The following is an 81,661-nucleotide window of genomic DNA, read 5'->3' on the forward strand; positions in this document are numbered from 1 at the left end:
TAGTTCAAAAAAAATCCCCAAGCGTGGCTTAGGGATTTGTGTATAAGAGACAGCCTCATTTGAGGAGCCTTTTTATTGTTCATGTATTTTCCGGTCGGAATGAGTTAAGTGCAATATTGGTATATTTGATTAGCTAGTAAGCGTTTCTTCAAAGACACCCAATTCACGACCAAGCCAGATCGCTCGTACTGTGTGATCCAAAGTTTCTTCACCGCCAGTTACAGGGTGAATAAGCACCGACATATCACCGCGTTCTTGCTCAAGCCATTCAACAATGCCCGACTCTTTGTTCGCAAAGTGAATCTCAAACATTGGCATCTTATGTGGACCAACCAAACGCTGTATTAATGGGAAAACCTCTAATACATCTTTACGTTCCGCTAAAATTTTCTGACGCAGTGTTTCTGCTTGCTCTGCAAATCGCAGAGGGAAATAGATATGACCGTGGTACATGGCACCATCCTTTAGAATTATGATGCGAACAGTTTAACCTGCTTTCTCTAGCAAGGACAGTCAACCAATGGCAGCCGAAGTATTAAACATCATGTAGAAGACTGATCTAGCTGAAATTTCTAGAGCATTCCAACAAAAACGCCACACGTAGTTTCAGTGTGGCGTTTGTTTTTAAGCTATAAAATGCTTTAGCAATAATTAGCGTTAGTAAATTGAATCAACATTCAAAGGACTGTTGTTTGGTTTCTCTAGTTTTAATTGTTCAACCGCACTAAGACCTTTAGAGCTAATTCCGCCACTATAAGACTTCGTGCCATCAGCATTAGTCATGGACGTTTCGCCCACGTTCCAAACTTCAAAGAAGTCACTTAAGTCATAGTTTGAAACATAAGAAGCGCACACCATCATTAGGTCTCCACCAGAAAGCCCAGTCTCGCTAGCACTACAATAGTTCGTATTCGAGTCGCCTTCTCTATCACCTCGAGCTTTACGGTGCATAAGTTTGAACATGTTCCAGCCTTCATCTTCACCATACACATCAGATTGGCTTGCGCCGCGTGTATACCAATCATCAATTGCAAAGTTCGATTTTGCCCAGATTTTTAGCTGACCAAACATAACTAATCGTAAACCTGCATCACCATGTGACCACGCATGTTCATTATTAAGCTCTAGCCATTTAGGTGCTTTCTTAATATCCGATTTAATACGATCCATTTCAGGGTTTGCATTGCGCCCCTCTAACTCCTGCATATACAACGCAAGAAGGTTATTGGTCACTTCTGTACTACCAGCCGCAAGGAAAGGAGCTGATGCTAAGTTGTGACCAACTTCATGCCACAACAACCAATCGTTCACAGGGTTGGTTGGAATGTATGTCCGATTTGCGTTAAAGCTTGAATTCATCACTGGGTAGCCAGAGTGAGCAGCGCCAATCGAAATCTGCACGTCATTCACAAAACGATGGCGGAACGCATTCAGTTCTGGATAAGTGAACCTACGGTGTAAACCAGTGCTTTGTTTCTCATCACGCCCGTAGAAGTCACTTGCCGCTTCAGCGAATCGATTCATATCTGTTGCGAATTGGTTCAAATCAGCGGATTCTAGATTCCTGATTGGTGTAGTGTAAATAAATGAACCCGTATCGATTTCTGCAATTGGTGCGTCTGCCGATTGAATAGTGTTAATCCACTGTCCCTCTTTCCACCAAGCCGCTTTTAACGCGCCATCAATGCTAAACGAGACTTCACCAAGCTCTTTTACTTTCGGTTGAATGTAAATAAGGCCACCATATGGAACCTTGAAAGTTAAGCTCGAACCATTGTAGTCAAAGCTGGTTTGCATACGTGGAGGGCGTTTCAAACTGGTTTCATGATTAGGCTTGCCTGTCAGATCATCCGCCATCATCACAGTGATCGTTGCAGCTACACCATTACTAATCGTCACATCTTGTAACTGAGGAGCCCATAAACCTGTCGATTGATTGTTCCCAGCCGAATACGTGACGCCCTTGCCATCTGTTTGGATAAGAACCGAACTTGACGAAGATGCTCCTGAAGTTCGACCCGGATACATTGTGGTATCAACAACGATTTCATGATCCCAGAATGAGCGCCCCAACATAATGCGAGTCAGAGGTTTCTCCATGTAATTTAATGGATAGCTCGGATTCAACTGTCCCGATAACTCCCCTTCGCCATGAATCATTCCATTAGCGACTAACGACGCTTTTAGGTCAACGGGACACTGTGCATCAATTGTGTCTGTTTGATGTAAGTCTTCGGTATAACAGTTAAGGAACTGAACAGCTTGCTTGAACCCCAACTCATCTTGTATGTCTGTTTCAAAACGGTATGCGTTGTCATTCCACATCCAAACAGACAGGTTATCAAACGCTTGATTCAATTCGCTGTTAGACAGACGCTTACCTTGAGTGCCTTTCGTGCGATAGTAAACCTCGTGCTCGTAGAGTGCTGTAAAGTTAGAACCCAAGTTCGCTGCTTTCACCATACTGTCGACAACGGTTTTACTCACTTCATAGCGGTCGAAATCGGCTCTATGGTAAGCACCACGAACAGTGATGCCGTCTCCAGAACGAGTCTCTATACAGTTAAATTCGTATTCATAGTCGTTATTACAAAGCTCAGTGCCAACGAATGCCGACTGCAGTTCTTTGATCGCCGCTTCACGCTCTTCTGCCGATTCAACAAAGATACGTGCGGATTTTTTCTCCATTACTGTTACACCAGACTCATCAAGCACTGGTTTCCCTTCAAGGTCTAACTTAGTAACCTCATAAGTCGGGATTTCAAACTTGATTTTGGATTCATCCTTGATCCACTCAACCGTACCATCTTGATTTACCGTGAATGGAGGCTCTCCTTGATTATCTTGAAAACGCTCCAGAACCACCATTTCCTTTTCGCTCTTCACGTGAAGATTTGGATACGGCGCTTGGCAATAATAAGAGCTACCGCAGAAAGCTTGGTTTGTCGGCGTAACGTTTTCACCACCTAGTGAAACACCAGCGGCATCCGCCAAGCGTCCAATAGGTTCAGGGTTTGTCGTTTGAATAGCATCCATAAATAAGATATTGCCGCCGTCATTAACATAGTTGATAAGAGCGGTAATATCGTCTTGGCTTAAGTTCGGGTTATCCAAGTCAGCAACAAACTGGTTAGTCATGCCATCTTGAACCAACTTAGGGGGATATGCCTGAAGGATCAAAATCGGCGTAGTACTCGCATCTAAACCATCAAAGTCACCTGAGCCACGCTTTTCTACTGATGCAAAACCATACTGAGGACTAACAAAAAACGTGTACTGCTTACCCATTGTGGAGTGGTGATAAGCCAAATAAGCTTGGTCAATATTGGTGACTGCATTCATCCCATCAATAGGCGAACTATTATTGAACCACTCAAACAAGTTCGAGAAAAACAACCTCATACTGCCTTGGTCATCATGCAGTAGGTTTTCGAACGTCGAAACAGTGCACTGTTGTTTGTTGCTATCGATATGTAATGCGCGATTGGCCCAATAATTTTCTGGGCATGACAGAATACTTGGATATAAGCCATTGCCCATGAACACGACTTTACCTTTGCCTATCTCGCCTGCTGTAACGAATGGAAAACCATAAGTCGCGTTGTCTTCAGAGACTAAAGGAATTGGGGGCATCGAGATGCTTGGGTGTTGTGCGATGTAAGGCTTGCCTTCACGACTCCAAGCTTGTTTCTCTCCAAAATAAAGCTCACGGTTTTTATCAGTTCTTGGCATCATCACAGGGAATGCTCGGTTCGATAAGTTCAGAGCTCGCATACCACGGGTATACCCCGTCGCACCATAAAAACTGCCATTGTCATTGAAAACATGGAATGTGGTGACATTGTGGAAGATTTGCTGCAGAGACTCTGTTACATACTGACCAGAATTCATAGATAAAACGGCAGGTTGACGAACATAATCCATAAACTGAGGCGTTTGGCGCAGCTGCTCATCAATGACTGCCGTTAACCCTTGGCTAAACTGACCAACAAACTCATTAGGAAGTTCGAAGTCTGTACCCTCTATCAGCCCCCCATTTGGCAGAGTTAGGTTGATCAACTCATTTATAACGTTAGGGTAATTTGAAAAGGTATCTTGGACTTCTTCAGATATCTCATAATAACTTACATGATCAACCGCATAGCGCTCTAGTAATGACTGGATATTCGCTTTCTCAACCACATTATTGGTCACATCAGACAATTTATAAGCAACCTGATTACCCGTAATGGAGCCAAACTCAAACGTATCAATACCAAAAACGATTCTGTCGCCCCACAGGTACTCAAAGACTCCCTCTTCATCCGTCACGCCCGTCGCGTTAGCCGAAAAGAAACTGATCCCAGAAATCGGCGTACCATTAGCGTCTGTAAGCTTACTGCGAGTTAACACCTTACCTTCAACACTTGGCTTATAAGCATAGGTAGACTCCGCGTCTGCAGAAACAAAACCAGCGTTAAGGTTATTGTCCGCATTAGGGTCAACCGCAGGAACAACAGTTGTGTCTACGTGTGAACTAGGAGCCTTACCTACTTCATCTGTAGACTCCTCTTCTTTCGATGAAAAGTACGCATCGACAGCATCTTGATCATCAAGCTGCGAGAACACATCCTCAATATCAAAAGCATCCAGCTCTTTTAGACAGATAGCACTTTCAGTCTCACAAACATCAATTGATTCGAGTACCTTGGTAACGTTGTCTCCATGTAATTCTGTCAACTCAAATGCCGCATGAAGCGCATCATTTGAAATCGTGCTTTCTGTAACTTCAGGGAAAGGAGCAGTGAAATCACCTAAAGTAAGGTGACCCAAGGTACAACTAAAACTCACGCCTTGTTTAACACTGAACGTTCCGTTTTCAAGATGAACGCCGTCACAGTATACATCTCCAGACACAAACGCCCCACTCGACAACAGTGAACCTATGTAAGTTGTTGGGGGGATAATATCTGTTGGTGGAATAATGTCAGTCGGCGGAAGAATATCCGTTGGTGGAACAATATCTGTCGGTGGAACAATATCCGTTGGTGGAATAATGTCTGTTGGAGGAACCGTATCAGGGCCGTCACTATAGCTTAGTGAATCGTGATTACACCCGGAAAGAGCCGTGGATATGATAGCCAACGCAATTAAGTTTTTTTTCATTGAGCGAAGTTAGTCGTAATTTAAAGTGGACCGTTATCTTATAGATTTACTCCACCTCGATGACTATTGTTTTTTGTCTTAACCACAAAGACCATTACTCATAAGCGATTGAATAAGAAAAACAAAATGATAATTGAGACTCTCATTCCAATTACAAAACCTCTCCCTACCTTAAAACGGAAAAACGCCATATCTCGATTGAGATATGGCGTTTCAATTAGCCATTAACATTAAGACCGATAGGGTATATCTGCCAAAAACACGTTCAAAAAAGAACTAAGGCTTAAGCTTTAAAACTCGGTCAATGTCTTCTGCAGAGTGGCGCTCTGGTACTTGCTCCCACTCTTCGCCAAATGAACGGTTAACCACTCGGCCGCGTTGGAAGCCTTCGCGCGCTTCTAGTTGCTTCGCCCAGCGCACAACGTTGGTGTATGACTCAACTTGTAGAAACTCGGCCGCATCGTAAATTTTGCCTAGCACAAGGTTGCCATACCAAGGCCAAATCGCGATATCAGCGATGCTTAACTCGTCACCCGCCACAAATGTGTTATTTGCGAGCTGTTTGTCTAACACATCTAGTTGACGCTTAGCTTCCATTGCGAAGCGGTTAATTGGGTACTCTTGCTTTTCATCCGCGTAAGCGTAGAAGTGGCCGAAACCACCGCCTAGGAATGGTGCCGAGCCTTGTGCCCAGAACAACCAGTTAATGGTTTGCGTTCTTGCTGCCCCTTCTTTTGGTAAGAAGTGACCAAATTTTTCTGCTAGATGCATCAAGATAGATGCCGATTCGAATACATTCACGTCTTCGTCACCAGACTTGTCGACAAGTGCTGGTATTTTGGAGTTTGGATTCACGCCAACAAAGCCAGAAGAGAACTGATCAGCCTCACCGATGTTGATCAAGTACGCATCATATTCAGCTTCTTTAACACCCGCTGCTAACAACTCTTCCAGCAAGATAGTGACTTTTTGACCGTTAGGTGTGCCAAGAGAATACAATTGAAAAGCATGGTCACCAACAGGAAGCTCTTTATCAAAGCGAGCTCCAGATTCAGGACTATTGATGTTTGCCCACTTGTTACCACCAGCAGTATCGTTAACCCAAACTTTTGGCGGAGTGTATTGTTCTGACATGATATTTCCTTATTAATATAGGGTCTCACAAACTGATATTAGGTCACATGCCTGCGGTTAAAACCCCTGAATACGATTTATTTTCAAACTGTTAAGCATGGCTTATTCCAGAAAGACATAACCCGCTTAAGCGTTAGTGTGTAGAAGGTAAGTCTGTATTCAAACTTCAATCTAATATCGATAAGTCCACTGCATCATTTAGCAATGATTTTACGAACGACATACCGACAGCTTCAAGAAAGCTGTGATAAAATCGGGATATTACAATTGATAAGGATTTGGCAATGTCTTCTGATTTCACAGGTTCGAGTGCAGCGTATGCTCGCCAAGAGAAAGGCTACCGCGAAAAAGCACTAAAACTGTACCCTTGGGTTTGTGGTAAATGTGCGCGCGAATTTGTTTACTCAAACCTCCGAGAGCTTACCGTTCACCACGTGGATCACGACCATACAAACAACCCTGAAGATGGCAGCAACTGGGAGCTACTGTGCCTGTACTGTCACGATCATGAGCATTCAAAATACACTGACCATGAGCGTTATGGTGTGGATGCAAAAGCGAGTTTAGATGATCATCAGTCAGCGACACACAACCCGTTCGCCGATCTCGCTAAGATGATGAAGAAATAACACACCTTCAGAGTAGTCTTTGGTAGATGGTAACTGCTAGATAATAGATACATAACAAGTAACCCCAGTATGTCACCATACTGGGGTTTCTTTTATCTGCCGTCATAACCAAATAATAGAGTTCAGGTAGGCAGGATCAAAAAAGCCTTCCGAAGAAGGCTTTTTAAGAATCAAATCGAATTATGCTGCCGCTTGCTTGCGAGACTCTTCTACCTTCTTAGCGCGTTGTTTTAGCGTCAATTTATCGCGGTATGCAAACCAAACGTAAGACACAACCACTAAGAAGAACAGGTATGACAATGAGAAAATGAACGGCGATTGAATGATATCGTTCGAGATACCCCAAGAAACACCGATAACAGTCACTGCAATTTTCGCAAAAAAGCCACACATCAATAGCACTAATGCCAACTGTGGGAAACGCGTACTGCGGAATGCAAGCCAGTAGCAACTACCAACTGCTAGAGCCGCAACATAGAAGCCGAATAGGAAAGAGTGAATATGGTCAGCTGCCGCTACACCACCAGAAATTGACATCAATAAAATTAAAAACAGTTTCATAATACTCGCCTCACCATAAGTTGGAAACGCATCCTTTCAAATTTGGAATCTCAGTTTGCATACTATTTTCCCACTTTTTACGGACAACACAACCCCTCCAATCGAACAAAATGTAAGCAAAAGTACTAACAAAAATCACCCTTAACAATTGCTTAACATTCTGTTTTTAATAAAACTCCGTTACTCCTTGTCTCATATGAACAAAGCGCTGTTACGATTTATTTTGTTACACAAATTTAACCTTGGAAATTAATTAAAATTATTTGTAACTCTGTGATATCCGCACGCAATACGCGTCTATTCAAAAACCATCACCTCAAAATCCCTGAAATAATAAGAAGACAGAGCGAAAAAGAACAAAATAGAGAGGTGTTAAAAACATTTCAAAAACCAATGAAAAACAACTTATTAACAAATTGAATTTAATTTACCAAAAATGGAAAAAGAGATTCCAATCACTTTTTAATTGGTTATAATCCGCGCTCTTTTGCGCTATCTGTTGATAAACGCAAACTAATTTTGAAGAAACAATCACAATAACCCGTCTTTAGTTAAGTGGCTCTCCACTAACCGATGACAAAACTGAGAATAAAAATGAGCAAGATTGATAAAGCAACACGTATCCTGCTAGCAGGCTTCTGTATCAACCTTTGTCTTGGCATCCTGTATGCTTGGAGTGTATTTAACAAAGCGCTAGTAACTGAAGCTGGTTGGAGTGCTGCTGAAGCATCTTCACCTTACGCTATTGCGACTATCACATTCTCTGTTTCTCTTCTTGTTGCGGGCATCCTACAAGACCGTATGGGGCCACGTAAGATCCTTATCTTAGGTACAGCGCTTACAGGCCTAGGTATGATTGCTTCTGGTTTCGCTACAACGCCTATGATGCTGAACATCACGTTCGGTATTATAACAGGTGCAGGTATCGGCTTCGGTTACGCATGTCTGTCTCCATCAGCAATGAAGTGGTTCCACTCTTCTAAGAAAGGTATGGTTAACGGTCTTATCGCAGCAGGCTTCGGTCTTGCGGCTATTTACCTAGCACCAGTAACTTCTGCGCTAATCGACAGCATGGGTATCCAAACTAGCTTTATGATTCTTGGTGTTGGTGTACTTGCAATCGCAGTACCTCTAGCAGCAACAATCAACAACCCACCAGCGGATTACACGCCAGCTGAGCCTAAAGTAAAAGCAGGCCAAGCTCCTAAAGCGGTTAAGAAGACTGAAGACCTTACTTGGAAAGTAATGCTGAAGACTCCTCAGTTCTACTCTCTATGGATCATGTACGCATTCGCTGCATCTGTTGGTCTAATGATCATCGGTAACATCACTACAATTGCTAGCGTTCAAGCTAACCTGCCAAACGCAGTTTACCTAGCGTCTATCCTTGCAGTATTCAACTCAGGCGGCCGTGTTGCTGCGGGTATGCTTGCAGATAAAATCGGTGGCGTACGTACTCTACTTCTAGCGTTCATCCTTCAAGGCGCGAACATGGCTCTATTCGCTACGTTCAACTCTGAATTCACGCTAATCATTGGTACGGCTATCGCAGCGGTTGGTTACGGTACGCTTCTAGCAGTATTCCCAACACTAACTGCTGAGTTCTACGGCCTGAAAAACTACGGTACTAACTACGGCGTGCTTTACACGGCATGGGGTATCGGCGGCGCTATCGGTGCAGCAGTTGTTGGCTTCTCAATGTCAAACGGCGAAGGTTACGGCCTAGCTTACACAATCTCTGCAGTTATGATGGCAGTGTGTATTGTTCTAGCAATCATCACTAAACCAATCTCTGAAGCTAAAGTTGCTGAACTAAAAGCATCACAAGCTTAATCAACAGAAAAGATTGAATTTGTTACTGAAGAGCTTAACCTTAGGGTTAGGCTCTTTTTGTATCAAGCGACTTCTCCATTGACGACCGAAACCACTCTTCAGCTCTCCCCCACTTATTATCTCGACAACTTCAAACGACTGGTTGAACACGCTCAAACGCTCTACCCCGATCTTCTGAGTGATGATGAATGTCGTTGGTTGTCCGCATACAAACGTCTTTCTGTTTCAAGCCAATGCCTAATGGTTCGTTTGCTTTCTCGTAAAGGCCGTTGGTTTCGCAGCGATAAACTCAACTATGTTGAGATCCCAGATCTAAAGACCGTACTGCAAGAGCTAAACAGCTCAGGCTTCATTGGGTTGAGTCATCCCGAAGAACAGCATGACCTCGCCATTAGTGAGGTCGAGCTCGGGTTTCACTTGCTCACCAAACCAGAGCTGTTGAGTGTATTCCCCGCCCTTAAGAGCCATAGAAATGCCAAGAAAGACGAGCTGTTGTTACGGCTTGATCAGCAACCTTTTGATCAATTTCAAAACCTCTCTTTCGACTGTATTTACGTCATCGAATCTCAAGTGATTGATGTATTACTGTTGCTGTTCTTTGCCAACACCTATCAAGACTTAAGTCAGTTCGTGTTAAGCGACCTTGGGCTAAACACCTTTGAGAACTACCCATTAAGCAAGCAACACCGCTTCTTCACCTCTAGGGATCAGCTCAATCAATTAATCCAGATGCGCGATATTCAACGCTTGTATTCAGAAGGTGACCGCAAAGATGGCGAGTTTCTGGAACTGCTTTTAAATGCGATTCCTGAAGAATCAGAACACAGAAGTATTGCCAGAAAACGATCGCGTTTGATCAATGATATTGCTCGCGATCTTGAAAGGCTTAATCTAAACGACCAAGCTATCTTTTGGTTCAGACAATCTACACTTCCTCCGAGCAGAGAACGACTTGCACGCATCTATGATAAGCAAGGTACGCTAGACTTAATGTGTGACATTGTCACGCAAATGAAAGCTACTCCATCGGATGTGTCAGAGTTGGAAATCGCTATTAAGCTTGAAGACCGGCTGCTACGGAAACAGGGGCACAAAGTTTCACGAACCATAAAGCCGAGCTGCAAAGAGTTAAAACTGGAATTAGACCTCAGCCAAACTCGAGTCGAGCTTGCGGTAAAGCAGCATTTTGAGAACCAAGGTTGGGACGTCTATTTTTCAGAAAACAGTTTTCTGTGTGGCTTGTTTGGTTTGGCTTTCTGGGATGTCATTTTCGCAGACGTTGAAGGCGCCTTTATCAATCGCTACCAACATCGACCATTGGATCTGTACCATTCAGATTTCGTAGACAAGCGAGCCGAACAGATTGAAGCCGTGTTTCAGACGATATCCAAACATGGGCTGAACCATTTTCTTGATACTTACGATGAAAAGCAAGGTATCGCGAACCCCTTTGTTCATTGGAATTATTTTCCTAAGGCACTCATCGAACACGGCATGGCTTCAATTCCAAATGCCTTGGTTGTAGACCTCTTCAAAGTGATATTGAGTGACTTAAAGCTATTTAGAACTGGGATGCCGGATTTGATTGCGTTCAAGGGCGATGAGTTTCATTGGATTGAAGTCAAAGGCCCTGGCGATAAACTGCAAGACAACCAGTGGCGCTGGATCAAAGAGTTTGAGCGATTGTCTGCCCCCTTCTCTGTTTGTTACGTCAATCAATGAGTCTTAACTCTTAACTCTTAACTCTTAACTGCTAGCTTTTAGCTCTTGGGACTTAAATCTAGCTAAGTCTAAACACCAATTTCTGAGCACTAGCGAGTGACGCGCATCGACAAGTCACTCGCCCCATCAAGATCTTGTCTACAAAATTGTTAGAACATGAGCATTTTCAATCATTTTCGATATAATTATAGAAAATGCCTAATATTTAAATACGTATGAATTTAAAAAAACTCTTCATTTTAGCTTTTGTTAGCGTCTTCTCAGGTTGTGCCGTCTACGCGGGTTTAAACTTCGACGAACTGTTTGGTGAACAACAAGTACGCGATCGCCAAGCGCCTATTCTTTCGGCTCAAGCACAGCACTTCATTGACGAAATAAAGCCCATCATTGATAACCGATGCGTGGTTTGCCACGCTTGTTATGATGCCCCTTGCCAACTCAAAATGTCTTCAGTGGAAGGTATAGACCGAGGTGCGAGCAAAGCACTCGTTTATCAAGGCACCCGCTTAACGGCATCAGCCCCTACTCGCTTGTTTGAAGATGCTTTAACCACGCAAGAGTGGCGCGATGCGGATTTTCATCCTGTCCTCAATGAGCGCATGCAAAACTCAACGGCTAACCTCGATGCTGGTCTTGTTTCTCGTATGTTGATCCAGAAAGAGAATCACCCTCTGCCCGATCAAACCCAGCTTGAAGGTTTCGACTTTTCAATCGATCGCGACCAACAGTGCCCAACGATTGAAGAGTACGCTCAATACGAGAGAGATTACCCAACTTGGGGAATGCCTTATGGGATGCCGAACTTAGATAAAACCGAATACGCGACTTTAATGAGTTGGTTAGAAAATGGCGCGTTAATGAACGACCACATTCCGCTGAATGATGCAGAACAAGAGCTCGTTAATGTCTACGAAAGCTTTTTAAACAAGAGCGACAATAAGAGTCAACTTTCAGCACGTTATATCTACGAGCACCTGTTTTTGTCTCACGTCTATTTTTCTGATTTAGCTCAACCAACGCGTTTCTTTACTGTTGTTCGCTCTGCAACACCACCAGGTGAAGCGGTACAACGCATCACGACTCGTCGCCCTTATGACGATCCAAAAGTAGACCGTGTTTACTACCGTCTGATTCCAGAACAAGGCACTATCGTCGACAAAACGCACATGCCTTTCGCACTTAATAAAGAGCGTCTACAAAAGTGGAATACCTGGTTTGTCGACGTAAATTACGAAGTAAAACAACTGCCTAGTTACGACATCGATGTTTCAGCAAACCCAATGACATCATTTGAAGCGCTGCCAGTAAACTCGCGCTTCAACTTCATGTTAGATAACGCGCAAAACACCATCATGGCCTACATCAAAGGACCTGTGTGTCGTGGTCAACTTGCCTTGAACGTAATTAACGACCGTTTTTGGGTTTTCTTCATCGACCCAGAGAAAGCCGATGTTCCTGAAATCAACGCCTTCTACGCAAGTCAAAAGAAAAATTTAAAGCTACCTAGCGAACTAAAAAGTAACACCGTACCTGTGACCAACTGGGTAAGATACGCAAAGCAACAAGCGCAATACCTAAACGCGAAATCAGACTTCACTAACCAATGGTTCGAGAGTGGCGTCCACCTAGACACTGGCATCATTTGGGATGGCGATGGCATCAACCCGAATGCTGCTCTCACCGTCTTTAGGCACTTCGATAGCGCCTCTGTTGTACAAGGGTTAGTTGGCACGCAACCTAAGACTGCGTGGATTCTTGATTATGCTCTTCTAGAGCGTATTCATTATCTTCTCGTTGCAGGCTTCGATGTTTACGGCAACTTTGGCCACCAGCTGATTACACGCATGTTCATGGACTTCTTGCGTCTTGAAGGTGAGAGTAACTTCTTAAGCCTTCTTCCTAAAGACGTTCGTCACATTGAACACTCTAGTTGGTACCAGAACCAAAGCGCACAACTGAGTGACTATTTGCAGCGAAACATTGCACCTTTTGATCAGCCGACCAGCGTGGTTTACAAAACGGCCGATCCGAAACGCGAACTGCTTGATATGATCAAAGATAAGCTCGCACCTGTTCTCGATAATCGCTTTGAGATTGTTGAAACAGGTTTTGGTAGGAAGAATGAAGCACTGCTTAACCAAGTGAATTTGATAAAGGGCGAAGGCCTGCGTCATGTGCCTCAATTAGTGATGATCATGATTGAAGGCGAAAACGGCGAAGAGCAACTGTTCACCATGATTCACAACAACGCTCACAGCAACATTTCGAGCCTGTTTAATGAAGAAGGTAACCGTGATTACGCCAATGATGACCTAACCCTCGTAAGAGGCGTTGTCGGTAGCTACCCTGCGGCTTACCTGTCATTAACCGAAAGCGACATTCCGACTCTGGTTAAAACGCTACAGAACTTGAACACGGAAGAAGACTACGTGGCGTTACTTGATAAGTTTGCTGTACGACGCAGCTCTCCGGAGTTTTGGCCGTTCAGTGACCGTGTCCATCGCTGGTATCAACAAGCGCAACCTATCGAGTTCGGCCTGTTGGATTACAACCGCTTTGAGAACCGCTAGTTTTCACGCATAAAGCATAAAAGCAAAAATCCTCTGTCTTGGCAGAGGATTTTTTGTATATGAGAAAGTATCTTAAGTGCTATTGAGAAGCGACGAGTTCTCTATATTGAATCCGATGCTTCCGGTTGGTGTAGCTCATCAAAAAACGCACGCGCGGCGGGGGAAAGGGAATCTACAGGTTGCTTCAACACCACATAAAACTGACTCTTAAGGCTCCACTTCTCGGGCTGAAGCGGAATCAAGGCTTGGTCATAATGGCCACGGTCGATTAAATGAGACGGTAAAAAACTCAGGTGTGTGCCCGCCAAGGTTAAAATTACACCCGACTCGACATGCCAGCCATCAAAAGGCTTTACGGAATCGTACTGCTCAATATTCAGTAATCGGAACATCTCATCTTTGGCATAGCCGCCCATGTTGATACGACAGCCATCCAATGAGAAATCCTTGTCCATGATCTTCTCAGCCAGATCCTTACGCGCATACAGATAACTGTGCTCTTCAAACAGTGGGTATTTATGTTGAAACGCTGATTTTTGATGTGACCCTAGAACCACTATCATCATATCAATCTGGTTCTTTGCTAACTTCTCATTCAACTGGGTGAAATCCCCGACATCAACACTCACCTCAACACTGTTACTGCGTTGGTAAAACGTCTCGATCGCTTTGGGAAGTGGGTTATAAGGCAAAGTGACGGTGTTATCCAAACATCCAATTCGCACATGCCCAGAGAGTTCCGTCTGTACACCTCGTAACTTATAAGCGAAGTCGGTTAAGGTCGATTTTAGTTGGTTCGCATATTTATACACTTGCTCACCTTCATGAGTCAGCTTAAAACCACGTCGACCACGTTGGCATAATGTTAATTCTAAGCTTTTTTCCAAGGCAATAAGCTGATTACTCAGCACTGGTTGACTAATCCCAGTGCTTGCGACCGCCTGATTGATGCCTCCTTGTTCAACAATTTCACAAAAAAGCTCTAATCTACGTAGGTCTCTTTTATCTAACTTATTGTTTGGATTCACTTTGCCACTCACATTTGTTTTTTGTTATGTTTACATCTGATTATATTCATTTATTAACAATAAATACATCAGTATGCTTTATTCACACTTATGGAATAACAATGCATGGATGGCACTATGGCGGCAGAAGCTTACGTGAATAAACCCGAAGCAACACACAGCCACAAAAAGATAGATGACTTCGAGTTGGAACCCGTTCCCGAGAAGGCCAAACGATCTTGGTGGGTCATCAGCCTTATTTGGTTGGCAATCGGCATCGACATTTCGGGACTGTTTCTCGGCTCGATTCTAAGCAGCGGTATTGGTTTTGAAGACGCACTGCTTGCCACGTTTATTGGTTCAGGCTTATTGGCGATCATCGCGATGCTGTGTGCCAACATTGGCTTTCAAGCTGGCGTGTCTACCCCGCTGGTGAGCAGCGCGGTATTTGGCCGTAACGGCGGTAAAATTCTTGGCTTCATCAACGGCATCTCATTAGTCGGCTGGTTCGCATTCCAGGCTGATTTCTTCGCTTTCATCATGGTCGATGCACTGGCGAAATACGACATCATAATTTCACACCTCACCGCTCTTATTGGCGGCAGTGTGTTAATGATGATGACGGCTATCTATGGCGTTCGTGCTTTAGGCAAACTCAGTACCTATTCTGTTCCATTGATGGTGACGTTGATTACCATCGGTTTGTTTATGGCTGCTGATTATCAAGGTGGCGCAGCGCCATCGATTGAAGATCCTTTGACGCTTGGCCAAGCCATCTCTTTTGTTATGTCTATCTGGATTCTAGCTGCGGTTGCTGCACCTGATATTGCTCGCTACGCCAAAACACGCCGTGATGCGATTTTAGGAGCGGGTATCGGTTTCCTCGTCGGCAACAGCGCCATCATTCTTATCGCATTGATCTTGACCAAAATGACCGGCACCGACGACCTAGTCGAAGTCTTCTTCACCCTAGGTTTAGGCATGGCGGCCATTATAGTACTGGTATTCGCACAATGGACCACCAACAGTAGCAACCTAACCTCTGGCGGCTTATGCATGTCGATGGTTCTACCTAAGATTCCGCGCCCTGTTCTGGTTGTGATCATGACCATCGTCGGCATTGGTATCGCTCAACTCGGCATGGTGAACAAGTTTACCGACTTCTTAATGCTACTCAGCGTAACCATTGCGCCTGCTGCGGGTGTCTACATCGTTCAATATTATGTTTTAGATTCGACAAAAATGAGCTTTGAGAACATCCAACAAGTTCCAGCTTGGATGTTTAAAGGCTTGGCTTCTTGGGCATTTGGTACTGCATTCAGCGCTTGTACTGCACCAGAGTTTTTCAACCTGTTTTCGTTCACCAGCATCTCGGCGTTAGACGGCATTCTTGCCGCTGGTGTGATTTACCTCGCCCTAATGAAGCTTTCTCCTTCAAGTGATAAGGAATAGTAGTTGTGATTATTACTGAACAAATGATTGATGATATCGCGCTGGGTGCGACGGTATTAGGTACTGGCGGCGGCGGTGACCCATACAGCGGTGCCTTGATGGCGAAAGTAGCCATTGCAACGGCAAAGCACCCTGTACGCATGATTCCTTTAGAAGACGTGCAAGACGATTGGATGACAGTGCCCTCTTCAATGATTGGCGCACCAACCGTCGCAGTAGAGAAACTCAATTCGAAAGATCAAATGTTGATTGCTTTCGAAGCGATGGAAAAAGCGCTCGGCACTGAAGTGGCGGCAACGTTTCCTATCGAAGTAGGCGGCTTCAATTCATTGATTCCAATTCTCGTTGCAGCACAAAAGAGCATTCCTGTGATCGATTGTGATGCGATGGGACGTGCGTTCCCAGAAGCTCAGATGGTGACCTTCTTTCTTGATGGTCTCCCTTCTGCACCAAACACATTGGCCGATGAGCGTGGCAATGTCGTCACGCTTTATCCGATTGACGGTATTTGGTCTGAAAAGTTTGCGAGACCAATTACCGAACAGATGGGTGGCTCTGCAGCAATGTGCGATTACCCAATGAACGGTAAGAACCTAAAACGCAGCGCACTGCCTGCAACACTGACCCAAGCAATGAAGATTGGTGAAGCGATTAGACTGGCGAACGACAACAATAAAAGTGGCACACAGGCCGTATTAGACATTGTCGGCGGCCATACCATCATCAGTGGCAAGATTGTTGATATTCAACGTGAAACCGATGGTGGTTTTGCAACAGGTGGTGTCGTGATTGAAAAGCTGGCTCAGTTTGAAGATACCGGCGTCGATAACGTGTTTGTGCAGTTCCAAAACGAATTACTTCTCGCGCACAAAGGTACAAGCCGCGCAGACATGAGCCAAGATAACCTGCTGGCATCAACACCGGATCTTATTTCGATCTTGGATCATGAAACGGGTAAGCCAATCACAACCGAACAACTTCGTTACGGGCAGCGCATCGACCTTATCGCTTACCCTTGCGACCCCAAATGGCGCACTGACAAAGGTATTGAAGTCGCGGGCCCGGGTTACTTTGGCTACACCGTCGAGTATCAAACCATTGAACAACTAAAGTTTGCATTGAAGAGGTAGTCGCATGACAAACATTACGCTTGATTACTGCCGTTTGGGCATTGACGTAGGTGGCACCAATACCGACGGTGTGCTGCTCGACGCAGACTTAAATGTGATTGCCAAAGTAAAAACCGCAACCACACATGATGTTTCAACAGGGATCGACAACGCGATTTCTGCGCTATTAAACCAAGCAAACATTGATGGTCAGCAAGTGAAACACGCGATGCTTGGCACGACTCAATGCACCAACGCAATCGTTGAACGAAAAGGCTTAGACAGAGTCGGCATGATTCGCTTAGCGCTTCCCAGTGGTGATAGCGTCCCGCCCCTTTGTGGTTGGAGTGAAGCGTGGCAAAACCTGCTTGGTCAGCACTTCTACCAAGCACACGGCGGCTATGAATATGACGGCCAGTTGATTGCCGACATTCAAGAGTCTGAGATCCGCGAGCTTTGCCAGAAAATGAAAGGCCAAGTGGATTCCATTGCTATCTGCGGAGTGTTCTCTCCCGTCAACGGCGACCAGGAGCTTCAAGCAGCAGAATGGATTCAACAAGAACTTCCGGGCGTGAACCTATCGTTATCCCATAAAGTGGGCAGTTTAGGGCTTTTAGAGCGTGAGAACGCCACTATCCTCAATGCGGCTCTGCAAGGGACAGCAAAACGATTCGTTGACGGCTTTTGCAGTGCACTCATCAATCATGAAATCCACACCACGCCTTATTTCGGTCAGAACGACGGAACACTGATGTCACAGCAGTTCGCATTGATGTACCCGATTCTTACCGTGGCTTGTGGGCCAACAAACTCGATTCGTGGAGCGAGTCACTTAACTAAGTTAAAAGACGCGATTGTGGTCGATGTGGGCGGCACTACGTCTGATATCGGCGTACTGACTCACGGCTACCCAAGAGAATCGAGCTTAGCAGTAGAAATCGGTGAAGTGAGAACCAACTTCCGTATGCCTGATATTTTGGCGTTAGCCATTGGTGGTGGTACCAAGGTTCGCTTTGAACAGCAGCGTATAGAGCTAGGCCCAGAAAGTGTTGGCCATACCTTGACGCAAACGGCGCGTAGCTTTGGTGGTGATGAACTTACGCTCACCGATATTGCACTCAAAACAGGACAAATGCAGTGGCAGGCAGAACATCAACTGAGTGATGAGATTGGTGTTTCAGCCGAACAAGCAAGCAAGATTTATCAACAAATGGTCACGGATGTTGAAGAAGGCATCGATAAGATGAAGACCTCTGCGGCGAGTGTACCCGTAATCATGGTTGGTGGTGGTAGTGCCCTATTCCCAGATCATTTTGAAGGTGTGAGCCAAGTGGTTCGTCCTGAGCACTTTGAAGTGGCTAATGCGATTGGTGTTGCGTTGGGTGAAATATCAGGTCAATTCGATAAGATCGTACCGATTGACCCAGCATCACGTGAAGAGACCTTAAAGGGCTTGGAAGCGCAATCAAAGCAACTGGCGATTGAAGCTGGCGCATGCAGCGATAATGTCGCGATCATTGAACGCAGCGAGATTCCATTAAGCTACCTACAAGGCAATATGGTTCACGTTAAGATCAAAGCTGCTGGACATATCAAGATGGCTTAGAGCCGTTCCTTGAAAGCCTTAATTAGATTCTTATTCGACAATAAAAAAGCAGGTCACTTCTTCATATTAAAACGGAGAAATAGCCTGCTTTTTGTTTTCTGTTCTTATTTTGGGGCTTTCCGCCCAATAGCCACTCTATAGTTGCTCTCGGAGCGCTGCTAACGAGTCTTTCACCAATTCAGGTAATGAGTCTGCATTATCGCGATATTGAAGTAATGGATCCTCGCTCGCTTCAATGCTCTGGCATAAAGCAAACAGTGCAGATAATCCTAGGCTGCCGGCAGACCCTTTCAGTTTATGAGCTAAAGACTTAATTTCACGAGCGTTGTCAGCGGCACTTGCCACAATCAGTTCATCGAGAGTGACTTGGCTGCTTTGGTCAAACAACCCAACAATCTGCACTATTTTTTCTCGACCGAGAATGGCCAAGTCGTCTTTGATAATCTTAGGGTTAATCATCTGCACAATCGGTTCTCCTTGATTATGTTCCGCGTCTTGGTTTGCTCGTTGTGTCGAACTTGCAAATGCCAATGCTGATAAGTCTAGCTCGGTTTCCTGAGGTTTAGAGTTTAGCTGACAGCAAACAGCATCTGACGGATCCGGCTGAGGCAGCAACAGCGTGTGACCGTCCAACTGCTCAACAATCAATTCCGATAATGCTTCCTTCTCTAACGGCTTAGGTAAGAATCCATCAAAGCCAGACGACAAATAGCTTTCCACTTCTTCGTTAAACACATGAGCCGATACTGCGATCATTGGGGGTACTTTTCGAATTACGTCTTCTTCACTTTTATGCTGAAACGCATCGTCTTTGAGTTGTTGAATTAACTCGACGCCATCGCAGTCGGGTAAGTTAATGTCCACCAGCGCAATATCGAACTCTTGCTCACTGAATATGGCTCTCGCTTCTTGTCCGGTTGTCGCAATCACAACCTCGTGCCCCAAGTTATGCAAGAAGCCTTCAGCAACGATGCAGTTTACGGGGTTATCTTCAATCAGAAGTACTTTAGCTCGAATACACGCTTCAATGACCGGTACTTTCGTTTCTATCTTCTCACCGGCTTCAAGTGGCAGTGAGAACCAAAACTGGCTACCCTCGCCTTCTTCAGAATGAACGCCAATATCCCCGTTCATTGCCAACATGATGCTTTTACTGATCGCTAATCCAAGCCCTGTGCCGCCGGTTTTGTTGCGACCGCTATCGGTTTGGGTAAAGGCATCAAACAGACAAGCTTGTTCGTTAGCATCAATACCGACACCTGTATCTGACACTTCAAACATCACTCGATTTTCATCTTCGATATCTAAGCTGATAAAGATATCGACCGAGCCACTTTCCGTAAACTTAATCGCGTTACCGACCAAATTATTCAAGATTTGGCTGATTCGCGTTACGTCACCACGCCAATAGCGTTGCACATCACTTTCAATGTGGAAATCAAAGTTCAGCTTCTTCTCAGCGGCACGCCCTTCCATCAATTGGTAGGTATCTTGAACCATCTGATGAAGATCAAACGAAGCAGTGCGGATTTCTAAATGCCCTGCTTCAATCTTTGAGTAATCCAACACGTCATTCAAAATCGCGAGTAGGTTCTTACCGCTGCGGTTAATGATGTCTGCATAGCCGGATTGCAGCGGGTCTAACCCGGTATCTTTGAGCAATCTTGCAGTACCTAATACACCGTTCATCGGCGTTCGTATTTCATGACTCATCGTCGCAAGGAAAGCGGATTTTGCGCGGCTTGCTTGTTCTGCGGCGTTACGAGCCTTAGCGTGGTTCCCTACCTCGATGTTCAGCTTCTCATTGGTCTTTTGCAGCTGGTAGGTTCGGTCTGTGACCAACTCTTCTAAGTGTTCTTTGTGCTCTTCAAGTTCGCGTTTCGCCTTTGCTTCACCCACCGCAACCACTTGTAGCGCCTGCGCGGTGTTTCTGGCAGTGATGATCGCCTCGCCCATATGAGCCAGCTCATCATTACCCTTTACCGAGATATCAATATTCAGGCGACCTTGTGCGATAGACATCAAGGCCGATGAGTATTCAGTAAGACGTTTAACAACCGAGATATACACCACTCGCCACACGATAAATGCAACGATAACCAAACCAATAACCGAAATCACAGACAGTGACCATTGAGCCAAATTCAACGTGCTGGTCAGCTCATCAACCGCTTTTTTGGTACTGCGGTTTGAATCATCAACCAGTTGGTTAACCGTTGTATTCAGCTGAGAGAACAGCTCCAACGTATTTTGCATCAGAAACTCTGACTTTTTGGTGTTCTCATATTGTTCTAATGAAATATCGAACACGACTTGGCGTTTTCTGAGCTCTTCTAGAAGCTGAGACATCTGCGCTGAACGAGTAGGATCTTCGACCGCTTTAACGCGGCGCGCCATGATTCTTAGGTTGGATTCAAATTCTGATTGGATTTGATGAATACGCTCTAAGTTGGTAACGGTTTGCGTTTCTTCAATTTGGTTAAGCATTTTGAACGCCAGCAAATGCAATTCGTGTAGGCGCTCAGACAAATCAAGGTCAACCTCTACAAGCGCATCTAAGGCTTGGTAGGCTTTATCCGTTTCTTTGGTTTCTAGCAGGTCATAGATATGCGTGACGTTAGCAACCGCAATGGTAGCCGTGTTCAAAACTTGGGTTCGCGTCAACTGCTCTAGCTCTTCGGCCAATAGGCGCATCTCTTCGACACGAGACGACAACTCTTTGCTTAACCAAAGCTTACGCTCAACCGACACACCCAACTCAGCCAGTGTGTTAATAACGCTTTGAACATTGTTTTCGAGTTTATTGAGGAGCTGAGAATCGAAACTGTCGACACCAAGCTCTTTGATATGTTGAAGAAGCGACTCAAGTTGGTCAAACAGTACGGTGCCAGCCCCTTTTCTTTCAGCTTCGTTTCTCGCATTAGAAAGTGTTTGTACTGACGAAATAATACGGTTACTCAACTCAGAAACCTGACGAGCTTCGATCATCGCAGGAAGCGCCGAATCAACGACGTTTCTTTCCGTTTTTGCTACAAAGCTAAAACCAGAAACACCGATCAATGCAGACAATAGAACCAACAGTGCCATCACTAAGAATGAGGCCAGCAGCTTGCGTCCAATACTCGCTGAAGCTAACAACATAAACTCTAAACCTTAAAACGTTCTTCTTTACCCATGCAGAATACGCTATATTTTGCAGTGTTTCTTATCTAAAACCAATAAAACGGCAATTCATGCTATCTAGACCTTTCGCTTCAATAATTCTTCTCTCACTACTGGCCTCAGTGACTACTGTCGCAGGTGCTAGTGAGCCTTTGAGCCCAATAAAACCCGCCAATGCCACATCACAAAAAGAGAAAATCTGTGCCATTTATCCACACCTCAAAGACTCTTATTGGTTGTCGGTAAACTATGGAATGATCTCTGAAGCAGAAAAGCAGCAAGTTGAGCTAAGAGTATTGGAAGCTGGCGGTTACCCCAACGTTGCCAAACAAGCCTCGCAACTGGTGCTTTGCACACAATGGGGAGCCGATGCGATTATTTTAGGCACAGTTTCACCCGATGCATACCATGACAACCTTACTGATTGGGTTGGCTCGACGCCTGTATTTGCTACGGTAAATGAGTTAACCGTCAATGAAGAACAACAGAAGGTATTAAAAGGTACGGTCGGTGTCGATTGGTACCAAATGGGATACCAAGTCGGAGATTTTTTGTCGAAACGACACCCGAAAGGATCAGGCGAAACACCTATCGCCCTGTTACTTGGTCCACAAGCAAGTGGCGGCACTAAGCCTGTGGCACTGGGGTTTTATGATGCGATCAAGTCGAGTGATATCAAAATCGCGATCAGCTATTGGGCAGATAACGATAAAGAACTGCAAAGAAATCTAGTACAGCAGGTGATAGAAGAACCTGATATCCAATATATAGTCGGAAGTGCCGTCGCGATTGAAGCAGCGATCAGTGAGCTACGAGCGGCCGATAAAACCGAAGATATTGGGTTAATCTCAAGTTACCTAAGTCACGGAACCTACCGTGGTTTACTCCGTAACAAGGTACTTTTTGCGCCAACCGATAAAATGGTTGAGCAAGGTCGCTTGTCGGTAAAACAAGCCACGAGTTACTTACGCGGTCAACCTTATGAGGTGCACAGTGCACCAACAATTGAAGCGCTCACCCCTGCAACATTAAAAGATCAAATTATTGCCGACTCTTTGTCACCTTCTGAGTTTCGGCCGGTATTCAGTGTGAATCCATAGTGTTATATTGGCTGAAGAACTCAAAACAATAAAAACGAAACAACAATTTAGGGAACATTCATGCAAAAAACAACGCGCACTATGCCAACACACAAGCATATCGCTTTGGTCGCTCATGACCACTTCAAACCTGAGCTACTAAGATGGGTCAAAGAGAACAAAGAAAAACTACAAAAGCACTTCCTTTACGCAACGGGCACGACTGGTTCTTTACTAAGTAAAGAGACAGACTTAGCAATCAAGAGCATGATCAGCGGCCCTATGGGCGGTGACCAACAACTTGGCGCGCTTATCTCTGAAGGCAAGATCGATATGCTGATTTTCTTCTGGGATCCACTTAATGCTGTACCACATGACCCAGACGTAAAAGCACTGCTTCGTATCGCAAGTGTTTGGAACATTCCTGTGGCCACTAACCGCGCTACCGCTAATTTCTTGTTTAACTCTTCACTGCTTGAAGAAGAAGTAATCATCGAGATCCCAGACTACGAAGCGTACCTAGCTGAGCGCACGTAATCGCACGTTAAATGTGCTCTCTACTGAACAGACTAAAAAGCCTGCATTTTATCGCAGGCTTTTTTATGTCTCGTTTTCAGACATTAAACAGTTCAATCATAAAACAGTGCGAGAGTCTCTCTATTTATCGCTCCACACTGCCATCTCGTTGCCACTTGGCTCTCTGAAATGGAAACGTCTGCCGCCGGGAAAGCTAAAGATCTCACGGTTTATCTGACCACCAGCATCAATTACATCGCGCTCGGTTTGCTCAAGATCTTGGCTATAAAAAACCATCAGCGCCGCGCCATTATCCGTATTCGACGCCAGATCCGCCAAATAGAAGCCGCCCATTAAGCCTTTGCCTTCAAACGCAGAATACTCAGGGCCATAGTCTTCAAAGCTCCAACCAAACACTTGACTGAAAAATGCCTTAGTTGCGGCGATGTCTTTCGCAGCAAATTCAATGTAGTTAATAGAGCCGTGTTCCATAGCAAATTCCTTATGCTTTATGCGTCTGCCTTGTGATATTAGGGCAGGGATTGAAGATCTAATCTTAGACAATCAAGTCAAGTAACATCACTTTTTACGAACAACTGGGTAATCAGAACCATGCAGCTCCTGCACAAAGCCAGAGCCGTCGCCACTGTGCGTGATCCATACTTTCTCTTTTGCCCGCGTCATTGCTACATAGAATAAACGACGCTCTTCAGCATAAGGGAACGCGTCTGATGATTCAGTCAATGCGCCATCAATATGCAGCTGTTTCTTCTTGGTCGGGAACTGTCCTTCGTCAACACAAAGAATAATGACAAAGTCCGCCTCTTTACCTTTACTGCCGTGGCAAGTCATGAACTTGATATCAATGGAAGTGAAGATCTTCTTCCAGTCTTCCAACAACTCTGGCTTGTGGTAATGATTACGTCCAAGTAGCAGCACCGATTTATTGGTTTTGCCTTTGGATTGACGGTTCAGTTGATCAAGAATCTTCTCAACTTCTTTACTTGGCGCACTGTACACCGCCTTCTGCTTCTGTTGCTTGAAGCTGTTCAGTTCTTTCGGAATCTGAATTGGGTTTTCTTGTACAAAGCGATTAGCCACCGCACCTAACTGATTGTTAAAGCGGTAAGTCGTATCTAGGTGATGAATGGTCGAGCTTTCAAAACGATCCTTAAAGCCCGTGGTCAAATCCACATCCGCACCTGCAAACTGGTAAATCGACTGCCAGTCATCGCCTACTGCAAAAATAGAGGCTTGATGCTCGGCTTTAGACTGATTACACAGTGCTTCAACCAAGGCAAGACGATCAGGTGAGATATCTTGGTATTCATCGATCATGATGAACTTCCAAGGTGAGATAAACTTGCCCTTCTCGACATACTGAGTCGCTCGGCTGATCATGATTGAGAAGTCGATATGATTCTGTTCTTTCAGCTCCTTTTGCCACGCGGTTACACATGGCCAACACAGTGAAAGCTCGCTGTTGAGGCGCGTATAGTCTCGGTGATCAATCAGCTGTTGCTGTACTTCTTTTTTGGTTAAACCCGACGCATTCAACTGTTCTAGCTGCTTTTCAAGCCAACCGATCAATTTGAGGTTTGAAACGTGGCTACCAAGCTCATCGTCACCGGTTAAATAAGCGATTGGCCATTTAGACAAATGCTTTTGCCAACGTTTAAAGTTGGTCGGTGTCATCCAGTGCTTCTTCAACCAATCAATGCACCATGCTTGGCGTTGGTTGTCATCGAGCGCTAAAGGAGAAATAACCACACGTTCGGGTTCAACTTGATTCAGTATCTTTAAACCCAACTGGTGGAAAGTGCTGACTTGCACCTTCTCTGCTGATAAACCAATTTTGCTGTCGAGACGTTGCTTCATCTCTTCTGCCGCTTCACGACCAAAAGCGAGCAATAGCAACTCTTCAGCTTGAGCTTGATGGCTTTGCAGTAAATACGCGACCCGAGCCGTTAGAACACTGGTTTTACCCGAGCCTGCACCCGCTAAAATAAGGTTGTGATCATCATTCATCAACACCGCATATTGCTGCGATAAGTTCAGTGGTGACGACTCACATTGCGCAAACAACACTTCCCAGTTTTTTCGCTCGGTCTCTAGCCATTGCTGGTTTCTTTCAGCTTGCTTGATTTCCGTTTCAGATAACCATGGCTGCATTCTTGCGATGCGGTTTGGCATGCGTTGTGCGGCCTCTTCTAGCGTCATTGTCATACTCTCTAAGCCTGAGTTGACCATATCAACCCAAGTGTTGACCTTAGAATGCGGTAGAAAGGCTGGTAATTGCTCAAGACGTGTTAATTCAGCTTCCCACTGAGGTACGTGTTCAGCCAATTGTTCACATTGAGTGTCGTGCCACTTCTGATAAGCACTAACTGACGCGCGTGCAAATTGACGGCATTGATCCCAAGGTAAGCCTTGTACTAACCAACTGCGCTGTGTTCCATCTTGTTGATTAGCAAAAAATTGTAGCGATCCCCAGAACAATCCGCGCTTTATCGCGATCTTGCCACTCCAAATAGTAAATGGGATACGCTCTTCACTGCCTACTGAAGATAACAGCAAGCGTGGACCATCAAGTTCAACCTGATGATATTCATTTTGAATAAAAAACTGTGCAGTCTTGTTAGCGCTTAGCTGCATTGGAGTGTGCTCTTAATTGGGAATATTGAATTTATATCATGATGCAATGAGAATTAATAATATCTCATATCTTATCGACGCTTTCATGACCACCTACGGGCAATTATGGATAAGTATCAAATTCTTGTGCTTGATTTCTGTTAGGATTATGGTTTTTAGTGTGTCAAGTGAGCGACTGTGGACTTTTCAGCCAAATTACGCCTCTATTGGGCGAATAAAACCATAAATTACAGCGTATTAATTCTCATCACTCTGCTCGGCGTGGTGGTGCCTGCTTGGTATTATGGACAAAACACACTGATCACGCCTTTGATCTTAGGCGTTATTGCTGCGGCTCTTGCGGAAAGTGATGACAGCTTTACCGGGCGCTTGAAAGCACTCACGCTGACCTTTATCTGTTTCGCCGTTGCGGCTTTCTCTATTGAGCTTCTCTTCGATACGCCTTGGCTGTTCGCGATAGGGCTTTTTGTTTCAACCTTCTTTTTTATCATTCTCGGGGCAATTGGCCCTAAATACGCGAGTATCGCGTTTGGTTCTCTCTTGGTTGCCATCTATACCATGCTTGGTGCACACGAGAGCACCAACCTTTGGTTTCAACCGCTTCTACTGTTAACTGGCGCCGCTTGGTACTACTTCATGTCGATGATTTGGCAGATAGTGTGGCCAATGCAACCCGTGCAGCAAAACTTAGCCACGGTATTCGATCAAATCGGTAACTACATCGATTCAAAAGCGGAACTCTTCTACCCCGTTTCTGACTTGATTCCCCAGCCACACCGAATCATTGAAGCCAAACTCAACGCGAGTACCGTTAACGCACTCAACATGTGTAAGGCGACGCTACTCAACCGCTCTAAGCGCGGACACATTGACGGCCCTAGTGACCGATTTCTTAACACCTACTTTATCGCACAAGATATTCATGAACGCGTAAGCTCAAGCCATTATCGTTATCAAGAGCTAGCAAAACACTTTGAACGCTCTGACGTGTTGTTTCGATTTAAGTATCTACTGGAAGCGCAGGCCACTGCGTGTAAAGAAGTGGCGAGCTCGTTGAAAGTTGGCGCTGAATACCAGCATGGTGACAAGTCTGTATTGGCACTCGATGAGCTGATGTCTTCGCTCAATCATCTGCACCAACAGAATAATCCTAAATGGAAATCACTGCTGAACCAGTTGGATTACTTATTCAATAACCTAGCAACCGTTGAAAAACAGCTCTCGAATATCAGCAACCCAGATGCAGAGAAGATTGAAGAAGGTGTATTGAACGATACCAACCCTCATACTTTGACGGCAATGTGGCACAAGATCAAAGCTAACTTGCACACCGATTCTATGCTATTCCGCCACGCGATTCGCATGGCGATCACTTTGACGCTGGGCTACGGGATTATCCAGGGTTTTGATATCGAACGAGGTTATTGGATTCTACTGACGACACTGTTTGTGTGTCAGCCAAACTACAGTGCAACCCGTCAAAAACTGACGGCGCGTGTCATTGGCACGGTCGCAGGCTTATTGATCGGAGTACCGTTACTGACTTTCTTCCCGTCGCAAGAGAGCCAATTAGTGTTCATTGTGATCAGTGGCGTGATGTTCTTTGCGTTTCGAATCAATAACTACGGGTTTGCGACCGGCTTTATCACACTGCTTGTGCTCTTCTGCTTTAACCAATTAGGTGAAGGCTACGCGGTAGTATTGCCAAGGTTAGCGGATACCTTTATTGGTTGTGCTCTCGCCGTGCTTGCTGTCATTTATGTGTTACCTGATTGGCAGTCGAAGCGACTGCACAAAGTGATGGCGAATGCGCTCGATTCCAATAAGAACTATCTCGCTCAGATCATCGGCCAATACCGTGTCGGTAAGAAAGATAGCCTAAACTATCGTATCGCTCGACGTAGTGCGCATAATAATGATGCAAACCTGACTGCCGCGATCAGTAGCATGTTGGTTGAACCGGGTAAGTACCGCACCTCTGAAGATGAGAGCTTCCGATTCTTAACACTCAATCATGCTCTACTTAGCTATATCTCGGCTCTGGGTGCTCACAGAACGCGTATTGATGATGAAGCGACACACAAACTGGTGCTAGATGCGCACAGAGTAATCCACCAGCATCTCGACGCTCTAAATGATCAACTCTATTCTCATAAAGAGCATTGTGAAGTGAAAAACGCTTATGACCCGGAGCTGGATAAACGTTTGAGTGAATGGCGAGAAGAAGATGAGAATTCTGTCAAAATGGTTCTACAACAGCTCCATTTGATCTATCGAATGCTTCCAGAACTGCATACCTTAGCGACCAAGTTTGCAGTTAAGGTTAAGATCGACAAGTCGTTTGAAACAGAAGCTTCTTGAGCAACAAACAAAATACCGTAAAAACAAAAAGATAACGCCAATTGCTTATCTTTTGATCATCACAAATATTTATACATTGCTTTACCCATACCCCTAATTGGGTAGAGAAATTACTTACCTACCCTTGTGCCACAAGGGTTGAAGGCGTTTTTACATTGTAGGAATTTTCTGACTTTGATTGACCAAGCCTTAACTTTTCCTAACATTTCTCGGACAAAAAACGACCACAGGAATTTATAGTTGTCTTAGTTTCAAGAAACTTCAAACATCATTTAAAATTCACTTAATCTTGTTTGATTTCCTGAATCAGCAGACTATGCTCTAAAGAGCATATTGATTTGAACAAAGGTCACACTATGAATACACAGCAATTTGAAGCATTTAAGCAGCAAATACAGCTTCTTAGCCCACAACAATTAAAAGCACTTCAGGGTGAGATCGACGGCAACCTTGAAACAGAGAAGCCTTCTTTGCTTACTGATGAAGAATTAAACGCGCTAAATGACCTGTTCAGTTAATAGACAGACATCACTATTTTAGCTTAAGTTCACATTTTCACCGTAAATTTCATCTGTTCACCATTGCGCTCAAAATATCGTCCGCCTAGACTCATTTCATACGTCAATAAAAGGTTCTGATATGTCGATATCTGGTATTCAATCTGGTTACGCCATTATTCAGCAATCCACCAACATGGCTGAAGAAGCCGCAATCGAGCTCAACCAAGCCTCCAAACACGCTCTAGAATCCGACGACACTTTCGAAGCTAGCGATCTCAGCTTTAATCAAATAGAGCCTGAACAAGCCATTTCCTTTAAAGACAAAGAACCTGAACCTGCTTCATCTTCAACCGATTCCTTGATTAAACTGACACAAAGCGCAAGTTATAACCGCGTTGGTGCAAGTGTGGTTGATCGTCAAAACGAAGCCATCGGTAGCCTTCTCGACATTCATATCTAAATTTCGCTCAAATACAGCCTATATTTCGCGAAACTTCGCTGCTTTTTGCTTCAACAACCACACAAACTGTAACTCATTATATCAGGCGCTTGTTTCTGGTTTATTACTCGGTAGAATCAGCGCAAACCAATTTGCTGCACAAACTTTACTTCATACTATTTATGCCAAAACTAAATCTGCATCGCCGTGACTATGTTTCTATTTTAGGAGGCGACATCTCCGCAGACGAATTAGAAAAAAAGCTTCAGCCTCATTTTGAAAAGCCAGTAAATAAGCTGACACCTAGCCCCTACCTGACAGAAAAGAATCTCACACGTCGCTGGACAGCGCTCGATAATGCAGATTCACAGCAAGAACTGCTCGACCCTCATACACAAAGTCAGTTCCAAGCTTATGAGAAAAACATTGAGCACTTTATTGGCACCGTTAAAGTCCCTGTGGGAATATCTGGCCCTTTAAGAGTCAATGGCCTATTTGCTACGGGCGATTACCTCGTACCACTCGCGACCACAGAAGCTGCGCTTGTCGCGTCTTATAACCGTGGTTCTAAGCTGATTACGGCTTGTGGTGGCGCAAGTGCTATGTTGCTCAATGAAGGCGTAACACGTACTCCTGGCTTTGCATTTCAAGGATTAGTTGAAGCCGGACAGTTTGTGGCTTGGGCTGTGACTCAGTATGACCAGTTCAAGATCTTGGCAGAATCAACAACATCACACGGCAAGCTGACCGACATTAATATCAACATCGAAGGTAACCATGTTTACTTGGTGTTCGAATTTCTAACCGGAGACGCTTCTGGTCAGAATATGGTGACCATCGCAACCAATGCCGTGTTTGAGTACATCATCGAAAATACGCCAGTTAAGCCTGACCATGCTTTCCTTGATGGCAACTTGTCAGGCGATAAGAAAGCCAATACCCAAACCTTGCGCAGCGTTCGTGGCAAAAAGGTAACTGCTGAGGTTAATATCCCTGCAGAGCTTGTCGCGAAGTACCTACACACGACACCAGAGAAGATGGTCCAGTTTGGCCAAATGACCACAGTCGGTGGCGCTTTGAGCGGCACTATCGGTATCAACGCCCATTATGCGAATGCACTGGCGGCACTTTACATCGCTTGTGGCCAAGACGCGGCCTGTGTCGCCGAGTCAGCGATTGGTATGACGCGTATGGAACTCAACAAAGAAGGCGGTTTATACGCTAGCGTGACACTGCCTAACCTAATGGTGGGGACTGTCGGCGGTGGTACTGGCTTGCCAAGTCAAAAAGCCTGTTTAGATTTACTTGGGCTGCATGGTAACGGTAAATCACAAGCCCTAGCTGAAGTTTGTGCTGCACTGTGTTTAGCGGGTGAACTATCGATTGTGGGCGCATTTTGCGCAGGCCACTTTTCACGAGCGCACCATAAGCTAGCTCGTAAATAACCTTTATCCAATTTGGCTTGTTCGATTTTGTCGTTCATGCAAAATCACAAGCCAATCTGAATGCGTGAGTCATAAATGGATTACTTACACTTATCTAGGGTGAGCCTTAAGCACCTCACTGCGCTTCATATTATGCTGAACACCCACAGCGTCACTCAGACCTCAGAGCAACTCTGTGTCAGCCCTTCGAGTGTAAGCAAAACCCTGTCTCAGTTGCGTGACATCCTGAATGATGAGCTTTTCTATCGAGATGGTACCAAGCTTATCCCGACTCCCTTTGCTCTGAAGATAGCGCCCACTGTTCACGCAATTCTTTCAAGCATGAATGGACTGCTTCATCAAAAGAGTTTTACCCCTCAAGAGTACCAAGGCAGTTTTTCACTTTCGATGCGTGAAAGTACCTTCGAAGTATTTGCCTCTAAGATAAGTAAAATCACTACTGAACTGGCGCCAAACGCGAAGCTCAACATCTATTCGAAACAACAGCTCGGCTTCGATGCTTTACTCAGTGGCAAGGTCAATTTGATCTTGTTGCCTCATGATATATCTCAGCCGCCGACCGATAACAAAGAGCTGGTTTGGGAAACAATTCTTCCAGATGAAATGGTTTGTTTGATGGGCGCACACCACCCTCTCGCTCAGCAAGAACTGACGGTAGAAGGCTACTTAGATTACAAGCACATTGGGATTTTAGATAACGAACTGTCTCAGCCTTACTTTGAACAAAACTTGGTTCAATGCCACCAACCAAGAGAGATGGCAATATCGGTCGCGGACTTCGGCGCTGCGGCTGTGTTGTGTCACCACACACCTTTCCTGTTCACTTGCTCTAAACAGTGGGCTGAGCATGCTAAACAAGCTCAGGGCTTAGTGAGCAAGCCCTTGCCTTTTGATTACGGTAAGGTGGCGTACAGCTTGGTGTGGAATAAACCCAACATGAATGATCAAGCGATCAAATGGTTGTGTGACCTGTTTTTAGAAGCTTAATATTTTTAGAGACTTAATATCTTTAGAAAGTTAACGTTCTTAGAAGCCTGATTGACCGCCTAAGAAATCTAAAGACTAGGTATAAACCTCAGGAGTTTGCATCGGTCTTTGAACTATGGTGTAGAGCTTATCGTGAAAGCTCTGCATCTGTTTTTCGGTGCATTTCGGCCAATCTAACGCGTCGCCAATGACACCATGATGCTGAAACGCATTCAGCCGAATTCGAATATCACTTGGTAGAGTCTTCAAGTAACGCCCCACTTGTTCAATTTCGTCCTCAAGATCGCTTTTATTTGGGATATGTAGCAACCTAACTTCGTGCAGTTTTCCTTTATCTGCTAAGTAGTTAATGGTTTCAAACACCCTATGATTACCTCTACCCACTAACCATTGATGTGTTTCCAATTGCCATGATTTTAGGTCAATCATCGCGCCATCAAGGTAAGGTAATACTCGCTCCCACCCTTGTTGAGGCAACGAGCCGTTACTGTCAATAAAACACGTTAAGTGTGCCAATTGCGGATCGCTTTTAATCGCTTGAAGTAGCTCGATGATAAACGGCAATTGCATGGTCGCCTCACCACCTGAAACGGTGATACCACTCAGGAAGAACTGATTATGCCTAACCAGTTCAAGTACCTCGGATACCGTCATCGTGGTGATTTTGGGGCTCGACTTATGATCACAAATATCGACGCACTGATCGCAGTTGGTACACGCGACCGGATCCCACTTCACCTTACCATCTACAGAGCTTAATGCGCCGCTTGGACACCCACTTATGCAGTCTCCGCAATGGTTACAGTGATTAATAGTGTGTGGGTTATGGCAGGTTATACAATCGAAATTGCACCCTTGTAGAAACAGCACTAGGCGGTTTCCCGGGCCGTCAACACAAGAAAAGGTCAGCACACGGCTGACCTTCGCTTGTTTTTCTGTCTTATTATTTTTAACCCTAGCCATTTGAGTTGTTAGATCAGAAATTTTCATAATTCACATTGTTCGTATTCGAAACGCACCATACACATAACGCACGCACGTTAAAGCTATTCGTATGTCGGCGACATCTCTAAACTCGCCACGCGTGGTTTACGCTCTAATATGCCCGTGTTCTTCGCAGCTTCGGCACCTAAAAAGGTGGTATTGGTGCGTGAGCCTTGCTCGTCATATTTGGCAATGTCAGACAGCTTAATCATGTAACCCGTCACGCGAACCAAATCGTTTGATGCCACGTTAGCCGTAAACTCACGGTAACCCGCTTGAATCGCACCTTTACACAAATTGAACATCGCTTCAGGGTTAGATTTCACTGTTTCGTCGATGGTCAGAATGTCACTGATGCCCGACGTGTAGAACTTATGGTGACCCGCAGTTGCACGAACATAAGAGACTGGATCCGGTTCGGTTCCATAAGGAATACGGACACCCGGGGTCACATCTTCATCTAGGCTAATACCGCCTTGAGCATGCAGCAGAGCTTTACCTTCTAACCCATACTTCACGTCAGAGCGTTCAACGATCTCAGCCAGCTTTTCAGAGATACGATGACCAAGCTGATTCGCCAGTTCATCGTGACCATAACGCCCTGCTTGACCTTCTTTCTCCAACAAGATGTTGACTGCTTCCGCCATGCCGTAAATACCAAACATTGGCGCAAAGCGATCCTCTTCGATCAAACCTTCTTTGGTTAAGAAGCCTTCGAAGAAGTTAGACTCTTCATGCAAGAAGCGGCTTCGAACGTTCATCAACTCAACCATGATGCCACTGTAGTTCGGCAATACTTGTTGTAAGAAATCAGCACTGTCCTCAGACTTCAACGCCACTTGCTTAAGGTTCATACGCACCAAGGTGTTTGAACCACCCGCTAACGGCAGAGAGTTGTAGCAGCTCACAATACCAAAACGCTTATCGCCGTAAGCCTCGGCATGCGCTGGATAGTTTGCAATATGTGGTTTACTGCATTCACAGATGTTGCTCGCCGCATGACGAAGTAGATCATCAGGTGTCACGGCTGGGTCGTACATAAAGGTTAAGTTTGGCGCGATCTGCTTCAATTCAGCGTCTACACGTAAAATCGTACGGCAGATAATGTTGTCTGTCGGGCCGATATTCACATGCATAAAGGCGTCTGGCAGTGTGCGATCCAACATGATCCAGAACAGCTTAATCTTTTGGTATACCTGCTCTTCTGTTAAGTCGCCCACGAAAGGCATCAACACATCATCCAACTGACCTAGGTAAACCGGAATTGAAGTGACAGACGGAACATGGTGGTAAAGGATGGTAAGCATGTTCAATGCTTCATCGAAGTTGGTTGCCGCGCTAAGCTCTAAATACTCTGAGCCTTGATGTAAGTATTTAGAATAATCTGGAAGTACATAGCGCGGCTTAAATGGGGCGTGCCCTTCAAACATGTCACACAGCACACCTTGTTGTAAGGCTTGCTCTACTTCTTTGCTTACCGGCATATACGGTAAGCTGGCTTCAGCTTCTAAGGCAAGATAGCTCGACTTCTGTTTTGGTGACAGGTTGGCATCTGAAATGATATTGCTAAAGCGTTGTTGTTGCTCTGAAAGTGGTGAAGAAGTAGATGACGCAGATTGGTGGCTCATGATTAAACCCTTAGTGTTGTTATGGGCTTATTTTATATCTCACCGTTATATTTCCACTAATGAAATGTATGCAAGACTACATTTCCAAAATGGAAATAAATAATTTGTAAATTAGCGGTGTTGAGTTTTCTATGAGCGAGATGAGAAACAGAGAAATAGAGAAATAGAGAAACCAGAGTTAGTAGTGAAGAAATGAGAAAGCGCTAATTCGTTCTGTTTAAAACGATAGCGCCAAAAAGAGAAAACCCACATAACTGACGTTAGAGTCGTTAATGTGGGTTTAGTAGTTTAAATGAGCATTCTGAATGCTAGCTCAAGGCATACACACGATTACAGATCTGGAAGCGCTTGTTTACGTCCAACACCCATTAATACCTTTAACTCTCCTTGTGGAGTGTCAATCGAGAACGGTGTAGAGACTTCAACTACTGCAAAGCCCGCTGCACTCAATACATTTTCTGAGCGCTGTTGGCTTACACCGTAGTCTTCACTGTCGCTTTCCAAGTACCAATCCCAGTGTACAAACGTACCGTCGTTTTCAAGCAGCGTGTAAATCAGACTGACTGCGTCTTGTAGGTTCGGGATAAAACCACACACCGAAGAGGCTACCACTAGGTCAAACTGGTTTCTGAATGCTGGATGCTGCGCTGCAAGTCCGCGCGATAAAATATCAACTACCGGTTCAACGTTAGGTAACTCTTTCTTATCTAACTCTTCAATCATCCCTTCAGAGATATCAAGTGCGATGATCTCTTTTGCTAAAGGAGATATTTTCTGGCTGAGTAGTCCTGTACCACAACCAAAATCAAGGACACGGGTTCCGTTTAAATCAACGAGCTGTGTTAACTGGTCAAATACGGATTGTGCGAATACTGCAGTTGCGGGATCTTTATCCCAATCAACGGCGTATTCGTCCCATTGTTTCGCCATCATGGCCTCCATCTTTACTTCTTGTAGGTTCGGAACTTCCCCAGAGTAAACCAAATTAGTCAATTCGTCATAGAGTTATCATGCAAAGATGGACTATTTCTAAGATAGTCAGCACAATATTCAGATAATATGCACCAACCCCCGCTCAATATGGAAATGAAATGAACCTTTCTCAAGTCCAAGCCTTTTGTTCCGTTGCTGATTTAGGATCAGTTTCTGAAGCTGCACGCCAGTTAGAATGCAACCGAACCAAACTCAGCATGTCGATTAAAGCCTTGGAAAAAGAGTTAGATGTCGAGCTGTTCGTCCGCAGCGGAAACCACGTTGAGCTTTCAGAAGCGGGTAAAGCGATTTACAAAGATTGCGAAGGCATGTTGGTGACAGCCGCGCGTATTAAACAAACCTGCTTGCATGTTTCGGGCGAATTCAACGCAGAAATTTGGATAGCACGAGATGACTCCCTACCCGATGAAATGTGGCAGGACTTATCCCACGCCTTAAATAACAAGTACCCTTCTACCTCATTCAACTTCGTTCTCGCGTCGAGCGGTGACTTAGCTAACCTAGTTGAAACTCAGCAAGTCGACTTCGCATTTGGTGTCGATTACGAACGCGTCGATGACCCAAGAATTATCTACAACCCGCTTGGTAAGATTCGAATGATGTCTGTATGTAAGAAAGGGCATGATTTGAGTGCGATGCGACGAGTGTCTGATGAGGTACTAAGGAATTCGATGCAAGCAACCATGGTTTATCTTAATGAAAAGGATAATCCTGAGCTTGAGCCCTTCTCGCGTCGTTACATTGGCTTCTCTAGCTTCGACTTTATGTTGGATACGATTCTACGTGAAGAAGCATGGGGCGTAATGCCTGAGCCATTGATTCGCCATTTACTGCGTGAACAAGAGCTTGCCGTGATCAAACACACCTACGGTTTAACACAAGAAGACTACTGTATGTTTACCGCAGCTGGCATGGCAGAGCACCCAGGAATGAATTGGTTGGCCGACCAGCTTAGTGATTATTTGTTTGATTTCTAGACGGACGACTTTTACTCCATACTTAAGTCTTGCTCTAGAAAACCATCACGTGATCCACTAAGTAGCGTCCGTCTTCTTCAACCAATACCATTTCGGCGACAAACTCACCTTTAGCGATGGTGTAAGCTTGTTTCCACACAAAGGCGATGGAATCTGAACGTCTAAACAGCGCAACTGGCTCACGCTCAGCAAAAAAGCCATTACTGTGCTGATAATGGTGACATACCTTTTTTAAATATTCTGGCGTAACAATGTCTTTCATTCTTTGAGTAAAGTCTCTACAGTGCTGCTCATGATCAACCTTAGTTGAACCATCCATCAGATTATCCATGATCGGGGTAGCAATCGCCCACAACTCGTTATCACTGATATCGTCAAACTTCATATTGATTCTCTCCTTGTTCATTGCAGTCTCAGTCAAATCTAGAAGACCAATAAGACCCCAGCGACTGATGTGTTTTATTAATCATAAACGATCCTATTTCAGTTGCACACCATCCCAAAAAACACTCAACGTCAACTTTATTGACACCTTAAATTTAACTTAAGAAACTGAATTAAAAGCATTTATATATTTCACTTAAATAATACATATAAACGTCATCAGATAAAGTTTGTAAAGTTAGCTCATTATTAGAACAATGAAGTTATCAAAAACATCTGGAAAATATTATGTGTGACAGGAAAAGCCAAAACGAAAATCGAGTACTATTGTTCTCAGCCCTTTTAGCATCAGGCTTCGCAATTGGCGGATTGGTGTTGGGTCTTCTCGTTGGCTCTCTGGTCATAGTATTTGACGGTGTCTATTCTCTTATCAGCTTACTGTTAACTTTATTGTCACTAGCTGCCTCGAAATACATCAATCGCCCTTCGGACACTGAGTTCCCGTTTGGTCGAGCTATCATCGAGCCGATTGTGATTGCGATTAAAGCCGTTGTGATTCTTCTTGTGGTTGGTTATTCACTTTACTCTGCGATTGGTGCCCTAATGACGGGTGGCCGTGAAGTTGATGCTTCTATCGCAACTCTGTTTGGTATTTTCAACGTACTGGGTTGTGGTTACGCTTGGTGGTACATCGCGAATAAGAGTAAACGTATTTCTTCAGGTCTGATTCAGGCTGAGTCTAAACAGTGGCAAATGGATACGCTACTGAGTGTAGCGGTAACCGCGGGTTTCGTAGCGGCTTGGTTAATTACTTTTTCTCCGCTTGCAGAATACGCAGTGTATGCCGACCCAATGATGATGTTGCTAATGTCTTTCTACTTCATCAAAGTGCCTTTCGACATGTTACGTGAGGCGATGCGCGAACTGCTTATGATGTCGGCAAACAAAGATATTTGTGATGCGGTAGATAAGAACGTTGTCGCGGTAGACAAAGAAGCGGATCAAGATTTAGAGCTAATGGGCGTGACTAAGGTTGGTCCTGAGCTAAGAATCAACGTTGATATTCATACCAATGACCAAGATGCAATTGCGGTTGATGATATTGAACGTACGCGCCGCCAACTTAAGCGACGCTTATCGAAGATGCCTTATGAGCTCCAATTGAATCTCAATATCGCGAGTTAAGAATCGAGAGTTAAAAAAAAACAAGAATTAACCCATCAACCTCTGGTTAACTAAGACTCTGATTGAACCTTTTTAGAAGCCGACGCCGTAACCGTCGGCTTTTTGTCTCTGGTTACCCACCAGCAAGCTAAAGAGCCAATCGTCACCATACAAACGCCTTGCCAAAACGTCATGCTCAGTGACAAACCCAAAATCATAGAAGACAGTAAGGTCGCAAAAATAGGCGTGAAATAAGACATGGTCGCTAGGAAGACCATATTGCCGCCAAGTATCGCGGTATTCCAAAGTGCGTAACCTGCGCCCATACACACACCGGCTAACACTAAGTCAATTGCAGCACTGGTTGTCATCACCATGCCGGTTTCGTTACTCAATGCGTATTTGATCCACAAGGTGATTGCAGTCGCGATAAAGAACAGCACGATCGCATTCTGTCCTTTCGCCACTTTCTGAGTGTAATTACAGTAGACCGCCCAAATAATCGCGCCGAAAAACGCCATTGAATAGGTTTTAGGGTTGGTGGCAATATTGGCAGCGATTTGATCAACAGAAAGCCCCTGATCGCCACTGATACTCCAAGCCACACCAAAGAAGGCTAAGAAAATACTTGGGTAAACCAACCAGTTAATCTTTTTATCGCTGAGCAATACCGCGAACAACACCGTCAATGCAGGCCATAAGTAGTTGATAACGGCCATTTCCAAGGCTTGATGTCGGTTGTTTGCCATCCCTAAAGCCAGAGCTAAGAAGATCTCATAACAAACGAACAGAGCACCACCAATCAACAGGTATGACTTAGAAAACCGCGACAGCTTAGGTAACCCCATAACACAGACCAACAACAGTGAGCTCACTGTATAAAGACTGGCGGCGCCACCAATTGGGCCCAGTTGTTCTGATACGCTACGAGACAGCGCGATTAAGCAGCTCCAAAGTAAAATGGCAGCAATGCCGTAGCAGCTATGGCGATGAGATTTTAGCACACCTCTTCCTTATTTTTATTGTAATGGGGTAATCAAAGCGAGCTTAAAGCAAAGGTAGGCTTAAACGCCACTATCGATAACTTACAGTAAGTAAAAATAAGTAGCCGAGCACATAACTGTACTCGGCTATCAATCATTCACTCAAAAATCTAAAAGCAATTATGCCAATAACAGAGCTTGCAGGTCAGCCAGAGACTTAACCTGATAATGAGGGTTAATTCCGGCTGGCGTTGCCTTTTCTTGACTATTTAACCAACAGGTTTCAATACCAAAATCTAATCCGCCTAGAATATCGGAATGTGGGTTATCTCCGACCATCAATACTCGTTGTTTTGCTGGTAACCCGATCAGCTTATGGGCATATTCAAAAATTTGTGCATCCGGTTTGGCTACCCCAACCTCTTCAGAAATTATCACGTGCTCAAAGTAATCCGTCATTCCTGTACGCTCTAAACGAATTGACTGCAGCTCTGTAAAACCGTTAGTGATGATGCCCATGTTCACTTTGCCTTTTAAAGACTCCATCAACTCTTGTGCACCCGGTAATAAAGAGCAGATATCCGCCATCGCTGTTAAGAATGCACTGTTTAAAGCAGCGGTTGTTGTCTCTAATTTCTCAGCCCAGCTTTCGAAGCGCGTGTGTTTCAGTTGATCAGCCGTAATGCGACCATCTTGATAGTCTACCCATAGTGGTAGGTTAACTTCTTGATAAAAGGAATAATCCTGTTCGTTGAAGTCCACACCAAAACGAGAAAACATCAGCTTCATTCCGTGATAAGCATCAAAATGGAACAAGGTTTCATCTGCATCAAAGAATATCCAGTCGTACTTCATTTTATTTCCTATTAATCACGCTGTTGAGCTGCGTTTATCTTTAGTTGTTCATTGGCTCAAAGACCAGATGTTCATTCTACTACCAATTTTGTGAGCCTGAATATAGTTCTAATAATTTATAGAAAACAAGCCACAAGTCATGATGTATCGCAAATTTTGCCACATATTAAACCAATACCATACAATAAATACACTTAGGTACCGGGAGGTACTATGAAGCACTTTTTACCATCGTCTGTCATGCTTACCCCTTTTCTTGTCAAATACTATGACGAGGAGTCAGAAGACACGCTTGATTCTGAAGAGTCACAAGAACCTGAAATTGAATGCAGCGATGACTCAGATAAAACGTCGACACCAGCCTAACTAGAAGAGTTTTCAATGAAAAACCTTATTTTTCATTGTTATAGAGCACCATTCTGCTCTTGGTGGAGCCAATTTATCGCTAACCACTACTGACAAAGAGCACAACCAAAAAACATGAAAACGATTGCTATATGAGCCCTATCACAACGACTAGCCACAAAGTGGTAGTTCGAATTCAAAGTTGTTCCAGATCAATGGTCGACCACTTGAATGCCGACAACATGTAGGAAATTAAAAATCATAATTAACGGAGTTTTCCAATGTCTACTGCATTTTACATCCCTACAATCAACTTCATGGGTACTGGCTGTCTGAAGGATGCTGCTGATAGCATTCAGTCTCAAGGCTTTAAAAAAGGTCTGATCGTTACTGATAAGATCCTGAATCAAATTGGCGTAGTTAAGCAGGTACAAGACCTTCTTAGCCAGCGTGGCGTAGACGCAGTTGTATTCGACGGCACTCAACCAAACCCAACCATCACTAACGTGAACGATGGTCTAGAATTGCTGACTGACAACGATTGTGATTTTGTTGTTTCTCTAGGTGGCGGTTCTCCACACGACTGCGCAAAAGGTATCGCTTTGGTTGCTTCTAACGGCGGCAAGATTGCAGATTACGAAGGTGTCGATCAATCTGAAAAACCGATGATGCCTCTTATCGCTATCAACACGACTGCGGGCACCGCTTCAGAAATGACACGTTTCTGCATCATCACTGATGAAGAGCGCCACATTAAGATGGCTATCGTTGATAAGCACACAACACCGCTTATTTCAGTAAACGATCCTGAACTAATGCTTGCTAAGCCTGCATCACTGACTGCTGCAACAGGTATGGATGCGCTAACACACGCAATCGAAGCTTACGTTTCTATCGCAGCGACACCAATTACAGACGCTGTAGCGATTAAAGCCATTGAACTTGTACAAGCTCACCTAAGAACGGCAGTAGCGCACGGCGAAGACATTGAAGCACGTGAACAAATGGCTTACGCACAGTTCATGGCGGGTATGGCGTTCAACAACGCGTCACTAGGTTATGTTCATGCGATGGCGCATCAGCTAGGCGGCTTCTACGATCTTCCACACGGTGTGTGTAATGCTATCTTGCTACCACACGTTCAACGCTACAACGCGCAAGTTTGTCCTGAGCGTCTACGTGATGTTGCAAAAGCAATGGGCGTTAACGTTGAAGGTATGTCACCAGAGCAAGGTGCAGAAGCTGCGATCGAAGCAATTGTTCAACTAGCAAATGACGTGAACATCCCAACAGGTATCGCGCAACTTGGTGCGAAGCTAGAAGATATCCCTACTCTGTCTGACAACGCACTGAAAGACGCATGTGGTTTTACTAATCCTAAACAAGCGACCCACGAAGAAATCTCTGCGATTTTCGAAGCGGCAATGTAATCAGCCATTAAGTCACTTATAAACTTATCGACAAACGGGCTCACCTACTGAGCCCGTTTTCTTTACCTGCCATATGTTATTCAAGTCTCTGTTTTGAATAGCCACTGATTAAGATAAATCTCTTTAAAAGTCGCATTGTCATAACTGCTTAGTTATAGTCAAACTATTGATACATAGAATGACAAACACGTTCCATTGAGTCGTTGGATAGTTAACTCCTCATTATTAGCATCGCTCGTTTCCCACTCTGCCTTCGCGGAGGAACAGGATGAGTGTCACAGCCAACCGTTAGAAGACACGCGCGTCGAAAAAGCTTACCACTACCTAAACAGCAAGTTTTGTCAGCCCGCAATATGGTTCGATAACTTCTTTGTGGATGACCGTATTACCGAGGACGCCAGAGCCGGAACCTCTGTACGTTGGTATAATGATTTCATCTATTCTGAGGGCGGTGACGTGGATTATTCCACCAAGCTCAACGCACGCCTGCATTTACCCTTTGTCAGCAAAAGGCTTAAGCTAATCTACGAGTCTGTTGGCGATGAAGAATTCTTAGACTTCTTCCCACAAGATTCTGAAGAGTTAGAAAATGCACTTGGCCTTCGTTATGACGCCTATGCCAAGGGTTACAGTAGTTTCAATATCAAAGCGACATTACGCCCAAGAATAGAGGCTCGCTATCGTTTTACCTACCCGCTCACCACAGATGCAGTATTCCGGCTAACCCAACGTGTGTATCAAGAGAAGAAAGAGACGGGAGAGATCACTGATATCGATTTTGACCTCTCTTTGAGTGACGATTTCTTAGCGCGTTGGTCTAACTTTGCTGGCTATAACGATGACCTCAAAGGCTGGGAGTATGGTACGGGCATTACCTTGTACCATTACCTTTCTCAAGACCAAGCTCTGCAATACAGCGCCACGATAACCGCGACCAGCGAACCGTATAACCACAACGAATATTCGCAAGTGTCGGTAACGTATAGAGAAAATGTATGGAAGGAATGGCTGTTTTACGAGGTCACCCCGCGCTACTAGTGGGAACGAGAGCCTTACGAGAAACACACGGAAGAAGCCAACATCACCCTTAGGCTTGAAGTCTTGTTCAACAATGTCTAGGGCGTGTTGACCTTTCGCGGTTAAATTTTGTTCGAAATAAAAGCGTTTTAATCGCGGCGAGGGGGAAGTAGCCTAGTCATTCTAAGCAAATCCCCCTCAACAAAGAGTAAAACGCTTTTAGCCGAACCCTTCGGGCAGCGTTTGCTGGTCATTCCTACTACGTTATCGGCTTCTCATGTAGGCTAGCTACACATCGAAGTCTCTGCCTTGTATAAATACCCAGCAACTCGCTGCAAAAATCAGCTCGAAAGATCAACACGCCCTAGTGAGTGTTTGTGAGATTGGGGCATCGTTAGATAGAAAACGAGGCACAAAAAAGCACATCATGTGATGTGCTTTTTCAGTTCTATATAAGGCTTAAACTGTAGTCTTAACCCTTGTAGTTTCTTACTCGTGCCGCTTCTGCTTCACGCTTGTCGACAACGGTTTTACCGATTGGCGCCAATGAGATAACCGCGAGCTTAAGGTGCTGAATCGCAAACGGAATACCTATAATAGTAATGAAACACGCTACTGCTGACATGATGTGACCAATCGCCAACCAGATCCCCGCAAATAAGAACCAAATAACGTTACCAATCACACCTAGCGGGCTCGTGCCGATGTCCATTTCATTGGTTAGCTCATCACGCGAAATCGCTTCCTGACCAAATGGGAAGAATGAGAAGTTACCCATAACAAAACATGCTCTACCCCATGGAATACCAACGATGGTTAGGAATGCGAGCAGTCCGAAGAACCACCAAGCTAGTCCCATAAATACGCCACCGAACAGAAACCAAATGATGTTTCCTATTGTTTTCATTCTGTATTCTCCAAATCTTTGAATGCTATTTATTTAATATGCCGAGTAAGGCAATGATTGTTGTAATAGGTTCATTATTGTTGAACCTTTATGAACCGTTTATGAATCACTTACATTTTATGTGATTGATATACACCACGGTTCTCTAAATCTACATAGGGCTAAACCCATTTATTTGATACCATACACTTAGATTTTTAGTACCAAAAAGCTAAACAGACTCAACAACGAATTTAAGGCCGAATTTATGAATAACACTGAGCAACCTAAAAAGAAAATGAAAAACTGGGTGCCAATCGTCTTCTTCGGACTTCTCAGCACTGTTCCAGTGTTCATGTTCTTAGTTGATGTGTACATCAACCAGTATATGTAACAGAGCCGGACATCCTAGCTATATAAATGGATATAAGAACCCTTTCCTGTATCCATTTCAGTTCCAATTAGATCAGTTCTTCTTCAGCCAGCTCTTCGCTAATCAAATCAGCTCTTCGCTAATAAAATCTAGAATGTCTATCAGCTCATGATCAGGAAAATTTAGTAGGTTATCCCCTACATACCATTCAATCTTACATTGGTTTGGCAACTCACTGATCGCTGGGTTTCCTATCCAAATCTTGTGTTTCTTCGCTATGTTATCTCTCACAATAATGCCGTCTTCATAGCTCACAGGTAAATATAGGTGAAGCATGTTGACCTGCGGTTGCTGCGGATTAACAGTGAACTGAGGATAGTCTAATAAGATTTGGTAGATCTGTTTTGTTCGCTCAAACAGTGATGGCATCAACTCTAATCGCTCATCAAACTGCATTGCTGCTGAAACCACATAAGGCGTTCGGTGATAAACATTGCCACCTTGGCGCTTCATCCACGCAGATGCTTTCGCTACAAAGGCTTTATCGCCCAACAATAGCGAACCACCAAGGCCATTGAGACCTTTGTACAGCGAAACATAAGCACTATCGAAGCCCTGAGCAATCTCGCTGTATGACTTTTGGTAATAGGCGCCGCATTCCCACAAACGCGCACCATCCATATGAAGGTGAATTGATTGTTCTTTGCAGTACTGCTTGATCGCTTCAAGCTCATCCCATTCTGGTAATTGGCCGCCGATTTCACGCATGGGTAATTCATATAGAGCGGCTGCAATCTCATCAGGCCACGCCTTTAAGTCATCAACATTCCAAGTGCGAAATACGTTGCCAACGGGAAGTACGTTGAATCGGTTTTGGAGCTGATACCCTTGGCGTTCATGACGCATAATATGACTCGATTCATGCATCGCCACTACTGGGTTTCTTTTCTCTTGGCACGCAATTTCTAATGCTGTTGGTTGATTCATGGTGCCAGTAATCACAAATACAGCCGCTTCATAACCTAGCAGTTCCGCGACTTTGTTTTCGAAGCTCTCGATAAACTCACCATCGCCGTAGCTATCATGGCTCACATTGTGTGTCTCACACCATTCAGCCATCTGAGCGAATGTTTGTGCTGGAGTCGGTTCTAGGTGACCGGAAAGCAACAAATCACATTGTTGACGCAAGTCCATGCTCATAGTTTTTCCTTTATTCATTATCGTTCTATGTAGGGTTATTGGATTATTTACGTTACCCACCAACGGTGACATAAAATGCCCATATTCGCTTTTACTATTCGTGAATAATTAGTTTTACTCAGTCATCGGCGGCTTGTGCCAGAAATACTCAAATTGACGGATGTTTTATATAATTAAGTACCTAAAAACACACGCATCTAGATAGATAAGTATGGGCTAATTCGTTGTTGTTCAACCATTCTTCTATTATTGTATATCTATAATTCCAATAAATATTATTCGTTAATGGACAAAGAGGGCTATATGTCGAAAAATCGAGTCTTGGTGCTATTCGCTCACCCTTCTCAACATCGTTCTGAAGCAAACAAACCCTTATTTGAACAAGCCAAACGCGTTGACGGTGTTACCTGTGTCGATCTCTATGCCGAGTATCCGACATTTAAAATCAACATCGACCGTGAACAGAAACGCCTGTTAGACCATGACATTATCATTTTTCAGTTCCCTTTGTATTGGTACTCAACACCGGCAATTCTTAAAGAGTGGCAAGACCTTGTTCTTGAATACGGCTTCGCCTACGGCGCCGAAGGCAATGAACTACAGGGTAAGAAATTGTTATGTAGCATTACTGCAGGAGGTAAAAAAGATGCCTACCAAAGTGATGGTTACAACCATTTCACGATTCGAGAACTGCTTCACCCAATCGAACAAACCGCTTCTCTGTGCGGGATGAACTATCTCGCGCCCTTTGCGTTATTTGGCTCGCGTACCGCTTTGGAAGAAAACCGCATTCAAGAGCATGTCGATAGCTATAAAGTGCTGTTGGAGGCGTTAGTTGCTGGCAAGATCAATATCAAGAAAGCCAGCAAAGCAGAAAAACTCAACCACTACGTAGAAGAACTAATGGCAGAGGTTAAATAATGACGGGATATTTTCTACAAGCATTTATCTACTTAGTCGCAGCAGTTATTGCCGTGCCTATTGCCAAAAGACTTGGCCTTGGTTCTGTATTGGGTTACCTCATTGCTGGTGTTGTGATTGGCCCAATCATTGGTCTGGTAGGTGAAGAGACCAAAACGATCCAACACTTTGCCGAGTTCGGTGTGGTTATGATGCTGTTCTTAGTCGGCCTTGAGCTTGAACCTAAGATGCTTTGGGCAATGAGGAACCGACTTATGGGGCTGGGTGGCCTGCAAGTTGGTGGTACTACCGCGATTGTAATGGGTATTGCTCTGTTCTTTGGGCAGCCTTGGACGATCGCACTGACTATCGGTTTGATCTTCGCACTGTCATCTACCGCGATTGTACTCCAAACCTTTAACGAAAAAGGGCTATCCAAAACAGAAGGCGGAAAGAACGCTTTCTCAGTCCTACTGTTCCAAGATATTGCCGTCATTCCTATGTTGGCATTTATCCCTCTATTAGCCTTACCAGAATTAATTGAAGCTGCACAAAGCGCGGTTGCTTCGGCTTCTGATCACCATGAAGAGTTAAGCCTCGTCGCTGGCCTACCCGGTTGGGCTTATGGCCTTGTGATCACAGCATCTATTGCGATTGTTGTGGTCGGCGGACACTTCTTGAGTCGTCCATTGTTCCGCTTCGTGGCAAGCTCAGGCCTGCGTGAAATCTTTACTGCAACCGCACTGATGTTGGTGATTGGCATTGCTGCACTGATGAGCCTAGTCGGCCTATCTCCGGCTTTGGGTACCTTCCTTGCGGGTGTGGTTTTAGCGAACAGTGAATTCCGCCACGAACTTGAGTCCAATATCGACCCGTTTAAAGGGCTGCTACTTGGCTTGTTCTTCATCACCGTAGGTGCAGGCATTAACTTTGATGTTCTATTCAACGACTTTGGTTTGATCATTGGCCTCACCCTTGGCGTTATGCTTCTTAAAGCCTTGGTGCTATTTACGTTGGCATTGATATTCAAAATCAAAAACAGTGACCGTTGGCTGTTTACACTGAGCTTGGCGCAAGCCGGTGAGTTTGGTTTTGTACTACTAAGCTTCTCAGCTCAAAACCACGTATTACCTGCTGACATCGTCCAAACATTGTCGCTGGTTGTGGCACTTTCAATGTTCCTAACACCAGGGCTGTTCATTCTATTTGATAAAGTGATTCTTCCTCGTTACGAACAAAAATCTAACGACCGCGAAGAAGATACCATAGAAGAGAAAGGCGCCGTAATCATTGCGGGCATTGGTCGATTCGGTCAAATCGTTAACCGCTTGTTGGTGTCGAACGATGTCAATACGGTGGTTCTGGACCACCAAGCGAACCAAGTAGACTTGCTGCGCTCTATCAATATCAAATCTTACTTTGGTGATGCGACTCGTCACGACTTATTGCATACCGCCGGAATCGAAGAAGCCGCGATGCTAGTAGTGGCAATCGACAACCAAGACTCAAGCGTTGAATTAGTGAAATACGTTAAACACACCTACCCTAAAGTGAAAATCTTAGCCCGCGCATTCGACCGAGGTCATAGTTATCGCCTAAGAGAAGCGGGGGCAGACTTTGTTGAATCAGAGACCTACCATTCTGCTCTTGAAATGGGCGCTGAAGCCTTGCGTTCTTTGGGTCATCACCCATTCTTCGTCGAGCAGCAAAAATCGACTTATCAACGCGTTGAGAGCCGTAAGTCTGAAAAGCTTTACCAAGCTTGGTCTGAAGCGGAAGAGAACCCACGCTACGACAACAACTACCGACAAATCTTCATTCACCTTGAAGAAGCAATGAAAGAAGATATGAAAAAAGACCGTTCAGACAAACACTCTCGTTCTGAACGTGGTTGGACACCTCCACCGAAAGGTTATGCAGATGGCTTTGAGGAAGAAGAGTCTTAAGCAGAATCTAGACTACAGCTCTAGATAACAATGCTATTCAAGCATCAAAAGCGGCTATTTAAGCCGCTTTTTCTTTCATTTAACCCCGACAAAACCTCAAATGAGCATAAGTATCAGGTGCTGACACTCGTAATCCGAGAGATTTGTGTGATCTAGCTAAGATTTTTAATTTCTGACCACATAGCAAAAGTGGATTCAATTTTTACATTATTGAAACATTCCAACCTCGCATAAACCACACCATAAACATGGCTATATATGCACTCATTTAAGTCGTTCAATCATCGCCCCAATTCATAGCGACCACCCTCTAAGGCTTGAGTTACATTGCATATATCTAAATACGCTGCACAAGCCCCAACCCAACCATTCACCACGCAAATAAGTATTGCGCCGCATTCACAAATTCAACCCGTTAAAATTAACATAAACATTTCAAAACATGTCTATCGTTACAATTTGTAACGAATAGCGGTTATCGGTATAGTCCTGCAATTCAAAAAGTGAGACCTTTGCGCTCACCTTAAAGGAGATATAATAATGATTACTAATGATGCTGTAATAATGGGCATGTTAGCTGTTATTCTTGGCGGTGTTTTTATCACGGAAAGTAGCCAAAATAGCGCACTGAAAAAATTCTACTCGTTCGTTCCGGGTCTATTGCTCTGTTACTTTGTTCCTTCTCTATTGAACAGCCTAGGCATCATCGACGCATCAAACTCAAAGCTGTACTTTGTTGCAAGTCGTTACCTATTACCAAGCGCACTCGTTCTACTGATCATCTCAGCTGATCTACGCAAAATCTTCGGCCTTGGCTCAAAAGCCGTCATCATGTTCCTAACGGGTACGGTTGGCATCATCATTGGTGGCCCTTTAGCGATTCTGATTATTGACCAAGTTAACCCTGACCTCGTATCTGGCGATGTATGGCGAGGCCTTACAACTGTGGCTGGTTCTTGGATCGGCGGCGGTGCGAACCAAGCTGCAATGAAAGAAGTGTTCGAGGTTGATGACCAACTCTTCTCTGCAATGATTACGGTTGATGTTATCTGTGCGAACATTTGGATGGCCGTTTTGCTTATCATGGCTGGTCGTCAGAAGAAGATTGATGCATGGTTAAAAGCAGACACATCATCTATCGAAGAGCTAAAAGAGACAGTTTCTAAATACCAAGAAGAGAACGCTCGCCCAACAACCACAACCGATCTCATGAAGATCACGGCAATTGCCTTTGGTTTAACAGGGTTGGCTCACTTATTCAGTGACATGATTGCACCATGGATCTCAACCAACGCGCCACAGCTTGCGAAATACAGCCTAACATCTGGCTTCTTCTGGCTGATCGTAATGGTAACAACGTTCGCGCTGATCGCTTCATGCTTTAAATCAACGCGCAGCCTTGAGCACAGCGGCGCGTCTAAAGTAGGTTCAGCGTTCATCTACATCCTAGTTGCAACTATCGGTATGCAAATGGATGTGACAGCTATCTTAGACAACCCAGGTTACTTCTTCATTGGTATTACATGGTTAACTATCCATGCCCTTCTGATGATTGTAATGGCGAAGCTAATTCGTGCACCATTGTTCTTCATGGCTGTAGGTAGCCAAGCTAACGTAGGCGGTGCTGCATCGGCACCTATCGTCGCGGCTGCATTCCACCCAGCATTGGCACCAGTAGGTATCCTAATGGCGGTATTGGGTTACGCTCTCGGTACATACGGCGCTTACATCTGTGGTCTCATCATGCAGGCTGCTGCATTGGGTTAACAACTCATTGCTGTAAAAAATGGGCAACTGAACCTTGATCATATCGCCCATTTTCTTGAGTTCCGAGATGTAAAAAAGGCGACAGTAAAAACTGTCGCCTTTCTAATATCTTGTTACTCAGCTAAAGCTTATTCCCAATCAAGAATTACTTTACCTGACATACCAGAGCGCATCATGTCGAAGCCTTTTTGGAAGTCATCAACCTTGAAGTGGTGAGTAATGATTGGTGTTAGATCTAGGCCAGATTGAATCAATGAAGCCATTATATCCAACGAGAATACAAGCATCTTAAAAACAATCATTTACAAAAAAATAACATTACTTATGGCGACAGAATGGCGACAGATTTTTCTCTTTGGATTGTTTTAAAATTTCTAAGCCGATAGGAAGTCATAGTTGCTGACTGTTTTTATTAATGCCTTGAACTCAGAGTCAGAAAGCCCTGGTAATCACCTATTTCTACTTTTGGCACGAATTAGAGATTGTAAACGTTAGCGTCAATGACCAGTCGAGCCAAATTTGTTTAACTAAAAAGATGAACTGCAATCGATCTTAGACCTTTCAAAAAACGCAGGCCCAGATCCCGAAAGCAATCGCTAATCCATGACACACCTCGCTCTTTCCGTCTCTTAAAAAAGAGAGGCGCCTCTTTACTTAAATCAAGGAGGCGCACTTTTTTATTAATAAAAACAATTAGATCGATAAGTTGCTCAACAATACGTACTTAGCATAGAAGGATGGTAGGCACGTAAACAAAAATATGTTTAGTTCTTAAGCGTAAGTGGGTGGAAAATAACTCAAGACCCCCTCTTCAAGAGATAAGAGCAATGACAATCCGTCGCCTCAAATATTTCTTTTCCAACCAATTGAAAATAAAAAGAAATTTTAAAACTCCACCTATCAAATTAATAATTAATAATTAAATTACTAATTAAATTCGCTTTCGATCCTCCCATTTGAGGTATGTTATAACATAACAATAAAGTTAACTTGGAGAGGAATGAGTGAAAGGACAAAAAGGACATTGTTTGCAAGTACTTGGTCTGGTGGCATTGTTTTTAGGCTACGTCGCAAGTACTTTTGCTGACATTCAATTCAGGGATGTACTCGGCAGGGATGTACATTTAGAAAAACCAGCAGAAAGCATCTTTTTAGGTTTTTATTTCGAAGACTATCTTGCAATCGTGGGCCCAGATGCCTACAAAAAAGTGGTTATTTTCCCTCGAAATTCTTGGAAAGATTACCGACAATCTCAATGGACCACCTATAAAAAAATCATTCCTGAGCTAGAAACTATTATTGACTCCGGTTCTATTTACACAGGTACTTTTGATTTCGAGAGGCTCTTGTTAACTAAGCCTGATGTTGCACTTATTGCGGCGTGGCAATATGAATCTCTTGCTGAAAAAGTTGAAATCCTTGAAACAAGTGGCATCAAAGTAGTCGTTGTGGATTTCAATGCTCAAACGCTTGAAAAACACGTCACTAGCGCACGTGTTATTGGTAAAGTCATGGGCACAGAAAAGCGGGCAGAAACGATTGCAACTGAATACGCAAATGCAGTAAACACGGTAAAACAACGTGTTACTAAACACTTGGAAAACCACGAAACACGCCGTGTGTATGTTGAAGCAGGCACAGGTGGACCAAACGAATACGGTAAATCTTACTCGACCACAATGTGGGGCAACCTTTTGACCGTGGCGGGTGCCGACAACATTGCCAATGGTATGTTTAAAGGCTCTGCTCACCTAACTCCCGAATATGTGTTAAGCCAAGACCCAGAGGTCATATTTATATCAGGTGCCCACTGGGCGAAGCATAGCGACAGCGCACTCCTTGGCTTCAACAGCACCATGGAAGAAGTGCAGACTAGATACCGCCCATACCTAAGCCGCGCTGGCTGGAAACAACTGACTGCTGTTCAAAATGGTGACGTTTATGGCGTCTACCATTCAGGAACTCGTACTATTTACGACCACATCTTCTTGTTGTATCTAGCGAAATCGATTTACCCGGAAGCATTTAAAGACATTGATCCTAAGAAATTGCACCAAATTTTTTTTAAGAACTACATGCCGCAAGAGCTCAGAGGGACTTTCATGATTCAGGTGGGATCAAGCCATGAATGAAAGCATTAGAATGTCGCCTGACCTTAATTCCAGCCGCGGGATTTATCAACGATTGCAGAAGCAGCGGCTCAAGATTGTGTTGGCAACCTTTCTGGCGATGAGCCTTTCCGCATTATTCGATATCGGTACTGGCTCATCGTCGCTAAGTATTGAACAAGTTCTTAAGGCACTCCTAGGTGGCCCCTCTGGTGATAGCTTATCATCACTCATTATCTGGCAACTTCGATTACCCGCCACTCTCACCTGTATAATGGTTGGTGCCTCACTCGGGTTAGCCGGCGGTTTGATGCAAACCCTGTTAGCCAACCCACTAGCAAGCCCCTATACCCTTGGCATCTCTGCCGCTGCTGGGTTCGGTGCAGCCATAGCTTTCTTAAGCGGTTTTTCGGTCTTTGGTTTGCATTGGTTAGGCGTGCCGTTCGCGGCATTTTTAACGTCTGGATTCGCGAGTCTGGCGATCTACATAATTGGTCGGAACCGAAATATGGACGCCAAAGTACTCATTTTAGCCGGTATAGTCGTTCTGTTCTTTTTCCAGGCTCTACAGTCATTAATTCAATATTTGGCGTCACCAGAAGTCCTTCAACAAATTGTTTTTTGGCTGTTTGGCAGTCTGCAGAAAGCGAGTTGGTTATCCTTCTTTGTTTCAGGAACCGTTTTCATGTTCGGTTTGTTCTTCGCGTTGTCTCAGGTTTGGGCACTCACTGCCCTCACTTCTGGCGAAGAGCGCGCACTCGCCTTGGGGATCAAGACCAGCAAATTAAGGTTACAGATGTTTCTGCTTTGTTCATTGTTGACAGCAGGAGCGGTGTCATTTGTCGGAACCATTGGTTTCATTGGCCTGGTAGCTCCTCATCTAGCAAGAATATTAGTCGGCGAAGATCAGCGTTTCTACTTACCTTTGGCCGCAATAATGGGAGCGTTACTTTTATGTACCTCGTCCCTTATTGCTAAAGTGATTATCCCAGGCGCTATCATTCCAATTGGTATCGTCACCTCCTTGGTAGGCGTCCCGATTCTTCTTTATTTTCTAATGAGCCGGAGGTTTATCTGATGAAGTCGCTTTCAATAGAAAATCTGTCCGTAACGGTTGGGGAAAAACTCGTTTTGAAGAAGGTAGGAGCGCATTTTTGTGGCGGAGAGTTTTCCGCCATCCTAGGACCTAATGGCGCAGGAAAGACGACATTACTCAAGGCTGTCACGGGCATCCTCCCTTCTGTTGGGAAGATTACTTCAAGTGAAGGAAACGGACAGAGGTTACCCCCCAAATCTTTCTCGTACCTGTGTCAACTCAACAAATCGGCCTGTCAATTAACTGTTCTTGAGTTTGTGTTGCTTGGCTTGGTGCATCAGCTGAGTTGGAACATCACATTTGAACAAGAACAAAAAGCAGAAGCCATTCTTATTTATTTAGGTCTGATAAATCTCGCCCCAAGACAGTTTTCTCAGCTCAGTGGCGGTCAACAACAACTGGTTTCATTGGCACAAGCTCTGGTCGGTGAACCCGATATTTTGCTTTTGGATGAACCTACAAGTGCCCTAGATCTCAAGCACCAAGTTCAGATTTTAGACCTTGTTCGTCAATATACACGAGCGAAGAACATCATCACCATTGCTGTGCTGCACGATCTCTCTCTTGCCGCTCGTTACTGCGACCGTCTTCTTTTATTGAGTGACGGCATCATTCAACACCACGGTAGACCAGAAGACGTGCTCGACTCTGAAAGGCTTAGCCAAATATATCAGGTTCATGTGGACGTAAGTTGTTGCGTACATGGGCATACCCACGTCACCCCAGTTCGAACTCTTGAAACTGATTAAGCGCAATGGGAACTTATTATGACAATGACTAACAAGCACTATCAATTATTAATTGCTGTCTATACGTTTGAATCTCAAATTCAAGCTTTGACGCATTACAGTCTAGAAAATTGTGATTGTTTTGCCCTTTTACAGGAAAAATTGGATGAGTTATCTTCTTGGATTTTGCAGGAAAACCCTCAGGCCATTAGCAAAGAGTTGGGGGCAACCCCTGAGCATGATCGTCTAATTAAGCGACTTCGTGAAACGACCGTAAAAGCCCTGTGTATGTTGGAAAAGCATCAATCTCAATGTGCCAAAGAACATCCACTTAACCTCAGTGAATATTTACACCAACTTTCTGAAAACACAAAGATTGAACTCAAGAGCGCAGAGATAAAAAACCACTCAAGAGTGCTGTTTATCGGCTCTGGTTCATATCCGATTTCTGCGGTCACTATCTCTCAGTTTACGGGTGCTACAGTTCATGGCATCGATATTGATGAGCAGGCAGTGACGATGGCGAACCAACTAGACTTGGCCCACTTGTCTACTACTTTTAGCGGCAAAGATCTCATTACAGAATTTGTCTCTTTCCGACCGACCCATATCATAATCGCCTCTTTAGTCGAGCATAAATGGGAAGTGCTTAAGCAACTTAAACCTCACCTACACCGTTCTCACCGGATCTTGGTCCGGTTTGGCAACGGTTTGAAATCCGCCTTTAATTACCCTTTCAACCCTCACCTAATAGACGGATGGGACACCAAACTGCTCCTCAATGATTCCGCGATCTATGACACTGTCTTGATGGAGCGAACAGAGTGACTGTTTCATTAGGAAAAGTGTTGATCGTAGGCACAGGCCCCGCCGCATTTCAGACAGCAAAGATCATTAAAAACCAGTGTGAACAACTAGGGTTAGTAAACCGCTCATCCGAGCGTTGGCAACCCATGTTCGAAAGTTTACACAACGACAGCGTTGCGCATGTTTTTGCTGCAAAACCCTCTTTGGAACTGCTGGCCGGACAGGTAATATTTAATGCGGTTTTTGAAGATTTACGAACAATAGACGGACAATGGGAAACATTGGTTCTGGCCACGCCATCTCATGCGTATTCTGATGTTCTGTTGGCTTTACCCAAATCTTATTTGAGTGCCGTCAAAACCGTGGTTCTCATTTCATCCTTATTTGGTGGCCACCAGCTTGTGAAGGGATTTTTTGCAGAGCTGAATTTAACCCCCAACGTACTGGTGTTTTCCAATTACTTTGCGGCCACCAAATTCATCACAGGCCAAGCTGGGGTTCATGTCATGACCAAAGCCGTAAAAAAACGGATTTATGCCTACTCCAGTCAAACTGAATGTGTTGTCCTGAGTCTGCTGACTCAAACTTTAGCGGAGGTCGGTGTTGATGTTGTCGAGTTGGAAAATGGATTCAGCGTCGAGGGAAGAAACATTACCTCTTTCGTTCATCCTGCCTTTTTCCTGACCCCTTTCTCGCTCAATCACATATTGAGTGACACGAGAGAAGTGAAATACATGTACAAACTTTTCCCTGAGGGGCCGATTACTACTGAAACCATTCACACCTTGGTTGAGCTATGGCGTGATATATCAAGATTAATGCTTCACTTCAAGGGAACCCCATTTAACTTGCTGCAATTCCTCAATGATGACAACTACCCAGTGCAGCCAGAAACGATCCGTCGCAGTCAAATTGAAGAGTTCATGTCACTCACACCGATAGAGCAAGAATATTTGGTTTACGTACGATACAGCGCGATCCTGATAGACCCTTTTTCTAAGCCAGATGCAAATGGATGCTACTTCAACTTCTCTGCTGTGCCCTATGCCAAAGGCAAGGTGAATGAAGGCAAGTTGTTTTTACCTCGGATCCCCAAAGAAGATTTACAGACTCTTTACTGGCTTAAAGTATTGGGCAGAGAGCATGGAATTACCTTACCGAGCGTCAACCGTGTGTTAAGCACCTTCGAATCTTGGTTAAGTCGGTCTCAACTCCCTAACCTCTTGATTAAAGAATGCCACACTCAAGCGCACAAATACCTCATTTGGGTGCGTCGGGCAAACGAGCTTTAGAGAGAGCCATAATGAACAACGGTGTGGCGTTAACTATATTTTCTGCTTTTATTTTTAGTGTCATGAACGCACTTGTTAAAGCTGCCAGTTTGACGATTCCTAGTTCTGAAATTGTCTTTTTTCGAAGCCTAATAGGAACGGTTCTGATTTTATGTTTAATGTGGCAAGCGAATATAAGGTTTTCCAAAACGGGGATCCCATTGCTTGTACTTCGCGGTCTGTTCGGAGCCTTTTATCTGCTTGCTTTCGTGTACGCCATTGCCCATATACCTCTAGCGGATGCCGTCATTTTGGCTTACCTATCCCCGTTCTTCGTTATATTGCTTTCCAGCCTGGTCCTGGGCGAAACACTCCCTAAAAAAGCGGCGTTGCTTTTGCCTCTAGTTTTAATCGGAGTGGCCCTAATTGTTAATCCATTTAACTTCGACACGTTTAACCTTTATGCACTTGCGGGGGTGGCGAGTGCCTTTTTTGCAGCGGCTGCCTCTATCACCATTCGCCACCTAAGCAAAAAGCACCATATTTACGAGATTGTCTTCTACTTTCTTTTCACTGCTTTGCTGATATCCAGTTACTGGATGAAAGATGAATTTGTAGTCCCACAGGGCATTACTTGGATTTATCTGATTGCCATTGGTATTGTCTCACTGATTGGGCAAGTTTTCCTGACAAAGGCATTCAGTCATGAAAACGCTGCAGTGGTAGCAGTCACCCGCTATATTGGTCTGGTCTTCAATTTACTTTGGGGGGTGATTTTTTGGCATGAAATTCCAGGCTGGATGACGACATTAGGCAGTCTCACTATTATAGCCGCCTGTATCTCCCTTTCTTTAAAGAAACAATAGAGCACTTAACTGATCAGAATCTTGTATATAAAAGTAAAGACAGCTAACGGATTCAAGCACCACCTCAATATGGGAAGTAGTAAACTGGTGCTCTAACATCATGTGCTCAAAAACTTGAAAATAAGCCCCAACGACCGCCCACTGTCCTTTCCCGAAACCCCTCGATAAGAATTTACCATCTAAATTATAGAGTTCAACGGTTGCAATAAGCTTATCTTCCGTTGTATGCAGGGAAGACAGAATGTGATTTAAAGACAGGTCATTTGAACCGTTAATCCCTGAACGCTTTTAACTCCTCTTCCGCATGCCTCTCAAGATATGAATGCAGGAGAACCGCTTTGTAGTTAGACCGACGGGGCTGTAAGGAGTAATGTTCTAATGGGCTTGGTTGGGATTCATGTAGTGCGAAAAACAAGGAATCATCCTGAATTCATTTGGACCACATTTGAACACAAGGAAAACGCTCCTGATTGTGCTGATGTTCCTAACCTATCAAATTTTGAAAAATCAGGTAAATGGACATTTTTCAACCCAATGTCCTTTCAGAAAGTAAATACTTACTTCCCTGGTAAACCGACTCAAGTCTGTAGAGAAACACCCTATGGGGTTGGTTTTTTAACGAAAATTCAAGTGGCTAAAGATATAAAAGCGCTTAACGAGGCAATGTCAGACTATTACCAATCACGTAAATTTGTTTGGTCTAACTACTTCCTTGTGGGTACATCTTGGACAGTCTCAAACGAGAGTGATTTAAATAAAGGAGAGATACCTCCCACTTGGAAAAATGAAATAGGCGGTTCGAAGTTATTATCAAACAGCACAATGGAGACCTATGTCCAAAACCCCCAATGGTTTGCTTTAGTGCATCCTAAAGAAGATAGGGGCTGTTTTGCTTGTCATAAATATAATCCTTTAACAAAGAAAGCCTTACATTTAAGCCATATGTTTAATGCGGCCCAAGATTATGGTCCGTGTTTCTTTAAGGATTGATTTAGAACCTAAAAATTGAAACTTCCTAACAAAAAGTGATCGGCTTTCCACTTTTATAATTTTACCCTTTCAAATTAAAAGGTTTTATAGAAATTAACGTTAATTAAACCACATAATAACATTTTATAGCTCAAGACAATCCATTGGACTTATAATTATAAAGAGTTAAGCATGCGCTCCAGACACCCTTGGTTAGACCGCTTATTCAGTCCCCACCCTCAATGGGTCTATAAGACTGGTGTTATGTTATTGGCCCTGTTGTTTAGCTTATTGGCTTCATTAGCAACCAGTCTTTATCAAGTTCATAATGAAATTAAGCATGACGTCGACTACCTCGATCAAATCGTTTCTGTTGCGATTAAATATGGGCTTGAAAAACCCACTCTTTCTGAAGCCAGCGTCGCTAGCGGTGAATGCTCCACTGACACTATAGAGCAGTTAGAGAAGCTTTATGTGTCGCATCTACTTATGTCGATACCCATCGTTAATCTTGATAAGCAGAAACCTTATACCTATTGCTCTCCTTTCGGCGTTGAGCAATTTGAACAACGTAATTTTAAGAACTTACTCAGTACACAATTAAAAGGGGAAATGTGGCGTTTAGCGATTTATTCTCTCTCCACAACCCCAAAACATCCCCCCTATTTATACGGTTCGAATGGACAATATGGCTTCCTCTTTCCATTACGCACGGAATACCTTTTTCTTGAAAATGATTTAGACCATCAACGCTCTATTCGTTTATCTTTACCAAAAGAAAATTACACTATCCTTGAAATAGGCAGTTTGCCCAATGCTGATCGCCTGTACTCGAACTCAGTTGCTTCAAACTATCTTCCTCTTACCTTTGAATCCTCCGTCTCAGCCTCACGAGTGCTTTCGAAGTTTAAGCAAAACTTGTGGCCGGTCACCACTTTACTCTTTATGATTTCACTCACCATTCTTTGGTTATGTGTTTCCTATTGGCACGCAAAAAAAGAAATTGCTCTTCAAAAAGCGGTTCGAGACGCCCAGTTTTTCCCCTATTATCAACCCATTGTAGACGCACAAACAGGTAAAATGCTCGGTGTCGAAGCTTTACTCCGATGGCTTCCCTCTGATGGCCGCGTCATAGAACCAAGCAAGTTCATCCATTATCTAGAGCAAAGTGGGGATATCATTCCAACAACAGAAAATCTCATTACAACCATTTACCGCGACTTATCGTCTTTGATGAGTCAAAACGCTGAGTTTTATTGCAGTGTCAACATCACTCCTCTGCACCTACAAAATGACGATTTTTACCACTATTTAAAGCGGTTTCAGCACGACTACTCAAAACTGACGCTTGAATTGACAGAACGCCAACCGATTGAAAATTTGGCGTTTGCCAGTCAGCGCCTCGCCTTACTCAAAACATTAGGACTTAAAATAAGCCTTGATGATGCAGGTACCGGTTATGGCGGAAACTCCTATTTGCATTATTTCGATATTGACACTATTAAAATAGACAAAATGTTTACACGCTCCATTGATGAAGGAAAATCCGCTGTTCTCGATGGGTATATTAAAATGGCTAAGCAGTTAGAAATGAATCTAGTAGCGGAAGGGGTTGAAAATAAGCTTGAAGCTAACGGGCTTTTATTAAGAGGCGTCTTTCAACATCAAGGTTACTATTACGCTAAACCTATGTCGCTTGAAGATCTCCATCGCTGGGCTTTAGATTATGGTTATACTCACGAGCGGGTTAGTGAGGCGCTCAGCTAAAAACATCACGGAGCTTACCTTAGTCAACAACGAAAAGATGCTCTTGCTAATCTCGTGGTTTAGCCTATTTGAGTCCATAAAACGAACACGTCGGGAGTAAAGAAGATAACCACACTCTTTGCTCATTTGTGGCATCACTTACTTAAAGTGGTCCACCAAGGTCCCCTTGTGGGATAACGAACCGTTCCCGCCTTACACATCAGAACATGTACGTCAGAAAACCCTTTTGGCCCGTTCTTTCACGATAGGTCGAAAACCAAGTCCCTTGTGCGTTGCTGATGCTTTCAAACATTGTCATCCCCATTGATGTTGATTCATACTGACTACGTTGATATCGCAGTCTTTGAGAGCAAAGTCGAAAAACACATTCGTCGGCTTTTTATTCCATCAGCATACCAACACCCGCATCACCGTAAGAGTGGCTGCCTTCACTATTGCAAAAAGCGCCGCAGATGGGCGCAGGCCTGCGTAATATGCCTAAAAAGTTCAGGAGCCTTACCTGGGGCGACGTCCAAGGCTGTTTTTCTACTCAATTAAGCATGCTGGTTAAGTGGTTAAACAGAGTTACTTGGGAATACCAGACACCACACCCTTTGGGTGTGCGTATTCTACTACAAGAATACACAAGCCAGTTTGTAGCACGGCTCTTGAGAGAGAGCCCATTGTTTTGTTCTTTTAAAAGAGCAAAACAATGTCCTTAAAAGGAGTTTAAATAATGCAAATTGTATACGGATATTGTCGTGAAGATGAGGCGGGGAGTTTATTGGACCGCTTTGTTGAACAAGGGGATTTTGTCAGCTTCAAAGAACTGGGCTCAGTCGGGCGTGAATACATGGCATTTGCTGCTTTGTTGCCTTTTACTGACCGCCTCCCCTTTCCTTTCTATTGGAAGGGTGTTCATTTCGTTTCGGTTCAAAAACACACTCAATCGGTCCGTCAACTCACGCCACCACCATCAAAAAATGCTCGCAAAAAACATTATCGTAAACTCAAAAATACGATAATGACCCCCCAAAATTGGAAACAACACGTCAGTCGCAATCGCGGTTTGAAGTATGTAAACGCTTCCTTGTTGCCTTTAATGTAATCAAGAAGCACCATGGGACCACCCTCACTCATACGGCTTAAAGTCAGCCCAAAGGCATGACGAACAAACAACGTCCACTTTTCAACCCACCAGATGCACGACACCCCTTTTGATAAAAGCGGTGCGATGTCGTGCCTCTTTTATTTACATTTAAAGGTAACCACATGAAAGATAAAACCTCACGCTTCATCCTTCCTCTTACGTATTGGCGTCACTTTTGTATGCTACTGGCCGTCTACTTTGCCTGTGCGTCACCCGCTTACGCCGATGACCTTTTTGCCAGTGGTAAAGATACCGTGACCAACACGGTAGGGACGGGGTCTTCTGGCGAGTTCTACATTCTGGTGGCAGGCCTGATTGGCGGCATCATCGTGGGCATCATGCAAAAGAACTGGGTGGGTGGCATCATCGGCTTTTTCGTTGGCGTGGTGTTCTGGGAAGTTGGTAAAGGGTTTGTAGGCTTATAAACCACATAAGGAGAGCGCGAAACTATTCGCCCTATTTCACCATGGATCATCAAGACAAACAAACCCTCTTCGCTTTTCCAAACTACTTACAAACCGACGTCAAAATAGTCGGATTTCCAATCGATGAAATACTCCCTTCTATCTTGTTGTTTTTGATGTTGTTCAACATCAATCGGTTGGTCGCGGTCGCCGTGTGTATCGGCTTTTTCCTCACCATTCGCAGCTTAAAAGTCCGACACGGCCCCAAATTCATCATTCACTTCATCCACTGGTATGGGGATGACACGGCGAATAAAACCATTTTTAAACGCACGCCCCCCACCACAAAAAAATATTGGATTTACTGATGCTCAATGAACATAACGGCGAGGCGCTTAAAGCGGCTCGCTTTATCAATTACGTCCTCACCGCGGTGGTGTTGATCACCGCCTTAGGAGCCGCTGGGTTGAGTTTTGCTTTATTAAGCCAAAACCAAGCGGACAAGCGCACCATAGTGCCGCCTCATATCGACCGAGCGTTTACGATCTCAAGCGATGCGGTTGATGAAGCGTATCTTTCTTTGATGGCCGATTGGTGGATACACCTAAAATTTAATGTCACGCCCTCTAATGTTAAACGTCAATTCAACTTACTCATTACCTACGTGCCGCCTAAATACTGGAGCGGCTTACAAGACAAGTTGATACGAGAAGCCGAATTTATCATCGAGAACGACGTTACCAGTTTTTTTGAAGTTGACTCGCTGTCTATCAATCTCAATGAAATGAAAATACGGATCAAAGGCACACTCAACAAAACCATCGCCGGGCGCACACTCGACCCTGAGCCCGTGACGTATCTACTCCAAGCCGATTACTCAAGTGGCTTGATTGAACTTCACAGCATCGTCCAAGAGGTGCCATTATGAAAATACACTTCCTTTCTCTTGTTGTTGGTTGGTTGTTACCCATCCTCAGCTACGCCAATACGATTGCTGCAAAGACCTACTATTTTGAGCAAAATGACACCATTGTGTTACCGTTATCCTCGGTCAACACCAATCGTTTAGTGGTGAAAGACGACAAGATATTAAACCTTCATTGCCCTAGAGGATTTTGTCTCGCCAAAGCCAATCAACGAGACCAATCGGGCTCGATTACCGTCAAACTCAACATCGCCTTGCCTTTTACCGCGCACGTCACCACAGAAAAAGGCCAAAATTTCTCGCTTTTTATCAACCCTAAAGCCGTACCTGCGGTGGTCAGCGAGTTCATTTCGCTTCGCTCTACTGAAGAGAAAAGTGTCTTTGAAAAAGATCTCGAATACCCTTTGGCCTTGGGGCAGCTCTCCAAACAAATGATACATTGGCAGCGCTCCAAGACGCCTATTCCTGGTTTTCGTGTCCATCCGATTGACCCTGACACTCTCCCCAAAGACACGTCACCACTGGCCATTATTCCGCAAACCCTCTTTGTAGGCCGGCCTTTCTCCGGGCTTATTTATCAAGTTAAAAACCAAACAAGTGACACCGTCACCCTTACTGAAGCGCAATTTTACAGTTACGCCAGCCGGAGTGCCTCACTTGATCGTTATACCTTGGCCCCAGGTGAATCTACCCATCTGTACATCATCACAGGAGGACACTAATGAGACGATTTAAACAGTGGCTATTACGAGAGTCAGACTTGGATGATGGCGTTATTGCCAATGACCGAAGTAAGCAACGCAACCAAATACTCAGCCTGTTGGCCGTTGCGCTCTTGGTCGCGGTTTTTTTTGCATTTAAAGCCTTTAAACAACCGCGCTCTTCACTCGATACTGCCAAAGAAATCGTTGAGCCAACCCCTAATTTTGGTGAAATCATTACTGATGATTTTACCGACAAAGACAACCGCTCAGCATTAACCTTACAAGGTCAAGACATTGAAGACGTCAAAGAGAAGATGGAAAACCTCAATCGAGACGTCGAACGTTTGATAACGAGCAATGAAAATACGCTCGCACAAATGAAAAAAGAGAACGAAACCTTACGCGCTGAAATACGCAATAATCAAGAAGCGCAGCGCACCGTCGCCTTGCCATCAACCCCAGCGTCAGCCTCGAAGGAAGCCAGTCACCTGACCGTCATGGGAGAGCCGGCGCCATTTGGTTCGCGCCCTCTTCCTCCCAAACCTTTGCCCTCTTACGCCACCCATGATCTGCAAAAAGAGAGCTTTCAATACAGCAACGCCGATAAGGCCTCGTTTGATGACCAAGGACAAGCGTTTGACTCGTTTGATTTTTTTTGGACAGCCTCTTCAGAGTCAGCCTACCAACGCACCGTTGACAATTACGTCCCGTCGGGCACCTTTGTGACCGCCAAAATCACCGGTGGCGCGGATGCCAATGCCGGAGCGTTCGGCCAAAGTGATACCGCCCCCATCGTGTTTCAAACCGTGCATGAAGGCGTGTTGCCCAATGGAGAAAAGAGCCACCTCAAAGACTGCACCATCATTGGAAGCGTGTACGGAGACCTCTCTTCGAGTCGTGGCGTGGCCCGCACTCACACCCTCAGCTGCATTCGGGACGGTCGCATTTTAGACATTCCTGTACAAGGCACTGTCTTTAACTTTGGTCGCAATGGCATCCGTGGTACTTCGATTTTACGTAACGGCAAAATCGTCCAAATGGCGGGGATCTCCGGCATCTTAACCGGACTGGGAGAGGCGGGAGCGGGATTGGCCAACACCACCTCGACCTCAGCGCTGGGCTCAACGTCCAGCATCAACAGCGAAGATGTGGGATTAAGTTTATTGGGCAACGCCACCTCAGAAGTAGGGAGCAAGCTTTCGGATTACTACATTGCCTTAGCCGAGTTATACCACCCCTTCATCGAAATCAATCCAGGGGGCATCGTGAATATCGTCTTTACGAAAGGGTTCCCTCTCGATGATGAGGAGGCGATCAAACGCTATGTTGCTCGTCAGGAAAAAGAGCAAGCAAAACCGGACACCCTTTTAGAAACCATCACTCTCAACCCTCTTGCGGCAGAAGTTAACCAACAATTAAATTAAGGTCCGCTTTATGACTATCAAGCTTTTCACCGCGCTGCTTATCAGCGCCCTCGCCGGCTGCTCGGCGGGCTTTCAAGACGAATTCAGCTGCAAAAAAATCGGCGGGACTCCCGGCTGCGCGAGCATGGATGACATTCGAAGTATCTCAACCCATCCAACCTCAAAACGCGCCATCGAGGCGAACGTCCTGGCTTCTCATCCTTTTGTTTTACTGCCAAGACGCACACGTGAAGGCCATCCTGTGCGAACCCAAGACACGGTTAGGAAGGTGGTGATTTTTCCTTTTACTTCGGATGACACCACCACTTACCTCGACACGATGGATATTTATATTGTGTTAGACGAGTCTACTTGGACAGGTCGCCCTGTTCAGGCTATCAAGAAGGATTAACGCCATGGGCGTATCAAAAGATTTAAAAGGGTTTTATCAAGAAGCCAAACGTGAATATAACCACCTGCATTCTGAACTGCCTTACCGGACTTTTGATGCGGAGCACGGCCTCTTTCATAACAGAAAAGGCGTCGGATTTGGCTTCAAATTGAGCGTCTTAGCGGGGGCGAATGACGATATAGTGGAGGCGTTTAACCGTCTCATCATGGATTTACCGACTGGCCATAAATGGGATTACCATGTTTCCATGATGGGCCACAACCGCGTGAGTCATTTGATTGAGCAAAATGCCGCATTGAAATCCGCTCGTACGGGTATTTGCAGTGAATTAGCAAAACAAGAAGCCGATTACGCCAACTTTGCGGCTCACCACGGCTTTTTTCATCGTCAGAAGCATTACTTTGACATCAAAGATTACACCGCGTGGTTGTTTGTCTCCAGTACGGACGATGTTGACCAGGTATTGGATTGCAAAGAGGCACTCACCACCTCTTTATCCCAAATTGGACTGGAGCTCACGCCGCTCACCCCTGAAGGCTTAATCAACTACGTCGAAGGCATTCTCAATTTTGACCCCACACAAACTGCCCCTTGTGAATCTGAATACGCCCCCGAAGCGTTGCTCTACAAACAAGCCCTCTCTCCTGATACCGAGTTTTTAACGCGCCGACATTACACCGACGTTCGCTTTAGTAACCGCCAACATCAAACGGTGACCTCTCGGATCATTTCCTTAGGCTTACGCAGCACGCCTCGCACTTTCCGCCTATACGCCTTGCCCGATTGTTTTGCGTCCTTAAAGAGCGTGGCCAAAAATGTGCAATGTCCACACCTCATGACCCTCAATTTTCGCCATCAAGAATCGGGCAGTTTTGCGACCAAAAATGGCGGACGCATTGGAGAGCTGGAAAAGACGCTCAAGTCCCCGATGGCATTTTTCTTCCCTCAAGCGAAGAAAGAGCAGGCCGAACGCGAGCAAATTCGAGATGAAATGTCGGATGGCATCAACAGCATGGCATACATGCACCTGACGCTGACGTTATTCACCAATAAAAAATCCGAGCGACTGCACCGCACTACGGCCATTAACGCCTTTCGCTCTGGCGGGATCGATTTACAAACCGTCTCGATGCTGCAAAGCCAAGCACTCATGACAACCTTACCGTTCATGATGACCGATGGGTTTTGGGCTGATTGCGACCGTGCTGGACGCATTCAAACCGTAAAAACCGGTAATGTGGCTAACCTCTTGCCTCTTGTGATGGACGTAAAGAATTTCAGTGGCGGCATGATGCTGCCCACCATGCGCCAACAAGCCTTTTGGTTTAATCCGTTTAATTGTGGGTCAGATAACTACAACATCGCCCTGACCGGAGGCTCCGGGGCAGGAAAATCCTTCTTTGTGCAAAAGCTCGCCGAAACCCTCTTTGCCATGAACGGTAAAATCTGGGCGTTAGACAAAGGAAAGAGCTTTAAAAAGCTCACCTTGATGCTTGGCGGTCGCTATATGACGGCTGACAAGATTTACCTCAATCCATTTACTCATCTGGAACGCATTGCTATGGGCGATGACTATACCGATGAGAAAGGCGAACAGGTCAACCCTCTCAAGGAAACGCTGCACACCATCACCGGACTCTTTGCGACCATGGCCTGCCCCACGCACGAAATGGGAGATTTTGAAAAATCGGTCCTCGGAGATTGCATCATTACGGCTTGGCAGGTACACAAAAGCGAGACCTTGGTTGACCATGTGCAAGAAGCGCTGTTTTCGGCGGCCGAAAAACAAGGCGGTGATCGCCGTCTTTCCGATATCGCCATGCAACTGAATAAATACCGCTCAGAGGGGATCTACGGAGACACTTTCAATAAACCGTCCATGCTCGACCCCAATGTCCACTTTACCACCATTGAACTGGACGGGTTTCCCTCGGACATCATGCGACCGGTGATTTTTGCGCTGATGTCGAGCATCACTCAGCAGATGTACCTGTCCGGCTCTCGTTCCACGCCGAAGATGTGCATCATTGAAGAAGCGTGGTCTCTGATGGCCGGCTCTAATGCGCAGGCGCAAGAGTTCATCAACACCGGTTATCGCACCGCCCGAAAATTTGGGGGATCGTTTTGCACCGTAACGCAAGGGATTGAAGATTTTTACAGCACACCCGAAGCGCTTGCCGCGTTCAATAACTCTGACATTCACATCACTCTGCGTCAAGGCAGTGGATTGGCGAAATTCATCAAAGACAATCCTTCACACTTTTCACCCTATGAGCAATTTGTCATCAAGAGTTTTGAAAAGTCCTCCATCGCCGGTTACAGCTCTGTCATGCTAAAAACCGGGAATGTCACGACCTTTCATCGCTTGTTTGCCGATCCTTTTACTCGTGCGTGCCTTTCGACAGAGCCGCATGAGTTTGAGTATTGTGAAAACTTGATGAACCAAGGCCTATCACTTATGGAAGCCGTCAATCAAACCGCCGAGCATTTTTACGGAAAGGAAATTAAGACCTTTAATACCCTCATCTATGGCAAGGAGCCCAAATGAAATCCATCCGTCACACCTATCTTGTCTATGCCTTGTTGGCTATAGCGTTAATGATGTTCACCCTGATAGCCATCAAGCTCAATACGGCGCCTCAAATCGTGGTCTTCGATATCGAACAAACGTTATCGCAATATCAAGACCAACTCATTGAAGCCAATCTCGGCGATCAGGCGCACAGCGCGCAACTGGCGACCTTTGATACAGAACTCAGGCGCCTCTTGAAAGAATACGCACAAGCGCACCACCTCGTGTTCCTCGTGCCAGGCGCACTCATCAGCGGCGCGCCAGATAGAACCACCGAGATCCAACATTACGTTATTGAGGCGCTTAAAAAGGAGTCATGAGTTTATGATTATTCACGGTCATTCATCCATCACACCCACCGCACTCTTAAAAGTGATCAGTATCACCTTACTTACCCTCGCCCCCACCGCGCTTGGTCAACAGTTCGGCCGTCAAGGCGAACTGTTTCCCATCGCAGAAGTCGACATGTTGCAATGGATCAACAGCCGATTGACACACTTAGAAGCCACGGGAGAAACGGCAAAGATGCAGCAGCAGTTTGTGGAGAGCGTAGAAAAGAGCGTGCGAAGACCCCCTCCCGCTGAAGGGTTGACCACCACCACCGCGCCCAACACCTTTTACATCGACCCATCATTAAAGCTGGCCACTGATATCAAAGATGCACAAGGCAACCTCCTTTATGCCAAAGGCCTCGTCATCAACCCCTTTGATACCGACACTTGGCCAATCGATATTCCCAAACACTCATTCGATTACTCGTATGTGATTGTCTTTCTTGATGGTGACGACCCAAGACAGCGCGCTTGGGCTAAACAATACCGCGCAGATAAGCCGATAAAATGGACCCTCACCAACGGCAGTCCAGAAAACGTCGCCAAAGAGTTTGACGCTCGAATTTATTTTGACCAACAAGGTCACTACAGCCGTCAGTTTCAACTCTCACACATTCCTTCACTGATTGAACAAGACGGAGCGCGGTGGAAGATCACAGAGATCGACGTGACGCCATTCACCTCGGCCATGAACAAGAGTGAGACGACAACAAAATAAGGAGAAAAACGTGAGATCCCCTAGGTTATTACTGTTTGGTTTGTTCCTATTTCCTTGGCAAACCCAAGCTCAATCCGCCGCTTGCACGGGGCATTTTTTAAATCCATTGTCTGATATTTGCTGGGACTGCCTATTTCCTATGACACTGGGCAGTGTGCCTCTCATTAGCTCTTCATACCCTGACACCGCCAACCCAAGCATGCCGATCTCCTACTGTCCTAAACCCCCGCCCATTTTTATGCAAATTGGCTTAAACATTGGGTATTGGGAGCCGTATTCCTTGGTGGACGTGACGCGAGTCCCCTACTGTATGGTCAACATGGGGATGCAGTTGAGTCATGACAATAGCCAACAAATAGGAGGCTCGCAGCACGACTCAAGCAGCAAAACCAGCGGCAATGCTTTTTATCACGTGCATTGGTACAAATATCCGGTGATTTATTGGCTACAACTGATGCAGTCGGCGGCCTGCATGGCCACGGATAATTTCGATGTGGCCTACCTCACCGAGCTTGATCCCTTTTGGGAGGATGATGAGATGTCGTTCATTCTTAACCCCGAAGCCATTTTATTTGGCCACCCCACCACGCAGCTCTCTTGTATCACCGAAGCCATGGCGACCACCACAGGGCGCGTTTTGCCTTTTGATGCGCTTTTCTGGTGTTTAGGCTCACAAGGCAGCGTCTACCCATTAACCGGTAACAGCGCTTACTCTCATACCGGTCCTCAAGTTGGAACACTGATGTTAGAGCGTTTTAATTTTAAAATGCACAGGCAAGGCATTGTATGGGAAACACGAGGCGAGGATGGCGCGGTCTGTTATCAGTGGCCAGAGCCTATCTTGCCGAAAAGTCGTTATCGCTATCAATTGTCGGCACCGATTGGTGATGCCGCTCACTGTTATCCCTACGGCACAACGTCGTCACTTTGGGAGCAAGGCAAAGACAACCCGATAACTGGAGGAAACTTTGGCTTTGTGAACTGGCGTAAACGTAACTGCGTATTTTTATAAGGAAACGAGACGATGTCATTTAGCCCAAGCACCTCTTGGCTACTACTTATTCTGCTGGTTAGCCCTCTTGCATTGGCCGAAGTGGGTTACTCACAAGAAGAGCTCAAAGCCCTTGCCAAGCAAGAGCAGACCATTGCAGCGCCAGCCAATCACAGTGAACTGGCTCCCCTCCTTGAGCGGAGTCAAAAACATAAGCAAGAAGCGTTGTCGATGAATCAACACCTCGATAACGCGTTGCAAGACTCGCCGCTCGCGAGTGTGCTTGTGGAGCCTCAGGAAAATCCAAACAAAAAGGCGCAAGGTGTGATGGTGTTTGTGTCACTTTCCATGCCTGATAACGCGCTCAAACAGCTCCTCAAACAAAGTCAGCAATATCAGGTTCCGCTCGTGATACGTGGGGTACTGCCAGAAGGCATGGTCCCAACCACCTCTCGAATCATGGATTTGTTAGAAGCGTCCGACGAGGGAGAGGCGATTGAGGGCGGTTTTGCCATCAGCCCACAATGGTTTCGTCAATTTAACATCACCCATGTCCCCGTGTTTGTGGCGATTGGAGACGCGTGCAATGAAGCGTCTTGCCCGAAAAATGCTTACGACATGGTTTACGGCAACCTTTCCCTTCCCAACGCATTAACGATTTTAAGCCAAGGCGATGTCGGACACATCGCCAAACAAGTGCTCAATAGGAGTTCCCCTTGAATACGCCCTTTTTGCTCTCTTTCAGCGCCGCTCTCTTAATTTCCCTTCCTACCCTGGCCGACCCACAAAAAAACACGTTTTACGACAACGTGGAATGGGCGAAAAACGCCCAAAATGAGGCTTACAACCCCTCAGAGATGACGCTTAACCTGTCCGACTTCTGCAGCGACAATAATCTAGGGTGTGAAAGCCAAATCCGACAACCTGATGAAGCGGGGATGACTGACGCACAAATCACAAACCAATCCACGTTGGAGTTTGGCAGCAACGAACACGCTCAAGCAATACAAGAGGGGTTTAACAATAATAGTGCCATCATTGACCCCAATGATGATACGTATCGATTCGCCACCCTTGGCATTGAGAACGCCTATGAGATCAGTCATGGTCAGTCTAATCAGTACGTGGATTGTGACAACGCCACGCAGTGCGTCATCGATAATATCGCAAAGCAATGTCACCGGCCGACTCACAACCCAGTACCGTGTGAAAAAGTCCCCGTCGCCTCCGTGAGCCTCAGTGAAGTACTCTACCGCTGTCCATCCGGCTGGACACAGCAAGGGGAGGATTGCCAACGTCCCCTCCCACAATGCCGATACAATAATAAACATTATGTGAGTCAAACGGGAGGTGATGGCATTTTCTCATCGTCACGAACCACGTATTTATGGGGCGGGAAGCAAGTCTCTCCCAATCAAGGCTATACGCTTGGCGAGTTAAAACAGACCTATCACGTTAATTGGCAAGCGAGCGAACACTGGGATAAACGCTACGAGATTTGTCGACCCACTACACAAACGAAAAAAGCCACGCTAAGCTGCTCAAACGGGTTCACCTTATCCGGGGGAAACTGCATCAAAAACACCATAACCTGGCGAACACAATGCAACCTGATGAACTCATGCAAGATCACTCGCCAGCAATGCATTGAAGGTCGAGCCACTCGGACCATTAATGGCATACCGACCACGCTTGATTGCTGGAAGTACCGGGTTGACCACCAATGCACTCGACCCAATACGTGCAACGTCCTGCCCGCCGATTGCACCACGACTTCGACCCATTGCAGCCTCCAGAAAAACGGTGTGTGCATTGAGGAGAAAGTCAATAAATCCTGCCCACAACGGCGCTGCAGTGCCACTCAATTAATCTGTGGAGAAGAGAGCTTTTGTCTGGATGGCGATTGTTTTGAAGCCATGGCGACCACTTCAAACCGCTTTAATGAAAGCACCTCAGCCTTAGCCGCCCTCGCAGAAGCCGCTGACGGTCTTGGCGATCCACCAATGATATTTACAGGCAAAGGCATGAAATGCACAGACGCGGCTTTGGGTTTTGCCGACTGTTGCAAAGACGGTGGTTGGGGCACGAGTATTGGCGTGACGCAATGCAACGATGAAGAGAAGGCGCTCGGCCAAGCCAAAGAGCAAGGGCTTACGATTGCCCTTGGCAGTTATTGCGCAGAAAAAGTCTTAGGCGCGTGTATCCGGAAAAAGAAGACCTACTGCGTCTTTGACAGCAAGTTGGCACGCATCATCCAAGAGCAAGGCTCGAAAGGCCAGTTAGGTATCAGTCTGGGAACCGCCAAAACCCCCATTTGCGGCGCCCTTACCCCCGAGCAGCTTCAAAACATAGATTTTGAACGCCTCGACTTTTCGGACTTTTATGACGACATGCACCGCAACACCAACCTGCCTTCGGCAAAAGAAATCCAAGAGCGATTGCAAAGCGCTTATAGACCTTAACTTAATCAATGATGAGGACATGATATGGACCCCCTACTCCCTCTACTTGTGGCCACCCTGTCGACAACCGGGTTTGCTACCACCCTGATCCGCCATCTTCTGTTCAAACGAAAACTCCATCAGCTCAAGCAAGAAATGATGAGGCACCAACAAAAACACGGTAACGATGAAGCACTTTGGATGTTATTTCACACGCGCACCCACAAGATGCTGAGTTTCTGGCAATAATGAGGTCACACCATGAAGGAGATATCCACAAAAACGGTGAACAACTCCGTTAACCGATTAATAATCAACCTCCTACCGTTGATGTTGTTGTCTGTGTTTGCCTTTCACAGTTTCGCTAATGAGCCCCCCAAAGGCTGGCGCTGGTATAACGAGGCCAAAGCGCCCAAAGTCCCTCCCAAAGAGGAGGAGAGCCTCCCCCCCAACAGCGTGTCTACTGTGATGAGCGCCACCGAGCAGATGCAATGGTTCCACCGGACATTTGAGGAAGCGTTAAACGATGCCACGATTAACCCAGCCGATGAAGAGAAAAATCTAAAATTGATGAAGCTGAAAAAATTCATCGATGGCAAAACCACTCAAACGGGCATGACCTTCAAAAAGCTCATCAACGAACACCCCGAATACTCGTACACCAAAGACCGCCCCACAGAGCAAGCCGCAAGAGCGACGTACTATCAAGGTCTCCAGCTCAAAAACGAAGCCACTGTGCGTCAATTGGTGCAAGAAGGTTGGGGCCTCTACTTCATCTACGAAGGGCAAGACGCCTTATCTCAAACTCTGGCGCCCTCCATCCAAGACTTTGCCCACCGGTACCACATCGAACTGGTGGGGATCAGCAAAGACGGTCAGACCTTTGAGGCGATTGATGAAAACCGTATTGATAAGACAGGGCGTGTACAGGTGCGCTACACACCGGCTTTAATGCTGGCCAATGTTCACACCAAAGCACTCAAGCCCCTCGCCTACGGCTTCATTTCACAAAAAGACTTGCTCTCTCGCTTTCACAACGTCGCGACCGATTATCAAGACAGCGACTTTTAAATTAAGGAGCCCCCTATGAACGTTTTCCTTCGCACGTTATTGCTGGGTGTGCTGATGATGCTCGCCTCACCCTCATTCGCTCAAGCGCAAACTCGCCCTGTGATGACAGGTCAGTACGCTTTGGTGTTCTTCCATTTTAGTCAATGCCCTGAGTGTCACCACTTTGCGCCGACCATGAAGCGACTCGAGCAAACCACCCAATTGCCTGTGTACGATTTCTCCTTTGACGGACAGCCCATACCCGGTTTCACCACGCCTATCCCGACCAATCCTGACATCACAGCCGCGTTTTTTGGGGATCTCAAACACGCCATTACGCCCGCCACGTTCTTAATCAACGTCAGCAATGGTAAGTACGTGCGTTTGAGTGAAGGCAATGTTCCGTACACTGAGCTGCTTAAGAGCTACCAAGCCGTGCGCGCCGATGTCGCCATAATGGAGAGTTTACAATGACACGACCTACCCTCCTGGCTCTCTTGATGAGTATTGCCGGTTCACTTCATGCGGGCGGCCTGGGCGACGCCATGAACAGCTTTTGGGATGACAGCAGTTTTAACAGCAACATCACGAACCCAAGTGCCTATCAGGGTCAATCCGCCACCTACTATAATGCGGGCAGTTTGTTTGCTCGCACCAACATCAAAAACATTCAACTGGCCGCCATCACCTTGCCTTCTGTCAGCGCAGGGTGCGGTGGCATTGACGCCTTTATGGGCGGCTTTTCTCATATTAACTCTGACCAACTGGTGGCTTTTGGTAAAGCCGTCATTGCCAACGCCGTGCCCTTCGCGGTGGATTTAGCGCTGCAAACTTGGGCGCCGAGCATCAAAGAGAATCGGGACAAACTGCAAGCCATTGCTGATCAGTTCCTCACCACCTCGATGAACTCTTGCCAAGTAGCGCAATCGGCGGTCTCTGGTTTAGCGGCCTTTACCGATGGGGAAGCCAAGCGACATGCCTGCGCCACCCTAGGCACGCAAAGCAACGCTTTCGCTGATTGGTTAGAAGCGCAACACGAATGTCGCAACGTCCGTACCAACCAGAGCACACTGGCTAGCAACACCGATGACGCCACGGCGCACGCAGTGAAAGTGAACTTAAATGTGGTGTGGGATGCGCTCATGAAAAGCGCTTACCTTCAAGACAATCAAGAGGTCGCCGAGTTTATCGTAAGCCTCACTGGCACCGTCATTTACGACGCGCAGGGGACGCCAAGCTACATTCCGGCCATGTTAGTGGGTAACGACACCGCCATTAACGCCCTTTTGACCGGAGGGGATTTGGAGGTGTATCGATGCGACAACACCGAGACCTGCCTTTCGATGAGCCTAAGCGCCATCAGCCTAAATGAAAGCCAAGCCTTTAACGCCAAAGTGCGCCACACCGTCGATACGCTCTATGCCCACTTACAATCTGACCAACCTATCACCGACTCAGAGAAGAGCTTTGTTGAACTCAGTGACATTCCTATCTTAGCAATGCTCATTGATGATGCGCACCTCAACCTACAACCAGAAAGCCATTTATACGCTCAAAATATTGCCGCCGATCTCTTGCATGCCTATCTCAACAACATGCTGATGATCGTCAATCAATCCATGACCAACCTCGCTTCGGTTAACCCAACCGACGTCAATCGCACTCTCGAAGGCATCAACAGTGCAAGGGATTACTTACAAACCATTCGAGACCGTCACAAAACAAAATTGAACGCGTACTTAGCCCTCACTGAGCGCTTAAAACGCAAACGAAAGCTCCTTAGCCAATCGGCAAGTGACGCTACCCTATCGAACCTCACCTTTGGCCATTAAAGGAGATCCCCAATGACCTTAGACTTTTATCTCTATGGCGCAGGCCCTCAATTACAACGAGCCTTGAACGCCGTCGCCACTTTTTTTACCACCAACACCTTTGGCTCGTTAATCGAAATCGCCTTACAACTGGCCTTTATCATCAGTGCCACCCTATTTTTTGTGTCTCGAGACGCGAAACATGTGATGCGTTTTATGTTCATTTACTTGGCTATCCCCACTTTTCTTATCAGCATGAAAGCCACCGTCCATATCAATGACGCGCAAAATCCTATGCGCATTTATTACGTGAATAACGTGCCTTACATCGTCGCAATACCCGGTTGGGCGGCCACCACGTTCATGCACGGCTTAACCGAAGGCATTGAAATCGTCTTTAGCAGTACAGAGGATGAAAGCTACAGCTCCTCAGGCATGGTGTTTGGTTCGAATTTATACACGTTGCTTCGTAGCGCCAACGCCGAAACCATTGATCTGCAACGCTATTGGAAAGACTTTTATCACAACTGCATCGTCGGAGACATTCGAATTAACAAAAAGTACTCCATGCAAAACATCCTGCAAGCACCGGATTTACTGGGTTTTCTCGCCACAAAATCGATGTCCCCCATTCGTGGGCTCTATAACCATCAGGGTGAATACAGAACCTGCCGCGACGCGTTTCCTGAAATCACTCAACAATTTGATGAAGAAGCCAATCAAACCTTCAATAAACTGGGCGCGTATATTTTAGGAAGAGAAAGTAATATCAACTCAACATTTTTAAGAAACGCCATCGAGAATAGCCACCAAGATTTAATTGGGGTCAGTAACAGCGCGGTCGATATTTTAAAACAGAACATGGTCATCAACATGACGCGCTGGAATATCGAAAACACGCACCGAGGTATCGCGGCCAACTACGCCTACACCGCCAACCAAATGCAAACGACGACCATGTGGGCCAACATTGGGCTACAAGCCAAAGAGTTCATTCCAATGATGCACTCGATAGGGGTGATTTTGTTTGTCTGCTTTGGGGCGATTATTGCCATCATTGCCTTGCTGCCACATATGACGCTGCCTGTCCTTAAAAACTATGTGGGCAGTTTTTTCTATCTGGCGACTTGGCCAATGATCTTCACCATCCTCAACGCGATCATGATGTGGTTCTTAGAAGGGGCGACCCAGGGCGCGACACAAGGGTTACGCGGCATTACCCTCTCGAACATGAGCGGCATTGATTACGTCAACACGCGTTACGCCGCCATTACTGGTTACTTGATGATGTCCACCCCCGCGATTGCCTTAGCGTTAACCAAGGGGGCGGCGGCCATGATGAGCAGTTTAAACTACCAACTGGCGGGGATGATAAACCAAACCAATGCCCGTACTTCAGCCGCGGCCTCAAGCGGTGACATCAGTCACGGTAATACGCAAATGCAGACCCACACGTTTAACAACGTCAATGGCAATAAGTTTGATACGTCGACCCTGTTGAAACAGCACGGTACCACCACCCAAGACACTAAAGGTATGCTTTCAACGCAATACGGGGATACCACCGTGTATGACACTAGCCCTACCGCGTCGAATTTCCAATGGAACGTCGCATCAACCAGTCAATACAGTGAAGCGGTGCAAGACTTGCACACCAATGCTCAATCCAACCTCTCGACACAACAAGCGGCCTTGTCGCAAAGCACACAAAGTGGCTCTCAACTGATGGCCGATTGGAAAGAGAGTTATTCTTCAACCCAAGGTTACGGTTTAACTCATGGACACGGTGCAACTGCTGCGGCTTCAAAAGGCTTAGAGCAGGTCAACTCCGCCACTGAGCAAGTCAGTGCAGCAACCGGATGGAGCCATGAGAAAGCGAATGCCTTCTTACACTCTGCGTACGGCGGTTATGACGTGAATGCAGGACTGTCAAGCGGCGCTCTCGGTGACGCCGTAGGGTTTAATGGGAATGTGAACGCGTCCACGGGACAAAAATGGACACAGGAAGACCGCGAAACGCTCAGCAGCATGAGCAACGAGCAACAAAGCCAAATGCAAGCCGCTATCGAATCCTACCGCTCTGGTGCCAACCAAACCATCGATGCGAGCAACCGCCTCACGGCCGACGAACGTAATACGGAGATGGGCACTTACGCCACTGGCTTTACGGCGAACTTTAGTGAGACGCAAGGCTTGATAACGTCCACGACACAATCTCAGCAAGAGGTCGATACGCTCAGCCAAGTCAACAGCCAAGAGCATCGTCAAGTGGCGAGCCTGATTGAGAAACTGGAAATACCATTCCAAGATTTTGTGGAGGAGCAATATAAATCTGAAGAAGGACGAGCAAAGCAGATTCTTACCGGTAGTAATGATAAATCACGCCAAGATCGAACAAATGAATGGGAAGCATTTAAAACAACCGACACGTTTAAAGATTTTGTGCTCGCCAGCGTACCCACTCAAGAAGAGCACGAACAAACCTTTAATCCTGAGCCGACCCAAGCCGAGTGGCAAACGATGGTGGGCGAACAATACAAAGGTAAAGCTCTAGGCAACACCAGCCAAACGGTGATTGAGCAGCATGAACAGCGCGGCGGCACTGAGCGTTATTACAACCCAGACAACCACTCACAAATCGTGGAGGAGACACGTGAACAATTTGAGGCCACCAGTAACCGTGTTGAGCCACCTTCCACCTTGCAGCCAACAGAGAATGAGGAGGATAAAACCCGAACTTAAATATAAATAATGGTTAATTATTGAGTAACCCAAGTAAGGTATCAAAACAACCTAGTATTATACACAATATTAAATGGAGAGAATAATGATGATGAAATGGATCGTATTAGGCTTATTCACATGGTGCTCTTTTTCAGGAGCTACGGCACAAGGTTTTGATGAACTTTCAGGCAGTAAAAACAATCCAGCCTCTATGACGTATTACTTGGAGTATTATAAAAAGACGAATAATCAAGAATATCAATACTTATTAGCCACCGTTCGTGCTGCTGCAGATACGGTAGATTTTTATACCACTCGATTAGATGCTCGCGATCAGCGCATTGATTATTGCTTGCCCATGAAAGATGCAGCCAATCGCGACACTTTATATAACTGGAAAACAAAAGAGCTAATAGATCTTATCAATAACCAAATTGAGCATGATCCTCGTGTAAAAAAATATAATAGGCTTGCGGGCTCTATCGGAAGCTACCTTGTTGCCGCTCTCAAAGAGCAATACCCTTGCCCTGTACAAAAGCAGTTGTAGGCTGTTGGTTTACCCTACCAAAAGTTATCCATTATTATCATGCCGTTCGCTACTACCCCCGTGATATCTCACGGGGGTAAACTTAGACCAAGCTACTGACTTGCCGCGTTTTTCAAAGTAATGATGACTGCGCCCTCTGCTGTGTCCTAATAGGCTGATATATACCTATAGGCTTTCAACCAATCCAAGTTCATTACTTGTAATCTGGTTTAATTTTTTGCTGAAACTCCCCCTGTTGACCCCTAACATCCTAGTAGCCTTTGATTGATTACCACGCGTATGAGTTATCAACTCAGTAAACAATGTTTTTAGCACCGTAGGAGTAACCCAAGACATATCCGAGCTAGCTGATTTATTATCAAACCATGTTAGCTCCAGTTCTGCTCGGATAAGTTTTTTCAAATGGTCTTTGTTGATTGGGGTTAGTTGGTCATTCATATAAATTGGAGGTTGTTAATCGATTTTATCATGTTGGCAAATTTATCATGAAAGTGCCTTAAAATCCGCTCACTCCCAAATTTGATGTCATGCAGGCTTTGGTTTGTAGTCGCTTGGTGGGCACAGTCATCTTGACTTGAGTATGTCGTCTACTCGACAATTATGAGTTAGAAGTGTTCGGATTCCGAACAAGGAATCCGACTTCAAGCGTTGCCTTCCCTGCCCTAGCTCATCAATAGCTATCATCCTGATAAATATTACCTTACAAACTATACTCATCATCTATCGCTTGTGTTTTAATGCATCTAAACGCTTATCAGGTAATCTTCAAATGGCACGAAAACACGATGGAATCATATGGCACTTAATGGACGCTCCATGGTGGTTAAGCGTAGTACTCTCTGCTTGTATTTATTTTGGGCTTTCATACCTATTGCCTAGCTTGGCCGTGGATAGCAATAATTTCATCTTTGAAGCTATTGCTCCAAACTTGCCCTTGATGGCTCCATATTTTACGTTCTTATTTCTTCTCCCCGCACCGATAGCGTTTTTCAAGCAATATCAGAGGAAAAGAAGCTATCTCAAGACGAACACTCAGATTAAAATTCAGAGGAATACTTCCCCACTAAATCACCTGACTTGGATCGAATTTGAAAGTTACATCGGAGAATACTTTAAGTCTCAAGGGTATGCGGTCAAACAGTCTTTCGCTCAAAAATCTGATGGCGGTGTTGATATTTGGCTTACAAAAGATAGTGAATTAAGCCTTGTACAATGTAAGCATTGGAAAACTCGCAAAGTGGGTGTGCAAATTCTAAGGGAAATGTACGGTGTCATGATCGCGAACAATGCCAGTAAGATGATTATCGTAACTTCAGGAGACTTTACTTCTGAGGCTGTCACTTTTTCTCTAGATAAGCGCCTGTGGCTAGTCAACGGCAGCGAACTAGTACATATGATTGAAGATGGCCGCAGCTTTCAAAATAAACCATCAATATCGCCCCAAACACACAGGGCAGGCGTCGAATCTATGATTTGCCCTAGTTGCCAATCTAAGCTTGTAATGCGTGTTGCTAAGCGAGGAGCTAAATCTGGTATGTCTTTTTATGGTTGCTCTACGTATCCAAAGTGTCGTTATACTTGCGACTGCTGAGTTTTAATCTATTCGCAAAATACGCTTGTTGTAGCAAGTAATCTTTGATGGCCCGAAAGTTGCTGCTGGCATCTATGCTATTTGGCATGGCCAACAACTGATTTATTGCGGTATCTCTGAAAGACAAGGCTAGGTCTGGCAAGATATTGGAGCAATTACCTCTTTTAAACCCTCTCTAGATGAACCTTGTCCAGTTCTGAGTCAGCATGTCGTCGCGACTCATGTTCTCAATCTCTATTGTCTTCCGACAGTTGGAATTGCGGCGTTTCTTTCTCTGGTAAAATAAAGCAGAGAATGCTCTAACTTACTTGTCGCTCTCCAATTTTCCAAGCTATGTACTTGTAAACTTGCCTACCGCAATCATCTGATACATAATGACACTACCATCTGATAAGGAGTTATTGTTATGTCACAAATGCAAGCATTCAAGCCTGTTAAACAGCCAGCTAGCTTTTGGCAGCAAGTAGGTATTCCATCGCGAGGGGTAACCCTTTATGAGTCTGTTCATAAAGGTCTGGATTTTGATGTTTTTGACAAACTAGCCAAGCACTCTAAATTGGAAAAGAAAGAGTTGGCTACCGCTGTTACAATTCCACCAGCCACACTAAACCGCAGATCGAAAGCTGGACGTTTTAACAAAGACGAAAGTGATCGTTTGTACCGTTTTGCTGAGATATTCAACCAAACCATCAACTTGTTTGAAGGTGATATTTTGGCCGCGTGTGAATGGATCAAATCCCCTGTGGTTGGTTTGGGTAATCGCCGCCCTATCGATATGGTTGCCACAACTGCTGAATCAGAGGGTGTGCTAAACCTAATTGGACGATTAGAGCATGGGGTATTTTCTTGATCACTTTGTACCGAATCGTAAAGGAAAAGTGGGAAGAGTCAGCTTTCGATGGCGAAGGCTCCAGACTGTACGGAGGGCGTTGGAATTCTATTGGACGGTCTGCGGTTTATGTTGCTGCGTCAGAGTCACTTGCCATTTTAGAAATCTTGGTTCATCTCAAAAATACCAAAGTACTTGAAAATTATGTCTTGTTTACGTTGGAACTGGATGAAGCCGATGCTTTGGTCCTTGAAAATGACGACTTACCGGACAACTGGAATGAAGAGCCAGCCCCGCTTCAGACAGCCGAAATCGGTGATCAATGGTTATCGAGCTATTCAAGCTTGGCGCTGGCGATCCCATCGGTGATTGTGCCTCGCGAACAAAACTATGTGCTCAACACAAAACATCCAGGTTATCCAAAACTCATCAAAACAGCCAAAAAACACGAAATTTCTTTCGATACGCGGCTTCTATAAATCAGCTATTCCCACTGTAATTGTCCGAGGACATTAAAGTTTGTCAGTTCCAATTTAGTTTGATCTGTTTTTGGCTACATCAAGTTAGACGGCGAAGATAAGTTAAACCACTTTCGCCCCGTTATTTTTCACAGAAAAAAGCGGTTCAACACTCCTCAGCTGAGTTTAGGCGATTAAAACTAATGCAATCGCACAAAAATTCAGTCTTGTTTTTCACTAGATAGAGCTAAACGAAATATTGTAATTAACGGTTCTAAATCGAGTGATACCCCTGCAATATTTGCATCAATCCATTCTTGTTGAGTAATTTTAGGCCACTCGATGGTGTAGCCAAGGACAAATACGAGTTCTTCAAAGAAAAAACGTAAAGTTCGGCCATTACCTTCCCTAAAAGGATGTAACAAATTTAATTCGCAAAATAGACTGGCTAATTCTTGGATAAGATCAGGCAAAGCCAAATTGTCTAACGAAGGGATAATATCAAATAATTTTGAAGCTTCAGCTTCAATCCTAGAAACGGTACAGAATCGAGTGTAGCCTTTAGATATATCCACTTCTCGAACTTGACCTGCCCATTCAAAAATATCTTGGAATAGATGGTGATGTAGACATTTGAGGTGATTGAAGTCTAAATGCTTGATTTCAGAAACATTACTTTTGTATGAAAGGTACCTATAACTCGTAAACTCAACTTCGGCTTTTTCAAGTTCATCCGAGTCAAGTATATTCAATCTGTTAATTAAAACATCAGAATTTGAGTAACAGTATTTGTCCTGATCAGCACCATATTTATCTCGCATACTTGCGTTTTAAATCTTCAATGGTTTGAACGTTCGATTTCTTATTTATCGTCATGCCTTCATAACCCAAACTGGTTTTGAAGTTCTTTAAGCTAGGGGTAAATGTAGCTTTTTGGCGCTTCGGATTTGAGACATTGGCCATATCAATGTTCCTCTTGTTGGTTGCATTAATTGTACATGACTAATCAGCTAATGTCATGAAGTAGCGATTTTCGCAAAGCCAAGTGAGCCGCGCAGCAGCATTCTATTCTAGTAATGTCACTGGCAAAGTTTTATCCAGAGGCTTCATTGGCCTAAAGTTTTACCCGTGGCACTTGTCTCTCAAAGTGCCAGCTAGCTCAGAGCTGCCCCAAAAACGTCACAATCTGAATTTTAACACGTGGCATTTTGTGATTACCGAGGGAGGTTGACGGTCTAATTACCGAAGGACTCTGTCACAGTCT

At 45.1% G+C, this 81,661-nt stretch carries 71 protein-coding genes and 2 pseudogenes; 53 read left to right on the forward strand and 20 right to left on the reverse strand.

Annotated features, from left to right (window positions below):
• Window positions 1-129 precede the first annotated feature (129 nt).
• The 3 genes from AB6E78_RS09385 to yghU all read right to left on the reverse strand — a co-directional run bounded on the left by AB6E78_RS09385 (window position 130) and on the right by yghU (window position 6,279).
• The gene (locus AB6E78_RS09385) at window positions 130-453 is read right to left on the reverse strand and encodes a DOPA 4,5-dioxygenase family protein (RefSeq protein ID WP_017060873.1); all 324 of its coding nucleotides are present in this window, start codon (window positions 451-453) and stop codon (window positions 130-132) included.
• A gap of 204 nt (window positions 454-657) precedes the next feature.
• On the reverse strand, window positions 658-5,145 hold the full coding sequence (locus AB6E78_RS09390; RefSeq protein WP_372133274.1) for an SslE/AcfD family lipoprotein zinc metalloprotease: 4,488 nt from the start codon (window positions 5,143-5,145) through the stop codon (window positions 658-660).
• 276 nt (window positions 5,146-5,421) lie between these two features.
• On the reverse strand, window positions 5,422-6,279 hold the full coding sequence (gene yghU, locus AB6E78_RS09395) for a glutathione-dependent disulfide-bond oxidoreductase (RefSeq protein ID WP_017064768.1): 858 nt from the start codon (window positions 6,277-6,279) through the stop codon (window positions 5,422-5,424).
• Between the two features lie 284 nt (window positions 6,280-6,563).
• On the opposite strand from yghU, the gene AB6E78_RS09400 reads away from it, so the two are divergent.
• Window positions 6,564-6,908: a YajD family HNH nuclease gene (locus AB6E78_RS09400; protein WP_017060876.1), complete on the forward strand. Its 345-nt coding sequence runs from the start codon at window positions 6,564-6,566 to the stop codon at window positions 6,906-6,908.
• Between the two features lie 180 nt (window positions 6,909-7,088).
• Here the strand turns inward: AB6E78_RS09400 and AB6E78_RS09405 are convergent, their stop codons facing one another.
• Complete coding sequence (locus tag AB6E78_RS09405; protein ID WP_017064770.1) at window positions 7,089-7,469, reverse strand: hypothetical protein; 381 nt, start codon at window positions 7,467-7,469, stop codon at window positions 7,089-7,091.
• A 594-nt stretch (window positions 7,470-8,063) separates the two neighbouring features.
• Between AB6E78_RS09405 and AB6E78_RS09410 the strand changes: the two genes are divergently transcribed.
• The 3 genes from AB6E78_RS09410 (at window position 8,064) to AB6E78_RS09420 (ending at window position 13,594) form a co-directional block, all read left to right on the forward strand.
• Window positions 8,064-9,302 carry an OFA family MFS transporter gene (locus AB6E78_RS09410; RefSeq protein WP_102319844.1) on the forward strand — a complete coding sequence of 413 codons (1,239 nt, stop codon included), beginning with the start codon at window positions 8,064-8,066 and terminating at the stop codon, window positions 9,300-9,302.
• Between the two features lie 57 nt (window positions 9,303-9,359).
• Complete coding sequence (locus AB6E78_RS09415; RefSeq protein WP_372133270.1) at window positions 9,360-11,024, forward strand: VRR-NUC domain-containing protein; 1,665 nt, start codon at window positions 9,360-9,362, stop codon at window positions 11,022-11,024.
• 215 nt (window positions 11,025-11,239) lie between these two features.
• Window positions 11,240-13,594, forward strand: a complete 2,355-nt coding sequence (locus AB6E78_RS09420; protein WP_372133267.1) for a fatty acid cis/trans isomerase — start codon at window positions 11,240-11,242, stop codon at window positions 13,592-13,594.
• 101 nt (window positions 13,595-13,695) lie between these two features.
• On the opposite strand, the gene AB6E78_RS09425 is transcribed toward AB6E78_RS09420, so the two are convergent.
• Window positions 13,696-14,634 (reverse strand): LysR family transcriptional regulator, encoded by a 939-nt coding sequence (locus AB6E78_RS09425; protein ID WP_017071124.1) that lies wholly within the window; start codon window positions 14,632-14,634, stop codon window positions 13,696-13,698.
• A gap of 93 nt (window positions 14,635-14,727) precedes the next feature.
• Between AB6E78_RS09425 and AB6E78_RS09430 the strand changes: the two genes are divergently transcribed.
• From AB6E78_RS09430 to AB6E78_RS09440, 3 genes are read left to right on the forward strand one after another with little or no spacing between them, the layout of a single operon-like run.
• Window positions 14,728-16,053: a cytosine permease gene (locus tag AB6E78_RS09430; RefSeq protein WP_017064775.1), complete on the forward strand. Its 1,326-nt coding sequence runs from the start codon at window positions 14,728-14,730 to the stop codon at window positions 16,051-16,053.
• A 5-nt stretch (window positions 16,054-16,058) separates the two neighbouring features.
• On the forward strand, window positions 16,059-17,183 hold the full coding sequence (locus AB6E78_RS09435; protein WP_372133264.1) for a DUF917 domain-containing protein: 1,125 nt from the start codon (window positions 16,059-16,061) through the stop codon (window positions 17,181-17,183).
• 4 nt (window positions 17,184-17,187) lie between these two features.
• On the forward strand, window positions 17,188-18,768 hold the full coding sequence (locus AB6E78_RS09440; protein ID WP_017064777.1) for a hydantoinase/oxoprolinase N-terminal domain-containing protein: 1,581 nt from the start codon (window positions 17,188-17,190) through the stop codon (window positions 18,766-18,768).
• Window positions 18,769-18,903: 135 nt separating this feature from the next.
• On the opposite strand, the gene torS is transcribed toward AB6E78_RS09440, so the two are convergent.
• Entirely contained in the window at window positions 18,904-21,909 is a 3,006-nt protein-coding gene (gene torS / locus AB6E78_RS09445; RefSeq protein ID WP_372133261.1) for a TMAO reductase system sensor histidine kinase/response regulator TorS, read from the reverse strand.
• 92 nt (window positions 21,910-22,001) lie between these two features.
• Here torS and torT point away from each other — a divergent pair, with 92 nt between their 5' ends.
• Both torT and AB6E78_RS09455 read left to right on the forward strand, forming a co-directional pair.
• A complete protein-coding gene (gene torT / locus AB6E78_RS09450; RefSeq protein WP_372133258.1) occupies window positions 22,002-23,030 on the forward strand; it encodes a TMAO reductase system periplasmic protein TorT in 1,029 nt (342 codons plus the stop codon).
• 60 nt (window positions 23,031-23,090) lie between these two features.
• Complete coding sequence (locus tag AB6E78_RS09455; protein ID WP_017060888.1) at window positions 23,091-23,546, forward strand: methylglyoxal synthase; 456 nt, start codon at window positions 23,091-23,093, stop codon at window positions 23,544-23,546.
• A 120-nt stretch (window positions 23,547-23,666) separates the two neighbouring features.
• Here the strand turns inward: AB6E78_RS09455 and AB6E78_RS09460 are convergent, their stop codons facing one another.
• Entirely contained in the window at window positions 23,667-24,017 is a 351-nt protein-coding gene (locus tag AB6E78_RS09460; RefSeq protein ID WP_017071128.1) for a VOC family protein, read from the reverse strand.
• 87 nt (window positions 24,018-24,104) lie between these two features.
• Entirely contained in the window at window positions 24,105-26,180 is a 2,076-nt protein-coding gene (gene helD, locus AB6E78_RS09465; RefSeq protein ID WP_017064779.1) for a DNA helicase IV, read from the reverse strand.
• 177 nt (window positions 26,181-26,357) lie between these two features.
• Between helD and yccS the strand changes: the two genes are divergently transcribed.
• The 5 genes from yccS (at window position 26,358) to AB6E78_RS09490 (ending at window position 31,912) form a co-directional block, all read left to right on the forward strand.
• Window positions 26,358-28,541, forward strand: a complete 2,184-nt coding sequence (gene yccS / locus AB6E78_RS09470) for a YccS family putative transporter (RefSeq protein ID WP_372097306.1) — start codon at window positions 26,358-26,360, stop codon at window positions 28,539-28,541.
• Between the two features lie 332 nt (window positions 28,542-28,873).
• Window positions 28,874-29,059: a hypothetical protein gene (locus AB6E78_RS09475; RefSeq protein WP_029235859.1), complete on the forward strand. Its 186-nt coding sequence runs from the start codon at window positions 28,874-28,876 to the stop codon at window positions 29,057-29,059.
• A gap of 121 nt (window positions 29,060-29,180) precedes the next feature.
• Complete coding sequence (locus AB6E78_RS09480; protein WP_017060893.1) at window positions 29,181-29,501, forward strand: hypothetical protein; 321 nt, start codon at window positions 29,181-29,183, stop codon at window positions 29,499-29,501.
• Window positions 29,502-29,662: 161 nt separating this feature from the next.
• The gene (locus AB6E78_RS09485; protein ID WP_029235254.1) at window positions 29,663-30,925 is read left to right on the forward strand and encodes a hydroxymethylglutaryl-CoA reductase; all 1,263 of its coding nucleotides are present in this window, start codon (window positions 29,663-29,665) and stop codon (window positions 30,923-30,925) included.
• 75 nt (window positions 30,926-31,000) lie between these two features.
• Window positions 31,001-31,912, forward strand: a complete 912-nt coding sequence (locus AB6E78_RS09490; RefSeq protein WP_017060895.1) for a LysR family transcriptional regulator — start codon at window positions 31,001-31,003, stop codon at window positions 31,910-31,912.
• Window positions 31,913-31,987: 75 nt separating this feature from the next.
• Here the strand turns inward: AB6E78_RS09490 and AB6E78_RS09495 are convergent, their stop codons facing one another.
• The 3 genes from AB6E78_RS09495 to AB6E78_RS09505 all read right to left on the reverse strand — a co-directional run bounded on the left by AB6E78_RS09495 (window position 31,988) and on the right by AB6E78_RS09505 (window position 35,454).
• Entirely contained in the window at window positions 31,988-32,902 is a 915-nt protein-coding gene (locus tag AB6E78_RS09495) for a YjjW family glycine radical enzyme activase (protein WP_372133254.1), read from the reverse strand.
• Between the two features lie 56 nt (window positions 32,903-32,958).
• Complete coding sequence (locus tag AB6E78_RS09500; RefSeq protein WP_372133251.1) at window positions 32,959-34,524, reverse strand: YjjI family glycine radical enzyme; 1,566 nt, start codon at window positions 34,522-34,524, stop codon at window positions 32,959-32,961.
• A gap of 330 nt (window positions 34,525-34,854) precedes the next feature.
• Window positions 34,855-35,454: a class I SAM-dependent methyltransferase gene (locus AB6E78_RS09505; protein ID WP_372133281.1), complete on the reverse strand. Its 600-nt coding sequence runs from the start codon at window positions 35,452-35,454 to the stop codon at window positions 34,855-34,857.
• A 161-nt stretch (window positions 35,455-35,615) separates the two neighbouring features.
• On the opposite strand from AB6E78_RS09505, the gene AB6E78_RS09510 reads away from it, so the two are divergent.
• The gene (locus tag AB6E78_RS09510) at window positions 35,616-36,494 is read left to right on the forward strand and encodes a LysR family transcriptional regulator (RefSeq protein WP_016797108.1); all 879 of its coding nucleotides are present in this window, start codon (window positions 35,616-35,618) and stop codon (window positions 36,492-36,494) included.
• A 34-nt stretch (window positions 36,495-36,528) separates the two neighbouring features.
• Here AB6E78_RS09510 and AB6E78_RS09515 read toward each other — a convergent pair whose 3' ends face one another.
• Window positions 36,529-36,879 (reverse strand): hypothetical protein, encoded by a 351-nt coding sequence (locus AB6E78_RS09515; protein WP_081230662.1) that lies wholly within the window; start codon window positions 36,877-36,879, stop codon window positions 36,529-36,531.
• A gap of 287 nt (window positions 36,880-37,166) precedes the next feature.
• Between AB6E78_RS09515 and AB6E78_RS09520 the strand changes: the two genes are divergently transcribed.
• The gene (locus tag AB6E78_RS09520; RefSeq protein WP_102428335.1) at window positions 37,167-38,063 is read left to right on the forward strand and encodes a cation diffusion facilitator family transporter; all 897 of its coding nucleotides are present in this window, start codon (window positions 37,167-37,169) and stop codon (window positions 38,061-38,063) included.
• A gap of 50 nt (window positions 38,064-38,113) precedes the next feature.
• Here the strand turns inward: AB6E78_RS09520 and yddG are convergent, their stop codons facing one another.
• Window positions 38,114-39,046: an aromatic amino acid DMT transporter YddG gene (yddG, locus tag AB6E78_RS09525; protein WP_017060901.1), complete on the reverse strand. Its 933-nt coding sequence runs from the start codon at window positions 39,044-39,046 to the stop codon at window positions 38,114-38,116.
• A 159-nt stretch (window positions 39,047-39,205) separates the two neighbouring features.
• Entirely contained in the window at window positions 39,206-39,880 is a 675-nt protein-coding gene (gene yjjG, locus AB6E78_RS09530) for a pyrimidine 5'-nucleotidase (protein WP_372133248.1), read from the reverse strand.
• Window positions 39,881-40,093: 213 nt separating this feature from the next.
• Between yjjG and AB6E78_RS09535 the strand changes: the two genes are divergently transcribed.
• The 3 genes and pseudogenes from AB6E78_RS09535 (at window position 40,094) to AB6E78_RS09545 (ending at window position 42,774) form a co-directional block, all read left to right on the forward strand.
• Entirely contained in the window at window positions 40,094-40,246 is a 153-nt protein-coding gene (locus AB6E78_RS09535; protein ID WP_017060903.1) for a hypothetical protein, read from the forward strand.
• Between the two features lie 260 nt (window positions 40,247-40,506).
• Window positions 40,507-41,655 carry an L-threonine dehydrogenase gene (yiaY, locus tag AB6E78_RS09540; RefSeq protein ID WP_017069430.1) on the forward strand — a complete coding sequence of 383 codons (1,149 nt, stop codon included), beginning with the start codon at window positions 40,507-40,509 and terminating at the stop codon, window positions 41,653-41,655.
• Between the two features lie 195 nt (window positions 41,656-41,850).
• Window positions 41,851-42,774, forward strand: a pseudogene (locus AB6E78_RS09545) (hypothetical protein).
• 370 nt (window positions 42,775-43,144) lie between these two features.
• On the opposite strand, the gene AB6E78_RS09550 reads toward AB6E78_RS09545, so the two are convergent.
• Entirely contained in the window at window positions 43,145-43,579 is a 435-nt protein-coding gene (locus AB6E78_RS09550) for a YccF domain-containing protein (protein ID WP_004730224.1), read from the reverse strand.
• A gap of 247 nt (window positions 43,580-43,826) precedes the next feature.
• Between AB6E78_RS09550 and AB6E78_RS09555 the strand changes: the two genes are divergently transcribed.
• On the forward strand, window positions 43,827-43,952 hold the full coding sequence (locus tag AB6E78_RS09555) for a hypothetical protein (protein ID WP_017060906.1): 126 nt from the start codon (window positions 43,827-43,829) through the stop codon (window positions 43,950-43,952).
• Between the two features lie 102 nt (window positions 43,953-44,054).
• Here the strand turns inward: AB6E78_RS09555 and AB6E78_RS09560 are convergent, their stop codons facing one another.
• Window positions 44,055-45,131, reverse strand: a complete 1,077-nt coding sequence (locus AB6E78_RS09560; RefSeq protein WP_372133278.1) for a low specificity L-threonine aldolase — start codon at window positions 45,129-45,131, stop codon at window positions 44,055-44,057.
• Between the two features lie 303 nt (window positions 45,132-45,434).
• On the opposite strand from AB6E78_RS09560, the gene AB6E78_RS09565 reads away from it, so the two are divergent.
• The 3 genes from AB6E78_RS09565 (at window position 45,435) to AB6E78_RS09575 (ending at window position 49,744) form a co-directional block, all read left to right on the forward strand.
• The gene (locus tag AB6E78_RS09565; RefSeq protein WP_017069427.1) at window positions 45,435-46,052 is read left to right on the forward strand and encodes an NAD(P)H-dependent oxidoreductase; all 618 of its coding nucleotides are present in this window, start codon (window positions 45,435-45,437) and stop codon (window positions 46,050-46,052) included.
• Window positions 46,052-47,977, forward strand: a complete 1,926-nt coding sequence (locus AB6E78_RS09570) for a monovalent cation:proton antiporter-2 (CPA2) family protein (RefSeq protein WP_372133244.1) — start codon at window positions 46,052-46,054, stop codon at window positions 47,975-47,977. The genes AB6E78_RS09565 and AB6E78_RS09570 overlap by 1 nt, the downstream gene beginning before the upstream one ends.
• Before the next feature lie 540 nt (window positions 47,978-48,517).
• Entirely contained in the window at window positions 48,518-49,744 is a 1,227-nt protein-coding gene (locus tag AB6E78_RS09575; RefSeq protein ID WP_372111617.1) for a DUF819 domain-containing protein, read from the forward strand.
• A 128-nt stretch (window positions 49,745-49,872) separates the two neighbouring features.
• On the opposite strand, the pseudogene AB6E78_RS09580 reads toward AB6E78_RS09575, so the two are convergent.
• Window positions 49,873-50,007: pseudogene (locus AB6E78_RS09580) on the reverse strand (L-threonine 3-dehydrogenase); the annotation flags it as partial.
• A gap of 765 nt (window positions 50,008-50,772) precedes the next feature.
• Between AB6E78_RS09580 and AB6E78_RS09585 the strand changes: the two are divergent.
• The 27 genes from AB6E78_RS09585 (at window position 50,773) to AB6E78_RS09715 (ending at window position 77,519) form a co-directional block, all read left to right on the forward strand.
• Window positions 50,773-51,876 carry an ABC transporter substrate-binding protein gene (locus AB6E78_RS09585; protein ID WP_017061832.1) on the forward strand — a complete coding sequence of 368 codons (1,104 nt, stop codon included), beginning with the start codon at window positions 50,773-50,775 and terminating at the stop codon, window positions 51,874-51,876.
• Entirely contained in the window at window positions 51,869-52,930 is a 1,062-nt protein-coding gene (locus tag AB6E78_RS09590; RefSeq protein WP_372133240.1) for a FecCD family ABC transporter permease, read from the forward strand. The genes AB6E78_RS09585 and AB6E78_RS09590 overlap by 8 nt, the downstream gene beginning before the upstream one ends.
• Window positions 52,930-53,697 carry an ABC transporter ATP-binding protein gene (locus tag AB6E78_RS09595; RefSeq protein WP_017061834.1) on the forward strand — a complete coding sequence of 256 codons (768 nt, stop codon included), beginning with the start codon at window positions 52,930-52,932 and terminating at the stop codon, window positions 53,695-53,697. Before AB6E78_RS09590 ends, AB6E78_RS09595 begins: the two co-directional genes overlap by 1 nt.
• Window positions 53,698-53,715: 18 nt before the next feature.
• Window positions 53,716-54,504: a nicotianamine synthase family protein gene (locus tag AB6E78_RS09600; RefSeq protein WP_017061835.1), complete on the forward strand. Its 789-nt coding sequence runs from the start codon at window positions 53,716-53,718 to the stop codon at window positions 54,502-54,504.
• A complete protein-coding gene (locus tag AB6E78_RS09605; protein WP_017061836.1) occupies window positions 54,501-55,775 on the forward strand; it encodes an opine metallophore biosynthesis dehydrogenase in 1,275 nt (424 codons plus the stop codon). The genes AB6E78_RS09600 and AB6E78_RS09605 overlap by 4 nt, the downstream gene beginning before the upstream one ends.
• A gap of 11 nt (window positions 55,776-55,786) precedes the next feature.
• A complete protein-coding gene (locus AB6E78_RS09610; RefSeq protein ID WP_017061837.1) occupies window positions 55,787-56,620 on the forward strand; it encodes a DMT family transporter in 834 nt (277 codons plus the stop codon).
• A 378-nt stretch (window positions 56,621-56,998) separates the two neighbouring features.
• Window positions 56,999-57,610, forward strand: a complete 612-nt coding sequence (locus AB6E78_RS09615) for a hypothetical protein (protein ID WP_017061838.1) — start codon at window positions 56,999-57,001, stop codon at window positions 57,608-57,610.
• A gap of 171 nt (window positions 57,611-57,781) precedes the next feature.
• Window positions 57,782-59,356 (forward strand): EAL domain-containing protein, encoded by a 1,575-nt coding sequence (locus tag AB6E78_RS09620; RefSeq protein ID WP_137001375.1) that lies wholly within the window; start codon window positions 57,782-57,784, stop codon window positions 59,354-59,356.
• 715 nt (window positions 59,357-60,071) lie between these two features.
• A complete protein-coding gene (locus AB6E78_RS09625; protein WP_102488489.1) occupies window positions 60,072-60,443 on the forward strand; it encodes a hypothetical protein in 372 nt (123 codons plus the stop codon).
• A gap of 164 nt (window positions 60,444-60,607) precedes the next feature.
• A complete protein-coding gene (locus AB6E78_RS09630) occupies window positions 60,608-60,910 on the forward strand; it encodes a type IV conjugative transfer system pilin TraA (RefSeq protein WP_102488488.1) in 303 nt (100 codons plus the stop codon).
• 41 nt (window positions 60,911-60,951) lie between these two features.
• A complete protein-coding gene (gene traL, locus AB6E78_RS09635; RefSeq protein WP_137001376.1) occupies window positions 60,952-61,257 on the forward strand; it encodes a type IV conjugative transfer system protein TraL in 306 nt (101 codons plus the stop codon).
• Complete coding sequence (traE, locus tag AB6E78_RS09640) at window positions 61,257-61,817, forward strand: type IV conjugative transfer system protein TraE (protein ID WP_137001377.1); 561 nt, start codon at window positions 61,257-61,259, stop codon at window positions 61,815-61,817. Before traL ends, traE begins: the two co-directional genes overlap by 1 nt.
• Window positions 61,814-62,536 (forward strand): type-F conjugative transfer system secretin TraK, encoded by a 723-nt coding sequence (gene traK / locus AB6E78_RS09645; RefSeq protein ID WP_137001378.1) that lies wholly within the window; start codon window positions 61,814-61,816, stop codon window positions 62,534-62,536. The genes traE and traK overlap by 4 nt, the downstream gene beginning before the upstream one ends.
• On the forward strand, window positions 62,536-63,942 hold the full coding sequence (locus AB6E78_RS09650) for a TraB/VirB10 family protein (RefSeq protein ID WP_137001379.1): 1,407 nt from the start codon (window positions 62,536-62,538) through the stop codon (window positions 63,940-63,942). The genes traK and AB6E78_RS09650 overlap by 1 nt, the downstream gene beginning before the upstream one ends.
• Before the next feature lie 10 nt (window positions 63,943-63,952).
• The gene (gene traV, locus AB6E78_RS09655) at window positions 63,953-64,333 is read left to right on the forward strand and encodes a type IV conjugative transfer system lipoprotein TraV (protein WP_137001380.1); all 381 of its coding nucleotides are present in this window, start codon (window positions 63,953-63,955) and stop codon (window positions 64,331-64,333) included.
• A gap of 4 nt (window positions 64,334-64,337) precedes the next feature.
• Window positions 64,338-66,881, forward strand: coding sequence for a type IV secretion system protein TraC (gene traC, locus AB6E78_RS09660; RefSeq protein WP_137001381.1), 2,544 nt, complete (start codon window positions 64,338-64,340; stop codon window positions 66,879-66,881).
• Window positions 66,878-67,225: a TrbI F-type domain-containing protein gene (locus AB6E78_RS09665; protein WP_372133229.1), complete on the forward strand. Its 348-nt coding sequence runs from the start codon at window positions 66,878-66,880 to the stop codon at window positions 67,223-67,225. The genes traC and AB6E78_RS09665 overlap by 4 nt, the downstream gene beginning before the upstream one ends.
• A 4-nt stretch (window positions 67,226-67,229) precedes the next feature.
• Entirely contained in the window at window positions 67,230-67,955 is a 726-nt protein-coding gene (traW, locus tag AB6E78_RS09670) for a type-F conjugative transfer system protein TraW (protein WP_137001383.1), read from the forward strand.
• A gap of 10 nt (window positions 67,956-67,965) precedes the next feature.
• Entirely contained in the window at window positions 67,966-68,967 is a 1,002-nt protein-coding gene (gene traU, locus AB6E78_RS09675; protein ID WP_137001384.1) for a conjugal transfer pilus assembly protein TraU, read from the forward strand.
• A 12-nt stretch (window positions 68,968-68,979) separates the two neighbouring features.
• Entirely contained in the window at window positions 68,980-69,666 is a 687-nt protein-coding gene (gene trbC / locus AB6E78_RS09680) for a type-F conjugative transfer system pilin assembly protein TrbC (protein ID WP_372133225.1), read from the forward strand.
• Window positions 69,663-71,408, forward strand: coding sequence for a type-F conjugative transfer system mating-pair stabilization protein TraN (gene traN / locus AB6E78_RS09685; protein ID WP_137001386.1), 1,746 nt, complete (start codon window positions 69,663-69,665; stop codon window positions 71,406-71,408). The genes trbC and traN overlap by 4 nt, the downstream gene beginning before the upstream one ends.
• 24 nt (window positions 71,409-71,432) lie before the next feature.
• The gene (locus AB6E78_RS09690; RefSeq protein ID WP_137001387.1) at window positions 71,433-71,636 is read left to right on the forward strand and encodes a hypothetical protein; all 204 of its coding nucleotides are present in this window, start codon (window positions 71,433-71,435) and stop codon (window positions 71,634-71,636) included.
• A gap of 12 nt (window positions 71,637-71,648) precedes the next feature.
• Window positions 71,649-72,458, forward strand: coding sequence for a type-F conjugative transfer system pilin assembly protein TraF (traF, locus tag AB6E78_RS09695; protein ID WP_170967990.1), 810 nt, complete (start codon window positions 71,649-71,651; stop codon window positions 72,456-72,458).
• Window positions 72,459-72,515: 57 nt separating this feature from the next.
• Complete coding sequence (gene traF / locus AB6E78_RS09700) at window positions 72,516-72,911, forward strand: conjugal transfer protein TraF (protein WP_372153760.1); 396 nt, start codon at window positions 72,516-72,518, stop codon at window positions 72,909-72,911.
• Window positions 72,908-74,269 (forward strand): conjugal transfer protein TraH, encoded by a 1,362-nt coding sequence (locus AB6E78_RS09705; protein ID WP_137001389.1) that lies wholly within the window; start codon window positions 72,908-72,910, stop codon window positions 74,267-74,269. Before traF (AB6E78_RS09700) ends, AB6E78_RS09705 begins: the two co-directional genes overlap by 4 nt.
• Window positions 74,270-74,281: 12 nt before the next feature.
• A complete protein-coding gene (locus AB6E78_RS09710) occupies window positions 74,282-76,990 on the forward strand; it encodes a conjugal transfer protein TraG N-terminal domain-containing protein (protein WP_137001390.1) in 2,709 nt (902 codons plus the stop codon).
• Between the two features lie 85 nt (window positions 76,991-77,075).
• Window positions 77,076-77,519: a hypothetical protein gene (locus AB6E78_RS09715; protein ID WP_017091788.1), complete on the forward strand. Its 444-nt coding sequence runs from the start codon at window positions 77,076-77,078 to the stop codon at window positions 77,517-77,519.
• A gap of 165 nt (window positions 77,520-77,684) precedes the next feature.
• Here the strand turns inward: AB6E78_RS09715 and AB6E78_RS09720 are convergent, their stop codons facing one another.
• Window positions 77,685-77,957, reverse strand: a complete 273-nt coding sequence (locus tag AB6E78_RS09720) for a helix-turn-helix domain-containing protein (RefSeq protein ID WP_137001391.1) — start codon at window positions 77,955-77,957, stop codon at window positions 77,685-77,687.
• A gap of 331 nt (window positions 77,958-78,288) precedes the next feature.
• On the opposite strand from AB6E78_RS09720, the gene AB6E78_RS09725 reads away from it, so the two are divergent.
• The 3 genes from AB6E78_RS09725 to AB6E78_RS09735 all read left to right on the forward strand — a co-directional run bounded on the left by AB6E78_RS09725 (window position 78,289) and on the right by AB6E78_RS09735 (window position 80,418).
• Entirely contained in the window at window positions 78,289-79,110 is an 822-nt protein-coding gene (locus tag AB6E78_RS09725; protein WP_137001392.1) for a restriction endonuclease, read from the forward strand.
• Between the two features lie 406 nt (window positions 79,111-79,516).
• Window positions 79,517-79,960: an antitoxin Xre-like helix-turn-helix domain-containing protein gene (locus AB6E78_RS09730; RefSeq protein ID WP_016800265.1), complete on the forward strand. Its 444-nt coding sequence runs from the start codon at window positions 79,517-79,519 to the stop codon at window positions 79,958-79,960.
• The gene (locus AB6E78_RS09735) at window positions 79,957-80,418 is read left to right on the forward strand and encodes an RES family NAD+ phosphorylase (protein ID WP_016800264.1); all 462 of its coding nucleotides are present in this window, start codon (window positions 79,957-79,959) and stop codon (window positions 80,416-80,418) included. Before AB6E78_RS09730 ends, AB6E78_RS09735 begins: the two co-directional genes overlap by 4 nt.
• 200 nt (window positions 80,419-80,618) lie before the next feature.
• On the opposite strand, the gene AB6E78_RS09740 is transcribed toward AB6E78_RS09735, so the two are convergent.
• Together AB6E78_RS09740 and AB6E78_RS09745 are read right to left on the reverse strand one after the other, a co-directional pair.
• The gene (locus tag AB6E78_RS09740) at window positions 80,619-81,218 is read right to left on the reverse strand and encodes a Fic family protein (RefSeq protein WP_102257488.1); all 600 of its coding nucleotides are present in this window, start codon (window positions 81,216-81,218) and stop codon (window positions 80,619-80,621) included.
• Entirely contained in the window at window positions 81,208-81,360 is a 153-nt protein-coding gene (locus tag AB6E78_RS09745) for a hypothetical protein (RefSeq protein WP_016800262.1), read from the reverse strand. The genes AB6E78_RS09740 and AB6E78_RS09745 overlap by 11 nt, the downstream gene beginning before the upstream one ends.
• Window positions 81,361-81,661 lie beyond the last annotated feature (301 nt).

Source organism: Vibrio sp. 10N.247.310.98 (assembly GCF_041467395.1).
Classification (GTDB): Bacteria; Pseudomonadota; Gammaproteobacteria; order Enterobacterales; family Vibrionaceae; genus Vibrio; species Vibrio crassostreae_C.

What these genes read in the sequence shown, in the direction of transcription:
- AB6E78_RS09510 (WP_016797108.1), top strand. Translation starts at nt 35,616, where the DNA reads ATGAACCTTTCTCAAGTCCAAGCCTTTTGTTCCGTTGCTGATTTAGGA.
- AB6E78_RS09480 (WP_017060893.1), top strand. Translation starts at nt 29,181, where the DNA reads ATGTCGATATCTGGTATTCAATCTGGTTACGCCATTATTCAGCAATCC.
- traK (WP_137001378.1), top strand. Translation starts at nt 61,814, where the DNA reads ATGAAAATACACTTCCTTTCTCTTGTTGTTGGTTGGTTGTTACCCATC.
- AB6E78_RS09650 (WP_137001379.1), top strand. Translation starts at nt 62,536, where the DNA reads ATGAGACGATTTAAACAGTGGCTATTACGAGAGTCAGACTTGGATGAT.
- AB6E78_RS09625 (WP_102488489.1), top strand. Translation starts at nt 60,072, where the DNA reads ATGCAAATTGTATACGGATATTGTCGTGAAGATGAGGCGGGGAGTTTA.
- AB6E78_RS09595 (WP_017061834.1), top strand. Translation starts at nt 52,930, where the DNA reads ATGAAGTCGCTTTCAATAGAAAATCTGTCCGTAACGGTTGGGGAAAAA.
- AB6E78_RS09615 (WP_017061838.1), top strand. Translation starts at nt 56,999, where the DNA reads ATGGGCTTGGTTGGGATTCATGTAGTGCGAAAAACAAGGAATCATCCT.
- AB6E78_RS09690 (WP_137001387.1), top strand. Translation starts at nt 71,433, where the DNA reads ATGGACCCCCTACTCCCTCTACTTGTGGCCACCCTGTCGACAACCGGG.
- AB6E78_RS09485 (WP_029235254.1), top strand. Translation starts at nt 29,663, where the DNA reads ATGCCAAAACTAAATCTGCATCGCCGTGACTATGTTTCTATTTTAGGA.
- AB6E78_RS09620 (WP_137001375.1), top strand. Translation starts at nt 57,782, where the DNA reads ATGCGCTCCAGACACCCTTGGTTAGACCGCTTATTCAGTCCCCACCCT.
- AB6E78_RS09665 (WP_372133229.1), top strand. Translation starts at nt 66,878, where the DNA reads ATGAAATCCATCCGTCACACCTATCTTGTCTATGCCTTGTTGGCTATA.
- traF (WP_372153760.1), top strand. Translation starts at nt 72,516, where the DNA reads ATGCTCGCCTCACCCTCATTCGCTCAAGCGCAAACTCGCCCTGTGATG.
- AB6E78_RS09500 (WP_372133251.1), bottom strand. Translation starts at nt 34,524, where the DNA reads ATGAGCCACCAATCTGCGTCATCTACTTCTTCACCACTTTCAGAGCAA.
- AB6E78_RS09710 (WP_137001390.1), top strand. Translation starts at nt 74,282, where the DNA reads ATGACCTTAGACTTTTATCTCTATGGCGCAGGCCCTCAATTACAACGA.
- AB6E78_RS09630 (WP_102488488.1), top strand. Translation starts at nt 60,608, where the DNA reads ATGAAAGATAAAACCTCACGCTTCATCCTTCCTCTTACGTATTGGCGT.
- AB6E78_RS09420 (WP_372133267.1), top strand. Translation starts at nt 11,240, where the DNA reads ATGAATTTAAAAAAACTCTTCATTTTAGCTTTTGTTAGCGTCTTCTCA.
- AB6E78_RS09400 (WP_017060876.1), top strand. Translation starts at nt 6,564, where the DNA reads ATGTCTTCTGATTTCACAGGTTCGAGTGCAGCGTATGCTCGCCAAGAG.
- AB6E78_RS09440 (WP_017064777.1), top strand. Translation starts at nt 17,188, where the DNA reads ATGACAAACATTACGCTTGATTACTGCCGTTTGGGCATTGACGTAGGT.
- traL (WP_137001376.1), top strand. Translation starts at nt 60,952, where the DNA reads ATGGATCATCAAGACAAACAAACCCTCTTCGCTTTTCCAAACTACTTA.
- AB6E78_RS09555 (WP_017060906.1), top strand. Translation starts at nt 43,827, where the DNA reads ATGAATAACACTGAGCAACCTAAAAAGAAAATGAAAAACTGGGTGCCA.
- helD (WP_017064779.1), bottom strand. Translation starts at nt 26,180, where the DNA reads ATGCAGCTAAGCGCTAACAAGACTGCACAGTTTTTTATTCAAAATGAA.
- AB6E78_RS09430 (WP_017064775.1), top strand. Translation starts at nt 14,728, where the DNA reads ATGGATGGCACTATGGCGGCAGAAGCTTACGTGAATAAACCCGAAGCA.
- AB6E78_RS09740 (WP_102257488.1), bottom strand. Translation starts at nt 81,218, where the DNA reads ATGCGAGATAAATATGGTGCTGATCAGGACAAATACTGTTACTCAAAT.
- AB6E78_RS09705 (WP_137001389.1), top strand. Translation starts at nt 72,908, where the DNA reads ATGACACGACCTACCCTCCTGGCTCTCTTGATGAGTATTGCCGGTTCA.
- AB6E78_RS09410 (WP_102319844.1), top strand. Translation starts at nt 8,064, where the DNA reads ATGAGCAAGATTGATAAAGCAACACGTATCCTGCTAGCAGGCTTCTGT.
- AB6E78_RS09590 (WP_372133240.1), top strand. Translation starts at nt 51,869, where the DNA reads ATGAATGAAAGCATTAGAATGTCGCCTGACCTTAATTCCAGCCGCGGG.
- traV (WP_137001380.1), top strand. Translation starts at nt 63,953, where the DNA reads ATGACTATCAAGCTTTTCACCGCGCTGCTTATCAGCGCCCTCGCCGGC.
- AB6E78_RS09390 (WP_372133274.1), bottom strand. Translation starts at nt 5,145, where the DNA reads ATGAAAAAAAACTTAATTGCGTTGGCTATCATATCCACGGCTCTTTCC.
- AB6E78_RS09385 (WP_017060873.1), bottom strand. Translation starts at nt 453, where the DNA reads ATGTACCACGGTCATATCTATTTCCCTCTGCGATTTGCAGAGCAAGCA.
- AB6E78_RS09405 (WP_017064770.1), bottom strand. Translation starts at nt 7,469, where the DNA reads ATGAAACTGTTTTTAATTTTATTGATGTCAATTTCTGGTGGTGTAGCG.
- AB6E78_RS09565 (WP_017069427.1), top strand. Translation starts at nt 45,435, where the DNA reads ATGTCGAAAAATCGAGTCTTGGTGCTATTCGCTCACCCTTCTCAACAT.
- traW (WP_137001383.1), top strand. Translation starts at nt 67,230, where the DNA reads ATGATTATTCACGGTCATTCATCCATCACACCCACCGCACTCTTAAAA.
- AB6E78_RS09535 (WP_017060903.1), top strand. Translation starts at nt 40,094, where the DNA reads ATGAAGCACTTTTTACCATCGTCTGTCATGCTTACCCCTTTTCTTGTC.
- AB6E78_RS09505 (WP_372133281.1), bottom strand. Translation starts at nt 35,454, where the DNA reads ATGGCGAAACAATGGGACGAATACGCCGTTGATTGGGATAAAGATCCC.
- torS (WP_372133261.1), bottom strand. Translation starts at nt 21,909, where the DNA reads ATGTTGTTAGCTTCAGCGAGTATTGGACGCAAGCTGCTGGCCTCATTC.
- AB6E78_RS09455 (WP_017060888.1), top strand. Translation starts at nt 23,091, where the DNA reads ATGCAAAAAACAACGCGCACTATGCCAACACACAAGCATATCGCTTTG.
- AB6E78_RS09570 (WP_372133244.1), top strand. Translation starts at nt 46,052, where the DNA reads ATGACGGGATATTTTCTACAAGCATTTATCTACTTAGTCGCAGCAGTT.
- trbC (WP_372133225.1), top strand. Translation starts at nt 68,980, where the DNA reads ATGTCATTTAGCCCAAGCACCTCTTGGCTACTACTTATTCTGCTGGTT.
- AB6E78_RS09725 (WP_137001392.1), top strand. Translation starts at nt 78,289, where the DNA reads ATGGCACGAAAACACGATGGAATCATATGGCACTTAATGGACGCTCCA.
- AB6E78_RS09720 (WP_137001391.1), bottom strand. Translation starts at nt 77,957, where the DNA reads ATGAATGACCAACTAACCCCAATCAACAAAGACCATTTGAAAAAACTT.
- traE (WP_137001377.1), top strand. Translation starts at nt 61,257, where the DNA reads ATGCTCAATGAACATAACGGCGAGGCGCTTAAAGCGGCTCGCTTTATC.
- AB6E78_RS09610 (WP_017061837.1), top strand. Translation starts at nt 55,787, where the DNA reads ATGAACAACGGTGTGGCGTTAACTATATTTTCTGCTTTTATTTTTAGT.
- AB6E78_RS09550 (WP_004730224.1), bottom strand. Translation starts at nt 43,579, where the DNA reads ATGAAAACAATAGGAAACATCATTTGGTTTCTGTTCGGTGGCGTATTT.
- AB6E78_RS09515 (WP_081230662.1), bottom strand. Translation starts at nt 36,879, where the DNA reads ATGAAGTTTGACGATATCAGTGATAACGAGTTGTGGGCGATTGCTACC.
- torT (WP_372133258.1), top strand. Translation starts at nt 22,002, where the DNA reads ATGCTATCTAGACCTTTCGCTTCAATAATTCTTCTCTCACTACTGGCC.
- traC (WP_137001381.1), top strand. Translation starts at nt 64,338, where the DNA reads ATGGGCGTATCAAAAGATTTAAAAGGGTTTTATCAAGAAGCCAAACGT.
- AB6E78_RS09575 (WP_372111617.1), top strand. Translation starts at nt 48,518, where the DNA reads ATGATTACTAATGATGCTGTAATAATGGGCATGTTAGCTGTTATTCTT.
- AB6E78_RS09745 (WP_016800262.1), bottom strand. Translation starts at nt 81,360, where the DNA reads ATGGCCAATGTCTCAAATCCGAAGCGCCAAAAAGCTACATTTACCCCT.
- AB6E78_RS09600 (WP_017061835.1), top strand. Translation starts at nt 53,716, where the DNA reads ATGACAATGACTAACAAGCACTATCAATTATTAATTGCTGTCTATACG.
- yjjG (WP_372133248.1), bottom strand. Translation starts at nt 39,880, where the DNA reads ATGAAGTACGACTGGATATTCTTTGATGCAGATGAAACCTTGTTCCAT.
- traF (WP_170967990.1), top strand. Translation starts at nt 71,649, where the DNA reads ATGAAGGAGATATCCACAAAAACGGTGAACAACTCCGTTAACCGATTA.
- AB6E78_RS09715 (WP_017091788.1), top strand. Translation starts at nt 77,076, where the DNA reads ATGATGATGAAATGGATCGTATTAGGCTTATTCACATGGTGCTCTTTT.
- AB6E78_RS09460 (WP_017071128.1), bottom strand. Translation starts at nt 24,017, where the DNA reads ATGGAACACGGCTCTATTAACTACATTGAATTTGCTGCGAAAGACATC.
- AB6E78_RS09560 (WP_372133278.1), bottom strand. Translation starts at nt 45,131, where the DNA reads ATGAGCATGGACTTGCGTCAACAATGTGATTTGTTGCTTTCCGGTCAC.
- yiaY (WP_017069430.1), top strand. Translation starts at nt 40,507, where the DNA reads ATGTCTACTGCATTTTACATCCCTACAATCAACTTCATGGGTACTGGC.
- AB6E78_RS09490 (WP_017060895.1), top strand. Translation starts at nt 31,001, where the DNA reads ATGGATTACTTACACTTATCTAGGGTGAGCCTTAAGCACCTCACTGCG.
- AB6E78_RS09730 (WP_016800265.1), top strand. Translation starts at nt 79,517, where the DNA reads ATGTCACAAATGCAAGCATTCAAGCCTGTTAAACAGCCAGCTAGCTTT.
- AB6E78_RS09495 (WP_372133254.1), bottom strand. Translation starts at nt 32,902, where the DNA reads ATGAAAATTTCTGATCTAACAACTCAAATGGCTAGGGTTAAAAATAAT.
- AB6E78_RS09520 (WP_102428335.1), top strand. Translation starts at nt 37,167, where the DNA reads ATGTGTGACAGGAAAAGCCAAAACGAAAATCGAGTACTATTGTTCTCA.
- yghU (WP_017064768.1), bottom strand. Translation starts at nt 6,279, where the DNA reads ATGTCAGAACAATACACTCCGCCAAAAGTTTGGGTTAACGATACTGCT.